Annotated in this window: 108 protein-coding genes and 2 pseudogenes (2 of these 110 running past the window's edge); 44 read left to right on the top strand and 66 right to left on the bottom strand. The window is 72.0% G+C overall.

Features of this window, described 5'->3' with window-relative positions; translation table 11 throughout:
• Positions 1-201, bottom strand: partial view of a PQQ-binding-like beta-propeller repeat protein gene (locus HHL19_RS11365; RefSeq protein ID WP_169088301.1) — the start only. The gene continues 894 nt to the left of window position 1, outside the view; 201 of the gene's 1,095 nt are visible here — the first part of the coding sequence; the start codon lies at positions 199-201; the stop codon falls past the left edge of the window.
• A gap of 344 nt (positions 202-545) precedes the next feature.
• Between HHL19_RS11365 and HHL19_RS11360 the strand changes: the two genes are divergently transcribed.
• On the top strand, positions 546-1,253 hold the full coding sequence (locus HHL19_RS11360; protein WP_169088299.1) for an SDR family oxidoreductase: 708 nt from the start codon (positions 546-548) through the stop codon (positions 1,251-1,253).
• A gap of 349 nt (positions 1,254-1,602) precedes the next feature.
• Here HHL19_RS11360 and HHL19_RS11355 read toward each other — a convergent pair whose 3' ends face one another.
• Both HHL19_RS11355 and HHL19_RS11350 read right to left on the bottom strand, forming a co-directional pair.
• A complete protein-coding gene (locus HHL19_RS11355; RefSeq protein ID WP_169088297.1) occupies positions 1,603-2,172 on the bottom strand; it encodes a hypothetical protein in 570 nt (189 codons plus the stop codon).
• A 101-nt stretch (positions 2,173-2,273) separates the two neighbouring features.
• Positions 2,274-2,552, bottom strand: a complete 279-nt coding sequence (locus tag HHL19_RS11350; protein ID WP_346768286.1) for a cold shock domain-containing protein — start codon at positions 2,550-2,552, stop codon at positions 2,274-2,276.
• 88 nt (positions 2,553-2,640) lie between these two features.
• On the opposite strand from HHL19_RS11350, the gene HHL19_RS11345 reads away from it, so the two are divergent.
• Together HHL19_RS11345 and HHL19_RS37210 are read left to right on the top strand one after the other, a co-directional pair.
• Entirely contained in the window at positions 2,641-2,799 is a 159-nt protein-coding gene (locus HHL19_RS11345) for a hypothetical protein (protein WP_169088293.1), read from the top strand.
• Positions 2,800-3,203: 404 nt separating this feature from the next.
• Positions 3,204-3,305 (top strand): annotated as a pseudogene (locus tag HHL19_RS37210) (IS5/IS1182 family transposase); the annotation flags it as partial.
• On the opposite strand, the gene HHL19_RS11340 reads toward HHL19_RS37210, so the two are convergent.
• The 3 genes from HHL19_RS11340 to HHL19_RS11330 are packed head-to-tail and all read right to left on the bottom strand — an operon-like array spanning position 3,295 to position 4,564.
• Positions 3,295-3,486, bottom strand: coding sequence for a DUF397 domain-containing protein (locus HHL19_RS11340; RefSeq protein WP_169088291.1), 192 nt, complete (start codon positions 3,484-3,486; stop codon positions 3,295-3,297). The pseudogene HHL19_RS37210 and the gene HHL19_RS11340 sit on opposite strands and share 11 nt — an antisense overlap.
• 26 nt (positions 3,487-3,512) lie before the next feature.
• Positions 3,513-3,701 carry a DUF397 domain-containing protein gene (locus HHL19_RS11335; RefSeq protein ID WP_169088289.1) on the bottom strand — a complete coding sequence of 63 codons (189 nt, stop codon included), beginning with the start codon at positions 3,699-3,701 and terminating at the stop codon, positions 3,513-3,515.
• Positions 3,698-4,564 (bottom strand): helix-turn-helix transcriptional regulator, encoded by an 867-nt coding sequence (locus tag HHL19_RS11330; RefSeq protein ID WP_169088287.1) that lies wholly within the window; start codon positions 4,562-4,564, stop codon positions 3,698-3,700. Before HHL19_RS11330 ends, HHL19_RS11335 begins: the two co-directional genes overlap by 4 nt.
• Positions 4,565-4,707: 143 nt before the next feature.
• Between HHL19_RS11330 and HHL19_RS11325 the strand changes: the two genes are divergently transcribed.
• Both HHL19_RS11325 and HHL19_RS11320 read left to right on the top strand, forming a co-directional pair.
• Positions 4,708-5,127 (top strand): ATP-binding protein, encoded by a 420-nt coding sequence (locus tag HHL19_RS11325; RefSeq protein ID WP_169088286.1) that lies wholly within the window; start codon positions 4,708-4,710, stop codon positions 5,125-5,127.
• 264 nt (positions 5,128-5,391) lie between these two features.
• Entirely contained in the window at positions 5,392-6,246 is an 855-nt protein-coding gene (locus tag HHL19_RS11320) for a helix-turn-helix domain-containing protein (RefSeq protein ID WP_169088284.1), read from the top strand.
• 13 nt (positions 6,247-6,259) lie between these two features.
• Here the strand turns inward: HHL19_RS11320 and HHL19_RS11315 are convergent, their stop codons facing one another.
• On the bottom strand, positions 6,260-6,583 hold the full coding sequence (locus HHL19_RS11315; protein WP_169088282.1) for a DUF6234 family protein: 324 nt from the start codon (positions 6,581-6,583) through the stop codon (positions 6,260-6,262).
• Between the two features lie 743 nt (positions 6,584-7,326).
• Entirely contained in the window at positions 7,327-7,893 is a 567-nt protein-coding gene (locus HHL19_RS11310; RefSeq protein WP_169088280.1) for a GNAT family protein, read from the bottom strand.
• Between the two features lie 160 nt (positions 7,894-8,053).
• Between HHL19_RS11310 and HHL19_RS11305 the strand changes: the two genes are divergently transcribed.
• From HHL19_RS11305 to HHL19_RS11295, 3 genes are all read left to right on the top strand, one after another.
• A complete protein-coding gene (locus HHL19_RS11305) occupies positions 8,054-8,311 on the top strand; it encodes a hypothetical protein (protein ID WP_169088278.1) in 258 nt (85 codons plus the stop codon).
• Between the two features lie 692 nt (positions 8,312-9,003).
• Complete coding sequence (locus tag HHL19_RS11300; protein WP_169088276.1) at positions 9,004-9,705, top strand: class I SAM-dependent methyltransferase; 702 nt, start codon at positions 9,004-9,006, stop codon at positions 9,703-9,705.
• A gap of 481 nt (positions 9,706-10,186) precedes the next feature.
• Positions 10,187-11,491, top strand: coding sequence for a M28 family metallopeptidase (locus HHL19_RS11295; RefSeq protein WP_169088274.1), 1,305 nt, complete (start codon positions 10,187-10,189; stop codon positions 11,489-11,491).
• A 99-nt stretch (positions 11,492-11,590) separates the two neighbouring features.
• Here HHL19_RS11295 and HHL19_RS11290 read toward each other — a convergent pair whose 3' ends face one another.
• On the bottom strand, positions 11,591-12,814 hold the full coding sequence (locus HHL19_RS11290; protein ID WP_169088271.1) for a sigma-E factor regulatory protein RseB domain-containing protein: 1,224 nt from the start codon (positions 12,812-12,814) through the stop codon (positions 11,591-11,593).
• Between the two features lie 156 nt (positions 12,815-12,970).
• On the bottom strand, positions 12,971-13,981 hold the full coding sequence (locus HHL19_RS11285) for a polyprenyl synthetase family protein (protein WP_169088269.1): 1,011 nt from the start codon (positions 13,979-13,981) through the stop codon (positions 12,971-12,973).
• 356 nt (positions 13,982-14,337) lie between these two features.
• Here HHL19_RS11285 and HHL19_RS11280 point away from each other — a divergent pair, with 356 nt between their 5' ends.
• Positions 14,338-16,377, top strand: a complete 2,040-nt coding sequence (locus HHL19_RS11280; protein ID WP_169088267.1) for a CocE/NonD family hydrolase — start codon at positions 14,338-14,340, stop codon at positions 16,375-16,377.
• 33 nt (positions 16,378-16,410) lie between these two features.
• Here the strand turns inward: HHL19_RS11280 and HHL19_RS11275 are convergent, their stop codons facing one another.
• On the bottom strand, positions 16,411-17,748 hold the full coding sequence (locus HHL19_RS11275; protein WP_169088265.1) for a hypothetical protein: 1,338 nt from the start codon (positions 17,746-17,748) through the stop codon (positions 16,411-16,413).
• A gap of 285 nt (positions 17,749-18,033) precedes the next feature.
• Between HHL19_RS11275 and fahA the strand changes: the two genes are divergently transcribed.
• Entirely contained in the window at positions 18,034-19,260 is a 1,227-nt protein-coding gene (fahA, locus tag HHL19_RS11270) for a fumarylacetoacetase (RefSeq protein ID WP_169088263.1), read from the top strand.
• A 7-nt stretch (positions 19,261-19,267) separates the two neighbouring features.
• On the opposite strand, the gene HHL19_RS11265 is transcribed toward fahA, so the two are convergent.
• Together HHL19_RS11265 and HHL19_RS11260 are read right to left on the bottom strand one after the other, a co-directional pair.
• Positions 19,268-20,104 carry a carbohydrate-binding protein gene (locus HHL19_RS11265; RefSeq protein ID WP_169088261.1) on the bottom strand — a complete coding sequence of 279 codons (837 nt, stop codon included), beginning with the start codon at positions 20,102-20,104 and terminating at the stop codon, positions 19,268-19,270.
• 40 nt (positions 20,105-20,144) lie between these two features.
• On the bottom strand, positions 20,145-20,999 hold the full coding sequence (locus HHL19_RS11260; RefSeq protein ID WP_346768285.1) for an AraC family transcriptional regulator: 855 nt from the start codon (positions 20,997-20,999) through the stop codon (positions 20,145-20,147).
• Positions 21,000-21,283: 284 nt separating this feature from the next.
• On the opposite strand from HHL19_RS11260, the gene HHL19_RS11255 reads away from it, so the two are divergent.
• A complete protein-coding gene (locus HHL19_RS11255; protein WP_169088257.1) occupies positions 21,284-21,844 on the top strand; it encodes a hypothetical protein in 561 nt (186 codons plus the stop codon).
• Between the two features lie 54 nt (positions 21,845-21,898).
• On the opposite strand, the gene nuoN is transcribed toward HHL19_RS11255, so the two are convergent.
• The 15 genes from nuoN to HHL19_RS11185 are packed head-to-tail and all read right to left on the bottom strand — an operon-like array spanning position 21,899 to position 37,811.
• Positions 21,899-23,548, bottom strand: coding sequence for an NADH-quinone oxidoreductase subunit NuoN (nuoN, locus tag HHL19_RS11250; RefSeq protein WP_169088255.1), 1,650 nt, complete (start codon positions 23,546-23,548; stop codon positions 21,899-21,901).
• Complete coding sequence (locus tag HHL19_RS11245; RefSeq protein ID WP_169088253.1) at positions 23,545-25,131, bottom strand: NADH-quinone oxidoreductase subunit M; 1,587 nt, start codon at positions 25,129-25,131, stop codon at positions 23,545-23,547. The genes nuoN and HHL19_RS11245 overlap by 4 nt, the downstream gene beginning before the upstream one ends.
• A gap of 3 nt (positions 25,132-25,134) precedes the next feature.
• Positions 25,135-27,027: an NADH-quinone oxidoreductase subunit L gene (gene nuoL / locus HHL19_RS11240; protein WP_169088251.1), complete on the bottom strand. Its 1,893-nt coding sequence runs from the start codon at positions 27,025-27,027 to the stop codon at positions 25,135-25,137.
• An 11-nt stretch (positions 27,028-27,038) separates the two neighbouring features.
• Positions 27,039-27,338, bottom strand: a complete 300-nt coding sequence (nuoK, locus tag HHL19_RS11235) for an NADH-quinone oxidoreductase subunit NuoK (RefSeq protein WP_043227770.1) — start codon at positions 27,336-27,338, stop codon at positions 27,039-27,041.
• Entirely contained in the window at positions 27,335-28,153 is an 819-nt protein-coding gene (locus tag HHL19_RS11230) for an NADH-quinone oxidoreductase subunit J (RefSeq protein WP_169088249.1), read from the bottom strand. The genes nuoK and HHL19_RS11230 overlap by 4 nt, the downstream gene beginning before the upstream one ends.
• Positions 28,150-28,677 (bottom strand): NADH-quinone oxidoreductase subunit NuoI, encoded by a 528-nt coding sequence (nuoI, locus tag HHL19_RS11225; protein ID WP_240981568.1) that lies wholly within the window; start codon positions 28,675-28,677, stop codon positions 28,150-28,152. Before nuoI ends, HHL19_RS11230 begins: the two co-directional genes overlap by 4 nt.
• Before the next feature lie 43 nt (positions 28,678-28,720).
• Positions 28,721-30,109, bottom strand: a complete 1,389-nt coding sequence (gene nuoH / locus HHL19_RS11220) for an NADH-quinone oxidoreductase subunit NuoH (RefSeq protein WP_169088245.1) — start codon at positions 30,107-30,109, stop codon at positions 28,721-28,723.
• A complete protein-coding gene (locus HHL19_RS38095) occupies positions 30,106-30,240 on the bottom strand; it encodes a hypothetical protein (RefSeq protein ID WP_277349152.1) in 135 nt (44 codons plus the stop codon). The genes nuoH and HHL19_RS38095 overlap by 4 nt, the downstream gene beginning before the upstream one ends.
• Positions 30,237-32,732: an NADH-quinone oxidoreductase subunit G gene (locus tag HHL19_RS11215; protein ID WP_169088243.1), complete on the bottom strand. Its 2,496-nt coding sequence runs from the start codon at positions 32,730-32,732 to the stop codon at positions 30,237-30,239. Before HHL19_RS11215 ends, HHL19_RS38095 begins: the two co-directional genes overlap by 4 nt.
• Positions 32,729-34,078, bottom strand: a complete 1,350-nt coding sequence (gene nuoF / locus HHL19_RS11210; RefSeq protein ID WP_169088241.1) for an NADH-quinone oxidoreductase subunit NuoF — start codon at positions 34,076-34,078, stop codon at positions 32,729-32,731. The genes HHL19_RS11215 and nuoF overlap by 4 nt, the downstream gene beginning before the upstream one ends.
• Positions 34,078-34,836, bottom strand: a complete 759-nt coding sequence (gene nuoE / locus HHL19_RS11205; RefSeq protein WP_169088239.1) for an NADH-quinone oxidoreductase subunit NuoE — start codon at positions 34,834-34,836, stop codon at positions 34,078-34,080. The genes nuoF and nuoE overlap by 1 nt, the downstream gene beginning before the upstream one ends.
• Complete coding sequence (locus HHL19_RS11200) at positions 34,833-36,155, bottom strand: NADH-quinone oxidoreductase subunit D (protein ID WP_169088237.1); 1,323 nt, start codon at positions 36,153-36,155, stop codon at positions 34,833-34,835. The genes nuoE and HHL19_RS11200 overlap by 4 nt, the downstream gene beginning before the upstream one ends.
• Positions 36,152-36,883 carry an NADH-quinone oxidoreductase subunit C gene (locus HHL19_RS11195; RefSeq protein WP_169088235.1) on the bottom strand — a complete coding sequence of 244 codons (732 nt, stop codon included), beginning with the start codon at positions 36,881-36,883 and terminating at the stop codon, positions 36,152-36,154. The genes HHL19_RS11200 and HHL19_RS11195 overlap by 4 nt, the downstream gene beginning before the upstream one ends.
• Entirely contained in the window at positions 36,880-37,434 is a 555-nt protein-coding gene (locus HHL19_RS11190; RefSeq protein WP_169088233.1) for an NADH-quinone oxidoreductase subunit B, read from the bottom strand. The genes HHL19_RS11195 and HHL19_RS11190 overlap by 4 nt, the downstream gene beginning before the upstream one ends.
• Before the next feature lie 17 nt (positions 37,435-37,451).
• Complete coding sequence (locus tag HHL19_RS11185; RefSeq protein WP_019888619.1) at positions 37,452-37,811, bottom strand: NADH-quinone oxidoreductase subunit A; 360 nt, start codon at positions 37,809-37,811, stop codon at positions 37,452-37,454.
• 671 nt (positions 37,812-38,482) lie between these two features.
• Between HHL19_RS11185 and HHL19_RS11180 the strand changes: the two genes are divergently transcribed.
• Complete coding sequence (locus HHL19_RS11180; RefSeq protein WP_169088231.1) at positions 38,483-39,379, top strand: C40 family peptidase; 897 nt, start codon at positions 38,483-38,485, stop codon at positions 39,377-39,379.
• A gap of 72 nt (positions 39,380-39,451) precedes the next feature.
• On the opposite strand, the gene HHL19_RS11175 is transcribed toward HHL19_RS11180, so the two are convergent.
• Both HHL19_RS11175 and HHL19_RS11170 read right to left on the bottom strand, forming a co-directional pair.
• Positions 39,452-40,738 carry a geranylgeranyl reductase family protein gene (locus HHL19_RS11175; RefSeq protein WP_169088230.1) on the bottom strand — a complete coding sequence of 429 codons (1,287 nt, stop codon included), beginning with the start codon at positions 40,736-40,738 and terminating at the stop codon, positions 39,452-39,454.
• A 660-nt stretch (positions 40,739-41,398) separates the two neighbouring features.
• Positions 41,399-42,094, bottom strand: a complete 696-nt coding sequence (locus HHL19_RS11170; RefSeq protein ID WP_169088228.1) for a demethylmenaquinone methyltransferase — start codon at positions 42,092-42,094, stop codon at positions 41,399-41,401.
• A 116-nt stretch (positions 42,095-42,210) separates the two neighbouring features.
• Between HHL19_RS11170 and HHL19_RS11165 the strand changes: the two genes are divergently transcribed.
• Both HHL19_RS11165 and HHL19_RS11160 read left to right on the top strand, forming a co-directional pair.
• A complete protein-coding gene (locus HHL19_RS11165; protein ID WP_169088226.1) occupies positions 42,211-42,765 on the top strand; it encodes a SigE family RNA polymerase sigma factor in 555 nt (184 codons plus the stop codon).
• Between the two features lie 35 nt (positions 42,766-42,800).
• On the top strand, positions 42,801-43,622 hold the full coding sequence (locus HHL19_RS11160) for a hypothetical protein (protein ID WP_169088224.1): 822 nt from the start codon (positions 42,801-42,803) through the stop codon (positions 43,620-43,622).
• A 4-nt stretch (positions 43,623-43,626) separates the two neighbouring features.
• Here HHL19_RS11160 and HHL19_RS11155 read toward each other — a convergent pair whose 3' ends face one another.
• From HHL19_RS11155 to HHL19_RS11145, 3 genes are all read right to left on the bottom strand, one after another.
• Positions 43,627-44,226, bottom strand: coding sequence for a hypothetical protein (locus HHL19_RS11155; protein ID WP_169088222.1), 600 nt, complete (start codon positions 44,224-44,226; stop codon positions 43,627-43,629).
• 8 nt (positions 44,227-44,234) lie between these two features.
• Positions 44,235-45,434 carry a cyclic dehypoxanthinyl futalosine synthase gene (gene mqnC / locus HHL19_RS11150; RefSeq protein WP_169088220.1) on the bottom strand — a complete coding sequence of 400 codons (1,200 nt, stop codon included), beginning with the start codon at positions 45,432-45,434 and terminating at the stop codon, positions 44,235-44,237.
• Positions 45,435-45,643: 209 nt separating this feature from the next.
• Positions 45,644-46,516, bottom strand: coding sequence for a menaquinone biosynthesis protein (locus HHL19_RS11145; RefSeq protein ID WP_169088218.1), 873 nt, complete (start codon positions 46,514-46,516; stop codon positions 45,644-45,646).
• Positions 46,517-46,797: 281 nt separating this feature from the next.
• On the opposite strand from HHL19_RS11145, the gene HHL19_RS11140 reads away from it, so the two are divergent.
• Positions 46,798-47,001 carry a cold-shock protein gene (locus tag HHL19_RS11140; protein ID WP_043227793.1) on the top strand — a complete coding sequence of 68 codons (204 nt, stop codon included), beginning with the start codon at positions 46,798-46,800 and terminating at the stop codon, positions 46,999-47,001.
• A 107-nt stretch (positions 47,002-47,108) separates the two neighbouring features.
• On the opposite strand, the gene HHL19_RS11135 is transcribed toward HHL19_RS11140, so the two are convergent.
• The gene (locus HHL19_RS11135; RefSeq protein WP_169088216.1) at positions 47,109-48,029 is read right to left on the bottom strand and encodes a M23 family metallopeptidase; all 921 of its coding nucleotides are present in this window, start codon (positions 48,027-48,029) and stop codon (positions 47,109-47,111) included.
• A gap of 128 nt (positions 48,030-48,157) precedes the next feature.
• On the opposite strand from HHL19_RS11135, the gene HHL19_RS11130 reads away from it, so the two are divergent.
• The 9 genes from HHL19_RS11130 to HHL19_RS11090 all read left to right on the top strand — a co-directional run bounded on the left by HHL19_RS11130 (position 48,158) and on the right by HHL19_RS11090 (position 64,675).
• Positions 48,158-48,568: a DUF1992 domain-containing protein gene (locus HHL19_RS11130; RefSeq protein WP_169088215.1), complete on the top strand. Its 411-nt coding sequence runs from the start codon at positions 48,158-48,160 to the stop codon at positions 48,566-48,568.
• Positions 48,568-49,092: a DUF664 domain-containing protein gene (locus HHL19_RS11125; RefSeq protein WP_169088213.1), complete on the top strand. Its 525-nt coding sequence runs from the start codon at positions 48,568-48,570 to the stop codon at positions 49,090-49,092. Before HHL19_RS11130 ends, HHL19_RS11125 begins: the two co-directional genes overlap by 1 nt.
• A gap of 108 nt (positions 49,093-49,200) precedes the next feature.
• The gene (locus HHL19_RS11120; RefSeq protein ID WP_169088211.1) at positions 49,201-51,411 is read left to right on the top strand and encodes a VCBS repeat-containing protein; all 2,211 of its coding nucleotides are present in this window, start codon (positions 49,201-49,203) and stop codon (positions 51,409-51,411) included.
• A 92-nt stretch (positions 51,412-51,503) separates the two neighbouring features.
• On the top strand, positions 51,504-53,300 hold the full coding sequence (locus HHL19_RS11115; protein WP_169088209.1) for a VCBS repeat-containing protein: 1,797 nt from the start codon (positions 51,504-51,506) through the stop codon (positions 53,298-53,300).
• Between the two features lie 88 nt (positions 53,301-53,388).
• Complete coding sequence (locus HHL19_RS11110) at positions 53,389-55,602, top strand: VCBS repeat-containing protein (RefSeq protein ID WP_206324741.1); 2,214 nt, start codon at positions 53,389-53,391, stop codon at positions 55,600-55,602.
• Between the two features lie 137 nt (positions 55,603-55,739).
• Entirely contained in the window at positions 55,740-57,902 is a 2,163-nt protein-coding gene (locus tag HHL19_RS11105) for a VCBS repeat-containing protein (protein WP_169088205.1), read from the top strand.
• A 42-nt stretch (positions 57,903-57,944) separates the two neighbouring features.
• The gene (locus HHL19_RS11100; protein WP_169088203.1) at positions 57,945-60,056 is read left to right on the top strand and encodes a hypothetical protein; all 2,112 of its coding nucleotides are present in this window, start codon (positions 57,945-57,947) and stop codon (positions 60,054-60,056) included.
• Positions 60,057-60,208: 152 nt separating this feature from the next.
• A complete protein-coding gene (locus HHL19_RS11095) occupies positions 60,209-62,383 on the top strand; it encodes a VCBS repeat-containing protein (protein WP_169088201.1) in 2,175 nt (724 codons plus the stop codon).
• Positions 62,384-62,428: 45 nt separating this feature from the next.
• The gene (locus tag HHL19_RS11090) at positions 62,429-64,675 is read left to right on the top strand and encodes a VCBS repeat-containing protein (protein WP_169088199.1); all 2,247 of its coding nucleotides are present in this window, start codon (positions 62,429-62,431) and stop codon (positions 64,673-64,675) included.
• Positions 64,676-64,678: 3 nt separating this feature from the next.
• Here the strand turns inward: HHL19_RS11090 and HHL19_RS11085 are convergent, their stop codons facing one another.
• Complete coding sequence (locus HHL19_RS11085) at positions 64,679-65,095, bottom strand: ATP-binding protein (RefSeq protein WP_169088197.1); 417 nt, start codon at positions 65,093-65,095, stop codon at positions 64,679-64,681.
• 91 nt (positions 65,096-65,186) lie between these two features.
• On the opposite strand from HHL19_RS11085, the gene HHL19_RS11080 reads away from it, so the two are divergent.
• Positions 65,187-66,050 carry a helix-turn-helix transcriptional regulator gene (locus tag HHL19_RS11080; RefSeq protein ID WP_169088195.1) on the top strand — a complete coding sequence of 288 codons (864 nt, stop codon included), beginning with the start codon at positions 65,187-65,189 and terminating at the stop codon, positions 66,048-66,050.
• A complete protein-coding gene (locus tag HHL19_RS11075; RefSeq protein WP_169088193.1) occupies positions 66,047-66,292 on the top strand; it encodes a DUF397 domain-containing protein in 246 nt (81 codons plus the stop codon). The genes HHL19_RS11080 and HHL19_RS11075 overlap by 4 nt, the downstream gene beginning before the upstream one ends.
• 49 nt (positions 66,293-66,341) lie before the next feature.
• On the opposite strand, the gene HHL19_RS38090 is transcribed toward HHL19_RS11075, so the two are convergent.
• From HHL19_RS38090 to HHL19_RS11055, 4 genes are all read right to left on the bottom strand, one after another.
• Positions 66,342-67,469 (bottom strand): FG-GAP-like repeat-containing protein, encoded by a 1,128-nt coding sequence (locus HHL19_RS38090; protein ID WP_169088191.1) that lies wholly within the window; start codon positions 67,467-67,469, stop codon positions 66,342-66,344.
• A gap of 95 nt (positions 67,470-67,564) precedes the next feature.
• Complete coding sequence (locus tag HHL19_RS11065) at positions 67,565-68,914, bottom strand: FG-GAP-like repeat-containing protein (RefSeq protein ID WP_240981533.1); 1,350 nt, start codon at positions 68,912-68,914, stop codon at positions 67,565-67,567.
• A 164-nt stretch (positions 68,915-69,078) separates the two neighbouring features.
• Entirely contained in the window at positions 69,079-69,255 is a 177-nt protein-coding gene (locus tag HHL19_RS11060) for a hypothetical protein (RefSeq protein ID WP_169088189.1), read from the bottom strand.
• A gap of 128 nt (positions 69,256-69,383) precedes the next feature.
• A complete protein-coding gene (locus tag HHL19_RS11055; RefSeq protein WP_169088187.1) occupies positions 69,384-69,797 on the bottom strand; it encodes a hypothetical protein in 414 nt (137 codons plus the stop codon).
• A gap of 172 nt (positions 69,798-69,969) precedes the next feature.
• Here HHL19_RS11055 and HHL19_RS11050 point away from each other — a divergent pair, with 172 nt between their 5' ends.
• Positions 69,970-70,968 (top strand): helix-turn-helix transcriptional regulator, encoded by a 999-nt coding sequence (locus HHL19_RS11050; protein ID WP_169088185.1) that lies wholly within the window; start codon positions 69,970-69,972, stop codon positions 70,966-70,968.
• Positions 70,969-71,140: 172 nt separating this feature from the next.
• Positions 71,141-73,153, top strand: a complete 2,013-nt coding sequence (locus tag HHL19_RS11045) for a protein kinase (protein WP_240981532.1) — start codon at positions 71,141-71,143, stop codon at positions 73,151-73,153.
• A 22-nt stretch (positions 73,154-73,175) separates the two neighbouring features.
• Here HHL19_RS11045 and HHL19_RS11040 read toward each other — a convergent pair whose 3' ends face one another.
• Both HHL19_RS11040 and HHL19_RS11035 read right to left on the bottom strand, forming a co-directional pair.
• The gene (locus tag HHL19_RS11040) at positions 73,176-73,577 is read right to left on the bottom strand and encodes an OB-fold domain-containing protein (RefSeq protein WP_169088181.1); all 402 of its coding nucleotides are present in this window, start codon (positions 73,575-73,577) and stop codon (positions 73,176-73,178) included.
• Positions 73,574-74,026, bottom strand: coding sequence for a DoxX family membrane protein (locus HHL19_RS11035; RefSeq protein ID WP_169088179.1), 453 nt, complete (start codon positions 74,024-74,026; stop codon positions 73,574-73,576). The genes HHL19_RS11040 and HHL19_RS11035 overlap by 4 nt, the downstream gene beginning before the upstream one ends.
• A 215-nt stretch (positions 74,027-74,241) precedes the next feature.
• Here HHL19_RS11035 and HHL19_RS11030 point away from each other — a divergent pair, with 215 nt between their 5' ends.
• The 6 genes from HHL19_RS11030 to HHL19_RS11005 all read left to right on the top strand — a co-directional run bounded on the left by HHL19_RS11030 (position 74,242) and on the right by HHL19_RS11005 (position 79,871).
• On the top strand, positions 74,242-75,390 hold the full coding sequence (locus HHL19_RS11030; protein ID WP_169088177.1) for an NAD(P)/FAD-dependent oxidoreductase: 1,149 nt from the start codon (positions 74,242-74,244) through the stop codon (positions 75,388-75,390).
• A gap of 143 nt (positions 75,391-75,533) precedes the next feature.
• Complete coding sequence (locus HHL19_RS11025) at positions 75,534-77,756, top strand: acetate--CoA ligase family protein (protein ID WP_169088175.1); 2,223 nt, start codon at positions 75,534-75,536, stop codon at positions 77,754-77,756.
• Between the two features lie 120 nt (positions 77,757-77,876).
• The gene (locus tag HHL19_RS11020; RefSeq protein ID WP_240981564.1) at positions 77,877-78,596 is read left to right on the top strand and encodes an enoyl-CoA hydratase-related protein; all 720 of its coding nucleotides are present in this window, start codon (positions 77,877-77,879) and stop codon (positions 78,594-78,596) included.
• A gap of 51 nt (positions 78,597-78,647) precedes the next feature.
• Positions 78,648-79,250, top strand: a complete 603-nt coding sequence (locus tag HHL19_RS11015) for a flavin reductase family protein (protein WP_240981531.1) — start codon at positions 78,648-78,650, stop codon at positions 79,248-79,250.
• Between the two features lie 57 nt (positions 79,251-79,307).
• A complete protein-coding gene (locus HHL19_RS36765) occupies positions 79,308-79,541 on the top strand; it encodes a type II toxin-antitoxin system RelE/ParE family toxin (RefSeq protein ID WP_169088171.1) in 234 nt (77 codons plus the stop codon).
• A 27-nt stretch (positions 79,542-79,568) separates the two neighbouring features.
• The gene (locus HHL19_RS11005; protein ID WP_169088169.1) at positions 79,569-79,871 is read left to right on the top strand and encodes a helix-turn-helix transcriptional regulator; all 303 of its coding nucleotides are present in this window, start codon (positions 79,569-79,571) and stop codon (positions 79,869-79,871) included.
• A 13-nt stretch (positions 79,872-79,884) separates the two neighbouring features.
• Here the strand turns inward: HHL19_RS11005 and HHL19_RS11000 are convergent, their stop codons facing one another.
• The 3 genes from HHL19_RS11000 to HHL19_RS10990 all read right to left on the bottom strand — a co-directional run bounded on the left by HHL19_RS11000 (position 79,885) and on the right by HHL19_RS10990 (position 83,017).
• The gene (locus tag HHL19_RS11000; protein WP_169088167.1) at positions 79,885-80,343 is read right to left on the bottom strand and encodes a hypothetical protein; all 459 of its coding nucleotides are present in this window, start codon (positions 80,341-80,343) and stop codon (positions 79,885-79,887) included.
• Positions 80,344-80,350: 7 nt separating this feature from the next.
• Positions 80,351-81,634: an MFS transporter gene (locus HHL19_RS10995; RefSeq protein WP_169088165.1), complete on the bottom strand. Its 1,284-nt coding sequence runs from the start codon at positions 81,632-81,634 to the stop codon at positions 80,351-80,353.
• 93 nt (positions 81,635-81,727) lie between these two features.
• Positions 81,728-83,017: an MFS transporter gene (locus HHL19_RS10990; protein WP_169088163.1), complete on the bottom strand. Its 1,290-nt coding sequence runs from the start codon at positions 83,015-83,017 to the stop codon at positions 81,728-81,730.
• Positions 83,018-83,040: 23 nt separating this feature from the next.
• On the opposite strand from HHL19_RS10990, the gene HHL19_RS10985 reads away from it, so the two are divergent.
• A complete protein-coding gene (locus tag HHL19_RS10985; protein ID WP_169088161.1) occupies positions 83,041-84,069 on the top strand; it encodes a helix-turn-helix domain-containing protein in 1,029 nt (342 codons plus the stop codon).
• Here the strand turns inward: HHL19_RS10985 and HHL19_RS10980 are convergent.
• From HHL19_RS10980 to HHL19_RS10965, 4 genes are read right to left on the bottom strand one after another with little or no spacing between them, the layout of a single operon-like run.
• Positions 84,006-84,593, bottom strand: coding sequence for a hypothetical protein (locus tag HHL19_RS10980; RefSeq protein ID WP_169088159.1), 588 nt, complete (start codon positions 84,591-84,593; stop codon positions 84,006-84,008). The two genes, HHL19_RS10985 and HHL19_RS10980, sit on opposite strands and share 64 nt — an antisense overlap.
• On the bottom strand, positions 84,593-85,876 hold the full coding sequence (locus tag HHL19_RS10975; RefSeq protein WP_240981530.1) for an MFS transporter: 1,284 nt from the start codon (positions 85,874-85,876) through the stop codon (positions 84,593-84,595). Before HHL19_RS10975 ends, HHL19_RS10980 begins: the two co-directional genes overlap by 1 nt.
• A 42-nt stretch (positions 85,877-85,918) precedes the next feature.
• Positions 85,919-86,968, bottom strand: a complete 1,050-nt coding sequence (locus HHL19_RS10970; protein WP_169088157.1) for a Zn-dependent alcohol dehydrogenase — start codon at positions 86,966-86,968, stop codon at positions 85,919-85,921.
• Positions 86,969-87,010: 42 nt separating this feature from the next.
• Positions 87,011-87,925: an SDR family NAD(P)-dependent oxidoreductase gene (locus tag HHL19_RS10965; RefSeq protein WP_169088155.1), complete on the bottom strand. Its 915-nt coding sequence runs from the start codon at positions 87,923-87,925 to the stop codon at positions 87,011-87,013.
• A gap of 84 nt (positions 87,926-88,009) precedes the next feature.
• Between HHL19_RS10965 and HHL19_RS10960 the strand changes: the two genes are divergently transcribed.
• Complete coding sequence (locus HHL19_RS10960; protein ID WP_169088153.1) at positions 88,010-88,936, top strand: cyclase family protein; 927 nt, start codon at positions 88,010-88,012, stop codon at positions 88,934-88,936.
• Positions 88,937-89,192: 256 nt separating this feature from the next.
• Here the strand turns inward: HHL19_RS10960 and HHL19_RS10955 are convergent, their stop codons facing one another.
• The 4 genes from HHL19_RS10955 to HHL19_RS10940 form a co-directional block, all read right to left on the bottom strand.
• Complete coding sequence (locus HHL19_RS10955; RefSeq protein WP_169088151.1) at positions 89,193-89,639, bottom strand: ATP-binding protein; 447 nt, start codon at positions 89,637-89,639, stop codon at positions 89,193-89,195.
• Positions 89,640-89,979: 340 nt separating this feature from the next.
• The gene (locus HHL19_RS10950) at positions 89,980-90,885 is read right to left on the bottom strand and encodes an acyl-CoA dehydrogenase family protein (protein WP_169088149.1); all 906 of its coding nucleotides are present in this window, start codon (positions 90,883-90,885) and stop codon (positions 89,980-89,982) included.
• A gap of 5 nt (positions 90,886-90,890) precedes the next feature.
• Complete coding sequence (locus HHL19_RS10945; protein WP_169088147.1) at positions 90,891-92,024, bottom strand: acyl-CoA dehydrogenase family protein; 1,134 nt, start codon at positions 92,022-92,024, stop codon at positions 90,891-90,893.
• Positions 92,024-93,214, bottom strand: coding sequence for an amidohydrolase family protein (locus tag HHL19_RS10940; protein ID WP_169088145.1), 1,191 nt, complete (start codon positions 93,212-93,214; stop codon positions 92,024-92,026). Before HHL19_RS10940 ends, HHL19_RS10945 begins: the two co-directional genes overlap by 1 nt.
• Positions 93,215-93,508: 294 nt before the next feature.
• On the opposite strand from HHL19_RS10940, the gene HHL19_RS10935 reads away from it, so the two are divergent.
• Entirely contained in the window at positions 93,509-95,029 is a 1,521-nt protein-coding gene (locus HHL19_RS10935) for an AMP-binding protein (protein WP_169088989.1), read from the top strand.
• Here HHL19_RS10935 and HHL19_RS37195 read toward each other — a convergent pair.
• Positions 94,974-95,417 (bottom strand): STAS domain-containing protein, encoded by a 444-nt coding sequence (locus HHL19_RS37195; RefSeq protein ID WP_169088144.1) that lies wholly within the window; start codon positions 95,415-95,417, stop codon positions 94,974-94,976. The two genes, HHL19_RS10935 and HHL19_RS37195, sit on opposite strands and share 56 nt — an antisense overlap.
• Before the next feature lie 242 nt (positions 95,418-95,659).
• Here HHL19_RS37195 and HHL19_RS10925 point away from each other — a divergent pair, with 242 nt between their 5' ends.
• Positions 95,660-96,238 (top strand): sigma-70 family RNA polymerase sigma factor, encoded by a 579-nt coding sequence (locus HHL19_RS10925; protein ID WP_169088141.1) that lies wholly within the window; start codon positions 95,660-95,662, stop codon positions 96,236-96,238.
• Positions 96,235-97,449 carry a maleylpyruvate isomerase N-terminal domain-containing protein gene (locus tag HHL19_RS10920; protein ID WP_169088139.1) on the top strand — a complete coding sequence of 405 codons (1,215 nt, stop codon included), beginning with the start codon at positions 96,235-96,237 and terminating at the stop codon, positions 97,447-97,449. Before HHL19_RS10925 ends, HHL19_RS10920 begins: the two co-directional genes overlap by 4 nt.
• Positions 97,450-98,162: 713 nt before the next feature.
• Here HHL19_RS10920 and purU read toward each other — a convergent pair.
• Both purU and HHL19_RS10910 read right to left on the bottom strand, forming a co-directional pair.
• Positions 98,163-99,014, bottom strand: coding sequence for a formyltetrahydrofolate deformylase (gene purU / locus HHL19_RS10915; protein WP_169088137.1), 852 nt, complete (start codon positions 99,012-99,014; stop codon positions 98,163-98,165).
• 73 nt (positions 99,015-99,087) lie between these two features.
• Complete coding sequence (locus HHL19_RS10910) at positions 99,088-99,522, bottom strand: hypothetical protein (protein ID WP_240981529.1); 435 nt, start codon at positions 99,520-99,522, stop codon at positions 99,088-99,090.
• A gap of 260 nt (positions 99,523-99,782) precedes the next feature.
• Between HHL19_RS10910 and HHL19_RS10905 the strand changes: the two genes are divergently transcribed.
• Positions 99,783-101,096: an ABC transporter substrate-binding protein gene (locus tag HHL19_RS10905; RefSeq protein WP_169088135.1), complete on the top strand. Its 1,314-nt coding sequence runs from the start codon at positions 99,783-99,785 to the stop codon at positions 101,094-101,096.
• A gap of 45 nt (positions 101,097-101,141) precedes the next feature.
• Here the strand turns inward: HHL19_RS10905 and HHL19_RS10900 are convergent, their stop codons facing one another.
• Together HHL19_RS10900 and HHL19_RS10895 are read right to left on the bottom strand one after the other, a co-directional pair.
• Complete coding sequence (locus tag HHL19_RS10900; RefSeq protein WP_277349151.1) at positions 101,142-102,575, bottom strand: hypothetical protein; 1,434 nt, start codon at positions 102,573-102,575, stop codon at positions 101,142-101,144.
• 132 nt (positions 102,576-102,707) lie between these two features.
• Positions 102,708-104,090, bottom strand: a complete 1,383-nt coding sequence (locus tag HHL19_RS10895) for a transcriptional regulator (protein WP_169088133.1) — start codon at positions 104,088-104,090, stop codon at positions 102,708-102,710.
• A 291-nt stretch (positions 104,091-104,381) separates the two neighbouring features.
• Between HHL19_RS10895 and HHL19_RS10890 the strand changes: the two genes are divergently transcribed.
• The 3 genes from HHL19_RS10890 (at position 104,382) to HHL19_RS10880 (ending at position 107,646) form a co-directional block, all read left to right on the top strand.
• Positions 104,382-105,062, top strand: coding sequence for a bifunctional DNA primase/polymerase (locus HHL19_RS10890; protein WP_169088131.1), 681 nt, complete (start codon positions 104,382-104,384; stop codon positions 105,060-105,062).
• An 86-nt stretch (positions 105,063-105,148) separates the two neighbouring features.
• Positions 105,149-106,003, top strand: a complete 855-nt coding sequence (locus tag HHL19_RS10885; protein ID WP_169088129.1) for an ABC transporter ATP-binding protein — start codon at positions 105,149-105,151, stop codon at positions 106,001-106,003.
• A 68-nt stretch (positions 106,004-106,071) separates the two neighbouring features.
• Entirely contained in the window at positions 106,072-107,646 is a 1,575-nt protein-coding gene (locus tag HHL19_RS10880) for a transporter (protein WP_169088985.1), read from the top strand.
• A gap of 97 nt (positions 107,647-107,743) precedes the next feature.
• Here HHL19_RS10880 and HHL19_RS10875 read toward each other — a convergent pair whose 3' ends face one another.
• The 8 genes and pseudogenes from HHL19_RS10875 to HHL19_RS37190 form a co-directional block, all read right to left on the bottom strand.
• Positions 107,744-107,893 carry a hypothetical protein gene (locus tag HHL19_RS10875; RefSeq protein WP_169088127.1) on the bottom strand — a complete coding sequence of 50 codons (150 nt, stop codon included), beginning with the start codon at positions 107,891-107,893 and terminating at the stop codon, positions 107,744-107,746.
• Positions 107,890-108,081 carry a hypothetical protein gene (locus tag HHL19_RS10870; RefSeq protein WP_169088125.1) on the bottom strand — a complete coding sequence of 64 codons (192 nt, stop codon included), beginning with the start codon at positions 108,079-108,081 and terminating at the stop codon, positions 107,890-107,892. Before HHL19_RS10870 ends, HHL19_RS10875 begins: the two co-directional genes overlap by 4 nt.
• A gap of 74 nt (positions 108,082-108,155) precedes the next feature.
• Positions 108,156-109,376 carry an FG-GAP-like repeat-containing protein gene (locus HHL19_RS10865; protein WP_169088123.1) on the bottom strand — a complete coding sequence of 407 codons (1,221 nt, stop codon included), beginning with the start codon at positions 109,374-109,376 and terminating at the stop codon, positions 108,156-108,158.
• Between the two features lie 82 nt (positions 109,377-109,458).
• Positions 109,459-109,821 carry a hypothetical protein gene (locus HHL19_RS10860; RefSeq protein ID WP_169088122.1) on the bottom strand — a complete coding sequence of 121 codons (363 nt, stop codon included), beginning with the start codon at positions 109,819-109,821 and terminating at the stop codon, positions 109,459-109,461.
• A 103-nt stretch (positions 109,822-109,924) separates the two neighbouring features.
• On the bottom strand, positions 109,925-110,299 hold the full coding sequence (locus HHL19_RS10855; protein ID WP_169088120.1) for a VOC family protein: 375 nt from the start codon (positions 110,297-110,299) through the stop codon (positions 109,925-109,927).
• A gap of 190 nt (positions 110,300-110,489) precedes the next feature.
• The gene (locus HHL19_RS10850; RefSeq protein WP_346768284.1) at positions 110,490-110,924 is read right to left on the bottom strand and encodes a glutaredoxin domain-containing protein; all 435 of its coding nucleotides are present in this window, start codon (positions 110,922-110,924) and stop codon (positions 110,490-110,492) included.
• Positions 110,925-111,305: 381 nt separating this feature from the next.
• Complete coding sequence (locus tag HHL19_RS10845) at positions 111,306-111,797, bottom strand: flavodoxin family protein (protein WP_169088981.1); 492 nt, start codon at positions 111,795-111,797, stop codon at positions 111,306-111,308.
• A 344-nt stretch (positions 111,798-112,141) separates the two neighbouring features.
• A pseudogene (locus tag HHL19_RS37190) lies at positions 112,142-112,371 on the bottom strand (GNAT family N-acetyltransferase); the annotation flags it as partial.
• A gap of 243 nt (positions 112,372-112,614) precedes the next feature.
• Between HHL19_RS37190 and HHL19_RS10840 the strand changes: the two are divergent.
• A complete protein-coding gene (locus HHL19_RS10840) occupies positions 112,615-112,908 on the top strand; it encodes a DUF397 domain-containing protein (RefSeq protein WP_169088118.1) in 294 nt (97 codons plus the stop codon).
• On the opposite strand, the gene HHL19_RS10835 is transcribed toward HHL19_RS10840, so the two are convergent.
• Positions 112,863-113,520: the 3' portion of an FG-GAP-like repeat-containing protein gene (locus tag HHL19_RS10835; protein ID WP_169088116.1), read on the bottom strand. Its footprint extends 557 nt past the window's final position; the window shows 658 of its 1,215 coding nt (coding positions 558-1,215); its start codon lies beyond the right edge, outside the window; it ends in the stop codon at positions 112,863-112,865. The genes HHL19_RS10840 and HHL19_RS10835 overlap by 46 nt on opposite strands.

Genomic DNA, 113,520 nt, shown 5'->3' with positions numbered 1-113,520 from the left:
CACGGGCGGGATCCGCCGGTCGTCCTCCGGCACCCCCGCCGTCCCGGTGTACCGCCCCTCCCGCTCCAGCGCGGACGACCAGACCTTCCGCCCGGACCTGGCGTCGTACGCGTCGAGCCCCTCGTCGGTACGCACATAGGCCCGCCCTTCCGCGAGCGCGGCCCCCCATGTCTTGACGGACTCGTCGTGCGGCAGCTTCACCCCCTCCCCGAAGGCGGCCGGAGGATCGAACCCCTTCCCGCCACCGCCCCCGCTCTGCTGACCCCCGCCCCCACCCTCACCCCCGGAGCACGCGACGCCCCCACCCAGAACGACAACCGCCGCGAAGGCCGCGCCCATGACGGAACGCCGCCGCACAACTCCCATGATTCTTCTCCCCGTTCACGATCGACTCCGGGGCAGCCTAGGTGCTGCGGACGGGGTACGGCGCCCCGCGCGTACGCCCAAAGCCCCACCCCGCCTACACCTCGGGCCTGATCTCCCCACGTCGCACGACGGCATAGCGTGCTGCCCGACGGCGGATCGCCCGCCGAAGGGGAGCGAGCATGAGCACGACCGCGCCGGTATCGCTGGTCACGGGCGGCAACAGGGGCATCGGCCGCGAGACCGCCCGCCGACTGGCCGGACTGGGCCACACGGTCCTGCTCTCCGCCCGCCGCCGGGAAGACGCCGAACGGGCAGTAGCCGACCTCGCCCCCGCAGCCCCCGGCAAACTGCTGCCCTGCCGCCTCGACATCACGGACCCCGACTCCATCCGCACCCTCGCGCAGCACGTGCAAGAGGAGTTCGGACACCTCGACGTCCTGGTCAACAACGCGGCCATCAACTACGACACCGCCCACCGAGCCGTCTCCGTCGACCTGGACGAGGTCCGCCGGACCCTGGAGACCAACCTCTTCGGCGCCTGGCGGACGACCCAGGAGTTCCTGCCGCTGCTCCGCCGTTCACCCCACCCGCGCGTGGTGAACGTCTCCAGCGAATCCGGCTCCCTGGCGGACATGACCGGCGGCACCCCCGCCTACGGGGTCTCGAAGGCCGCCCTCAACGCCCTGACCCGCAAGCTCGCCGACGAACTGCGCGCCGAACGGATCCTGGTCAACGCCGTCTGCCCCGGCTGGATCGCCACCGACATGGGCGGCCCGGCCGGCGCCCCCGTCGACCAGGGCGCCACCGGCATCATCTGGGCCGCCACCCTCCCCGACTCCGGCCCCACCGGCGGCTTCTTCCGCAACGGCGAACCACTCCCCTGGTAGGCCGAAAACCTCGCGACGCCCACTACGCAGAGATCGACCAGGCCGCCGAGCACCTCGGGCCGTCGCCACGGCCTCTCCTGCCGTTCGGCGACGCCCGCAGATCGGGCCGGGGCCCGGCCTGTCTGGAGCCCCGCCTCGGCGAAGGCCGGGGTGGGGCTCCAGACGGTGAGGTTGCTGGCCGAAGGCACGTACCCGTCAGAGGGCGGGCAGCGGGCTTAGCCGGCTGATACCCGCCTGATGCCATGTAGCCGTACAGCCCACCGACGATCGGCGAATGGTCCGCCCCCGGGGATCATCCTCACCGGGCGGGCACCCCGAGGGTCTGGCCGCTGGAGGGTGCCACAGGGGGTTAGGAATCGTACGTGATGCTCAGGTCAGAGGCGAACTCGTCGCCCTCGGACGACTCCGGCGTCAGCTGGTCCCGTGCCGCACCGCTCGCGCTTATGCCGTCGAAGAGCGAGTACCTGAAGTTGAACCCGAGGTTCGCGGTGCCGGTCCTGCCTCCGACCTTCACGCGGAACGTGCAGTTCCCCCAGAGCGTGTAGTCCTTGTTCCGCCGGTTGTCCTTGACCGAGGAATGCCAGAAATAGTCGACCGCCACATTGCTGTGGCTGTCGTGGTACGGCAGCTGCATGTGCCCTGCCTTGCAGGTCATCTTGCCTGTGGCCATGGCCTGCACCGTCGGCGAGGTTCGGAACGACCACGCCATGGTGGCGGGCCGGCCGACGGTCCCCGCCATGTTCACCTGTCCGGTAAACGTGCCGTTTGCGTCGGTCTTCTTGTAGCTCGGGGCGGACATCCTGAACGTGTGCTTGCCCGGCTGCGTGCCCGCGTGCGCGGGGGTCGCGGTCAGGAGCAGCGAGGCGGCGAGAGCGGCGGAGCCGAGGGCGGCGACGCGCCTGGTGGCTATGTGAGACATCGAATGGTGTCCTGTTCCGTCCATCCGCGCGGGCAGGGGGAACCAACCGCCCACCAACGCGCGACTTGTGGATCCGATCGGTCGCTTGCCGGGCAGGACGATCAGGTGTCGAAGGTGATGTCGAGGCTGGACGAGTAGCCCGGTCCCCCGGTGCTCCCGCCGTCTCCCGGCAGTTGCTCGGACGCGGACGGCCAGATACGCACAGCCCTCCAGAGGAACTGGTCTTGTTCGGCCCGCTCCACCGAGAAGGTGACCGCCTGTCCGGCGGTCAGCGCGCGGAACCCCTCGGCCTCGATGGCCGAGTAGTGCGCCCACACGTCGTCCGGCAGGGTCGGGGTCACCAGGACACCCCACCCCTCCTCGCTATGCCACTCACTCACGTGCCCACTGAGCACATCGTCGGGCGTCACGTCGGACACGGCTCGCTCGGGCACACTTCCCCCTGTTTCGTTGATCGTCGGCCCGGACATGGCTGTACTGCTGGTCAGGCAGCACGCGAACGGTGATCATCACCTTATCCAGGCGGTCGGTGGAACTCGCCAGTACAAAAGCGGCCACACCCTCACCGTGTCGACGGTCCGAGGCGTGCCGGCCTTGTGGACAGTGGTGATGAACTCGATCTGGTGACCGGCCGCAGCCAGGCCGCGCCCATACTCGTGGGTGGTGACGGCCGCTCCGGCCGGAAGGACGGGACAGTCGTAGGCAGGCAAGACACACAGGCTCCGCACCGGCCCTCCTCCACCACATCGCGTCGTCCCGCGGCCTCACCGACGACGACTTCGCAGTCCTCAATCTGCGGGCAGCTTGCGCTGCCGACCACCTACCGGCTCAGCCGATTCGTGGCGGCCCCCGGGCGGGAACCCGAACACGAGCACTCTGATCATTGATCTTGGGCCAGGCCGAGGTGAATTGACGGATGAGACGTGGGAGCGAAGAGCCGTTGCTGCCACGGATGGATGGGCGGCAGGTGATCGACAGGGGGCGGTGGCGGGTCGCGCCACGGAGCCGCGGTCCGCAGCCGCCGAGATACGGGCCGTTCCCGGGGCAGGCTGACCACCAAGGTGCACCTCGCCCTCGACGGCCGCGACCTCCCGCTGCCCATCGGGCTCACACCCGGCACCGTCAACGGTGCCGCTGCGTCTCCACGAACCCGGCCCAGACGGCGGCACCGAAGGCGAGGCGCGGGCCCTCGGTGTTCTTGGAGTCGCGGACGTGGACGGTGCCGGGAGTGGCGGCGACTTCGACGCACGTCTCGCCGTTGCTGCCATTGCTGTAGCTGCTCTTGAACCAGTCCAGTTCAGGGGTACGGTTCACGCCCGCTCCTCAGGTCGGTTACGTCGCTACTCCCCCGAGCTGTATGCCACAAACCCCGCCCAGGCGGTGGGGGCGAAGGCGAGGCGCGGGCCCTCGGTGTTCTTGGAGTCGCGGACGTGGACGGTGTCGGGGGTGTTCGCCACCTCGACGCACGTCTCACCGCCGCCATTGCTGTAGCTGCTCTTGAACCAGTCCAGCCCTGACTCGCTGTTCATGTCTCTCCCAGCAATTGCTCGATGAAGGCCCGCGACCTCGCCGGAGTGAAGGCCCTGGATCGGATGATGCCATAGCGGAGGTCCAGGAGCCGGAGGCGTTTCGGGTCGGAGACCGGGCGTCCTCCGAAGTCGCCATCCATGCGTCCGACGGCCTTGCCGTCCCCGAACTTCAGGATCGAGATCACCCCGCTCAACCCGGGGTGATCGGCATACTCGGTGGGCATCACCTGGATCTCCACGTTGGGCAACTCGCCCACTTCCAGCAGGTGCTCCAGCTGGCGGCGCAGCACCATCCTTCCCCCGACGGGCCTGCGCAGCGACACTTCCTCCTGGATGAAGCTGAACTCGGGCGCGGGTGTCTTCTCCAGCACCGCTCGACGGGCAACTCGCGCCGCCAAGTAGCGCTCCAGATCCGACGGACTGTACGTGGGGCGCCAGTTCCGCAGAACGGCCCGCGAGAACTCCTCCGTCTGCAGCAGGCCATGGATGTCGAAGTTGGTGTACATGCAGAACTCGACCGCCCGCCCCTCCAGCTTCGCCAGATCCCGGATCGGCTTCGGGTAGCGGACCACCGCGATGTCCTTCTTCATCTCCGCGACGAGCCCGTCCGCGCCCAGGACCTCATCCGCCCTGTCCAAGAACTCCGGCCTCGGGATCCGGTCTCCCCGCTCCAGCTTCCGGATCATGTCCTCGCCGTATCCGGTCCGCCCGCCGAATTCCGCTGCGCTCAGACCCTTCGCCTCACGCCACGTCTTGAGCTGGCGCCCCACCGTGGCCAAGATCGCCTTGCCCGGCTCGTCGCCAGGGTCCACCTCCCAGCCCGCGTCCTCGACGACGACACCGTCCACCTCGTCCACGCTCATGCGTGCCCACCTCCTCGTGGCGGCCCTCTACCCGGGGTGCGGTCCGAGACAGTCGAGACAGAGCGGGACAGCCGCGAGACAGTGACCGTACGTAAGGGCATTTCTGGTGCGCAGCGTAGGCATTCGACGCCACGCTGGAGTCCATGAACCCCGAAACCAGCCAACTCATGGCGACCGCACGCCACTTCACCCTTCAGCTTTCCTCGACGCCCAGAGGGGCGCGGCTGGCGCGGTTGCTCGCGGCCGAGCAGCTGCGTTGCTGGGGGCTGGACCGCGTGGTCGAGGCGACGGAGCAGGTGGTGGCCGAGCTGGCGAACAACGCGGTGACGCACGGGCATGTGCCGGGACGGGACTTCCGGGTGCGGGTGGTCGTGACCGGGGCGGCGGTGCGGGTCGAGGTGACGGATACGCGGGGTGACCGGGCACCCCGGTCCGGGGAGACCACCCCCGACACCGAGAGCGGGCGCGGGCTGCTGCTCGTCGGGGCGCTCGCGCGGGCGTGGGGAGTGCGCCAGGGGCCCGCCCCGCAGAAGACCGTCTGGGCCGAACTCCCCTTGCCGTGAGGACCTTCACCACGTCGCGGGGGCTCGCGTCGCGGCTGGGCGCGACGTAAAGGACAAATACCGGGGAAATCCCCTACCCAACCCCTCCAGCCTCCCCACCGGAGTCCCGTCACTCTCCCGGGTGATCTGTGCCAACTGGGCTGGATTCGGGGCGGGTTGCGTGGCATATGCTCCAGCCACCACCAACTTGAAATGCGACGGCCCCCGGCTGGGATTCGCAGTCCCGGCCGAGGGCCTGACCACCGAGGAAGTAGGAGCTTCCCGATGGCTTCCACGCACCCTAACGCGCGTCCGCACGCCCGTGGGCTCATTCACCGCAACGTCCGACTCACCACCCGGTACGTCGTCATCAGCAACGACCTCGCCCAGCACCCGGATCTGACGATCCCGGCCGTCGGGCTCGCCGTCTTCATCCAGTCGCTGCCCGCCGGTGCCTCCGTCGGGATCAAGGCGCTCGCCGCGCGGACGAGGGGCATGAGCGAGATGAGGATCGCGGCGGCCCTGCGGGAGCTGGAGGCGGCCGGCTTTCTCTCGCGCACCCGGGAGCGGCTGCCGGACGGCCGGTTCGTCCCGCGCACGATCTCGTACAACCGGCCGGGGGCTGACCGCGAGCCCGTACGGGAGACGCGGGAGACGCGGGAGACGCGGGAGACACGCGAGACACGGGAGACCCGGGAGGCCCGGGAGGCCCAGGAGGAGCCCGACTCCCCAGAGGCCCCTGAGCGGCGGCCGTCCCGACCGAAGCCGTCGACGCCCCTTCCCGAACGCCATCGCGCCGCCGCCGCGCTCCTCGCCGGGCTCCGGGGGCAAGAGCCCCGGTTGTTGCTGTCGGAGTGGGACGTGCGACGCCTCGCGCCGGGTGTGACGGAGTGGCTGGAGCGCGGGGCGCATCCCGAGGCCGTGGCCCGGTCGCTCTGCGCCGCCCTCCCCCATGACCTCGCGCACCCGGCGGGGCTCCTGGCGCACCGGCTGGCGACGCTCGTCCCGCCACCCCTCCCCGCCGGGCCGGTCGCCCCGCCCGCCCCCGACCCCTTCCAGAACTGCGACGACTGCGAACGCGCCTTCCGCGCCCCGGAACCAGGCCTGTGCGGCGCCTGCCGGGCTTCGGCCGCCGCCTAGGGAGACCCGTCCGTCAGTAGGTCTCCACGAAGCACATGGCGACGGCGGAACCGCCCAGGACGACGAGTTGCGTCACGCCGGAGAACCAGCGCCGGAAGGCCAGGAGCGGTCCGGCGATCACGACGGCGCCGAGGGCGAGAAGCCGGATGAAGTCCCCCTTGGCTTCCGCCCGCACGGCCGGGTCGGGATGCTGCTGGCCCGTGTGGATCCCGACGTCCCACATGCCTGATCCGTAGAGCACGAAGAGAACGGGGAGGACGAGGAGTTCGCACAGGAACAGGGCGATGGCTGTCCCGTAGTCGGGTCCGCGCGACGTCCCGCTGGTGATCGTGGCCATGCCTGATACGACTCACACACCGGCGTGCCGGTTGCGCCGCCCACGCACCCTCGCGAGGGTTCCGCCGGGCCGTCCGGACCGGGCGCCGCACTGCCATCGCCGCATGGCGACCTTTCGTACACCTGCCATCCGGTGCGGCTCGTCAGGGAGTTGGGGGACGGGGCGCTCGGGTGGGGGGGGTGTGCCTGCGTCGAGCGGTCGCGCGGGGTGAGGTGCGGCAGGTCGCCGGGTGGCGGTACTTCCCCGGGGCGGGGAGCGCCGTGCGTCTCCGCGGGGTGGTCCCGGCGGCTGCGGGAGCGCCGGCCGGATCCGCTGGACGGGCCCCGGTGTCCGGCAGGGGCCAGCGCGGGCGGTGGTCCGCCGGTCGCCACCCGGGGCGGACGCGCTGCCGCCGGAGCTGACGGGGGACGCCGACGTCGAGGTGCGGCTCAGCGTCGCAGAGGCCGTCGCCTGTCGGCGTACCGAGACCGCCGCCGATCTCCCCTCCTCACCCCCCTCGGCCCCGACCCCTCCCCCACCGGTACTCGTCGCGTGCGGGACGCCCGGCACCGCGCCCCGTACTCGCCCTGCTCGCGCGCGACCCCGACGACTCCGTCCGCACGACCGTGGCCCTGTTCACCGGGGGGGGAGTGAGCAGGGCCGGTTCTCCGTGAGTGCCTGTCCGAGATCCCAGATCGTCGCTGTGGATCTTTTGGCAGGACGAACGAGAGCTTGGGGCGGCTGAGATGAGGGTTCTGTGTAGGTCAGCGCACCGAGGGGAGTTCGTGCGTGGCCCAGTACTCGGCGGCGGTGATGCCTAGTAGCACCACGTCGTGGTAGGCGCCGGCAAAGAACTCGTGCTGGCGTAGCCGCCCCTCTTCAACGAAGCCCAGACGGTGATAGAGAGCGAGGGAAGCCTCGTTGAATTCGTAGACTTCCACCTCACATTTGTTGCATCGCCGCTCGGCGAACATGTAGGTGAGGATCAGCTCAGTGGCTTCAGCCGCGTAGCCCTTGCGGCGGTGATCGCGGGTGATCTCGATGCCGGTCTTGAAGCGTCCTGCACGGCTGTCGGCTTCTCCGATGGTCACGGAGCCTGCGAAGGCGCGATCGGTCAGCGTCTCGATGACCAGCCGGAAGGACCCTCCCCCTGGTGGGCGCCCAGCACGCTCGGCAGTCCAGGCACGAAAGCTCTCTTCTGAGCGAGGAGGGTCGACCAGGTCGGCGTTGCGGACATCGACGGTGTGCTTGGCCAGGTCGCGGAACCCCTCCCAGTCTTCCGGCTCGACACCTCGCAGACGTATCTTTTCGCCGGTCCACATGTCACTCATGGTGTCCACCCATCGTCAGTGCAGGCAGAGCTCTGCGACCGGGATGGGCTTCGGGCACCGGGATCTCCTCTGACCGTCCGGCCGACCCGTCCCGGCCCGGCCCGGCCGTACCATACAGCCCTACCTACAGGGGGGTGTCGTGAAGCGACGATGGAAATTGATGCTGGTCCTCAGCGTTCCCGCGCTCGGGCTCTCGGGGCTCGCCGTCGCGGCGCTCGTGGCGTTCGTCGCCGACGGCCCGACGGCCGAGTTCTGGTTCCCCACCAAGAGCTCGGACAGCACGATGAGCGCCTGGGGCGCGTCCCTCTCCTATGCCCTCATGGCGGCCCTCATCTTCGCGCTCGCGTGGTCCCTGTCGGAGGTCGCCGACCGGACCGGACCGGCGGAAGGCGAGGACCCGCCCACCGACGCCCGCTGACACCGCCGACGAACGAACACAGGGCCCCCGCCCGCGGAGAAACCGCGGCTGCAGTACGAGTCGGTGAGCTGGGCGGATGCCGGCCGGGCCCCGTCGTCGTCGGGGTAGCGGGCCAGGTGCGGGTCGAGCGTCCCCGTGGTCGGCCGGGTGAGCCTGCCCAGGATGGTGCGGAACTGCTTCTTCTCGTACTCGATCCGTCTCTGCGGCGCCAGATGATCCGGGTGAGGTGCTCGGCGGCGGCGACATCGCGCGCGCACGTGGCGGACCCGGCGGGCGGCCATGGCCCGGTCGCCTTGAGGAGCCGTGCGAGCCCCGGACGCACAACCCGGAGGCGCTGGAAGATCTCACCCGCAGACTTGACGTCCTCCTCGCTTCCGAATCCGACGAGCTGGGTCATTGCGCCAGCCGCGGCACCCGGTTGACGAAATGCCAATCCGAGGATGCGGTTCTGCTCGACCGCATGCAGATCACGCAACTGGAGGCGACAGCAGCACCAACGCGCACTGCGTGATGCGTCCTCCCGCGTGGAGAAGAGGGAGTGCCCAGTCTGCGGGGTCGGCTGGACGGCCGGCACCGATCGGCGTCATGACGCTCGCTGCCGCTCGGGGCGCTGTCGCCGAGCCGCCTTCCGCCGACGCTCAGCCGTCGAGGACGACCGAGCGACGACAACAGGCGGGCTACTGTCCTCAGCCATGACCGAGCCGACCTACCTGCACGCCACTCGGGTGGCCTACGACACCGTCGCCGTCGACTACGCCAGGCTCGTGCCCCCCGCGTTCGAGGACGACCTGTACGGGCGCGCGATGATAGGCACGTTCGCCGAACTCACGCGGGCCCTCGACGCCGGGCCCGTCGCTGATCTCGGCTGCGGGCCCGGCCACGTGACGGCACACCTTCAGTCCCTCGGGGTGACCGCGTTCGGCATCGACCTGTCGCCCGAGACGGTTGCGGTTGCCCGTCGCAGGCATCCGGACCTGCAATTCGACGAAGGGTCGATGACCGACCTGGACCTGGCGGACGGCAGTCTTGGCGGCATCATCGCCTGGTACTCGATCGTCCACACCCCTCCGGAGCTGCTGCCGGTCGTGTTCGCAGAGTTCCACCGCGTGCTGGCTCCGGGTGGCCATCTGCTGATTGCCTTCAAGGCCGGTGACAGGCTCCGGCACCTGGAGCAGGCATACGGGCACGCGCTCTCCCTCGACGTCTACTGGGTGTCTCCCGACCGCGTCGCCGAGCTGCTGAGCCAGACCGGGCTTGTGGTGGACGCCCGGCTGATCCGCGAGCCCGACGAGCAGGAGGAGCCCCGGCAAGGCCGGCAGGCATACCTCGTGGCCCGCAAGCCGGGGAAGTCGGTCGGAGATCTGGAGACGCGGGCAGCCGACAGCGTCTCCTGAGACGAACCCGCCGAGTTGGTCCCCGGCGACGACACCAGGTGAGACCGGCCACCGGGCCGGTCTCACCCTTGATGGCATCCGCCCAGGTCAGGGACTACCAACCGGCAATGATCAATTGAGACGGGACAAGAACACCGCTCAGCCATCCCGACCACCGGAACGCAGGACCGGGGATCCCGGACAGGTGCTGACGGTCGGCGCCGGGACGACGCGGCGTCTGCCGGGCGGAGCACCGGAGGAGGTACGTCCGGTGTGGCGCCCCTCAGGGCGTCCGTTCAGCGAACAGGCCTGACCGGATTCAGGTCTTGACGGGACATCGTCACGTCACTGAGCATTCAGCACACGCACACCGACCGTAGGGATCCCCATCACACCCCTGTGCCTCGTGTGCCACCTGCACAGCTCCAACGCCTCGCGTCACCCACGGCGCGAGGCGCTCGCACGTTCCGTCCCATCCCCGTTCGGAATCCGGAGCCCCCACATGAAGCTCTCCGTGAGACTGGCCGCGCTGGCCGGTTCCTCCGCCCTGGTCCTCGGCGCCCTCGCCGGGGCCGCCCCGGCCACCGCCGCGACCGCCGGCGCCACCGCCGCCCCGGACATCCCGGTCGCCAACGTCAAGCAGCACCTGGCCGACCTCCAGTCCATCGCGAACGCCAACGGCGGCAACCGCGCGCACGGCCGGGCCGGATACAAGGCCTCCATCGACTTCGTGAAGGCGAAGCTGGACGCGGCCGGATACACCACGACCGTCCAGCAGTTCACGTACAGCGGCACCACCGGCTACAACCTGATAGCCGACTGGCCGGGCGGCGACCCGAACCAGGTCATCATGGCCGGCTCGCACCTCGACTCGGTCTCCTCGGGCCCCGGCATCAACGACAACGGCTCCGGCTCCGCCGCGATCCTGGAGACCGCGCTCGCCGTCGCCCGCTCCGGCTACCAGCCCGACAAGCACCTGCGCTTCGGCTGGTGGGGCGCGGAGGAGCTCGGCCTCGTCGGGTCGAAGTACTACGTGAACAACCTCGCCACCACCGAGCGCTCGAAGCTCAAGGGCTACCTCAACTTCGACATGATCGGCTCGCCGAACCCGGGCTACTTCGTCTACGACGACGACCCGACGATCGAGACGACCTTCAAGAACTACTTCGCCGGACTCGGCGTCCCGACCGAGATCGAGACCGAGGGCGACGGCCGCTCGGACCACGCGTCCTTCAAGAACGTCGGCATCCCCGTCGGCGGCCTCTTCACCGGCGCCAGCCGGACCAAGACGAGTGCCCAGGTGTCCAAGTGGGGCGGTACGACCACGGCCTTCGACCGCTGCTACCACTCCTCCTGCGACACCACGTCGAACATCAACGACACGGCCCTGGACCGCAACAGCGACGCCGTCGCGCACGCGATCTGGACGCTGTCCGGCACCACCACCACGCCGCCCGCCGGCACGGTCTTCGAGAACACCGCCGACGTCTCCATCCCGGACAACGGCGCCGCGGTGACCTCCTCCGTGACCGTCTCCGGCGTCGCCGGGAACGCGCCGGCCGCCCTCGCCGTCGGCGTGGACATCATCCACACCTGGCGCGGTGACCTGGTCGTCGACCTCATCGCCCCCGACGGCACGGTCTACAACCTGCACAACCGGACGGGCAGCAGCGCCGACAACATCCAGCAGACCTACACCGTGAACGCCTCCAGCGAGGTCGCCAACGGCGTGTGGAAGCTGCGCGTCCAGGACAAGGCGTCCGCCGACACCGGCTACATCAACGGGTTCAAGCTGACGTTCCCGTAACCGACGTAGCGAAAGACGACGGAGCGAAACAGAGCCACCCGGGTGGGCCGGTGACGCACTCCCGACCCACCCGGGGGACCAACTTCCTTACCGTCCGTGCTACTTCGCGGCGTCGGCCGCGTCCACCAGCGCCTGCGGCGTCACCGCGCCGACGTAGACCTTGCCGTCGTCCGTCATCAGCGCGTTGACGATCTTCGTCTTGAAGACCGTGCCGGAGCCGAACTTCCCGCTCACCTTGTCGCCCAGCGAGTCCAGGAAGCCCTGGAACTCCTTGGGCGCCTCCTCCGTCTTCGGCGCGGGCGCGCCGGAGTCGAAGGCGGCGATCGTGGTCCAGCCCTCGCCGATGATCTCGGGGCCGTTCGCGTCGGCGCCGTCGAGACCGCCCAGGCCGCCGAGGCCGAGGTCGCCGAAGGCCTTCTCCAGGTCCTCCGGGGCCTTGCCGTGGTCCCCGCCGTGGTCCCCGCCCCGGTCCTTGCCGAACTCCTTGCCGAACTCCTTCTCCATCTCGTCGCCCTCGGTGACCTTCGCGCCCTTCGGGACGGTGAAGTCGAACTCCGAGGCCGCCGGCTTGCCGAAGTCGACCTTCGTGAAGCCCGCGTCGACGACCGGCTTGCCGCCGCTCGTGGAGTCGAGGGTGAACTTCAGCGGGGTGCCGGTGGCCGCGTCCACCGCGATGGTGATCGAGTCGACCGTCGAGCCCTGCTGCTTCGGCTCGACGACGAGCCGGTACGCGTCGCGGCCCGCGACGTTCGCCGTGCCGCCGACCGTGATCGAGGTGGTGTCCCCGGCGGCCTTCAGGACCTCGTCGGCGAGCTCCTTCGGGGAGGCCGGGAGCTCCTTCCCGGGGGCGGAAGCGCTCTCGCCGGCACCCTTCTCGTGGAAGACCGTGTTCGAGCGGGAGTCGTACGCCCACACCTCGTCGCCGTCGTGGATCAGGCTGTACTGCTCCTTGCCGTCGAGCAGCGTCAGCTTCTGGCGCTCGGGGCCGTCGGCGGCGACCTTCAGGGTGTGCGTACCGGAGACGAGCTTGGTGAGCTGCGCGGACGGGTCGGCGGAGGCGTCTTCGCCGGCGGCGCCGTCCGCGATCCCGCTCAGCAGGCCGTCGAAGGCCGGCAGGCCCAGGTCCGTGGAGATCTTGAACGTGCCGGACAGGGTCTGGGTGTCCGAGGCGGCGATCTTCTCGATGAGCTGCTCGGCGGTGATCTCCGGCAGGTCCGGGTCACCGGACGCGGCGAGCGCCGGGACGAGTCCGATGGTCGCGGCGGCGATTCCGGCCACCGCGACCGGGACGACGTACCTGCTTGCCTTGCGCTGTGCTGCCATGGTCTGTGATCCCTCCGTGCCCTGGCGGACTGCTTCTCGATGTCTCCATCTCACCAAGACGGGCGTCGGAAAGCGTCAGCCCGGGGGATCAACCTCACGTACCCCTCCGGGATGACATCCCCCTAGGGCGCGCACCGGGGGGAGGATCGGGCCGCGTCAGCCCGCCCGGTGGACCACCGCGTCGCACAGCTCCATCAGCGCCGACTTCGCGTAGCCCTCGGGCAGCGGCGCCAGCATGGACCTGGCCTCCTCCGCGAACCGCACGGTGTCGCGGCGGGCCTGCTCCAGGGCGGGGTGGAGGCGGAGCCGGCGGAGCGCCTCGGCGTGCCGGTCGTCGTCGGTGAGGTCGCCGTCGATCAGGGCGACGAGCTCCAGGTCCTCGGGGCGGCCGTGGGCGGCCGCGGCGGCCCGCAGGCGGAGGACGGGGAGGGTGGGGACGCCCTCGCGGAGGTCGGTGCCGGGGGTCTTGCCGGACTCGTGGCCCTCGGAGGCGATGTCGAGGACGTCGTCGGCGAGCTGGAAGGCGACGCCGAGCCGCTCGCCGTACTGGGTGAGGATGTCGACGACCGACTCGTCGGCGCCGGACATCATCGCGCCGAAGCGGCAGGAGACGGCGACGAGGGAGCCGGTCTTGCCGCCGAGGACGTCGAGGTAGTGGTCGACGGGGTCGCGGCCGTCGACGGGGCCCGCGGTCTCCAGGATCTGGCCGGTGACGAGCCGCTCGAACGCCTCTGCCTGGATCCGTACGGCCTCCGGCCCGAGGTCCGCAAGGGTGTGCGAGGCGCGGGCGAAGAGGAAGTCACCCGTGAGGACGGCGAGCGAGTTGCCCCAGCGGCTGTTGGCGCTGGGCACGCCCCGGCGCACGGCCGCCTCGTCCATGACGTCGTCGTGGTAGAGCGTCGCCAGATGGGTGAGCTCCACGACGACGGCCGCGGGCACCACACCGGGCGAGTAGGGGTCGCCGAACTGGGCGGCGAGCATCACGAGCAGCGGCCGGAACCGCTTGCCGCCGGCGAGCACCAGGTGCTGGGCGGCCTCGGTGATGAAGGGGACATCGCTCTTGGTGGCGTCGAGGAGGCCGGCCTCGACGGCCGCCAACCCGGTCTGGACATCGGCCTCAAGAGCCTGGTCCCGCACGCTAAGACCGAACGGCCCGACGACGGTCACGAGGGGGTCTCCTGTCTGCTGACGCCTGCTGACGCTAGTCCTTGACGCTCCGGACCGTACGCCGTCGACTCGGATTGTCGATGTGTCGGTCCATTCACTCAAGCCAGCGTATCCGGTCACGTTTCGATCACCGTGGGCGCCTTCCCGTCACCCCCGGTATGTTCGGGATCAGCTCATACGATCAGGAGTAGGCGTTTTGTCCCGAACGACGACCGGCACCGACACGAACGGGGAGCGGCCCCTCCGAGGACGACCGCGCCCGCACGTCGCCGCGAGCGTGTCGGACGGCGGCCGCGGCACGCCCCTCGGCCCGGCCGCGCCGCACGACGCACCCCGTCCCCTGAGGTGACCGACCGATGACGAAGATCCGCACCGACTTCCCGTACGAGACCCGGCACGAGGACCTCCGCATCCCCATGCCGGACGGAACCAGGCTGTACGCGCGCGTGTGGCGGCCGATCACCGACGAGCCGGTCCCCGCCCTCCTGGAGTACCTCCCCTACCGGCTCACCGACTGGACCGCGCCCCGCGACTGGCAGCGCCACCCCTGGTACGCGGGCCACGGCTACGCCTCGGTACGCGTCGACGTCCGCGGCCACGGCAACAGCGAGGGCCTGCCCGGCGACGAGTACGACGCCACCGAGCTCGCCGACGGCGTCGCCGTCGTGAACTGGCTCGCCGAGCAGGAGTGGTGCACCGGCAAGGTCGGCATGTTCGGCATCTCCTGGGGCGGCTTCAACAGCCTCCAGATCGCCGCCCTCGCCCCCGAACCCCTCAAGGCGGTCGTCACCGTCTGCTCCACCGACGACCGCTACGACAACGACGTCCACTACATGGGCGGCTCCGTCCTCGGCGTCGACATGCACGCCTGGGCCGCCACCATGCTCGCCTTCGTCTGCCGCCCGCCCGACCCGCGGTACGCGGGCCCGGGTGACGAGTGGCGGGACCTGTGGGCGCGCCGCCTGGAGGCCGTCGAACCCTTCGTCCACACCTGGCTCTCCCACCAGACCCGCGACGACTACTGGAAGCACGGCAGCGTCTGCGAGGACTACACCGCGATCCGCTGCGCCGTCCTCGCCGTCGGCGGCTGGCACGACCCGTACCGCGACACCGTCCTCCGCCTCGTCGAACACCTCCCCCAGGACCGGGTCCGCGGCATCATCGGCCCCTGGTCCCACCAGTACCCCGACCGCGGCCTGCCGCCGGGACCCGCCATCGGCTTCCTCCAGGAGACCCTCCGCTGGTGGGACCACCACCTCAAGGGCGCCACGGCGTCCGACAGCGCCTCCGGCGCGGGCGACGTCATGGCCGAGCCGCTGCTCCGCTCCTGGATCAGCGAATCGCACCCGCCGGCCACCGTGTACGAGGAGCTGCCCGGCCGCTGGGTCGCGGACCCGTCCTGGCCGTCCCCGCACGTCACCCCCGTCACGTACGCCTTCGGCGGCGAGCCCGTCGTCGTCGACTCCCCGCAGCAGACCGGCATCGACGCCGGCCGCTTCTTCCCCTTCGGGAACGACGCCGACCTGCCGCCCGACCAGCGCGACGAGGACGCCCACTCGGCCTGCTTCGACTTCCCCGTCCCGCCCGACGGCGAGCCGATCGAGATCCTCGGCCGCCCCCGCGTCAGCCTCCACCTCATGACGCCCGCGCCGACCGGCCAGATCGCCGCCCGGCTCTGCGACATCGCCCCCGACGGCTCCTCCACCCTCGTCACCCGGGGCGCCCTGAACCTCTCCGCCCGCTACGGCCGCGACCGGGCCGTCGACGCGCAGATCGGCGAATGGGAGAGCTACGACCTCGAACTGAACGGCATCGGGCACACCTTCCCGCCCGGCCACCGCGTCCGCCTCGCCGTCTCCTCCGCGTACTGGCCGTGGCTCTGGCCCCAGCCCGACGCCGCCGGCTTCACCCTCGACCCCGCCGGCTCCTCCCTCACCCTTCCGGTCCGCGCCCACACGGACGACACGATCGCCTTCGAGGCACCCGAACAGTCCGCGCCGCTCGGCGTGTCGTCCCCGAAGCCCCTGGAGACCCCCGAGGAGACCCGCCCCGAGCGCCTCGTCCTCCGCGACGTCGCCAAGGGCTCCTGGACCCTCCAGGTCGACCCGAAGTACGGCGGCACGCGCGTGTACCCCGACGGCCTGGAGTACACCGAGGACGCCGTCGAGACGTACACGATCGCCGAGGACGACCCGCTCTCCGCCCGCACCCGCTCCGCATGGCACATCCGGCTCCACCGCCCGGAACTCGCCTGGGACGTCACCGTCGACACCCGCTCCGAGATCACCTGCGACGCCGACGCCTTCCACACCTCCGACGAGGTCGTCTGCAAGGAGGGCGGCGAAGTCGTCTTCCACCGCACCTGGGAAAAACGGATCCCCCGCACGGCGGGCTGAACCCGGGGCCGTACGGGGGATCGCGGCGGAACTCTAGGCGTCGGCCTTGCGGCGGCGCGCGACGAACACGGCGCCCGCGCCGAGCACGAGGGCCGCACCGGCGGCGGCACCCAGCTGCGGCAGCGTGTCGTTCGAACCGGTCGCGGCGAGCTGGCCACGGGTGCCGCCCTGCTGCACCGGCGTGTTCGACGTCGGCGCGGGGGCCGGGGCGGCGGTCGACGCGGACGGCGACGGGGTCGCGGTCGGAGCCGTCGTCGGGGTCTTCGTGGGCTCGACGAGGTCGAAGTCGGCCTTCGCGATCTGCCGGCTGACGCCGCAGGACTCGTCGTCGTTGGCGTACTCGGTGTTGGCGGAGACGACGCCCTCGCCCGCCGGGGCCGCCGCGTCCACCGTCACGCGCAGCGCGATGTCGGCCGCGGCGCCCTCGGCGATCGGGCCCAGCTCAAGGGCCACGTCCTGGGAGGTGAGCTTGTTCCACTTCGCGTCGGCGGCGAGCTTCCACTCGACGGAGATGTACTTGTCGAGGTTCGGGTGCTCCTCGTCGATGTCCTCCCAGGACTCGGGCAGCCGGATGGCGGAGACGACGGCACGCACCTCGTCGAGGTCCCGGTCCGAGGCGTTCTTCACGGTGAGCGAGAAGTCGGCGCTGGACCCGACGGTGATGCTCTTGGGCCCGGTGAACGTCGACACGACGGACCGGTCCACGACGCACTCCCTGAACTCGCCCTGGCCCTCCCAGTACGCGTCCAGCGCGGCCTCGGCGTCGGCGAGCTCCTGCTCGGCGGCCTCGATGTCCAGGGCGAGCAGGGTGATCTTCTGGGCGAGCGCGACGCGGGCGCTGTCCCGCGCCGTGGTCGCCCGGGCCAGACGCTCATCGGCGGCGGTGACGGCGGCGACGGCCTCCGTGACCCCGGTCTCGGCGGTGGTGACGGCCTCCGCGGCGGCGGTCTTCTGCTCCGGCGTGGCGGTGGCGTCGGCCTCGATGGCCGCGAGGGCCTCCTTGGCCGCGGTGAGCGTGGCCTCGGCAGCGGTCTTGGCCGCGGCGGCGTCGGCGGCGGCCTCCTCGGCGGCGGCCAGCTCCTCCAGCACCTTCTTGTCGAGGTTGCCGGCACGCAGGTCGTTCTTCAGGCGCTCGCGGTCGGCCGTCAGGTCCTCGACCTTCTGCTCCGCGGCGGCGAACGCGGCCTCCAGCCGCTCCAGCTCCTTGAAGTCGGGGCCGTCCGGGTCGTCCTGGCCGGCCTCCTGGGCGGCGGCCCCCGTCGGCGCGGCCGGCTTCGGGGTCTCCGCGAACGCGGGCCCCGCGGCGAGGAGCACGACCGGCGTCGTGACGGCGGCGGCGACGGCGGTCGCGAGCATGCGGCGAATCTTCACGTGCGGACCTTCTCCTGGTCAGGGAAGAGAGAAAGGGGGCGCGCGCCCACGGAAGTCATCACGCGGGCGCGACGCCACCGTGATCGTAGGCTCCGGAAGTACCCGGCGGCAGGGGCCGTTTCCCCAGCTCGGAGGCGGTACACGCGCCTCCGGCGGCGCAAACCGTCCGCACCCGGACAGTTGCCCTCTTCCCGGTGACTTTCTCTGTGATCCATGTCATCCGCGCCCGCCGCCCCGCCCCGTAACGTGTCCCTCACCCATCACGCGAAAGCGAGGCACGTACCGATGTCCGAGCACAGCCCGCTCGACCTGGCCGAGGGCGATCCCTTCGGCCCGCACAACCTCCCGTACGGCGTCTTCTCCACCGCCGACGAGCCGGGACGGCGCCGGCTCGGCGTCCGGATCGGCGGGTACGTGCTGGACGCGGGGGCCGCGGCGCACGCGCTGGGCTCCCCGTACGCCTCCCTGCTCGCGCAGCCGAGCCTGGGCCCGCTGCTCGCCGCCGGACGGACCGCCTGGCGGGACGTGCGCCGCGCGCTGACGGCCTGGGTGACGGTCCCGGCCCACCGCGCCGACGTCGAGCCGCTCCTCCACCCGCTGGACGCGGTGACGCTGCACCTGCCGTACGAGGTCGCGGACTACGTGGACTTCTACGCGAGCGAGCACCACGCCACCAACGTGGGCCGGATGTTCCGCCCGGACGGCGAGCCGCTGACGCCCAACTGGAAGCACCTGCCGATCGGTTACCACGGTCGCGCGGGCACGGTCGTCGTCTCGGGCACGGACGTCGTGCGCCCCTCGGGGCAGCGGAAGGCGCCCGCCGACGCGGCCCCGGTCTTCGGCCCGTCGGTGAAGCTGGACATCGAGGCGGAGGTCGGCTTCCTCGTCGGCACCCCGTCGGAGCTCGGCACCCCGGTGCCGCTCGCCGCCTTCCGGGACCACGTCTTCGGCCTGACGCTGCTGAACGACTGGTCGGCGCGGGACGTGCAGGCGTGGGAGTACGTGCCGCTGGGCCCGTTCCTCGGCAAGTCCTTCCAGACCTCGGTGTCGGCGTGGGTGACCCCCCTGGAGGCCCTGGACGCGGCCCGGGTCGCGCCGCCGGCCCGGGACTTCCCCCTCCTGCCGTACCTGGACGACGCGGCGGAGGAGGAGCCCGGCGGCTACGACGTGCGGATCACCGTCGAGATCAACGGCGAGGTGGTGGCCGAGCCGCCGTTCTCCACCATGTACTGGACGGCCGCGCAGCAGCTCGCGCACATGACGGTGAACGGCGCCTCCCTGCGCACCGGTGACCTCTACGGCTCCGGTACGGTCTCCGGCCCCGAGGTGAACCAGCGCGGCTCGCTCCTCGAACTCACCTGGAACGGCCGCGACGCCCTCGAACTCGCGGGCGGCAAGCGGACGTTCCTGGAGGACGGCGACGAGGTCGTCCTCACGGCGTGGGCGCCCGGCCCGGACGGCACGAAGGTGGGCCTGGGCGAGGTCAGGGGCCGGATCGCCCCGTCCGCCTAGGCGGGCGCTAGCCGACCCGCCACAGGGCGGGCACGTTCGGCGGCTCCCAGCCGGCCATGGCGGTGTGGGCCTGGAGGCACACATAGCCCACGCCGCCGTACGTGACCCGGTCCCCGGTGGCGTACGCCCGTCCGGCGGTCCAGGTGCCGCCGGGCGGCGGGGTCGTCGCCGTGGCCGTGGGGGTCGGCGTCGGCGTCGGCCCGGGGCCCTGCGGCACGTCGAGGACGAAGTCGAAGGCGGCCTCGCGCCCGCCGCCCGCGTCCCGCACGGTCATGAGCAGCCGCGGGTCGAAGATGGTGTCGGTGTTGTTGCGGGGCTCGTTCGGGAAGTACAGCTGGGTGGTGAGGATCGGCCGCCCGGGCGCCTGGACCTTCACGTGAAGGTGCCGGGTGCGGCCCGGATAGAGCCCCGGGACGATGGTGTCGAGCCGGAACGCCCCGTCGGTGCCGGTGAATTGATGCCCGCGGAACGTGAACCCGGAGTTGTCGTACGCCCCGTTGACGTCGGCCTGCCAGAAGTCGAGCAGGGCACCGGACACCGGCCGGCAGGCCCGCCCGAACACGTACCCGCTGACGACGAGCCGCGTGCCCGGCCCGTCCTGCATGCTGCTCCGCAGCGGCGAGTTCGGCTTGAAGTAGGGCCCCTCCATCTGCGGCAGGGTGAGGTCGTCGCCGTCGTCGCACTCGGGGGTGAGGTCGAGGGCCGTCTCGCTCCCGGTCAGCGTCCGGGCGAGCGCGGGAACGCCCATGAGGGCGACGGGCGCGGCCATCCCGGCGGCGAGCGCCGCCCGCAGCACGGCCTTGCGCGTGACGTGCCCGGTACTGGTGTTGCTCTCGCTTTCCATGTGCCTGGCTCCTCAGGTGGGGTCTGGGATCGGCACGAACCTAGGTTCCTTCGGCGCCCGCTTCGATGGACGGAACGGGGCGGTCATGGTGTTTTCGAAAGCTCCCCGGACTGACCCCCGCCTCCCGCCGGAAGAACCGGCAGAAGTACGCCGGATCCTCGAACCCCACCCGCACGCCCACCTGCCGCACCGACAACGACGTGGACACCAGCAGCCGCTGCGCCTCCCGCACCCGCTCCTCCCGCAGCAACGCGGCCGGCGTCCGCCCGGTGGCGCCCCGCACCACCTCATTGAGATACCCCGGCGTCACCCCGAGCCGCCCCGCGGCCTCCCGCACGGACACCCCGCCGCCGCCGGCCTCGGACACGATCCGCAGAAACTCCCCGGCCAGTCCCCGCGGCGGCACCACGCCCCGCCCACCCGGCACCCGGGCGGCCCGCACGAGCAGCACGTGCAGCAACGACCGCAGCACCCCCGCGAACCCGTCGTCCCCGCCCCGGTACTCCTCCGCGAGCTCCCCCATCAACAACGAGGTCCGCGCGTGCGCCCCGGCATCGAGATCGACCCAGGGCCGCTCCCCGAGCCGCCGCAACAGCCCGAGATCGTCGGGCCCGTCGGCGAGGAACTCCGGGGTGAACAACACCAGCGACCCCTCAAGCCCCCGCACCCCCTCCCACCGGTGCACCTGCCCGGGAAGGATCACCCCGAGCTGAGGCGGCCGCAGCGCATGGGACTCGGTGTCGATCACATGCACACCGCTCCCCTCCACCACATGCACGATCTCGTAGAAGGTGTGCCGATGCGGATAGTCGGCCCGCGACATGGGCCCCATCGCATCGAACCCCCCGGCCGCGAACGGCACCCGCTCGGGCAACCGCACCTCAAGCCGGTGCACCGGCGGCTCCCCACCCCGGGTCGCTCCACACGGCACCCCGGGTAGAACGGTCGTCCCACGCACGGAAACCCCCTCCCCAACAGGTCCAGACCATTCCCCCGCCCACGATCCCACGCACACCCCGCCCTGTCAGGAGGTCACCCCCCGTAGCCACTCCCCTGGGCCAGTTCCGGGTGCGGGCGGGGTGGGGGCGTTCGATGCTCCTCGCGGTGGGCTTCGGGGAGGAGCCGCCGCCGAACCGGCGCCCGGTGGGCGCATTCCGCTTCCAGAGGAGTACATCCGTGATGTCCGCACGTCCCCGGGCCCTCAGGGCCGCGTTCGCTCTCGCCGCTTCCGTCGCACTGGCCCTCGGGGCCGCCGCTCCGGCCGTCTCGGCGGCGCCCGTGCTGCCCGTCGCGGGCGGTGACCACGGGTGGCCTCACCCGGACCTGGCGAAGACGTACGAGGCGACGAAGAAGTACCGGTCGGAGGAGAAGGCGATAGCCGACGGGTTCCAGCGCACCGACGTGTGCGTCGAGGACACGAGTGACGCGAAGCTCGGCGGGATGGGGTACCACTACGTGAACCCCGCCAACATCGGCTCCACCGACCCGACGCGGCCCGCGGCCGTGATCTACGCGGAGGACCACGGGGACGGGAAGCGGAAGCTGGTCGCCCTGGAGTGGGTCGTGCCGGACACCGGGCAGCCGGTGCCGCGTGCCTTCGACCGGAACTTCGACGGGCCGGACCTGATCCCGGGGCTCGGGGAGGTCTACTCGCTGCACGCGTGGATCTACAAGAAGAACCCGGCCGGGGTCTTCGCGCCGTACAACCCCCGGGTGCACTGCGGGCCCTGCCCGAAGTAGCGGGTACGCGGAAGGGCCCGGCTCGCCCCCGAGCCGGGCCCTGTCCGTGAGGCGTCAGCGTACGAAGACGCTCGCCTGGCTCGCCAGGTCCAGGAAGTACTGCGGCGCGAGGCCGAGGACCAGGGTGACGGCCACGCCCACCGCGATGGTGGCGGTGGTCAGGGCCGAGGGCACGGCGACCGTGGGGCCGTCCGCCTTCGGCTCGCTGAAGAACATCAGCACGATCACCCGGATGTAGAAGAAGGCCGCCACCGCCGAGGCGATGACGCCGACCACCACGAGCGCGCCCGCGCCGCCCTCCGCCGCCGCCTTGAAGACCGCGAACTTGCCGGAGAAGCCGGAGGTCAGCGGGATGCCGGCGAAGGCCAGGAGGAAGACCGCGAAGACCGCGGCGACCAGCGGCGAACGGCGGCCCAGGCCCGCCCACTTGGAGAGGTGGGTGGCCTCTCCGCCCGCGTCCCGCACCAGCGTGACGACGGCGAACGCGCCGATCGTCACGAAGGAGTACGCGCCCAGGTAGAAGAGGACCGACGAGATGCCGCTCGGCGTCGCCGCGATGACGCCCGCGAGCAGGAAGCCCGCGTGCGCGATCGAGGAGTACGCCAGGAGGCGCTTGATGTCCGTCTGGGTGATCGCGACCACCGCGCCGCCCAGCATCGTGACGATCGCGACGCCCCACATCACCGGGCGCCAGTCCCAGGTGAGGCCGGGGAGCACCACGTACAGCAGGCGGAGCAGCGCGCCGAAGGCGGCGACCTTGGTGGCGGCGGCCATGAAGCCGGTCACCGGGGTCGGGGCGCCCTGGTAGACGTCCGGGGTCCACATGTGGAAGGGGACGGCGCCGACCTTGAACAGCAGGCCCATGAGGAGCAGGGCGAAGCCGATCAGGAGGAGGGCGTCGTTGCCCATGGTGTCGGCGAGCGCCGGGTTCACCGAGGTGACCGCGCCGTCGACGACGTCCGCGATCGTGGCGTACGAGACGGAGCCCGCGTAGCCGTAGAGCAGGGCGATCCCGAAGAGCAGGAAGGCCGAGGAGAAGGCGCCGAGCAGGAAGTACTTGACCGCCGCCTCCTGCGACATCAGCCGCTTGCGGCGGGCGACGGCGCAGAGCAGGTACAGCGGGAGGGAGAAGACCTCCAGGGCGATGAAGAGGGTCAGGAGGTCGTTGGCGGCCGGGAAGACCAGCATGCCGGCGATCGCGAAGAGCGCGAGCGGGAAGACCTCGGTGGTGGTGAAGCCCGCCTTGACGGCGGCCTTCTCGTGGTCGCCGCCGGGGACGGCGGCCGCCTCGGCGGCGAAGGAGTCGACCTTGTGGCCGTGGTCGGCCGGGTCGAGCCTGCGCTCGGCGAAGGTGAGGACCGCGACGATCGAGGCGAGGAGAATGGTGCCCTGCAGGAACAGGGCGGGGCCGTCGACGGCGATGGCGCCCATGGCCGCGATGCCGGCCTTGGTGGTGCCGTAGCCGCCGGCCGCGAGGCCGACGACGGCGGCGAACGCGGCGGCGAGGGCCAGGACCGTGAGGAAGACCTGGCTGAGGTAGCGGCCCTTACGGGGCACGAAGGCCTCGACGAGGATGCCGATCACGGCCGCGCCGACCACGATCAGGACCGGGGCGAGCTGGTTGTACTCGATCTTCGGTGCCGGGATCTTGCTCAGCGGCTCGGCAGCCGTCGTCCACAGGCTGTGGACAGCGAGGGCGTTCACTTGGCCGCCTCCACGTTCTGGACGGGGACTTCGGGCTGGGGGTCGGTCCGCTGCACGTCCGACATGGTGTGCTGGACCGCCGGGTTCACGACGTCCGTCAGCGGCTTCGGGAAGACGCCGAGGAAGAGCAGGACGGCGATCAGCGGGGCGGCGACGGCGAGCTCGCGCGGCCGCAGGTCGGGCATCGACCGCACCTCCTCCTTCACCGGGCCCGTCATCGTCCGCTGGTAGAGGACGAGGACGTACAGCGCGGCGAGGACGATGCCGGTGGTGGCGACGATCCCGGCGACCGGGTAGCGGGCGAAGGTGCCGACCAGGACCAGGAACTCGCTGACGAACGGGGCGAGTCCGGGCAGCGACAGCGTCGCGAGGCCGCCGATCAGGAAGGTGCCGGCGAGGACCGGGGCGACCTTCTGCACACCGCCGTAGTCGGCGATGAGCCGCGAGCCGCGCCGGGAGATCAGGAAGCCAGCGACGAGCATCAGGGCGGCGGTCGAGATGCCGTGGTTGACCATGTAGAGCGTGGCGCCCGACTGGCCCTGGCTGGTCATCGCGAAGATGCCCAGGATGATGAAGCCGAAGTGGGAGATCGACGCGTAGGCGACGAGCCGCTTGATGTCCCGCTGGCCGACCGCGACCAGCGCCCCGTACACGATGCTGATGAGCGCGAGGACGACGATCGCGGGCGTGGCCCACTTGCTCGCCTCCGGGAAGAGGCCGAGGCAGAAGCGGAGCATCGCGAACGTGCCGACCTTGTCGACGACCGCGGTGATGAGGACGGCGACCGGTGCGGTCGCCTCCCCCATCGCGTTCGGCAGCCAGGTGTGCAGCGGCCACAGCGGCGCCTTCACCGCGAAGGCGAAGAAGAAGCCGAGGAACAGCCACTTCTCCGTCGAACCCGCCATCTCCAGCGAGCCGTTCGCCCGCGCCTCGGCGATCTCGGTGAGCGAGAAGTTCCCCGCGACCGTGTACAGGCCGATGACGGCGGCCAGCATGATGAGGCCGCCGACCAGGTTGTACAGCAGGAACTTGACCGCCGCGTACGAGCGCTGCGCCGCCGCGTTCTCGTCGGTGCCGCTGTGCGCGCGGTCGCCGAAGCCGCCGATGAGGAAGTACATCGGGATGAGCATGGCTTCGAAGAGGATGTAGAAGAGGAAGACGTCGGTGGCCTCGAAGGAGAGGATCACCATCGCCTCGACCATGAGGATCAGGGCGAAGAAGCCCTGGGTCGGACGCCACCGCTTGGAGTGCGTCTCCAGGGGGTCGGCGTCGTGCCAGCCGGCCAGCACGATGAACGGGATCAGCAGCGCGGTCAGCGCGATCAGCGCCACCCCGATGCCGTCGACGCCCAGCTCGTACCGGACGCCGAAGTCCCTGATCCAGGAGTGGGACTCGACCAGCTGGTAGCGGTCGCCGCCCGGTTCGAAGCGGGCGAAGACGATCCCGGCGAGCACCAGGGTGGCCAGCGAGACGAGCAGCGCCAGCCACTTGGCGGCGGTGCGGCGGGCTGCGGGCACGGCGGCGGTGAGGATCGCACCGACCGCCGGTACCGCAGCCGTCGCCGTCAGGAGCGGGAAGGACATGGGTTACACCGCCCTCATCAGCAGGGTCGCGGCGATGAGGACCGCCGCACCGCCGAACATGGAGACCGCGTACGAGCGGACGTAGCCGTTCTGGAGCTTGCGCAGCCGGCCGGAGAGTCCGCCGACGCCCGCCGCCGTGCCGTTGACGACGCCGTCCACGAGGCTGTGGTCGACGTAGACCAGCGAGCGGGTCAGGTGGGTGCCGCCGGTGACGAAGACGGCGTGGTTGAAGTCGTCCTGGAGCAGGTCGCGGCGGGCGGCCCGGGTGAGCAGCGAGCCGCGCGGGGCGACCACCGGCACCGGGCGGCGCCCGTACTGGAGGTAGGCGAGGCCGACGCCGATCACCATGACGGCGACGGTGGCGGAGGTGACGGCGGCGGCGCTGATCGGCGCGTGGCCGTGCGCGAAGCCGGTGACGGGCTCCAGCCACTCGACGAAGCCGGCGAACTCGAAGAAGGCGCCTCCGGCGACCGACCCGACGGCCAGCAGGACCATGGGGATGACCATCGACCTGGGCGACTCGTGCGGGTGCGGCGGGTTGCCGTCCGCGTCCGGCTGCCAGCGCTTCTCGCCGAAGAAGGTCATCAGCATCACGCGCGTCATGTAGTACGCGGTGATGGCGGCGCCCAGCAGGGTGACCGCGCCGAGGATCCAGCCCTCGGTGCCGCCCTTGGCGAAGGCCGCCTCGATGATCTTGTCCTTGGAGAAGAAGCCGGACAGGCCCGGGAAGCCGATGATGGCGAGGTAGCCGAGGCCGAAGGTGACGAAGGTGACCGGCATGTACTTCCGCAGGCCGCCGTACTTCCGCATGTCGACCTCGTCGTTCATGCCGTGCATGACCGAACCGGCGCCGAGGAAGAGCCCGGCCTTGAAGAAGCCGTGCGTCACCAGGTGCATGATCGCGAAGACGTAGCCGATCGGGCCGAGACCGGCCGCCAGGATCATGTATCCGATCTGCGACATCGTGGATCCGGCGAGGGCCTTCTTGATGTCGTCCTTCGCGCAACCGACGATCGCACCGAAGAGCAGCGTGACCGCGCCGACGATGGTGACGACGAGCTGCGCGTCCGGCGCCGCGTTGAAGATGTCGGCGGAGCGGACGATCAGGTACACACCGGCGGTGACCATGGTGGCGGCGTGGATGAGGGCCGAGACCGGGGTCGGGCCCTCCATCGCGTCCCCGAGCCAGGACTGCAGCGGCACCTGGGCCGACTTGCCGCAGGCCGCGAGGAGCAGCATCAGGCCGATCGCCGTCAGCTTGCCCTCGGAGGTCTCCCCCGCCGAGGCGAGGACGGGGCCGAAGGCGAAGGTGCCGAAGGTGGTGAACATCAGCATGATCGCGATCGACAGGCCCATGTCGCCGACCCGGTTGACCAGGAAGGCCTTCTTCGCGGCGGTCGCCGCGCTGGGCTTGTGCTGCCAGAAGCCGATCAGGAGGTACGAGGCGAGGCCGACGCCCTCCCAGCCGAAGTACAGCAGCAGGTAGTTGTCCGCCAGGACCAGCAGCAGCATCGCGGCGACGAACAGGTTCAGGTAGCCGAAGAAGCGGCGGCGGCGCTCGTCGTGCTCCATGTACCCGATCGAGTACACGTGGATGAGCGTGCCCACGCCGGTGATCAGCAGGACGAAGGTCATCGACAGCTGGTCGAGCTGGAAGGCGATGTCCGCCTGGAAGCCCTCGACGGGGATCCAGGAGAACAGGTGCTGGTACATCGCCCGGTCCTCGGCGCCCTTGCCGAGCATGTCGGCGAAGAGCGCGAGGCCGATGACGAAGGAGACGGCCGCGAGGAGCGTGCCGAGCCAGTGCCCGGTCTTGTCGAGCCGGCGGCCGCCGCACAGAAGGACGGCCGCTCCGAGCAGGGGCGCCGCGATGAGCAGCGCAATCAGGTTGTCCACGGTTCAGCCCCTCACAGCTTCATCAGGCTGGCGTCGTCGACCGAGGCCGAATGGCGGGATCGGAAGACGGACACGATGATCGCGAGCCCGACGACGACCTCCGCGGCGGCCACGACCATCGTGAAGAAGGCGATGATCTGGCCGTCGAGGTTGCCGTGCATGCGGGAGAAGGTGACGAACGCGAGGTTGCAGGCGTTGAGCATCAGCTCCACGCACATGAAGACCACGATCGCGTTCCGCCGGATCAGCACCCCGACCGCACCGATGGTGAACAACAGGGCGGCGAGATACAGGTAGTTGACGGGGTTCACCGATTGGCCTCCTCTCCGTCGCGTCCCAGTCGCTCCGAGGAGCGCTGCTCCAGGGCCTTGAGGTCGGCGAGCGCCTCCGTCGACACGTCCCGCACCTGGCCCCGCTCGCGCAGGGTCGAGATGACGGTGAGCTCGGACGGGGTGCCGTCGGGCAGCAGGCCCGCGATGTCCACCGCGTTGTGCCGGGCGTAGACGCCGGGGGCGGGCAGGGGCGGCAGGTGCTTGCCCTCGCGCACGCGCTGCTCGGCCAGCTCGCGCTGGGTCCTGGCCCGCTCGGTGCGCTCCCGGTGGGTGAGGAGCATCGCGCCGACGGAGGCGGTGATCAGCAGGGCGCCGGTGATCTCGAAGGCGAAGACGTACTTGGTGAAGATGAGGGCGGCGAGGCCCTCCACGTTCCCCCCGTGCGCCGCGTTGGCAGCGCCGAGGCCGGTGAACTCGGTCAGTGCCGCGTTCCCGATCCCGGCGAAGAGCAGGACGCCGAAGCCGAGGCCGCAGGCGGCGGCCCACCAGCGCTGGCCCTTGATGGTCTCCTTCAGCGAGTCCGCGGCCGTGACGCCGACCAGCATGACGACGAAGAGGAAGAGCATCATGATCGCGCCGGTGTAGACGACGATCTGCACGATGCCGAGGAAGTACGCGCCGTTGGCCAGGTAGAAGACCGCGAGGACGATCATCGTGCCGGCCAGGCACAGGGCGCTGTGCACGGCCTTCTTCATGAGGATGGTGCACAGCGCGCCGACGACGGCGACGGTGCCGAGCACCCAGAACTGGAAGGCCTCGCCCGAGGAGGTGGCGTAGGCGGCGAGCGCGCTCATGCTCCCGCCCCTTCCGGCTCGGGCTTCTCGCCCTGGGAGACGGCGACCTGGCGCTCGGTCCCGGGCGCGGCCTCGGTGACCAGGCCCCGGTAGTAGTCCTGCTCGGTCATGCCGGGGAAGATCGCGTGCGGGGTGTCGACCATCTGCTCGTCGAGGCCCGCGAGGAGCTGCTCCTTGGTGTAGATCAGGCTCTCGCGGGAGGAGTCGGCCAGTTCGAACTCGTTCGTCATCGTCAGCGCGCGCGTGGGGCACGCCTCGATGCACAGCCCGCACAGGATGCAGCGGGCGTAGTTGATCTGGTAGACGCGGCCGTACCGCTCGCCGGGCGAGTAGCGCTCCTCGTCCGTGTTGTCCGCGCCCTCCACGTAGATGGCGTCGGCGGGGCAGGCCCAGGCGCACAGCTCGCAGCCGACGCACTTCTCCAGGCCGTCCGGGTGGCGGTTGAGCTGGTGCCGGCCGTGGAAGCGGGGTGCCGTCGTCTTCTTCTGCTCGGGGTACTGCTCGGTCAGCCGCTTCTTGAACATGGCCTTGAAGGTCACGCCGAAGCCGGCCACCGGATTCTGGAAGTCAGACACGATCCGTCCCCCTTTCGTCACTCTCGGTAGCAGTATCGGGGCCACCACTGACAACGAGGTCCCGCTGGTGTCGGGGCCTGCGCCGGGGCACGGGCGGCAGGGACTGTCCGGGCTTGGGCGGTACGGGGAATCCGCCGGCCATCGGGTCGAAGGCCGCCGGTTCGGCCGCGCCCGCCGTCTCCTCCTTCTTCCGGTCGCGGAAGAGGTCGGCGACGAAGGAGAGCAGCAGCACCACGAGGACGGCACCGGCCACGTACAGCACGATGTTGGTGAAGGCGATGTTCTCGTTGCGCAGCGCCCGGACGGTGGCGACCAGCATCAGCCAGACCACGGAGACCGGGATGAGCACCTTCCAGCCGAGCTTCATCAGCTGGTCGTAGCGGACGCGGGGCAGGGTGCCGCGGAGCCAGATGAAGAAGAAGAGCAGCAGCTGCACCTTGAGGACGAACCACAGCAGGGGCCACCAGCCGTGGTTGGCGCCCTCCCAGAAGGCGGAGACCGGGTACGGGGCCCGCCAGCCGCCCAGGAAGAGCGTCACCGACACGGCGGAGACCGTCACCATGTTCACGTACTCGGCGAGCATGAACATCGCGAACTTGATGGAGGAGTACTCGGTGTTGAAGCCGCCGACGAGGTCGCCCTCGGACTCCGGCATGTCGAAGGGGGCGCGGTTCGTCTCGCCGACCATCGTCACGACGTAGATGAGGAAGGAGACGGGCAGCAGGACGATGAACCAGCGGTCCTGCTGGGCCTCGACGATCGCCGAGGTCGACATGGAGCCCGAGTAGAGGAAGACGGAGGCGAACGCGGCGCCCATGGCGATCTCGTACGAGATCATCTGCGCGGTGGCGCGCAGACCGCCGAGGAGCGGGTACGTCGATCCCGACGACCAGCCGGCGAGGACGATGCCGTAGATGCCGACGGAGGCGACCGCGAGGATGTACAGCATCGCGATCGGCAGGTCGGTGAGCTGCATCGTGGTGCGCTGGCCGAAGATCGACACCTCGTTGCCGGCCGGCCCGAAGGGGATCACGGCGATCGCCATGAAGGCGGGGATGGCGGCGACGATCGGGGCCAGGACGTAGACGACCTTGTCGGCCCGCTTGACGATCACGTCCTCCTTCAGCATCAGCTTGATGCCGTCCGCGAGGGACTGGAGGAGGCCCCAGGGGCCGTGCCGGTTGGGGCCGATGCGCAGCTGCATCCAGGCGACGACCTTGCGCTCCCACACGATGGAGAAGAGCACGGTCACCATCAGGAACGCGAAGCAGAAGACGGCCTTGATCGCGACGAGCCACCAGGGGTCCGTCCCGAACATGGACAGGTCCTCGGCTGCGAGGACGCTGGGCTGGACGTCCGCGAGTGAAGCGAGGGCGGTCATGCGCGCACCTCCGGAGCGGCTGCGGTCCGGGCTGCGCCCGGCCGGACGAGGGGGATGCGGGGCTGGGGCCCGGCGGGCCCCGGGCCCGCGGCGGCCAGGGCTTCGCCCGGCCGGACCGGGGTGGTGGTCATGCGCCGGCCTCCTCGCCGTGGCCGGCCTTCGCGGTGGCCGGGCCGATGCGGACGAGGTCGCCGGGGTGGGCGCCGGTGTCGGCGAGGACGCCGCGGCCGGCGGAGTTCAGCGGGAGCCAGACGACGCGGTCGGGCATCTCGGTGACCTGGAGGGGGAAGGCGACGGAGCCCGCGGGGCCGGTGACTTCGAGGAGGTCGCCGTCCTTGACGCCGGTGTCGGCGGCGGTGTCGGCGGAGAGCCGGGCGACCGCCGCGTGGCGGGTGCCGGCCAGGGCGGTGTCGCCCTCCTGGAGGCGGCCGAGGTCGAGGAGCAGCCGGTGGCCGGCGAGGACGGCCTCGCCGTCGCCGGGCCGGGGGGCCGGGACGGCGTGGGCGGTGGGCTCGGAGGCCCGGTCCCCGGTGCCGCGGCCGAGCCGGTCCAGCTCACGCCGGGCCGCCTTCAGGTCGGGCAGGGCGAGGTGGGCGTCCATGGCGTCGGCGAGCATGTGGAGCACGCGCGCGTCGCTGGGGGCGAGCGGGCGGGTCATCTGCTCCGGCTTGAGCGCGGCCTCGAACATCCGCGCCCTGCCCTCCCAGTTGAGGAAGGTGCCGGACTTCTCGGCGACCGCGGCGACCGGCAGGACGACGTCGGCGCGCTCGGTGACGGCTCCGGGGCGCAGTTCGAGGGAGACGACGAAGGCCGCGTCGAGGGCCTCACGCGCGCGTGCCGGGTCGGGCAGGTCGTCGACGTCGACGCCGCCGACGAGGAGTGCGGCGAGTTCGCCGGTGGCGGCCGCCTCCACGATCTGGCCGGTGTCGCGGCCGTAGCCGTGTGGGAGTTCGCGGACGCCCCAGGCGGCGGCGACCTCCTCACGCGCGCGTGGGTCGGTCGCGGGCCGGCCGCCGGGCAGCAGGCTCGGCAGCGCCCCGGCCTCGACGGCGCCGCGCTCTCCGGCCCGGCGCGGGATCCACACGAGCGTCGCGCCGGTGGCGGCGGAGGCCCGCAGGGCGGCGGTGAGCGCGCCGGGCACTCCGGCGAGCCGCTCGCCGACGGCGAGGACGGCGCCCTCCTCGCGGAGGGCCTCGGCGGCGGCCAGGCCGGTGGGGTCGAGGCCGACGCGGGAGGTGAGGGCGTCGAGCCACTCGGTCTCGGTGCCGGGGGCGGCGGGCAGCAGGGTGCCGCCGGCCTTCTCCAGGCCGCGGGTGGCGTGGGTGGCGACCGCGAACGTCTTCTGTCCGTGCTTGCGCCAGGCCTTGCGGAGCCGCAGGAAGACGCCGGGGGCCTCCTCCTCGGACTCCAGGCCGACGAGCAGCACCGTCGGCGCGGCTTCGAGGGTCGTGTAGGTGAGCCCCGTACCGTCCAGGTCCCGTCCGCGGCCGGCGACGTGCGAGGCGAGGAAGTCGGCCTCCTCGCCGGAGTGCGTCCGGGCCCGGAAGTCGACGTCGTTGGTGTCGAGGGCGACGCGGGCGAACTTGGCGTAGGCGTAGGCGTCCTCGACGGTGAGCCGGCCGCCGGCGAGGACGCCGGTGCGGCCGCGGACGAGACCGCGGGCGGCGGCCTCCAGGGCCTCGGGCCAGGAGGCCGGTGCGAGGACGCCGTCGGCGCCCCGCACGAGGGGCGTGGTCAGCCGGTCGCGCTGCTGCGCGTACCGGAAGCCGAACCGCCCCTTGTCGCAGATCCACTCCTCGTTGACCTCGGGGTCGTCCTGCGCGAGGCGGCGCATGACCTTGCCGCGCCGGTGGTCGGTGCGGGTGGCGCAGCCGCCGGCGCAGTGCTCGCACACCGACGGCGAGGAGACCAGGTCGAAGGGGCGGGAGCGGAAGCGGTACGCGGCCGAGGTGAGCGCGCCGACCGGGCAGATCTGGATGGTGTTGCCGGAGAAGTACGACTCGAAGGGGTCGCCCTCGCCGGTGCCGACCTGCTGGAGGGCGCCGCGCTCGACGAGTTCGATCATCGGGTCGCCGGCGACCTGGTTGGAGAAGCGGGTGCAGCGGGCGCAGAGCACGCACCGCTCGCGGTCGAGCAGCACCTGGGTGGAGATCGGGACCGGCTTCTCGTAGGTCCGCTTGACGCCCTCGAAGCGGGAGTCGGCCTGTCCGTGGGACATGGCCTGGTTCTGGAGCGGGCACTCGCCGCCCTTGTCGCAGACCGGGCAGTCCAGCGGGTGGTTGATGAGCAGCAGCTCCATCACGCCGTGCTGGGCCTTCTCGGCGACCGGGGAGGTCAGCTGCGACCTGACGACCATGCCGTCGGTGCAGGTGATGGTGCAGGAGGCCATCGGCTTGCGCTGGCCCTCGACCTCGACGATGCACTGGCGGCAGGCGCCGGCGGGGTCGAGGAGGGGGTGGTCGCAGAAGCGGGGGATCTCGATGCCGAGCTGCTCGGCGGCGCGGATGACCAGGGTCCCCTTGGGGACGGAGATCTCGGCGCCGTCGATGGTCAGCGTGACGAGGTCCTCCGGTGGTACGGCCGGGGAGCCGCCCCCCGCCGGGGTGGACGCGGTGACGGTCATGCGGTCACCTCCTTGTGGTTGTCCGCCCAGGCGGTCGACTTGGCCGGGTCGAAGGGGCAGCCCTTGCCCGTGATGTGCTGCTCGTACTCCTCGCGGAAGTACTTGAGCGAGGAGAAGATCGGCGAGGCGGCGCCGTCGCCGAGGGCGCAGAACGACTTGCCGTTGATGTTGTCGGCGATGTCGTTGAGCTTGTCGAGGTCCGACATCACGCCCTTGCCGGCCTCGATGTCGCGGAGGAGCTGGACGAGCCAGTAGGTGCCCTCGCGGCAGGGGGTGCACTTGCCGCAGGACTCGTGGGCGTAGAACTCGGTCCAGCGGGTGACGGCCCGGACGACGCAGGTGGTCTCGTCGAAGCACTGGAGTGCCTTGGTGCCGAGCATGGAGCCGGCGGCGCCGACGCCCTCGTAGTCGAGCGGCACGTCGAGGTGCTCGTCGGTGAACATGGGGGTGGAGGAGCCGCCGGGGGTCCAGAACTTGAGCCGGTGTCCGGGGCGCATGCCGCCGCTCATGTCGAGGAGCTGGCGCAGGGTGATGCCGAGGGGGGCCTCGTACTGGCCGGGCGAGGTGACGTGCCCGCTCAGCGAGTAGAGCGTGAAGCCGGGGGACTTCTCGCTGCCCATCGAGGTGAACCATTCCTTGCCGCGCTGGAGGATCGCGGGAACGGAGGCGATGGACTCGACGTTGTTCACCACGGTGGGGCAGGCGTAGAGGCCGGCGACCGCGGGGAAGGGGGGCCGCAGCCGGGGCTGGCCGCGGCGGCCTTCGAGGGAGTCGAGGAGGGCGGTCTCCTCGCCGCAGATGTACGCGCCGGCGCCGGCGTGCACGGTGAGCTCGACGTCGAGCCCGCTGCCGAGGACGTCCTTGCCGAGGTAGCCGGCCGCGTAGGCCTCGCGGACCGCCTCGTGGAGGCGGCGCAGGACGGGGACGACCTCGCCGCGCAGGTAGATGAAGGCGTGGCTGGAGCGGATCGCGTAGCAGGCGATCACGATGCCCTCGATGAGGGAGTGCGGGTTGGCGAAGAGGAGGGGGATGTCCTTGCAGGTGCCGGGCTCGGACTCGTCGGCGTTGACGACGAGGTAGTGCGGCTTGCCGTCGCCCTGCGGGATGAACTGCCACTTCATGCCGGTGGGGAAGCCGGCGCCGCCGCGTCCGCGGAGCCCGGAGTCCTTCACGTACGCGATGAGGTCGTCGGGGCTCATGGCGAGCGCGCGCCGCAGGCCCTGGTAGCCCTCGTGGCGTTCGTACGTCTCCAGGGTCCAGGAATCGGGCTGGTCCCAGAACGCGGAGAGGACCGGGGAGAGAAGCTTCTCGGGGCTGCTGGAGTCGATCTCGGCGGCCAATGTCATCACGCTCCCTCCTGACCGGCTGCTTCGCCGCGCGGGTGGACGATCCTGGTCTGCTGCGGGGTCTCGCCCTTGGCCAGTCGGAGGCCGACGAGGGAGGCGGGGCCCGCGCCGCCGGTGGCCTCGACGGCGCCGGGGCGCTCGTCGGGGAAGCCGGCGAGGATGCGGGCGGTCTCCTTGAAGGTGCACAGGGGGGCGCCGCGGGTGGGTTCGACGGTGCGGCCCGCGCGGAGGTCGTCGACCATCTTCTTGGCCGACTCGGGGGTCTGGTTGTCGAAGAACTCCCAGTTGACCATCACGACGGGGGCGTAGTCGCAGGCGGCGTTGCACTCGATGTGTTCGAGCGTGATCTTCCCGTCGTCGGTGGTCCCCTCGTTGCCGACGCCGAGGTGCTCCTTGAGCTCCTCGAAGATCGCGTCGCCGCCCATGACCGCGCAGAGGGTGTTGGTGCAGACGCCGACCTGGTAGTCGCCGGACGGCTTGCGGCGGTACATCGTGTAGAAGGTGGCGACGGCGGTGACCTCGGCGGTGGTCAGGCCGAGCGTGTCGGCGCAGAACTGCATGCCGGTACGGGTCACGTGGCCCTCCTCCGCCTGCACGAGGTGCAGCATCGGCAGGAGCGCGGAGCGGGAGCCGGGGTAGCGGTCGATGATCGCCTTCGCGTCCGCCGTCAGACGGGCGTGGACGTCCGCCGGGTACGGGACCGCGGGGAGCTGGGGCATCCCGAGGCTGACGTTTCCGCTCGTCGGGGTCTCTGTCATCGGTCGACGCCTCCCATCACGGGGTCGATGGAGGCGACGGCGACGATGACGTCGGCGACCTGGCCGCCCTCGCACATCGCCGCCATGGCCTGGAGGTTGGTGAAGGACGGGTCGCGGAAGTGGACCCGGAAGGGGCGGGTGCCGCCGTCGGAGACCACGTGCACGCCGAGTTCGCCCTTGGGGGACTCGACGGCCGCGTACGCCTGGCCGGCCGGGACCCGGAAGCCCTCGGTGACCAGCTTGAAGTGGTGGATCAGGGCCTCCATGGAGGTGCCCATGATCTTCTTGATGTGGTCGAGGGAGTTGCCGAGGCCGTCGGGGCCGAGGGCGAGCTGGGCGGGCCAGGCGATCTTCTTGTCGCCGACCATGACCGGTCCGGGTTCGAGCCGGTCGAGGCACTGCTCGACGATCCGCAGCGACTGGCGCATCTCCTCCAGGCGGACGAGGAAGCGGCCGTAGGAGTCGCAGCTGTCGGCGGTGGGGACCTCGAAGTCGTAGTTCTCGTAGCCGCAGTACGGGTCGGTCTTCCGCAGGTCGTGCGGGAGGCCCGCCGACCGGAGGATCGGTCCGGTGGCGCCGAGGGCCAGGCAGCCGGTGAGGTCGAGGTGGCCGACGTCCTGCATGCGGGCCTTGAAGATGGGGTTGCCGGTGGCGAGCTTGTCGTACTCCGGCAGGTTCTTCTTCATGGTCTTCACGAACTCGCGCACGGCGTCGACGGCGCCGGGCGGGAGGTCCTGGGCGAGGCCGCCGGGCCGGATGTACGCGTGGTTCATGCGCAGGCCGGTGATCAGCTCGTACAGGTCCAGGATCATCTCGCGGTCCCGGAAGCCGTAGATCATGATCGTGGTGGCGCCGAGCTCCATGCCGCCGGTGGCGATGGCGACCAGGTGCGAGGAGAGCCGGTTGAGCTCCATGAGGAGGACCCGGAGGACGGTGGCCCGGTCGGGGATGTCGTCGGTGATGCCGAGCAGCTTCTCCACGCCGAGGCAGTACGCCGTCTCGTTGTAGAACGAGGTGAGGTAGTCCATGCGCGTGACGAAGGTGGTGCCCTGCGTCCAGGTCCGGTATTCGAGGTTCTTCTCGATGCCGGTGTGGAGGTAGCCGATGCCGCAGCGGGCCTCGGTGACGGTCTCGCCGTCGATCTCCAGGATGAGCCGGAGCACGCCGTGGGTGGACGGGTGCTGGGGGCCCATGTTGACGACGATCCGCTCGTCGTCGGCCTTGGCCGCGGACTGGACGACCTCGTCCCAGTCGCCGCCGGTGACCGTGTAGACGGACCCCTCGGTGGTCTCACGGGGGCTGGATGCGGTGCTGTTCACGAGTACGACCTCCGCTGGTCCGGAGCCGGGATCTGGGCGCCCTTGTACTCGACGGCGATGCCGCCGAGCGGATAGTCCTTGCGCTGCGGGTGGCCCTGCCAGTCGTCCGGCATCATGATCCGGGTGAGGGCCGGGTGGCCTTCGAAGACGATCCCGAAGAAGTCGTACGTCTCCCGCTCGTGCCAGTCGTTCGTCGGGTAGACGGCGGTGAGGGACGGGATCCTCGGGTCGGCGTCCGGGGCCGAGACCTCCACGCGGATCAGCCGGCCGTGGGTGAGCGAGCGCAGGTGGTAGACGGCGTGCAGCTCGCGGCCCTTGTCGCCCGGGTAGTGGACGCCGGAGACGCCGGTGCAGAGCTCGAAGCGGAGTGCCGGGTCGTCGCGCAGGGTGCGGGCCACGCGGACCAGGTGCTCGCGCTCGATGTGGAAGGTGAGCTCGCCGCGGTCGACGACCGTCTTCTCGATGGCGTTCTCGGGGACGAGCCCTTGCTCCTCCAAAGCGCCTTCGAGCTCGTCGGCGACCTCGTCGAACCACCCGCCGTAGGGCCGGACGGCCGGGCCGGGGAGGCGGATGGAGCGGACGAGGCCGCCGTAGCCGGAGGTGTCGCCGCCGTTGTTCGCGCCGAACATGCCGCGCTGGAGCCGTACCTCCTCCCCGTGCTCGCCGCGCTGGCCGGGCAGGTTCTGCTCGGACAGCTCCTTCTCGGGGTTCGGGGTTTCGTCGCTCAACGGAGCAGACCCTTCATCTCGATGGTCGGCAGCGCCTTGAGCGCCGCCTCCTCCGCCTCGCGGGCCGCCTCCTCGGCGTTCACGCCGAGCTTGGACGTCTGGATCTTCTGGTGGAGCTTGAGGATCGCGTCCAGCAGCATCTCGGGGCGCGGCGGGCAGCCGGGCAGGTAGATGTCGACCGGCACGATGTGGTCGACGCCCTGCACGATGGCGTAGTTGTTGAACATGCCGCCCGACGAGGCGCAGACGCCCATGGAGATGACCCACTTGGGGTTGGGCATCTGGTCGTACACCTGCCGCAGGACGGGCGCCATCTTCTGGCTGACCCGGCCGGCGACGATCATCAGGTCGGCCTGGCGCGGGGAGCCGCGGAAGACCTCCATGCCGAAGCGGGCGAGGTCGTAGCGGCCGGCGCCGGTCGTCATCATCTCGATGGCGCAGCAGGCGAGGCCGAAGGTCGCGGGGAAGACGGATGACTTCCGGACCCAGCCCGCGGCCTGCTCGACGGTGGTCAGCACGAAACCGCTGGGCAGCTTCTCTTCGAGTCCCATGAGTGCTCCTCAGCCCCTCAGTCCCATTCCAGGCCGCCGCGCCGCCACACGTAGGCGTAGGCGACGAAGACGGTGAGCACGAAGAGCAGCATCTCCACGAGCCCGAAAAGCCCCAGGGCGTCGAAGGTGACGGCCCAGGGGTAGAGGAAGACGATCTCGATGTCGAAGACGATGAAGAGCATCGCCGTCAGGTAGTACTTGATCGGGAAGCGACCGCCTCCGGCGGGCGTGGGTGTCGGCTCGATGCCGCACTCGTACGCCTCAAGTTTTGCCCTGTTGTACCGCTTTGGCCCGATTAGCGTGGCCATGACCACGGAGAAGATCGCAAACCCCGCACCCAGGGCACCGAGCACGAGGACGGGCGCGTACGCATTCACGCTCCTCGCTCCTTCCAGTCGTCCTTGACCGTTGGACCGCACCGTCGGGTCCCGCGAAAGATCGCCCCCATGTGAGGCAGTTCACAAGCCCGACGTCCGCGTATCTTAAGCCCGCCCCTCTGTGATCTGCGACACGGGGGTCCCTAACGGATTTGTGATCTCTACCACCTGACGAAGGATCATGAAGTCGGATGAGCAGTGATCTTGTCGCGTGAAGCGCCCAGGTGATCACCAGGTGTGACATTCGGACCGGAAATCGCTGGTCGGAGGGGTGGCGCCCTATCAAGAGATGGGCTGTACAAGCAAATTGGCTGTGGACGCATCCGGGTGATAGAGGCAGCCGCGTCGCCCGTCCGAGGGGCCGGCGGGAGCGAAGTGGACGCCCCGACTCCGTGTGCACGCGTTCACGAGACGGAGATGTGACCTGCGTCACGCAATGGGGATCCGAAAAGAACAGGGCTTGGCCATCGGCGTGAAGAGGTGGTAAGCGAAGGGCAATTCGGGCATCTCATTGAAAACCCATGATCAAGGGCACAATGAGCCACGCCCGATTTGCCCGTTACGGCGTCAATAAGGGCGACGAGGAAGCGGATTGGAAGGTTCCGGTCGTAACTGTGGCGCAACCCACGTTTCTTGAAGGGAACCGTGAAGCCCTGATAGCGGTTGTACCCATGTCCCAGACCGCTCACATACCCAGCCACCGGAAGCCCCGCCGCAGCGCCTCGAAGCTCGCGCTCCGCGCCGGAGTTGCCGGTGGCGTCCTCAGCACCATCGCGGTGGCCGGTGCTGCCGGACCGGCGAATGCCGAGCCGGTGACCGAGACCATCGAGATGCCCACGCTGGGCTCGCTCGGCACCGACCTCGCCAGCGCCGTGGCCGCCTCCGCCGAAGCCTCCGAGCAGGAGGCCCTCGACCAGAGCCTGGCGGCCCAGGAGGCCGCCGCCCTGGAGCAGGCCGCCAAGGAGGCCAAGAAGGCCAAGGCCGAGGCCGAGCGCAAGGCCGAGGCCGAGCGCGCCGAGAAGGCCCGCAAGGAGGCCGAGGCGAAGGCCGAGGCCGAGCGCGCCGCCGCCGAGGCCCGCGCTGAGGCCCGCGCCCGCGCCTCCCGCGACGCCGCCCGCACCCAGCTGGCCGCCACGTCGGCGTCGGCCTCCTCCTCGGACTCGGACTCCTCGTCGTCGGGCTCGTCCGCCTCCGAGTCGACCCAGGTCGCCTCCGGCTCCGCCGCCGCCATCGTCGCCTTCGCCAAGGCGCAGGTCGGCGACGCGTACGTCTCCGGCGGCACCGGCCCCAACTCCTGGGACTGCTCCGGCCTCGTCCAGGCCGCCTACCGCCAGGCCGGCATCGACCTGCCCCGCATCTCGTACTCCCAGTCGAGCATGGGCACGTCCGTCTCCCTGAGCAACCTCCAGCCGGGCGACATCCTGTACTGGGGCAGCCGCAGCGGCTCGTACCACGTCGCCATCTACGTCGGCGGCGGCAAGTACGTCGGCGCGCAGAACCCGTCCACGGGCGTCGTCGAGCGCTCCCTGGACTGGGACCGGCCGTCGGGCGCCGTCCGCATCCTCTGATCCCCGCGATCGCAGCCGTACGAAAGGGCCGTCACTCCTCGGGGGAGCGACGGCCCTTCGGCGTTCCGGGGCTCAGGCCTTCGGGGCGACCTTCGACAGGCCGTTGATGATGCGGTCCATCGCGTCCCCGCCCGTCGGGTCGGTCAGGTTCGCCAGCATCTTGAGCGTGAACTTCATCAGGACCGGGTGGGTGAGGCCGCGCTGGGTCGCGATCTTCATGACCTTCGGGTTGCCGATGAGCTTCACGAAGGCGCGGCCCAGGGTGTAGTAGCCGCCGTAGGTGTCCTTGAGGATCTTCGGGTAGTTGTGCAGGGCCAGTTCGCGCTGGGCGGGGGTGGCGCGGGCGTGGGCCTGGACGATGACGTCGGCGGCGATCTGGCCGGACTCCATCGCGTAGGCGATGCCCTCGCCGTTGAACGGGTTGACGAGGCCGCCCGCGTCGCCGACGAGCAGCAGGCCCTTCGTGTAGTGCGGCTGGCGGTTGAAGGCCATCGGGAGGGCCGCGCCGCGGATCGGCGTCGTCATGTTCTCCGGGGTGAAGCCCCAGTCCTCCGGCATCGAGGCGCACCAGGCCTTCAGTACCTCGCGCCAGTCCAGCTCGCGGAAGGCGGAGGAGGAGTTGAGGATGCCGAGGCCGACGTTGGACGTGCCGTCGCCCATGCCGAAGATCCAGCCGTAGCCCGGGAGGAGACGGTCCTCGGCGCCGCGCTTGTCCCACAGCTCCAGCCACGACTCCAGGTAGTCGTCGTCGTGCCGGGGGGTCGTGAAGTACGTGCGGACGGCGACGCCCATCGGGCGGTCCTCGCGGCGGTGCAGGCCCATCGCGAGGGAGAGGCGCGTCGAGTTGCCGTCGGCGGCGACGACCAGCGGGGCGCGGAAGGTGACCTCGGTCTTCTCCTCGCCCAGCTTGGCGTGGACGCCGGTGATGCGGCCGGTGCGCTCGTCGACGACCGGCGCACCGACGTTGCAGCGCTCGTACAGCCGCGCGCCGGCCTTCTGCGCCTGCCGCGCCAGCATCTCGTCGAAGTCGTCGCGCTTGCGGACCAGTCCGTAGTCCGGGTACGAGGCGAGGTCGGGCCAGTCGAGCTGGAGCCGCACGCCGCCGCCGATGATCCGCAGGCCCTTGTTCCGCAGCCAGCCGGCCTCTTCGGAGATGTCGATGCCCATGGCGACGAGCTGCTTGGTGGCGCGCGGGGTGAGGCCGTCGCCGCAGACCTTCTCGCGCGGGAACGCCGTCTTCTCCAGGAGCAGCACGTCAAGCCCGGCCTTCGCCAGGTAGTACGCGGTGGTGGAGCCGGCCGGGCCCGCCCCGACGACGATCACGTCTGCGCTGTGCTCGGAGAGGGGGGTCTCGGTCACGGCGAATCTCCCGAAAGGTCGGCGAAGAGGTCGTACCGAAGTCTAGGACGGCCGGTACGAGCCGCACCGGAGGGGCGGGTCCCCGACCCGGCGGACCGCTCCGGCCGCTTCGGGTGCCAGGGCCGCGGACGGCGAGACGTACGGGGTGGAGCCGCCCGGGGCCGACCGCAGGGCTCGTACCCGCCGACGTCCCCATGCCGGGAGCGCCCGGCGTCCCTGCAGGGCGGTGCCCACCCTCGGGCCCGGCGTCCCTGTGGGCATACGTCCCGCTAGGGCGGGACGGGTGGGCACAGGGACGGCGCCCCCTGCCGCGCCTCGGCTTTCCGGGCCTGGACCCCGCACCACGATGTACGGCTCCGTACCGGTGCGGGTTCAGGCGCAGAAGCGGAAGCACCCGCTAACGGTGCCGTTCCGTTGTGCCCACCCGTTCCGCCCTAGCGGAACGTATGCCCACAACGAAACTGCGGCGCGGCACCGCAACGGGAGCGACGGGTGGGCACCGCCCCAGCGGAACGGCGGCCCGGCGCCGCAACCGGAGCGAACGGGTGGGCACCGCCCCGGCGGAACGCCTGCCCGCAACGGAACGGCGGCGCGGCACCGCAGCCAGAGCGACGGGTGGGCACCGCCCCAGCGGAACGTGTGCCCACAACGGAGCGGTGGTCAGGCCGGCTTGAAGCCGCGGTGGAGGGCGACGATGCCGCCGGTGAGGTTGCGCCAGGCGACCTTGGACCAGCCGGCCTTCTGGAGGAGGGCGGCGAGGGCGGGCTGGTCGGGCCAGGACTGGATGGACTCGGCGAGGTAGACGTACGCGTCGGGGTTGGAGGAGACGGCGCGGGCCACCGGCGGCAGGGCGCGCATCAGGTACTCCTCGTACACCGTGCGGAACGGGGCCCAGGTGGGGTGGGAGAACTCGGAGATGACCACGCGGCCGCCGGGCTTCGTCACGCGGTACAGCTCGCGCAGCGCCTGCTCGGTGTCCTGGATGTTGCGGAGGCCGAAGGAGATCGTCACCGCGTCGAAGACGTCGTCCTTGAAGGGCAGCTTCGTGCCGTCGCCGGCGGTGAACGGCATCCACGGGTGGCGCTGCTTGCCGACCCGCAGCATGCCGAGCGAGAAGTCGCAGGGGACGACGTACGCGCCCGCGCGCGCGAAGGGCTGCGAGGAGGTGGCCGTGCCCGCGGCGAGGTCGAGGATCTTCTGCGCGGGGCGCGCGTCGACCGCCTTGGCGACCTCCTTGCGCCAGCGCCGGTCCTGGCCGAGCGAGAGCACGTCGTTGGTGAGGTCGTAGTTGGCCGCCACGCCGTCGAACATGGAGGCGACTTCGTGCGGCTGCTTGTCCAGGGATGCTCGGGTCACCTCCCCATTCAAGCAGCCGCCCGAATCTCTTCCGGTACCGCTTCAACCTTTCGGCGGCGCGGGTGCTCAAGGACGGTCGGACACACGCACACGGCGGTGAGGAGAGCGGGAGTGCGATGGCATTGACGACCGAGCGGGAGCCGGGGGTGGACGTGGTCGCGGACGTGGTCGCGGACGTGGGGTCGGCCGACGGGTTCGAGGCGTTCGCGCGGGCCGCGCAGCAGCGGCTGTACCGGACGGCGTATCTGCTCTGCGGGGACGCGGAGCACGCGCGGGACCTGACGCAGACGACGCTGGCGAAGCTGTACCAGCACTGGCGGCGGGCGGGGGCGGCGGAGTATCCGCACGCGTACGCCAAGACCGTGCTGACCCGGACGTTCCTGGCGGAGCGGCGCCGGCGGCTGCGGGATCTGCTGGCGCTCGGCCGGGCCGGGGGGACCGCGCCGGAGGCCGTGGCCGACCATCCCGAGCTGCGGGTGACGCTGCTCGCCGCGCTCGCCGAACTGCCGCCGAGGGCCCGGGCCATGGTGGTGCTGCGGTACTGGGACGACCAGAGCGTGGCCTCCGTCGCCGCGCTGCTGCGGTGCAGCGAGGCCACCGTGAAGAGCCAGTGCTCGCGCTCGCTGGCCCGTCTCCGCGTCCGCCTGGCCGACGCCGGGCTCTCGCTCTGAGGAACCCGAGGAAGAAGAAGAGGAAGAGGTCTGCTGTGAAGGACGACGACACCACCACCCTCCGGGACGCCTTGGAACGTGCCGCGGAGGAGCTTCCGCCGCTGCCCGATCTCGTCCCGGTCGCCGTGCGCGAGGGGCGCAGGCGCCGGGCCAGGGCCCGGTTCGCCACCGCGGCGACCGCGTTCGGGGTGGTCACCGCGGGGGCGCTCGGGCTCACGCTGCTGCCGGGCGGCGGGCCCGCACCGGCGATGCCGGCCGCGCCGCCCTCGTCACCGGGGACGAGCGCGGGTCCGGGCGCTGGCTATCCGCCCGTGGTCGTGGAGGAGACGCCGGGCGTCACCCCTCCCGACAATCCGGACGGGCTGTCTCCCGCCGAGCGGGAGCGCCGGGCCGTCCACCAGCAGCGCGTGGCCGCGCTGCTCGACGAGCTGCTGCCCGCGAAGGTCACCGAGATCCGGCCGGTCAAGGACGAGGTGGCCGTGTACCGGATCACGGCGGACGGCAAGCCGTTCCGGATGGTCGTGTCGGTGCGGCCGACCGATGACGAGGCGCTCAAGGAGTGCCCGAACCTGCCGGAGCACAAGGTCGTCTGCGAGGCCGTCACCTTCGACGGGGACCGCGAGGCGGATCTGCTGTCGATGCCGGTGAACCAGCCGGGCACCTTCGCCTCGTACGTGAACTTCCTGTACGGCGGGAGCCGCGTCCAGCTCGGCGTCGAGCCCGACGACGTGACGTCGCCCCTCACCCCGCGCCAGCTGCTCGCCGTCGCCGAGGACCCGCGCTTCCTCGACCTGGTGGAGGCCGCGGACGCCCAGCCGATGGAGACGAAGGCGCCGCCGGCCGTCAAGGGCGGCTGACGGGTCAGCGGGCCCGGTAGGCCAGGCGGCCGTCGAGGACGGTGGCGACGCAGGTCGAGGCTCCGCGGCGGACGAGCGTCGCCGTGTCGGGGACGTCGAAGACGGCGAAGCGGGCGGGGGCGCCGGGGGTGGGGCGCGGGAGGAGGATCAGGGGGGTCGGGGAGAGGGACGGGGGGCCGGGGAGGTTCGGCGGGCGCTGTCCGATCGCGAGGCCGGCGCGGCGGACGGCGTCCTGGGCCGCCCGGGACCGCAGTTCTCCCGCCACGGCGACCGTGCCGTGGGCCAGCATCCGCTGGACGCCCCGGCGGGCGCTGGCGCCGAGGCGGGCGGGGTGGGAGCGGAGGATCTCCGCCGCCCGCTCGCCGGTGATCGGCTCGGTGCCGTACGTGTCGGCCTCGCGCGGGTCCGGGTGGTAGGTCCGCTCCAGGAGCTCGGGGGCGTACGGGTTGAGCAGGCCGGGCAGCAGGATGCCGGGCCAGCGGCGGAGGCGGGCGTCCTCGTACCGCTCGGCCAGTTCCTCGTACGGGCCGACGGCGGCGATCCGCGCGCCGTCGACGAGGACGGCGGTCTCCGGCGATCCGTCGGCGGCGTGCAGGGTGGGCACGGAGGGCCTCAGTTCGCGTCGAGGAGCTTGAGCTCGGGGTGGGCGGTGCCGCCCTCGATGGCGACGGACGAGATGTGGGAGGCGACGCGGTCGTCGACCGGGTCGTTCGCCGGGTCGTCGTGGACGGCGAGGTGCTCGTAGGTGGTGGAGCGCTGGGCGGGGACGCGGCCGGCCTTGCGGATCAGGTCGATGATCTCCAGGCGGTTGGAGCGGTGCCTGGCACCGGCGGAGGAGACGACGTTCTCCTCCAGCATGATCGAGCCGAGGTCGTCGGCGCCGTAGTGCAGGGAGAGCTGGCCGACCTCCTTGCCGGTGGTCAGCCAGGAGCCCTGGATGTGGGCGACGTTGTCGAGGAAGAGGCGGGCGATCGCGATCATCCGCAGGTACTCGAAGAGGGTGGCCTGCGTGCGGCCCTTGAGGTGGTTGTTCTCGGGCTGGTACGTGTACGGGATGAAGGCCCGGAAGCCGCCCGTCCGGTCCTGCACGTCGCGGATCATCCGCAGGTGCTCGATCCGCTCGGCGTTGGTCTCGCCGGTGCCCATGAGCATGGTGGAGGTCGACTCGACGCCCAGCTTGTGGGCGATCTCCATGATCTCCAGCCAGCGCTCGCCGGACTCCTTGAGCGGCGCGATGGCCTTGCGGGGGCGCTCGGGGAGGAGCTCCGCGCCGGCGCCGGCGAAGGAGTCGAGGCCGGCGGCGTGGATGCGGGTGATCGCCTCCTCGACGGAGACGCCGGAGATCCGCGCCATGTGCTCGACCTCGGAGGCGCCGAGGGAGTGGATGACGAGCTGCGGGAAGTCCTTCTTGATGGCCGAGAAGTGCTTCTCGTAGTACTCGACGCCGTAGTCCGGGTGGTGGCCGCCCTGGAACATGATCTGGGTGCCGCCGAGCTCGACGGTCTCCGCGCAGCGGCGCAGGATGTCGTCGAGGTCGCGGGTCCAGCCCTTCTCGGTGTCCTTGGGGGCGGCGTAGAAGGCGCAGAACCTGCACGCCGTCACGCAGACGTTGGTGTAGTTGATGTTCCGCTCGATGATGTACGTCGCGATGTGCTCGGTACCGGCGTAGCGGCGGCGGCGTACGGCGTCGGCGGCGGCGCCGAGGGCGTGGAGCGGCGCCGAGCGGTACAGGTCGAGCGCCTCCTCGGGGGTGATACGGCCGCCCTCGGCGGCACGGTCGAGAACAGACTGGAGGTCGGCCTTCTCGGTCACCGTTTCGTCCCTTTCGGAGGGTTGTTGACAGACCGACCCAGCGTACGCCAGCGGGGGTACGGGACCGGGCCGGGGTCCGCGTCGGCATGAATTTCCGGTGAACGCTCAATTGCGCGATTCCCATGGAGGGAATGGGGGTGCGCGACGCGGGTCCCGGGCGGGAAATGCGGACGTGAATTGCCCGGGTTCGCGAAGGACGGCCCGGGGGCCTATTCCGGGGGCAGCAGATCGACGGCGACGTCCGCCGGAAATCCGGTCGTCGGGCCGGTGCGGCGGGCGAACTCCCGTACTCCGGCGAGTTGCTCGGGGCCGAAGCGGAAGTCGAGCGTGCGGAAGTACCGTTCGAGCAGCTCGGCGTCGAATGCCTCCCAGCGGGCGGCCTGTTCCGCCACCTTGGTGACCTCGTCGAGGGAGAGGTCGCGGGAGGCGAGGAAGGCCCGGTGGACGTCGTGGACGGTCTCCGGCTCGCGCGCCAGGTAGTCCTTGCGGGCCGCCCAGACGGCGAAGACGAAGGGCAGCCCCGTCCACTCCTTCCACATGAGGCCGAGGTCGTGGACCTGGAGCCCCAGCCGGGGCGCGTCGTGCAGGGAGGCGCGCAGGGCGGCGTCGCCGATGAGCACCGCCGCCTCGGCCTCCTGCATCATCAGCCCCAGGTCGGGCGGGCAGGTGTAGTACGCCGGCTCGACCCCGTACCGCTCCGTGAGCAGCAGCTGGGCGAGCCGGACGGAGGTGCGGGAGGTGGAGCCGAGGGCCACGCGGGCGCCGTCCAGCTCCTCCAGGGGGCGCTGGGAGACGATCACGCAGGACATGACGGGGCCGTCGCAGCCGACCGCGATGTCGGGGAGGGCGACGAGCTCGTCGGCGTGGCGGAGGTACTCGACGAGGGTGATCGGACCGATGTCGAGGCCGCCCCGGACGAGCCGCTCGCTCAGCTTCTCCGGGGTGTCCTTGGTCAGTTCCAGATCGAGGAGCGTCCCGGTCCTGGCGAGGCCCCAGTAGAGGGGCAGGCAGTTCAGGAACTGGATGTGCCCGACCCGGGGCCGGCTGCGCGGGCGCCCGTCGTTCTCGTTCGCATTGTCCACATCGCGAGGCTAGCCCCGTCTCGACGGGTGGACGGCGCCGGGGCGCTGCGGGGCAGATCGGGTCGGCGCGTCAGCCCGTTTGGATCGGATCAAACATGAGGGTGACGTGATCTTTCCCTCTATCGCTGCGTGCACACTGCGTGCTACGCTCGACGCAAGTTGCAGTTTGGTTTCCCTTGCAGTACAGAGCCTGCGGAGCATGTGACCCGCAGGCTTTTGTAGTTTTCAGACTTGTTTGCAGGTTCTGGAGCAGGGCGACCCTTTGGCCCATAGGAGGGCTCATGGCTACCGGAACCGTCAAGTGGTTCAACGCTGAAAAGGGCTTTGGCTTCATCGCCCAGGAAGGCGGCGGCCCGGATGTCTTCGTCCACTACTCCGCGATCAACGCGAACGGCTTCCGTTCGCTTGAGGAGAACCAGCAGGTGAGCTTCGACGTCACGCAGGGCCCGAAGGGTCCGCAGGCGGAGAACGTCACCACGATCTGAACGCCGTAGTGGCGATCTCGATCTTCTAGAGCAGTACCCAAGGAGCCCCGCTCCGTGCCGCAGGTGCGGCACGAGCGGGGCTCCTGCCCGTTTCGTTCCTGAAGGTCTCAGCAGTTCGGGATGACGGTGCCGTTGTTGTCGCGGGCCTCGTCGTTGCCCCAGCGGGAGAGGTAGTACGCCGAGACGTACGCGCCGTAGCCGTTCTTGCCGGCGTAGACGGTGTCCAGGTCGGTGCGGAGCCACCAGTGGTTGTAGTTGCCGGAGGCGTCGCGGATCTCCTGGCCCCAGACCTTGCAGTAGACGTAGTTCGTGCCGGCGTTCAGGACGCCCTGGGGGTTGTTCGTGTTGGCGGCGGCGTAGCCGGTGGCGTTGGCGAAGGTGTCCACCCAGTACGTGCCGCCGCCCCCGCCCGAGCAGCCGTTGTCGCTGGTCAGGTGCTTGGAGCCGTACGAGCCCGGGTAGGGCGCGAGAGAGACGCCGTTGATCACGATGGACCGGCCGACGCCGTTGTAGAGCTGCTCGTAGTGGATGTGGGCGCCGGAGCTGTTGCCGGTGGAGCCGGTGGAGCCGATCTGCTGGCCCTGGGAGACGGCGGCGCCGTTCGCGACCGAGTAGGCGGCCAGGTGGAAGTAGTACGTCTTCCAGCCGCCGCCGTGGTCGACGACGATGTAGTTCCCGGCGCCGGAGGGCTGCGCGTAGCGGTAGGCGGTGCCGGAGGCCGAGGCCAGGACGGGGGCGCCGGCGGTGGCGCCGCCGTCGGAGCGCACGAAGTCCAGGGCCTGGCGGACCTCGGCCGAGTGGTGGCTGTACGTCCATTTCTGGCCACAGGGGAACGGGGCCTTGAAGAGCGGCGCGGCGTGCGCGGTGCCCGCCGTGCCGAGGACGGTGAGCAGCCCGGCGAGGAGCGCGAGCAGGGCCCCTACGGCGGGGATCCGGGCGGTGGCGCGGGCGGGGATCCGGGCCGGGAGCCGGGCCGGGAGCCGGGCCGGGAGCCGGGTGGTGGTCTTCGTCGTACGCAGGTGTCGCATGCGTCCTCCGGGACGTGAGGGGGCAAGGGTTTACGCGCGTTGACCGACCACAGAGTGCCGGAAGACCGGCGGACCCAGTAGACGGCGTTCACCACATGCGACCCGGCCCCGATACGTACGCTGGACACATGACCGAACGGAAACCGCCCGGTGTCAGTTTCGAGTCCTTCGTCGACAAGCAGATCCGGGAGGCGGCGGAGCGCGGCGAGTTCCGCCGCCTCTCCGGCTTCGGCAAGCCCCTCCCCGACGACGCCGCGCCCTACGACGAGCTGTGGTGGGTCAAGCAGAAGATGCACCGCGAGGGCATGGCGGTGCTGCCGCCCGCCCTCCGGCTGCGCAAGGAGGCCGAGGACGCGGCCGAGGCGGTCGCGGCGGCCGTCTCGGAGAGCCAGGTCCGCCGGATCCTCGGCGAGATCAACACCAAGATCGCGGAAGCCCTGCGCCGCCCGCCGGCCGGACCGCCGCTCCGCCTGACGCCCTTCGACGTCGAGGCGGAGCTGGCCCGGTGGCGGGAGGCGCGCGACCCCAAGGGGGCGTGATGAACAGTGCCGGTCTGCTGCTCGACTCCTTCGGCAGGATCCGGGAGGCCGTCCACGAGGCCGTGAAGGGCCTCGGCGAGGACGACCTCGCCGCCCGGATCGACCCGGACGCCAACTCGATCGCCTGGCTCGTCTGGCACCTCACCCGCATCCAGGACGACCACCTGGCGGGCGCCTTCGGGACGGAGCAGCTGTGGCGCTCCGACGGCTGGCGGGACCGCTTCGGCCTGCCGTTCCCGCCGTCCGCGACCGGTTACGGCCATACGTCCGCGCAGGTCGGAGCCGTACGGGCACCGGCGGCGCTGCTGCTCGGCTACCACGACGCCGTCCACGACCGGACGGCCTCGCTGCTGGCCCCGGTCACGAACGCGGACCTGGACCGGGTCGTCGACACCTCCTGGGACCCGCCGGTGACCCTCGGCGTCCGGCTCGTCTCGGTGATCGCGGAGGACCTCCAGCACGCGGGGCAGGCGGGGTACGTGCGGGGGGTGGTGGAGCGGCGGGTGGTGGAGCGGCGGGCGTAAGGCCCGTGTGAAGATCGCGGCCGGATCCGTACAACCCTTTGCGTTCACCGGGAGTCCACCCCACGTCTCGCACCTCTGTGCGAGTAACGGTTCGCTCCTGGAGGACCCTTGCTTTTCGCCCGTACCCGGCGCCGGCACCTCGCCGCGTCCGTCGCCGCCGTCCTCGCCGTCACGCTCGGCGCGGGCGCCCTGACCGCCCCGTCGGCCGTCGCGGCGGACGGCCCCTCCGCGGCGGCCGCCGCGGAGGGAAGCATCGCCACGATGTACCCGCACACCGAGCCCTTCGCCGGGGGTAGCACGGGCTTCTTCTCGTACTTCTCGCACAACCCCGACGCCATGTTCTGGACGAGCTACGCGACCGGCAGGACGGAGTCCCTCGGCACCCCCCACGGCGTCGGCGGTGACCTGTACATCTCGTCGACCACCGGCGGCAAGGTGAGGAACATGGCCACCGGCGCCACGCTCGAGGTCCCCTCCTCGGCCTACAAGATCGGGATCGCCGGGGGCTACGTCTTCACGACCGACCGCGAGGAGGACACGCTGACCATGTACGGCCCCGACGGGGAGCCCCGCCCGGTGAGCGGCTTCCCGTCCGGAGGGACGGAGATCGCCGTCCGTCCGGGCACCGACAAGGAAGCCGTCCTCGGCTTCATCGGCGCCGACAAGAAGCAGTACCATGCCTTGGTGGACCTGGCCTCGGCCACGATCACGGAGACGTTCGCGACGCCCGGCGCGGAGACGTTCCGGGACATGCCCACCCTCCCCACGGACATCAGCGTGAACGCGCGGTGGGTCACCTGGTCCGAGCGGAACGACACGACCAAGGTGGGCACGGCGGTCGTCCGGGACCGCACCACCGGCGAACTGCGCAGGATCGAGCTCGGCACGTACGCGTGGGGGCCCAGGCTGCTCGGCGACTGGCTGGTCCACGTCGGGCGGTACACCACCGGCTCCACGACGCGGAGCACGCTGCTCGCCACGCACCTCACCACCGGAGCCACGACCGGCCCGCTGCTCGACCGCATCTCCGGCGCCCCCGTCCCGGACGGCACGGACGCCCTGCTCGCCGGCGGCGGCAACCTGGGCAGCGGCTTCGGCGCTGCCCGCATCACGCTCGGCGAGGACGGCCGTCCGGCCGCGACCCTCATCGGCTCGTACACGACGGTCGAGACCGCGGAGATGAGCCCGGCCACCGTGCCCACGGGCACGGTCGACCTCGACACGGTCCGGGCCCCGGAGTTCACCTTCAACCTCAACCACACCAGCACGAAGTACACGCTCGTCCTGAAGCACACCCGGACCGGGATGACCTACACCCGGTCCGAGGGCGCCTTCGACGTGTACGACAGGTGGTGGCAGGACTACTCCGCAGGCTTCCCCTACGGCAGTCCGTGGTACGCCACCCTGGACGCCCCCCATGCCGACGGCTCGGCCGGACGGATCGCGGCGTACAACGGCGACTACACCTGGGAGATGACCGCCGAGTCCCTGGCCGGGCTGGGTCCCGCCCTGAAGAGGTCCGGCTCGTTCCGCGTCACGCGCTCCGCGAAGCCGCACGACTTCGACGACAACGGCTCACCCGACCTGCTCGCCCGCGACGCCTCCGGCGTCCTCCGGTCGGACAGCGGTTACGGCTCGCTGGGCGCCCCGGAGGTCCGGATCGGCGGCGGCTGGCAGGTCTACGACCGGATCGAGGCCACCGGCGACCTGGCGGGGTCCAGCCACGCCGACCTCGTCGCCCGCGACCGGAACGGCGTCCTCTACCTCTACCGGGGCAACGGCCGTGGCGGGTTCGAGGCCCGGACCCAGGTGGGTGGCGGCTGGCAGGTGTACGACACGCTCTCCGGCGGCTCCGACTACACGGGCGACGGCCGTGCCGACCTGATCGCCGCCGACAGGACCGGCGTCCTGTGGCTCTACAGGTCCACCGGCAACGCCACCCGGCCCTTCGCCACCCGCGTGAGGATCGGTTCCGGCTGGGGCGTCTACGACCAGCTCGTCGGCACGGGCAACATCGCGGGCGCCGCACCCGGCGACCTCCTCGCCCGCGACAAGGACGGCGTCCTGTGGATGTACCTCGGCAAGGGCGACGGCACCTTCACCGGACGCACCCGCATCGGCGGCGGCTTCGGCCGCTACTCCGAGCTGATCGGCGCCGGCGACTACGACGGCGACAAGAAGAACGACCTGCTCGCCGTCGAACCGGCCACCAGGACCACCTATGTCTTCACGGGCACGGGGAAGCGGTACACCCCGCTCAAGCTGACCCGCGCGGCGACCACCCTCTTCAAGGGCGCGGAGTCCGACCTGAACGGCTGACCTTCCGGTCCCCGTACAACCCTTCGCCTCTCTGACGGGTCCGACCGGACACGGCACGTCCGTGTCCGGTCTTTCCTTCTCGGGGGGCTCCCTTGCAGTACCGCAGCACCGCCACCGACCGCCCCGCCCGTCTCGCCGCCGCCGTCGCCGCCGTACTGGCGCTGACCGTCGGGGCCGGCGCGCTCGCCGTGCCGACGGCCTCGGCCGCGACCACGACGGCCGGGTCGGCCGAGGTGGGGCCCGTCCGCTCGCTCACCCCCGGCACCACCTTGCGCGGCGCGGGGACGCAGGGCTTCTTCGTCCGCGTCGGGCCCTACGACGACTTCGAGACCCTCCGCTGGATCCCGTACGCGGGCGGCAGCCACCGCGACTTCACCTACTGGCCCTACGGCGGGAACACCGAGACCTCCGGCGACGCGCTGATCCACTCGACGGACGGGTACAACGGGTCGGTCCGGAACATGGCGACGGGGGAATCCTTCGACTCGGAGCAGCTGCCCGGCAGCCTGGACGCCCTGTTCTCGGGCAGCGCCGGTTCCGCCATCGCCCTGCGGGACGCGCGGGACCGGGTGTGGCTCGACACGAAGGACGCCGCTCCCCGCCAGATCACGGGGCTGCCCGAGGGAGACCGTTACGGCGTGGTCCGCCCGGCCACCTCCGCGCACGGACTGCTCACCTACTGGAACGACGCCGGGAAGGCAGGGGTCGGGCTCGTCGATCTGGCCACCGCGACCGTCACGGAGACGTACCCGGACGTGGCGGCCGTCTCGGCGGCCCGGGTCGCCTGGACCGAGCCGGCCACCGCCACCACCCCGCGCCGCGTCGTGGTCCGTGACCGCGCCACCAAGGCGGACACCTTCGTCCCCGTGGCCTCCACGGCCGCCTCCCTCCCGCTCGGCCTGCTCGGCGACTGGGTCCTGTACGGGACCTCGGCCCGGCACCTGAAGACGGGCGAGACGATCACCCTCTTCCAGCGCGCGGACACCGTGCTCACCGCTCCCGACGGCACGGCGGTCGTCGTCCAGGGCAGCCGGGCCGGAACGACCGGTGTCCACCGCGTCACGCTCGACCGGCTCGGCAGGCCCGTCGTGGCGCTCCTGGCGCGGAGCGCCTCCGCCGCCGCGTTCGTCCACGACGTCGACGCCGACGGCTACCCGGACCTGCTCGGCCGGGACGCCTCGGGGACCCTGTGGCGGGACAGCGCCGGGGACGGGCGGGGCCGGAAGGCCGTCAGCGGCGGCTGGGGGGCCTACAACAAGATCGAGGCCGTCGGCGACCCCATCGGGGCCGGTCTCTTCGCGGACGTCGTCACGCGGGACGCGGCCGGCGTCCTCTGGCTGCACAAGGCCGACGGCAAGGGCGGATTCCACCCCCGCACGAAGGTCGGAGGCGGCTGGCAGACGTACACCAAGCTCGCCGGCGGCAAGGACCTGAACGAGGACAACGGCGACGACCTCGTCGCCGTCGACACGGCCGGCCGGCTCTTCTTCTACGGCAGCAGCGGGCTGGTGGACGCCCCCTACAAGCCCCGCAAGCAGATCGGCACCGGCTGGGGCATCTACAACCAGCTCACCGCCGTCGGGAACGTCGGCGGCGCCTCCGGCGCCGACCTCGTCGCCCGCGACGCCTCGGGCATGCTGTGGCTCTACCTCGGCAAGGGCGACGGCACCTTCACCGCCCGCAAGCCCATCGGCGGGGGCTGGCAGGTCTACGGCCAGATCACCGGCGCGGGGGACGTCGACCACGACGGCAGGAACGACCTCCTCGCCCACGACCCCGTCACCAAGCGGGTCTACCTGTATTCCGGCACCGGCGACTGGCGGCGGCCCTTCCGCACGCGCGTCCTCACGGACGTCCATGCCGGGGCCGCCTACAACCACCTGGCATGACCCGTACAACCCCTTGATCTCCTCGCGAGTCTGACCGGGCACGGCACTGCCGTACGTGCCGTGCCCGGTCTTCCTCGTGGGGGTTTCCTTGCAGCACCACACCACCAGCACCCGCCTCGCCACCGCCGTCGCGGCGGTCCTCGCCGTCACGGCCCTCGGTGCCGGCACGCTCGCCACCGCGCCGGCCGCCTTAGCGGCGACGGCGGGTCCCGTCGCCGAGGCGCCCGCGGAGGCCTCGGAGCTTCCCGGCTACGCGGAGGCGGCCGAGATGGGCGGCGTCGCGCCTTCCGGGTTCCTCACCTACTCGTTCGAGGACGACGGCAGCCGCCAGCTGCGGTGGACGCCGTTCGACGGCGGCGCCCCGACCCCGCTCGGCGAGCCCGAGGGCTGGAGCATCGGCGGCGGTGACGTGGTCGTCCTCGGCAACGCGGGCTGGACCGCCGAGTTCACCGCGGTCACCCTGCGGAACATGGCCGACCCGTCGTCCCCGGCCGTGGAGATCGACCTCGGCCCGCTGAACGGCCGCTACGTGTCCGTCCTGAGCCCGACCAGCGTCCTCGCGCAGCTCACGAAGGCCGACGGCACGACCGAACTGCACGTCGTGACCAGGGAAGGCGCTGGAACGGCCAGCCGCAAGGTCACGGGCCTGCCGGCGGACGCCGCCGACTTCCTCGCCTCCGGGGTCCAGGGCGGCAAGGTGCTCGTCGGCTACGCGACGGGCCCGCAGGACGCGCGGACCGGCGGGCGGGCCTTCGTCGACGTGGCGGCCGGGACGGCGTCGGAGACGTACGCCTCCGACGAGTCCGGCTACGACTTCAGCACGCTGCAGTTCTCCGACTCGCACGTGGCCTGGGTCGACTACAACAGCGCCGACGGCCTGTACGTCACCTCCGTCGACCGCGCGACGAAGACGCGACAGAAGACCGTCCTGGGCGCCCGCGACAGCGAGGCGTACGCCGGTCTCCTCGGCGAGTGGCTCGTCCACGGCAAGCCGTGGACCACCGCGCAGGCCGTCAACCTGAAGACCGGCGAGACCCGGGTCGTCGCCGACCGCGCGACCTCCGCGGCGCCCGCCGGCGACGGCACCCTGGTGATGCGGGGCGAGAGGGCCGCCGACGGAAAGGGCCTGTTCCGGATCGCGGCCGCGCAGGACGGCACCCCGACCGTCACCAAGGTGGCGAGCGAGGTCGCCGGCGAGCCGGTGGCGATCCTCGGGTCCCAGGTGCCCGCCACGGTGGACCTCGACGCGAGCGGCGGCCGGGTGGCCCTGGGCTGGACGCTGTCCCGCGCCGACGCCTACCTGAAGGTCACGCTCACCCACAACGCCACGGGCAAGTGGTACCAGCAGTACGTGCACTCCCCGACCGGTGACGAGAAGTTCTCCTTCACCTGGGACGGCGTCCTCGAAGGCGTGGACGCGCCGAACGGCGCCTACACCGTCCTCGCCGAGGCCGAGCCGAACGACGGGGCCGGCGGCGGCGACCAGGTCACCCGGCAGCTGACCCTCACCCGCACGGCCAACCCGCACGACTTCACCGACAACGGCTCCACCGACGTCCTCGCCCGGGACGCCGCCGGTGTGCTGTGGCGGAACGACCTGCGGGACCGGCCGGTGAACGACCGGATCGAAAACGCCCAGCGGACCCGGATCGGCTCCGGCTGGAACACGTACAAGCAGATCGAGGCCGTCGGGAACATCGCCGGAGCCGCCCACGGCGACCTGGTGGGCGTCGACGGGTCCGGCGTCCTGTGGCACTACCTCGGCAAGGGCGACGGCACCTTCACCGCCCGCCGCCAGGTCGGCGGCGGCTGGCAGGCCTACGACAAGATCACCGGCGGCTCGGACCTCAACGGCGACGGACGCTCCGACCTCCTCGCCACCGACACCTCCGGCGTCCTGTGGTTCTACAAGGGCACGGGCGACAGCGCCCGCCCCTTCGCCACCCGTGTGCGGGTCGGCGGCGGCTGGGGCGTCTACAACCAGCTCACCGCCGTCGGCAACATCGCCGGCGCCGCGGCCGGCGACCTGGTCGCCCGTGACAAGGACGGCGTCCTCTGGCTCTACCTCGGCAAGGGCGACGGCACCTTCGCCGGCCGCATCCAGGTCGGCGGCGGCTGGGGCGCCTTCTCCCAGCTCGTCGGCGCCGGCGACGTCGACGCCGACGGACGGCCGGACCTGATCGCGTACGGGGCGGGCGGCACGTACGTCTACAAGTCGAACGGCTCTGCCACCCGACCCTTCACCCGTCTGAACACCGACCTCTACGCGGGCGAGGGCACCAAGTTCACCAGCGTGTCCTGACGCCGCCCGGTCGACGGGACCGAAGCCGAACGAAGCCCGCCTCCTGATTCCGTACAACCGTATGTACGGATCACGAGTCTGCATAGGCGGTACGCATGTGTTCGCGTACCGCCCATGTCTCGTTCCAGGGGGACGTCTTGACTTCCGCTCGCACCGTCAGAAACCGTCTCGTCGCCTCCGTCGCGACCGTCCTCGCCGCGACCCTCGGGGCCGGGCTGCTCGCCGTCGCGCCGGCCGGGGCCGCCGGCGGCATCGAGATCGAGCCGGACGCCGCGGTGGTGGCCGCCGGTTCGACCGGATTCCTCGTCTCGATGAACCGCTACCGCGGGGACGAGCAGTTCTGGATCCGGTACGACACCGGCGCGCGCACCCCGATCGACGAGGCCACGTACTTCCACGTGCGCGAGAACAGCGTCGTCGGGGACCACGTCCTGCTGTCCACGTCGAGCGAGGCCACCGTGCGCGACATGGGCACGGGCGCCACCGTCCTGCGCGCGCCCCTGGAGCGCGGCGAGCGCCCCGCCGGACTCGCGGGCGGTGCGATGTTCCTCCAGTCCTGGAGTCCGACCAACACGCTGCGGATGTACGACGCCGAGCACGGCAGCCGCTTGGTCACCGGTGTGCCGGACGACTACCGTTTCGTGTCGGTGAGGCAGGGCACCGCCACCCACGCGCTGCTGCAGTACCGGGACTCCGACGACGTCGAGCACCGGGGCACGATCGACCTCGCCACGGGCACCGTCGCGGAGGACTACGCGGCGCCGCTCGCCCCCGAGTGGGAATTCGAGGCGGCGCTCTCCGACACCCGGATCGCGTGGAAGGAGTACGACCCCGCGAGCAAGAAGTGGTCCGTGGTGGTGCACACCCGCGGCACCTCCGAGAAGCAGGTCTTCGAGGCGGGCACGCACCCGCACGTCGCCTTCCTCGGCGACCGGCTCGTCCACGCCGACTGGGACGCCACCCAGGCGCTCAGCCCGTCGCCGCTGAACGCGCTGAACATCGTGGACCTGAAGACCGGGGCCACGACCCGGCTGCTCGACCACGTGCGGGCCGTCGCCGCCGCTCCCGACGGCACTCTGCTGGTCACCGGCGGAAAGATCGGCACGGGCGACGGCGTCTTCCGCGTCTCGGCGGACGGGGACTCCGCGCCCACGGCCCGCTTCCTCGTGGACAGCGGCCGCCCCGCCGAGCTGGCGGAGGTCAGCGACCCCGAACTGCCCTCCGGGACCATCGACTTCGACAAGCAGTACCACGTGCCCTTCACCCAGTACTTCAACCACAAGGGCGTGAAGTACCGCTTCACCATCCGGCACGGGCGGACCGGCAGGACGTTCACCTACGTGGAGAACGGTTACGTCGGCGCCGGTGACGACGGCCGGTACCCCGACGGCATCCCGATGGGCTGGGGCTGGGGGGGCTCTATCTCGGGGCCCGGGGGGTACATGGACGCCTTCAACGGCGCGTACACCTGGGAGTCCGTCGCCGAGTCGGGCGCCGGCCTCGGTACGACGCCGATCAAGCGCTCGGGTTCCTTCACCATCACCCGCACGCAGAAGCCCCACGACTTCGACGACAACGGCTCGCCCGACGTCCTCGCCCGGGACGCCTCCGGCATCCTGCGGACCCACGACTCAGGGGCCGTCGGCGGCGGCTGGCAGATCTACGACCGGATCGAGGCCACCGGCGACATCGCCGGGACCGGCTTCGCCGACATCGTCGCCCGGGACAGGACGGGCGTGCTCTGGCTCTACCAGGGCAACGGCCGCAACGGCTTCCTCGGCCGGGTGAAGGTCGGCGGCGGCTGGCAGACGTACGAGCACCTCACCGGCGGCTCCGACTTCACCGGCGACGGCCGCCCCGACCTGGTCGCCGCCGACAAGACCGGCGCCCTGTACCTGTACAGGGCCACCGGCGACGTCAACGCCCCGTTCGCCACCCGCAAGAAGATCGGCACCGGCTGGGGCATCTACAACCAGCTCACCGCCACCGGCAACATCGCGGGCGCCGCACCCGGCGACCTCCTCGCCCGCGACAAGGACGGCGTCCTGTGGATGTACCTCGGCAAGGGCGACGGCACCTTCACCGGACGCACCAGGATCGGCGGCGGCTTCGGCCGCTACTCCGAGCTGATCGGCGCCGGCGACTACGACCGCGACAAGAAGAACGACCTCCTCGCCGTCGACCCCGCCACCAAAACCACGTACGTCTTCCGGGGCACGGGCCAGCGGTACACCCCGTTCAACCTGACCCGGTCGAACACGCTGCTCTTCAAGGGCGGGTCGTACAACCTCTTCTCCTGAGCCGCAGCCCACCCGGTTCAAGACCTTCCTCTAGGAGATCCCTTGCTTCCCTCACACGTCGTCTCCGGACGCCGGCTCGCCGCCGCCGTCCTCACCCTGGCCACGGTCTCGGCGGTGACCGGCGCTCTGCCGGCCGCCCCGGCGGCCGCGGCCGCCCCCGTGGCCGGACTCCGGGCCGCCGCACAGGACGTGGCGCCCTTCCCGAAGGGCGCCACGCTGCTCGACGGCGGAAGGACCGGCTTCCTCGCGTGGTCGGGGACGGCCGCGGCGCCGTACTTCTGGACGGCGTACGACGGGACCGTCACCCCGCTGCCCGGCACCCGCTACCTCGGCGCCGCGGGGACCGACACGATCGTGGAGGACAAGGGCGACGGCACGTACGTCCTGCGCGACATGGGGTCGGACGCCGCGCCGGTCGTCATCACGACGCCCGGCACGCTCCTGAGCGTCGTGGACGCGACGCTCGTCGTGCGGGACGCGCAGGGGATCCACTTGGTGAGCAAGGCCGGGGGCGAGGTCGTCCGCCGCACGGTGACCGGGCTTCCGTCGGGCTCCCAGCGCGTGCGCAGCACCGCGCCGGGGGCGCTGACCGTGTCGTCGTCCCAGACCTCGGCGGAGTTCCTCTCGCTGGTGGACGTCTCCACGGCCTCGGTGGTCAGGACCGTCGAGGCCCGCAACCACGTCCTCGGCTTCGAGTCCGTCGCCGGGTCGAAGACCCACATGACCTGGTACGACTACACGCCCGCCGACGACGGCGGATCGTTCCACCTGCTCGACGCCAGGACCGGCGAGGTCGAGGTCCTGACCTCGTTCGGCTCGTTCGAGCCGACGGCCCTCTCGGAGAAGTGGCTGGCGGGCGGGGGCTCCGGGCTCGTCCTGCGCTCGCTCGCCGACGGCCGGGAGGTGACCGCCCTCGACCGCGTCCGAGGCGTGCGGCCCGGAGCGGACGGCGCGTTCCTCGTGGACGGCACCCTCGACCGCGTGGAGGGGGTCTACCGGGTCACCGTCGGCGCGGACGGCAAGCCCGCCACGGAGCTGGTGGCGAGCAGCGGGCGTCTCCCGGACCTCGCCATGACCATGGAGGAGGTGCCGTCGGTCGTCGACTTCGCCACCCCGGAGAGCCGGGCGCACTTCGCCTGGGACTTCAACCACCGCGTGGAGCCCACGCTCACCCTCACCCACAAGGCCACCGGCCGGCAGCACGTCCTCAGGGCCGGCTACCAGAGCCCGCCGCCCACCTACCACTTCACGTGGCACGCCGACGGCGAGTGGAGGGGCACCGCCCCCTACAGCGGCGAGTACACGTGGAAGATGACCGCCGAGGAGACGGAGAACGTCGGTCCGGCCGTCGAGCGGACCGGCACCCTCACCGTCAAGCGGCCCGCGGTGGCCCGCGACCACGACGAGAACGGCTTCCCCGACCTCCTCGTCCGCGACAGCACCGGGCGGTTGTCCGCGTACGAGACCAAGCAGGTGCGCGAGGCGGGCACGGGCCCGCTGACCCCGACCGTCCTGCACACCGGCTGGAACACGTACTCGCTCATCGCCTCGCCCTCCGACCGCACGATCGTGGGCCGCGACCGGGACGGCGTCCTGTGGATGCACAAGGGCGAGGGCCAGAAGCTGCTTCCGCGCACGAGGGTCGGCGGCGGCTGGCAGGTCTACAACAAGATCACCGGCGGGTCGGACCTGAACGGCGACGGACGGGGCGACCTGCTCGCCACCGACACCTCCGGCGCCCTGTGGTTCTACGCCTCCACCGGCGACACCGCCCGGCCCTTCAAGCCGCGCGTGAAGGTCGGCGGCGGCTGGCAGATCTACAACCTCCTCGCCGCCCCCGGCGACATCGCCGGAGCCACCGGCGGCGACCTCCTCGCCCGCGACAAGGACGGCGTCCTCTGGCTCTACCTCGGCAAGGGCGACGGCACGTTCACCGCCCGCCGCAAGGTCGGCGGCGGCTGGCAGCAGTTCACCCACCTCGCGCCCTTCGGCGACGGGAACGCGCAGGGGAGCGAGGACGGCCGGGTGGACCTGTACGCCATCGGGCCGGGCGGCTCCCGGTTCTACCCGACGACGGGCTCGGTGGACCGCCCCTACGGGAGCCCGACCTCCCTCGGCCCCCGGTCCGACACCACGTTCAAGACCGTTTTCTGAGGCTTGAGTTCCGGAGTCCGTTTTCGGGGTCCCGTCATCTGACAGATTCGGAACCGGGTGTGCAGAAGGCGTACAACCCTTCGATCCTCTCGTGAGTCATGCGGGCGTGGCGTGTCGCGCCACGCCCGCACTCCTGGGAAGGAACGTTCCCTTTGTCCCGCCTGATCACCACCGCGCTCGCCGTCGCCCTCGCCGCGGGCACGGCCACCCCCGCCCTGGCGGCCCCCGCGCTGGCGGCCCCCGCCGCCGTCGCCGAGGCGGCCGACGATCAGCTCCTGCCCCTGCCTGCCGGGCAGATCGTCGGGGCGGGCGCCACGGGCTACCTGGTCCACGACTCCGGCGCGAGCACGTACAACTGGGTGCGGTTCGACACCGGGGCCGTCACCGAGCTGCCGTACGCCCGCATTCCGTACGTGCACGGCTCGGACAGCGTCGTGCAGTCGACCCACTACGGCCCGACGACGGTCCGGGACATGACGACGGGCGCGGTCGTCCTGACCGTCGACAACAGCCGCCTGTACGACGCCAACGTCCTGGGCTCGGTGGGCTCCACCCTGCTCGCCGTCTTCCCGGACCAGGCGACGGGCAGCGGGAGGCTGGCCCTCTACCGCCCCGGCGCAGACGCCACCGCCGCCGTCGGCTCGTGGGCGACCGGGCTGCCCGCCGACGCGACCGCGATCTGGACGGGGGCCCTGAAGGGCTCCTCCGTCGGCCTCTCCTACACGTCCGGCGGCAAGGGGTACCTGGCCTCGCTCGACCTCGCCTCGGGCGTGGTGAGCGGCGAGAAGGAGTCGCCGCTCCCCGACGGGGTCACGGCCTCCGACGACTCTCCGACCCTGCGAGCCTGGCTGAAGCAGGACCCCTCCGCCGAGTACGGCCTGACCCTGCAGGACCCGAAGACCACGGCCACCCGCTCCCACAACCTGGGTCACGCCTACCGCCCCTCGGTGCACGTCGTCGGCGGCTGGGCGCTGTACGCCGACGCCCTGCGGTCGTTCGTCCGGCCGTCCTCGCTCCAGGCGCTCCGGGCCCGCTCCTTCTCCGGGACCGAGGTCAAGGTGCTCGACACCTTCGCGGCCGGGGTGCGGGAGCCGGACGGCACGCTCCTCGTACAGGGCGGGACGCTGGCTCAGGGCGAGGGGCTGTTCCGGATCCGGGCCGGAGCGGACGGCAAGCCCGTCGCGACCATGATCGCGACGAACAAGGTGCCGGTGAAGCTCGTCCTGGAACGGGCGGCGATCCCCTCCGTCGTCGATCTCGACAAGAACGGCGGCACGGCGAACCTGGACTGGATCCTCTCCCGGGTCAACGTCGAGGCCGAGATCGTCCTGCGCCACCGGCGCACGGGCAGGACGTTCACCACGACGGTCCTCCCGCCGTACAACGCGTACGTCGACAACCACACCGCCCGCCTCCGCTGGGACGGCTCGTACGGCCTTGAGCGCGCCCTCAACGGCGCGTACGACTGGCAGTTCACCGCCACCCCGCTGGACGGCCTCGGCCCCGACGTCAGCTCCTCCGGCTCCTTCACGGTGACCCGCAAGGTCAACCCGCGCGACCTGAACGACAACGGCTCGCCCGACCTGCTGGTGCGGAACCGCGCGGGCACGCTCACCCGCCTGGACACCTACCACGCCCCGGCCGACCGGCGGTTCTTCGGCCACGTCGGCTCGGCCGTCGGCGGCGGCTGGCAGGTCTACGACCGCATCGAGACGACCGGCAACCTCGCCGGAACGGCCGTCGGCGACCTCGTCGCCCGCGACCGCGACGGCGTCCTCTGGCTGTACCAGGGCAACAACCGGGGCGGCTTCCTCGGCCGGGTCCGGGTCGGCGGCGGCTGGCAGGTGTACGACAAGCTCACCGGCGGCTCCGACCTGACCGGCGACGGACGCAACGACCTCCTCGCCGCCGACAAGTCCGGCGTCCTGTGGCTCTACCCCGGCACCGGCAGCACCACCCGTCCCTTCACCACCCGCAAGCGGATCGGCGGCGGCTGGCAGACGTACGACCGGCTCGCCGCCACCGGCAACCTCGCGGGCGCCGCCGCCGGCGACCTGGTCGCCCGCGACAGGGACGGCGTCCTCTGGCTGTACCTCGGCAAGGGCGACGGCACCTTCGCCCCGCGCACGAGGATCGGCGGCGGCTGGAACGCGTACACCGACATCACGGGCGCTGCGGACATGAACAACGACGGTCGCAACGACCTCGTCGCCATGGACCGCTTCGGCGAGCCCTTCGTCTACCAGGGCACGGGCAGCTGGAAGGCCCCCTTCCAGCGGGCCTACCGGGTCTCCGGCAGCCAGCACGAGCACGACCTCATGTCCTGACCCCGGCTTCCTCCCTCCCCCCCCCACTCCTGAGAGGCACGACTCTTGACCCACCCCAGATCCACCGCACACCGCCGTCTCGGCGCGGTCGTCGCCGTCGTCCTGATGGCCACCGCCGGCCCCGCCGTCCTCCCGGCCGGTGCCGCCACCGGGACCGGCGCGCTGCCCGTCGCCGCGCCCGCGGCGACGTCGGACGTGACGGCTCCGCTCTTCAAGCCCGGTGACACCGTCTGGGGGCTGGGGCGGACCGGGTTCCTGACCTGGGACGCGGCCGATCCGAACGTCAAGCGCTGGACCCGGCTGTCCGACGGGGCGGTGACGACCTTCCCGTACGACAGCGACGCCTTCGGCTCCCACGACTCGGACGTGGTGGTGCTCCGGGGATACAGCAAGACCACGCTGCGGTCCATGGAGACCGGCGCCGACCTGCTCTCCGTGCCGATGCGCCCGAACCAGTACGCGGGGGCCGTCGGCTCCACCCTCTTCACCTCCACGACCGACTCTGGCGAAGGCCCCCTCGAACTCCACTCCCCCGGCACGAACGGTCCGGTGCGCCGGACGGCGAGCGGGCTGCACCTCGGCGCGGCCGGGCAGCACGTCGTGGCGGCGGCCGGCAACGAGGCCCTGGTGCGGTACACGACCGGCTCGGGGGCGGACCTCGTCCGCCACCTGGCGGTCCTGGACATCCCCTCGGCCACCGTCGTCTCCACCCACCGGACCGGCACCCCCGGCCAGTACACCGACTTCGCCCTCTCCGCCGGGTACGTCGCCTGGACCGAGGCCGAGGGCACGGCGGCCACCGTCGTCGTCCTCGACCGCGCCACGCAGAAGGTCCAGCGCTTCAAGGTGCCCGAGGCGCCCCGGCTCTCCATCGGCCTCGTCGGGAAGTGGATCACGTACTCCCGCCCCGGCGGCCTCCAGGAGTACGGCAACGAGACGGCCAACGCGCTGACCGCCCGCAGCCTCACCTCCACCGCCACCCGCAAGCTCCTCGACCACACGGTGTCCGGCATCGACGCCCCGGGCGACGCCCACGGCTTCCTCGGCGGCACCGTCGCCGGCGGCGAGGGCCTCTACCGGATAGCCCCCGGCACGGACGGCGTCCCGGTCGCCTCCCTGGTCGCCTCGACGGGCGCCCCGACGCAGGTCGCCCTGCTCCGGCACAACATCCCCACGACCCTGGACCTCGACCGCACCGGCGGCGGGTTCTCCATGGCCTGGGACCTCAGCCGGAACAACGTCGACATGACGGTCACCCTCCGCAACACCCGCACGGGCGAGTCGATCACGGAGTACGTCGGCGTGTCGACGCGGGGCGAGGACTGGCCGCCGATGCGGTTCGACTGGGACGGAAACCTCGACTGGCACGGAGACCCCGGCTTCCGCACCGCCGCCTCGGCCGGCCCGTACACCTGGCAGATCACCGCGACCCCGCGCAACGGCATCGGGCCCGCTCTGAAGGAGTCCGGCTCCTTCACCGTCACCCGCAAGACCGGCGCGCACGACTACGACAGCGACGGCTCGCCGGACATCCTGGCCCGGGACACCGCGGGCCGGCTGTGGATCCAGGATGTCCACCACGACCCCGGCTGGACGGGGACCGCCCAGAACCCGGATTCCCTCGTCGGCGGCGGATGGCAGGTGTACGACCGGATCGAGGCCACCGGCAACATCGCCGGGGCCGCCGCCCCCGACGTCGTCGCCCGCGACCGCGACGGCGCCCTCTGGCTGTACCTCAGCAAGGGCGACGGCACCTTCACGGCCCGCCGCAAGATCGGTGGCGGCTGGAACACGTACGTGCACCTGACCGGCGGCAGCGACCTCACCGGCGACGGCCGCCCCGACCTGGTCGCCACCGACCGGTCCGGCCGCCTCTGGCTCTACCGGAGCACGGGCTCCGTGTCCGCGCCCTTCGCCACCCGCCGGCTGATCGGGTCCGGCGGCTGGCAGACCTACGACCGCCTCGCCGCCACCGGCAACATCGCCGGAGCGGCCGCCGGAGACCTGGTCGCCCGCGACCGTGACGGCGTCCTCTGGCTGTACCTCGGCAAGGGCGACGGCACCTTCGCCCCGCGCACGAAGATCGGCGGCGGCTGGCAGCGCTACGACGACCTGATCGGCTCCGGCGACGTCGACCGGGACGGCAGGCCCGACCTGTACGTCGCCGACGTCGAGTACGGCAACCCGTCGCCCGGCTTCTACCGGGGCACGGGCGCGTGGCGTACGCCGTTCCGCCCCGTGGAACGACTGAACACCGTCCATATCGGGCGGACGTTCAACCTCTTCGCCTGACCCCTACCGACGCGGGACGATCGCCCAGACCGTCTTGCCGACCGTGCGGTCCCTGACGCCCCAGTCCGTCGCGAGGGTGGCCACGAGCAGCAGCCCGTAGCCGCCCTCGTCGGGCTCGGCGGACGGTAACGGCCGGCACTCGCCGCGCGCGTCCGACAGCTCCACCCGTACGTGCCCGCCCTCCCGCTCCATCCGCAGCTCGAAGTCCCGCCCGGGCACCCGCCCGTGCTGCACCGCGTTGTTCGCGAGCTCGGCCACCACCAGCTCCGCCGCCTCCGCCGCGGCCCCCGCCACCCCCCACGCCCGCAACTGGTGCGCCGCCAGCAGCCGGGCCAGGCGCGCGCCCCGGGGCGTGGGTGTCAGACGGAGCGCGAACTCCGGCGCGTACTCACTTGTTGGAGTGGTGATTTCGGGCTTCATGACTCCGAGAGTGGGGCCCGCGACCTACGCTGAACAGCAGCGACGCCACGACGCTGGGTAACTGTACGGGTACGCCAAGAGGGCGGTACGGATGTCGGGGAAACACGAGGAGCGGCCGGAGAAGCCCTCCGAAGTAGACGGTACGGCGCACTTGTTCAAGGCGCTGGGGAAGATCATCAAGGTCCTGCGCACGAACGCGGGCCTGAGCCAGGCACAGCTCGCCACGATCACGCACTGCAGCGAGGACCTGATCTCCGCGATCGAGCGCGGCGTACGGACCCCGCAGCCGGACTTCCTGCTGCTGGCGGACGGCGCGCTGGGGGGTACGGGGGTGCTGACGGCGGCGGTCGAGGACACCGAGAAGGCCCTGTCCCGGGCGCGGGTGCGGCATCCGGACTGGTTCCAGAGCTTCGCGAAGGAGGAGGCGCGGGCGCTGGCTGCGCACTATTACGAGGTGCAGGCGGTGCCGGGCGTTCTTCAGACGCCCGCGTACGCGCGGTCACTGTTCGAGCGCAGCCGCCCGATGCTGGACGAGCAGACCATCGAGAAACGGCTTGCCGACCGGATCTCGCGCCAGACGCTCTTCGAGCGCTGGCCCGCACCGACCCTCACCTTCCTCCTGGAGGCGGCCGTCCTACTCCGCCCCTTCGGCGGGCGGGAGATCCATCGTGAACAGTTGCAGCGCATCCTGGAGATCGGCCAGCGCCGGACTGTCGAACTCCAGATTCTGCCGCTCGACAGCGAGGAGCACCCCTACCTGGGCGGGGCGTTCACGCTGCTGACGCCCCCGGGGCGGCGCGAGGTCGCGTACACCGAGCTCTACGGGCACCCGCGGCTGATCACCGACCCAGAAGAGGTTCGCCAGCACTCGGAGCGTTATGGAATCCTGCGCTCACAGGCACTCACCAAGCGGGAGTCCCTGACCTGGATCGAGAAACTGCTGGGAGAACGATGAGCACCGCGGATCTTGCCTGGTTCAAGAGCAGCTACAGCGGCCCCGAGGGCGGCAACTGCATCGAAGTCGCCTATGACTGGCGCAAGTCCAGCTACAGCAGCGGTGAAGGCGGCAACTGTGTCGAGGTCGCCGCTCACCCCACCCTCATCCACGTCCGTGACTCCAAGGTCCCCCACGGCCCCCAGCTCGCCGTCGCCCCGGCGGCGTGGGCCGCGTTCGTGGGGGCGGCCGGGCGGGCATGACGGAGCCGCCCGGCCTGGGTGACAGGCCGGGCGGTCTCGTACGTACGGGTCAGGCGAGGTGGGTCATGCCGCCCCAGCCCTGGCCGATCTTGACGCCGGACTTGAGGCTGTTGCTCATGCTGGCGTAGTGGTACAGGTCGCCCGAGCTCGCGATGGTGGCGACGACGTCGGCGCGGCCGTCGCTGTCGATGTCGGCGAGGGTGAGCTTGCCGATGCCGCTCCAGTTCTGGCCGATCTGGATGGCGGGGGCGACGCCGGTGGACGTACCGACGTACAGGTTGAGGTTGGCCGTGGCGTCGACCTGGGCGACCAGGTCCGCGCGGCCGTCGCCGTTGAAGTCACCGGCGGCGAGCTTCGACATGCCCGACCAGCCGGAGCCGATCTGCTTGGTGTACGTGACGTCCGTGCCGGTGCCGGAGTAGAGGCGCAGGGTGGCGTCGTCCTTGCGGACCGCGGCGATGTCGGCCTTGCCGTCGCCCGTGAAGTCGCCGGCGACGAAGTCCTCCATCGTGTTCCAGCCGGTGCCGATGACGGTGTGGGACTTGAAGCCGCCGCCGCCGTTGCCGAGGTAGAGGTGGAGCTCGCCGGTGGCGGACGCACGGGCGACCAGGTCGGCGTCGCCGTCGTTGTTGAAGTCGGCCGCCTTCACCTTGTCCATAGCGCCCCAGCCCGGGCCGACCTCGTGCGAGGCGAAGCCGCCCGCGCCGTTGCCCGCGTACATCCGCAGCTTGCCGTCGCTCGCGCTCACGCCGAGCAGGTCGTCGTTGCCGTCGCCGGTGAAGTCGTGGTCGCGCTGGACGGCGGGCTGGGCCGGGTACGGGTCGGCGTGGTCGGTGCCGAGGCCGGCGGCGGCGCCGCAGGTGGGCCAGGCGCCGGGGCCCTGGACGGCGAGGACCTTCTCGGCGATGAGGATCTGTTCCTTCTTGGACGCCTGGTGGGGGTAGGAGGCGTAGGCGCCGCCGCCGAAGCCGTCCCAGGTGGACTTGGCGAACTGGAGGCCGCCGTAGTAGCCGTTGCCGGTGTTGATGGACCAGTTGCCGCCGCTCTCGCACTGGGCGACCTTGTCCCAGGTGGCGACGGAGGCGGCCGAGGCGGAGGGAGCGGAGAGGAGTCCGAGGGCGACGGCGGCGAGGAGGGTTGCGGCGGCGGAGCGGCGAGGGGCGGCGGCGAGCGACATGGTGGCCTTCGATTCGAGGGGAGGGGCTGGGTCGGGGGGCAGGGGCCGGGGCCCGTCCTCGGAGGGAGGGACGGGCCCCGGGGTTTCGGTGCCGCTTAGATGAGGTGGCTCATGCCGCCCCAGCCCTGGCCGACCTTGACGCCCGCCTTCAGGCTGTTGCTCTGGCTCTTGTAGAGGTAGAGGTCGCCGGAGGAGGCGATGGTGGCGACGACGTCGGCGCGGCCGTCGCTGTCGATGTCGGCGAGGGTGAGCTTGCCGATGCCGCTCCAGTTCTGGCCGATCTGGATGGCGGGGGCGACGCCGGTGGACGTACCGACGTACAGGTTGAGGTTGGCCGTGGCGTCGACCTGGGCGACGAGGTCCGCGCGGCCGTCGCCGTTGAAGTCACCGGCGGCGAGCTTCGACATGCCCGACCAGCCGGAGCCGATCTGCTTGGTGTAGGTGACGTCCGTGCCGGTGCCGGAGTAGAGGCGCAGGGTGGCGTCGTCCTTGCGGACGGCGGCGATGTCGGCCTTGCCGTCGCCCGTGAAGTCGCCGGCGACGAAGTCCTCCATCGCGTTCCAGCCGGTGCCGATGACGGTGTGGGACTTGAAGCCGCCGTTGCCGTTGCCGAGGTAGAGGTGGAGCTCGCCGGTGGCGGACGCACGGGCGACCAGGTCGGCGTCGCCGTCGTTGTTGAAGTCGGCCGCCTTCACCTTGTCCATCGCGCCCCAGCCCGGGCCGACCTCGTGCGAGGCGAACGCGCCGTCGCCGTTGCCCGCGTACATCCGCAGCTTGCCGTCGCTCGCGCTCACGCCGAGCAGGTCGTCGTTGAGGTCACCGGTGAAGTCGCGGTCGCCCTTGCTGTACGAGGCGGGGGTCGCGCCGACCGGGGAGATGTAGGCGCTGATGCGCTGGCCGATGCCGCTCGGCGTGTCGCCGACCTGCTTCTGCGAGGCGCTCACCGCGACGTCGGCGACCTTGTCGCTCCAGTTGCCGTGGGTGGTGAGGATCGAGCCGTCCGCGTTGACGGCGGTGACCATGCCGACGTGCTGGGCCCAGCCGTTCGAGTAGTTGAAGACCACGGCGTCGCCGACCTGCGGCTGGTACGAGGACGAGGTGTGCAGCGTGCCGTTCGTCTGGCCGTAGGAGTAGAAGGAGGAGGCCGCGGCGGTCGTGCCGTTGACGTTGAAGTCCGAGTTCTTCCAGACCCACTTCACGAAGTCGGCGCACCAGGGCTCCGCTTCGTACCCCGTGGACGTGTTGCAGCTCGTCATGAAGCCGGTGCCGCCGAGGGAGTTGGTCGAGCAGGCGTGGTCGCCGAGCTGGGCCCGGGCCAGGGCGGCGGCCTGGGAGGTGGTGTCGGCGAAGGCCGGGGCGGTGGCGAGGCTCAGGGTGCAGCCCATGGCGGCGAGGATGACGCCGGTGCCGGAGAGGGTACGACGGGTGCGGGAAGACATGGACATGTCAGATCCTTCGGGTAAGGGTCCTGCGGAGGAAGGTTTTCGGTGGGGCCCGCACGCGGTCCGTACGACTGCTGCCCTGCAGGAGCAGCGGTCGGGAGACGACGCCGACGGGCGGGAGAGGGGCGAGGCCGGTGACCGAAAAGGGCCGGTGCCCAGGGGGGGGCTTACTGCCAGATCATGTCGTCGGTCGTGTCGATGACCGAGCCGTCGCCGGGGAGCGCCGCGGCCGAGACGTGCGGGGTGGCCGGGCCGGCGGTGAGGTCCGCGGCCAGGGCGGCGGCGGGGGCGGCGAGGGCGAGGGTGGCGACCGCGGCGGCCAGGGCGAGACGGGTGCGGATCATGGCGAAGTCCTCTTCTGGGTGTCGGTGCACCCGGACGGATGTCCAGGTGTGTGGCCCGAACCGGTCGCATCCCGCGGTGACGCGCTTTCGGCTCCTGCCCCGCCGGTCGGTGTCCCTTCCGGCGATCACTACTTTCGTCGCTGGTCAGAGCCGCCGGAAGGGGTTCCGGGTGGCCCGAAAGGGCCTTGGACCTTTCCGTCCAGCACCCGGGGTCCGGGGCCGGAAAGGGACAGCTCCCGTTCGAGGAGGGGTGCCATCAGCGGGACCTCGGCCTCCAGGAGGGACCAGCCGTCGAACTCGGGGCAGTCGCGCAGGACGCGCCGGCACACGGCGCGGGCCGTCGCCTCCGCCTCGGCGAGCCGGTCCGCCAGGACGTAGAAGCCGAGGACGGGGTGGGGCAGCGCGTGCGGGTGGACGGCGACGTGCTCGACGCGCTCCTCGGGCCGGGCCCGGCCGAGGACGAGCGCGCGGACGCGGGCGCGGGAGGGCAGGGCGGTGGCGCCGCCGCCGGGGGCGGCCATGCGGGCGTGGACGAGGTACATACCTATGAGCCAAACAGGGCGGGACGCCCGGCGATACCGCTGACCAGAGGCCCCTTCCGGCCCTGGCCCCTTCCGTCCAACCCGCCTCCCGACCATGCCACTCGGAGATCCGCTATGGCATGATCACGTGGCTTGAACAGGTTGCTGATGAAGTCTCTCGGGGGGGCTGAGGATGCTGGCTGTACTGGGTCTCGACGCGTGCGCGGAGGCCGTCTATCGCGCGATGCTGGCGGAGCCGCGGGCCGGTGTGGCCGCCCTCGCCGGGGCCGCGGGACAGACCGAGGAGCAGGTGCGGGACGCCCTGGACCTGCTGAGCGAGCTCGCGCTCGTCCAGCCCTCCGCCGAGCGGGAGGGCGGACTCCGGGCCGTCTCGCCGGACATCGGGATGGAGATCCTGCTCGCCCGCCAGCACGCCGAACTCGCCGCCCAGCAGCAGCGGGTGGAGACCTCGCGGGCCGCCGCCGCCCGGCTGATCGCCGAGTTCGCCGACCTGCGGCCCCAGTCGCCGAGTCCGGGCGTGGAGCAGCTCGTCGGGCTCGACCGGATCCGCGAGACCCTGACCCGGCTCACCCGTGAGATGACCACCGAGGTGATGACCTTCGCCCCCGACGGGGCGCACACCCCGGAGTCCATAGCGGCGGCCCGCCCGCTCAACGAGGCGCTCCTCGACCGCGGCATCCGGATGCGGACCATCTACCTCGACAGCGCGCGCAACAGCCCGCACACCGTCGAGTACGTCTCCTGGCTGTCGGAGCGCGGCGCGCAGATCCGGACCGTGCCCGTGCTGCCGACCCGCATGATCATCACGGACCGCTCGACCGCCGTCATCCCGGTCGACAGCGACGACACCGCCGCCGGCGCCGTGGTCCTCACCGGGCAGGGCACGCTCACCGCGCTGTGCGCGCTCTTCGAGACGACCTGGGCGGCCGCGCAGCCGCTGGGCGAGGCGGGTGCGCGCAACCCGCAGGGGCTGACGGGGCCGGAGGCGACCACCGTCCAGCTGCTCTCCGAGGGCTACACGGACGAGGCGATCGCCAAGCGGCTCGGGGTCTCGCAGCGCACGGCCCGGCGGATCGCCACGGACCTGATGGAGCGCCTCGGCGCGCGCAGCCGGTTCGAGGCGGGCGTACGGGCGGTCCAGCACGGCTGGCTCCCGTCCCGGCCGCGCTGACCGTCCCGGCCGCGCCTACCGTCCCGGCCGCGCCGAGTTCACTCCCCCTTGGCGCCCCCTCCACCGAACCTTCAACCACAGCCGCGTAACAACGCCTTGACGGCGATTCAGATGGTCATCGCACTGGGCTACCCTGTGGCCCATGCAGGGGGAATTGGAAAACGACTCTAGTTTGGCCGGGAGCGGAGCGATACCGCTCGACGCGGACGACCCGCGCCGCATCGGCGCGTTCCGCCTGCTCGGAGTGCTCGGCTCCGGCGGCATGGGCCGTGTCTACCTGGGCGCGGTCCCGGGGACGTACGCGGCCGTGAAGAGGGTGCTGCCCTCGCTCGCGGAGGACAAGGACTTCCTCAGCCACTTCGGGCACGAGCTGGACAACCTGGCGCGGCTGCCCGGTGGGGCGAGCACCAAGCTGCTGGCGAGCGACCGGCTGGCGAAGCCGCCGTGGTTCGCGACCGAGTTCATCCCGGGCGTGACGCTCAACGACGCGCTGCGGCTCAACGGCGGACCGCTGCCCGCGGAGGCCCTGTGGCGGCTGCTGCGGGAGGCGGCGGCGGGGCTGCGGACGGTGCACGCGGCGGAGATGGTGCACCGGGACCTCAAGCCGTCGAACGTGATGCTCACCGAGGACGGGCTCTCGCTCATCGACTTCGGCGTGGCGCGCGCGGCCGACCAGAGCCGGCTGACCAAGACCGGCATGATCATCGGGACGCCCGCGTACATGGCGCCCGAGCAGGCCGTCGCGGACAAGGTGCTGACGGGCGCGGCGGACGTCTTCGCCCTCGGCAGCCTCGTCCTGTACGCGGCCAACGGACGGCCGCCGTTCGGGGACGGCTCCGGGCACGACCTGCTCTACCGGGTCGTCCACGGCGAGCCGGACTTCGGACGGCTCCCGGACACCGACCCCGATCTCGCCGACCTCGTCCGTACGTGCCTCGCCAAGGACCCCGCGGACCGGCCGACCGCCACCGAACTCGTCGGGCACGCGGACGCGCGCGCGGCAGGGGTCGCGTGGCCCGAGGCGGTCAGGGCGCGGATCGCGGAACGGACCGCCTTCGCCGCCGGCGCGCCGACCGCCGAGGCCCTGGCCGAACTGGAGGCCGCCGACCCGTCGAAGGACGTCGACACGGCCCCGCTGACCCCGCAGACCCCGGCGACCGACCCCGCGTACGTCCTCGCCGGAAAGCAGGCGTCCGGCAAGGAGCACAAGCGGCGCAACCGCCTGGTCATGCTGGCCGTGCCCGTCGTCATCACCACCGGCACGACCCTGACCCTGACCCTGGGCCCGTACGAGATCGGCAAGGCGGGCGCGGGCGGCCGCCCCTCCGCCCAGCCGACCGCCGTGATCTCCCCGTCGGCGTCGCAGCCGTCCGCGTCCGTCCCCGGCGCGAAGCCCTCGACCTCCGCGAAGCCGTCGGGCTCGGCGTCCACGTCCGCGTCCGCCTCGGCGTCCACGACCTCCGTGCCGCCGGGCGCCCCGCCGCCGCCCGCGGACGGCGGCGGAAGCGTCACAGGCGGCGGGGGCGGGGGCGGCGGCTCGTCGACGACCGGCGGGGGCGGTACGTCGACCTCCGGCGGATCGTCCGGGGGCTCTTCGGGGGGCTCATCGGGGGGCTCCTCCACCACGTCGGGGGGCACCTCAGGAGGTTCGACCTCGGGGAGTACGACCTCGGGCGGTTCGACCTCCGGCGGTTCGACCTCCGGCGGTTCGACCACCACCGCGCCCCACCCCACCACGACCGCGCCCAAGCCACCGCCGACCTCCGGCAGCGGCGGTTCGGGGCCCTCGGGGACGTACTCCCTGGAGAACGGGACGAGCGGCAACTGCCTGGCGGAGTACGACCAGGGGTTCGCCGTCACCGTCAGCTCGGTAGCGTGCGGCTCCAGGCCCGAGTCGGCGTCCTACTCCTGGACGTACAGGTCCAACGGGGACGGCACCTTCCGGCTGGTCAGCAAGGGCTCCAACAAGTGCCTCCAGTTCACCGAGTCCATCACCGCCTCCGTCGCCGCCTGCACCGGCGCGAGCAACCAGTCCTGGAAGTTCGCCGCCTCCACGTCGGCCGGGCGACAGCTGAAGAACGTGAGCAACAGCCAGTGCCTGTCCGCCAACCCCGGCGGGGTGTCCTCCTTCGCCTGCAACACCTCCTGGCCCAGCCAGTTCTGGCGCAACATCGGCGCTCTGTAGGCGGCGCCGGGTCTCTCACCCTCTAGGAGCGGCCCGCGGTGAAGACCGGTACGGCCACTCCGCCCTCGCCCGCCCGGAAGGCGACCGTCAGGGCCATGCCCACGTGGAGTTCGGGCTCCGGGACGTCCACGACCTCCGTCATCATGCGCGGGCCCTCCGCCAGGTCGACGACGGCCGCCACGTAGGGGACGCGGGCGCCGAAGGGCGGGAGGTCGTTGCGGTGGACGACGGACCACGTGTAGAGCGTGGCGCGGCCGCTCGCGGGGACCCAGTCGACGTCCTCGCTCCAGCAGTGCGGGCAGAACTCGCGGGGGTAGTGGTGGGGGCGGTCGCAGGTCCGGCAGTGGCGGATCAGGAGGCGGCCCTCGGCGGCGGCGTCCCAGTAGGCGCGGGTGAAGGCGTCGACGTCGGGGGTGGCCGTCATGAGAAGAGTCCGATCGCGGCGTCGAGGGACCAGGTCTGCCAGGACATGGCGAAGAGGGCCACGAGGGAGATCAGCGCCATCATCGCGTTCTGCCCCTGCTCGGCCCAGTCGTGGATCATGAGGACGAGGTAGAGGAGGTTGAGGAGGAGGCCGGCGGCCAGGGCCACCGGGGTGAGGAAGCCGGATATCAGGCCCAGGCCGAGGGCCAGCTCGGCGTAGACGACGACGTACGCCATGAGGCGGGGGCGCGGGGCGACGATCGCGTCGAAGCCCTTCCGCACCGGTGCCCATCGGTGCTTGGACGCCACGTCCGCCGCCCAGGCGATGCCGGTGCCGCGCTCGAACCAGCCCTTCCTGTCCTTGTGGCGCCAGCTCTCCAGCCACCACAGGCCGAGGCCTATACGGAGGACGGCGAGCCATTCGGCGCCGGTGAGCCAGACGGTCTGCATGGGTGGTCCTCCTCGGCGGGGCCCTGAGATCCGGGATCCGGGATCCGGGATCCGGGATCCGGGATCCGGGATCCGGGATCCGGGATCTGACGGTACGTCAGTTCAGCGCAGCACCCCCGCCCTCCGCAAGGGGGCTGCGCGCGTGACCGATTCGCAACCGAAATCCCTTCTCGACCGAGACCCACTACGTGTACACGTCATTACGCTCAGCATTCATGGTCACCACCACCCCCCAAGAACCGGTGTACGTCATCGGCGCCGGCCCCGGCGGGCTCGCGGTCGCCGCCACCCTGCGCGCCCGCGGCGTCCGCGCCGTGGTCCTGGAGAAGTCCGGGTCCGTCGGCACCTCCTGGCGCGGCCACTACGACCGGCTGCGGCTGCACACCACCCGCCGCCTCTCCGGCCTGCCCGGGCTGCGGATACCCCGCGCGTACGGCCGCTGGGTCGCCCGCGCCGACCTCGTCCGCTACCTGGAGGCGTACGCCGAGAAGCACGAGCTGGACGTCGTCACCGGCGTCGAGGTGCACCGGATCGAACCCGCCGCGGACGGCACCGGGTCCTGGACGCTGCACGCGAGCGGCGGGCGGCGGCTCACCGGCCGGGCCGTGGTCGTCGCCACCGGCTACAACCACACCCCGTCCGTCCCCGCGTGGCCGGGCCTCGACTCGTACCGGGGCGAGCTGATCCACGCCCGCGAGTACCGCACCCCGGAGCCGTACGCGGGCAAGGACGTGCTCGTCGTCGGCGTCGGGAACACCGGCGCCGAGATCGCCGCCGACCTCGCCGGGGGCGGCGCCGCCCGGGTCAGGCTCGCCGTCCGCACCGCCCCGCACATCGTGCGCCGCACCACCGCCGGCTGGCCCGCCCAGCGCACCGGCATCCTGATCCGCCGCCTCCCGCCCCGCCTGGTGGACCGGCTCGGCGCCGGCCTGGCCCGGCTCGCCGTCCCCGACCTCACCGCCCACGGCCTCCCCCGCCCCGACACGGGCCTCGCCACCCGCGCCCGGGCCGGCGCGATCCCGGTCCAGGACGTCGGCCTGATCGACGCCGTGCGCGCCGGGAAGGTCGAGGTCGTCGCGGCCGTCGAGGCCCTGGAGGGCACCGAGGTCGTCCTCGCCGACGGCACCCGGATCGCCCCGGACGCGGTCGTCGCCGCCACCGGCTACCGCCGCGCCCTCGAACCGCTCGTCGGCCACCTCGGCGGCGTCCTCGACGATCGCGGCCGCCCCCTCGCCCGAGGCCCCCGCAGCCCGGAGGGCCACCCCGGCCTCTACTTCACCGGCTTCACCAACCCGATCAGCGGCATGCTCCGCGAACTCTCCCGGGACGCGGAACGCATCGCGCGCCGCATCGCCCGGAAGTAGGCCCCCCTCTCCCTCCACGACCCTTGCTCCACACCCCTTCCTCCGCACCGCCCCATTCCTGACTAGCCGTCAGTTCTGTAATCTGACTATGCGTCAGGTCACTTGTCCGGGACGCGTCCTGCACGGAAGGGCGGAGCGCAACGATGCTTGGATCGACTCACGGCACCTTCACCACCGGTCTGCGCGCCCGCGTGGACGCCTGCGGGGAATCCCCCCGCACCGCCGTCCACGGGCACGCCGCCGCGCCCGGCGACCGGGACGTCAGCGGACGGGAGCTGTACGCCGGGGTCCCCGACCTCGACCGCTTCTTCCGGCCCCGGTCCGTCGCCGTCGTCGGCGCCTCCGACACCGAAGGGCGGCCCAACACCGGCATCACCCGGCAGCTGCTCGCCTGGGCCGAGCGGGTCGGCGCGGAGCTCGTACCCGTGCACCCGACCCGTACCGCCGTCTTCGGCATCGACTGCGTGCGCTCCGTCAAGGAGCTGGCGGAGCCCGTGGACCTCGCCGTCCTCCTCGTCGCCGACCCGCTGCCCGTCGTCGAGGAGCTCGGCGAGGCCGGGGTGCGGTTCGCCGTCGCCTTCGCCTCCGGCTTCGCCGAGACCGGCGCCTCCGGGGCCGCCGCGCAGGAGCGGCTCGCCGAGGCCGTGCGCCGTACCGGCATCCGCCTCCTCGGACCCAACACCAACCTCAACGCCTTCGAGCGCTTCCGCGACGACCTCGAAGGCCCCGCCGTCGCCCTCATCACCCAGTCCGGACACCAGGGCCGGCCCGTCTTCACCCTCCAGGAACTGGGCGTCCGCCTCTCCCACTGGGCGCCGACCGGCAACGAGGCCGACCTGGAGACCGCCGACTTCGTCTCGTACTTCGCCTCCCTGCCGGAGGTCGGCGCCATCGCCGCGTACGTGGAAGGGCTCAAGGACGGGCGGTCGTTCCTGCTCGCCGCCGACCGCGCCGCCCGCGAGGGCGTGCCCGTGGTGGCCGTGAAGGTCGGCAGGACCGAGACCGGCGCCCGCACCGCCGCCTCCCACACCGGGAAGCTGACCGGCGCGGACCGGGTCGTGGACGCGGCCATGCGGCAGTTCGGCGTCATCCGCGTCGACGGCCTCGACCAGCTCCAGGACACCGCGGCCCTCCTCGCCCGCGCCCGCGCGCCGCTCGCCGAGGGCGTCGTCGTCTACTCGATCTCCGGCGGTACGGGCGCCCACTTCGCCGACCTCGCGACGGCGGCGGGCCTGACCCTCCCGCCCCTGGGCGACGCCAAGCAGGCCGAACTGCACCAGTGGATCCCGGAGTACCTCCACGTCGCCAACCCCGTCGACAACGGCGGCCACCCCGTCGGCGACTGGCGCGGCCGGAAGATCATCGACGCGATCCTCGCCGACCCGTCCGTGGGCGTGCTGATCTGCCCGATCACCGGCCCCTTCCCCCCGATGAGCGACCGGCTCGCACAGGACCTGGTGGAGGCCGCCGAGGCCACCGACAAGCTGGTGTGCGTGGTGTGGGGCTCGCCCGTCGGCACCGAGGACGCCTACCGGACCACCCTCCTCGGCTCCTCCCGCGTCGCCACCTTCCGCACCTTCGCCAACTGCATCGGCGCCGTGAAGGCCTACCTCGACCACCACCGCTTCACCGCCGGCTACCGCTCCCCCTTCGACGAGGCCCCCCGCACCCCCTCCCCGTCCTTCCGCAAGGCCCAGGCCCTGATGCGGCCGGGGCAGCGGCTCAGCGAGCACGCCGCCAAGCAGCTGCTGCGCGCGTACGGCATCCGCGTCCCGCGCGAGCAGCTGGTGACGAGCGCGGCGGCGGCCGTCCGGGCGGCCGGCCTCGTCGGCTACCCGGTGGTGATGAAGGCCTCGGGCGCGCGGCTCGCCCACAAGACGGAGCTCGGACTTGTGAAGGTCGGCCTGACCTCCGCGAGCCAGGTCCGCGACGCGTACCGCGACCTCACCGACATCGCCCGCTACGAGGAGATCGACCTCGACGGCATCCTCGTCTGCCAGATGGTCGGCACAGGCGTCGAGATGGTCGTCGGCGTCACCCGGGACGACCTCTTCGGCCCCACGGTCACGGTCGGCCTCGGCGGCGTCCTGGTGGAGGTCCTGAACGACACCGCCGTCCGCGTCCCGCCCTTCGGCGAGCCGGAGGCCCGCTCGATGCTGGACGAACTGCGCGGCCGAGCCCTCCTCGACGGCGTACGCGGCGCACCGCCGGCCGACGTCGACGCGCTCGTCGAAGTCGTGCTCCGGGTCCAGCGGATGGCCCTCGAACTCGACGGCGACCTCTCCGAACTCGACATCAACCCGCTGATGGTGCTGCCGCGCGGGCAGGGCGCGGTGGCCCTGGACGCGCTGGCGGTCTGCCGATAGGTCCGCCGATGGATCCGCCGATCCGCCGATCTGCCGATAGGAGCCCGCGTGTCCTCCTCCGACGTACTCCACTCCACCGAGAACGGCGTCTCCTGGATCACCCTCAACCGCCCCGAGGCCATGAACGCGGTGACCTGGGACCAGCGGGAACGCATCATCGCCCTCCTGGCGGAAGCCTCCGCCGACCCGTCCGTCAGGGCCGTGGTGATCACCGCCACCGGCCGCGGCTTCTGCGCGGGCGCGGACCTGCGGGGCGCGCCCTCCCTCGGGGACAAGGTCGCCGGAGACGTCTCCCGCATGATCCGCGCGGGCGCGCAGCGCTTCATCGCGGCCGTCATGGACTGCGAGAAGCCGGTGATCGCTGCGGTGAACGGCACGGCGGCGGGCATCGGCGCGCACCTGGCCTTCGCCTGCGACCTGGTCCTGGCCGCCGAGTCCGCCCGCTTCGTGGAGGTCTTCGTCCGCCGCGGCCTGGTCCCCGACGGCGGCGGCGCCTACCTGCTTCCGCGGCTGGTGGGCCCCCGCCGCGCGAAGGAGCTGATGTTCTTCGGCGACGCGCTCCCGGCGGCGGAGGCGCAGGCGATGGGCCTGGTGAACCGCGTCGTCCCGCCCGAAGACCTGCCGAAGACGGCCCGCGCCTGGGCCGAACGCCTCGCCCAAGGCCCCACCCGAGCCCTCGCCCTGACGAAGCAGCTGGTCGACGCCGCCCTGGACACCGACCGCGCCACCGCCTTCGCGGCGGAGGCGACGGCCCAGGAACTGAACATGACGACCAGGGACGCCCAGGAGGGCGTGGCGAGCTTCGTGGAGCGGAGGGAGGCGCGGTACGAGGGCCGATGACATCCGGCACCGACCTTCCCACCTGACGCTCCGTCAGTTTAAATACCTCCCATGATGGGACACGCGGGGATGGCGGCCACCGTCGTCCGACACCTGAGAGCGGCCGGGGCGCCCACGGCCGTCGAACCCCTCCCCCGGCCCGCCCTGCGGGCCGTACGGGAGGACGAGCGGGCGCCGGTGGACCCGGCGGAGTTCCGGCGCGTGCTCGGCCACTTCGCGAGCGGCGTCACCCTCGTGACGACCGTGGACGAGACCGGCCCGACGGGCTTCGCCTGCCAGTCCTTCGCCTCCCTCTCCCTGGACCCGCCCCTGGTCGCCTTCATGGTCGCCAGGACATCCACCACCTGGCCCCGCATAGCCGCCGCCGGCACCTTCTGCGTCAACATCCTCGGCGCCGACCAGGGCCCCCTGTGCCGCGCCTTCGCGGCCAGCGGCACCGACAAGTTCGCCGGCGTCCCCTGGACCCCCGCCCCCGTCACCGGCACCCCCCGCCTCCCCTCCGCCCCCGCCTGGATCGACTGCACGATCACCACCGTCCACACGGGCGGCGACCACCTGATCGTCGTCGGCCGCGTGGAGGCGCTGGACGCGGAGGAAGGCGACGCGGAGCCCCTGCTCTTCCACCGGGGGCGGTTCGGGCGGTTCGCACCCTGACGGGACCACTCGTTCGGGTACTCCCGAGCGCAACGGCTCCGTGCGGTCGAGCCGGAGGTGGAGCAGTGGTTCCTCGGGCTCAGCCCTGGCCATCGCGGTACCGTCGCGTTCTCCATCGACCTGCCGGCGGACCAGGGCGTGCACGTGGGCGAGCCGTACACCCGGCAGCTGTCCGGCAAGGTCAGGGAGCTGCGCTTCCACCTGGACGGCGACGCGGTGCGTGTGACGTACGGGATCGCACCGGGACGGCCGCGCAGGCCGTCCCGGCCTGGGGTCGGTGCGTCGCACTAGAGCACACCGTCGACGAGGAGTGAGCCGATGACCAGCCGCGGAGACTGGGCCCGGTTGCGGGAGGACGCCCTGGGCGACCCCGAGGCCGCCGCCGCGTACGACGCCGCCCGGATCCGGTTCGAGCTGGGCCGCGCCGTGCGGGAGCGGCGCGAGGAGCTGGGGATGACGCAGGCCCAGCTCGCCCGGGCGGCCGGGCTCCAGCAGCCCTCCGTCGCCCGCTTCGAGGCCGGCGGCACCATGCCGACCCTCCCCATGCTCGAACGGCTGGCGGCCGCCCTGGGGCTGCGCCTTCACGTCGGGTTCGAGCCCCTGAGCCGCGCGGCGGGGTGAACGGGGCCGGGTGTCAGCGGCGGGTGAGGACGCGGCGGCTGTCGGGGTGCGGATCTCCTCCCGCGTAGTAGATGATCCGCGGGGCCTCCGGGGTGCCCTCGACATCCCAGGGCATCCAGGCGCCGCAACCGGGACCGACAAGGGTCACCGTGTTGCTCCAGCGCGGGAGGGTCTCCTCGAACGCCCAGTGCGCTTGCCGGTCGTCACACCGCTTCCCGAGCGAGTAGGAGCCCACGGCTTGTCCGTCATCGGCGCGCTCGATCCCCGACAGCTCCGCCGCCCCGTCCGCCCTCAGCGTCAACTCGCCGCCGTAGCCGTTGTCGTAATGCCCCACCAGGTCCGCCCTCCCCGGCTTCGGCGGGTCCTCCGGGCCCAGGACGCGCGTGTACGTGCCGATGCCCGCGAGCGTCGCCGCCGCGGGCAGCATCAGGGCCGCCCACAGCGGCCACGGCCTCTTCCCCCGACTCCCCATGTGCCCATCATGCCGTGCGGCGGCGGATGACCAGGGCCATGAGGGCCGCCGCCGCGCACAGCGCGCCGGAGGCGTACCAGACGACGTCGTAGGAGCCGAAGACGTCGCGGGCGACGCCGCCCGCGAAGGCGATGACGGCGGCGCCGATCTGGTGGGAGGCGAGGACCCAGCCGAAGACGATCGCGGAGTCCTCGCCGTAGTGCTCCCGGCAGAGGGCGATCGTCGGCGGGACCGTCGCCACCCAGTCCAGGCCGTAGAAGACGATGAAGAACAGCATCGGGGGGTGCACGGCGGGCGCCAGGAGCAGCGGGAGGAAGAGGAGGGAGACGCCGCGCAGGGCGTAGTAGACGGCGAGGAGGCGGCGGGCCTCGAAGCGGTCGGTGAACCAGCCGGAGGCGATCGTGCCGACGACGTCGAAGACGCCGATGACGGCGAGGAGCCCGGCCGCGGCCGTCACCGGCATGCCGTGGTCGTGCGCCGCCGGCACGAAGTGGGTCTTCACCAGGCCGTTCGTGGACGCGCCGCAGATCGCGAACGTACCGGCGAGCAGCCAGAAGGGGCCCGTGCGCGCCGCCTTGAACAGGACCGCGACCGCGCGGCGGGCCGCGCCCGTGACGGGGGCGGGCTTCTCCGCGTACGCGCCGCCGTACGGGGCGAGGCCGACGTCCGCGGGGTGGTCCCGCAGCAGCAGCCAGACGAACGGGACGACGGCCAGCGCGGAGAGCGCGACCGTCACCGCCGCCGGGCGCCAGCCGTGGTTCTCGACCAGCCAGGAGAGGAGGGGGAGGAAGACCAGCTGGCCGGAGGCGCCCGCGGCCGTCAGGATGCCGGTGACCAGGCCCCGGCGGGCGGTGAACCAGCGGTTCGTCACGGTCGCCGCGAAGGCGAGGGCCATCGAGCCGCTGCCCAGGCCCACGAGGATGCCCCAGTAGAGGACCAGTTGCCACGCCGCCGTCATCCACACCGTCAGCAGCGAGCCGAGCGCGATCACCGACAGCGCCACCGCCACGACCCTGCGGATGCCGAACCGGTCCATGAGCGCCGCGGCGAACGGCGCCGTCAGGCCGTACAGCGCGAGGTTCACGGAGACCGCGAAGCCGATCGTGCCGCGCGACCAGTCGAACTCCTCGTGGAGGGGTTCGATGAGCAGGCCCGGCAGCGAGGCGAAGGCCGCCGCGCCGATGATCGTGACGAAGGTGACCGCGGCGACGGACCAGGCACGGTGGAAGCGCGGGGTGCGGGGGGTGCGGGAGGTGGAGAGGGAGGAGCGGTGCTCCGTTGTCTGGGCCATGCCACTGAGGATCCCGGCCGGCACCCCGCCCCCACCATTGGCCCGACTGCCAGCTTTCCAACGGATCGGGCCACCCCCACGAGGAACCTCGGCCTACGCCACCCTCGGCAGGTTCCTGATCGGCCTCACCACCAGCAACGCCGCCACCACCAGCACCGCGATCCCCGCCCCCGCGAGCAGCACCGCCTCCGTGCCGACCACCCCCGCGACCGGCCCGGACAGCGCGCGCCCGACGCCCATCATCAGCAGGGATCCGGCCACGTCGTAGGCGTGCATCCGATTCAGGGCCTCCTGCGGGACGTGCGTCTGGACCGCCGTGGACCACATCACGAGCCAGTACGCGAACGCCGTACCCGCCACGAACTGCCCGGCCGCCAGCGCCGCGACCGGCGCGCCGAGGCCGAGCAGGGCCAGGTTCACCGGGAGGCCGAGGAGCGCGACCGCGCCGGACGCGAGGGGCCGGCGCGGGCGGATGCGGAGCGCGAGCAGGCCGCCGAGCGCGCTGCCCGCGCCGTTGACCGCCATCAGCGCGCCGTACACCGCCGAGCCGTGCCCGCCGGTGACCAGGTTCGCGGTGAGCGGCACCATCGGACCGGCGACGGTCAGCCCGTACACCGTCCAGATGGAGATGACCCCCCACAGCCAGCTCCGCGCACGGAACTCGCGCCACCCGAGGGCGAGTTCGGAAACGAACGAGCCGCGCACCCGGCCGCCGTCCGCCATCGGCGGGATCCGCATCAGCAGGAAGCAGACGGCGCTGACGGCGAAGGTGGCGGCGTTCGCGGCGAAGGCCGCGCCCGCGTTCCAGGCGGCGACGAGGAGCCCCGCGAGCGCCGGACCCACCATCGTCATCAGCGCCTCCGCCACCCGCAGGACGGCGTTCGCGCGCTGCACGTCGGCCGCGATCCGCGGGATCGTGGAGGCGACCCCCGGCTGGAAGAGCGCGGCGCCGACGCCCGCGACGACGGAGAGCCCGTACACGGCCCACAGCGGCGGGCTGCCGACCGCGAAGGCGACGGCGAGGAGCGCCGCCCCGGGCAGCCGCAGCAGATCGGCGGTGATCATCATGCGGCGGGCGGTGAAGCGGTCGGCGAGGACGCCGCCGAAGAGGACGAAGACGGCGAAGGCGGCCGTCCACAGGCCGAGCGCGTAACCGACGGAGGAGCCGGGCCGGCCGGCGCCGAGCAGTCCGGCGGCGAAGGCGACGGGGACCATCCCCTCGCCGAGGACGGCGGCGGCCCTGGCCGTGAAGAAGAGCCTGAAGTTACGGTTCCAGAGTGCGGGAGGGGCGACCGGCAGGGGAATCAGCGCGTCGGCCTCAGACTTGTACGTGTTGTCCGTCACGGGCAGCCAGTCGTACCACCGACTGGTCTGGACCACCATTGATTTAGCCGAGGGAGAGGCCCATGGGAGAGACCGCGCCGCACCGGCCCCACCTGCCCCACCGCGTCGCCGTCCTCGCCCTGCCCGGGCTCCTCCCCTTCGAACTGGGCATCCCGCACCGGATCTTCGGCCGCGCCAAGGACCCCGAGGGGCGGCCGCTGTACGAGACCGTGACGTGCGCCGTGGCCGCCGGACCGGTGCGGACCGACGCCGACTTCGCGATCCACGTGGAGCACGGACCGGAGGCGCTGGCCACCGCGGACACGGTCGTCGTCCCCGCCTCGTACGAACTGGGCCCGGTCTACGAGGAGGGCAGGCTCACCCCCGAACTGGCCGCCGCCCTCGCCCGCGTCCGGCCCGGCACCCGGCTCGTCGCGATCTGCACGGGCGGTTACGTCCTCGCCGCCGCCGGGTACCTCGACGGGCGCCCGGCCACCACGCACTGGGCCTCGGCCGACCACTTCCAGCGGCTCTTCCCGACCGTACGGGTCGACGCGGACGTCCTCTTCGTCGACGACGGCTCCGTCCTGACCTCGGCGGGCGTCGCCGCCGGCCTCGACCTGTGCCTGCACATCGTCCGCCGCGACCACGGCGCGGCCGTCGCCAACGACGTGGCCCGCCGCACGGTCGTCCCCCCGCACCGGGACGGCGGCCAGGCCCAGTACATCGCCCGGCCCGTCCCCGACACCGCCACCCAGAGCACGACCGCCGCCCGCGCCTGGGCCCTCGCCCACCTCCACGAGCCGATCCAGCTCCGCGACCTCGCCGAACGCGAGGCGACGAGCGTCCGCACCTTCACCCGCCGCTTCCGCGACGAGGTCGGCATCAGCCCCGGCCAGTGGCTCACCCAGCAGCGCGTCGAGCGCGCCCGCCACCTCCTGGAGACCAGCGACCTCCCCGTCGACCGGGTGGCCCAGGACGCCGGCTTCGGCACCGCCCAGTCCCTCCGCGTCCACCTGATGACCGCGATAGGCGTCACCCCGACCGCCTACCGCCGCACCTTCCGGCCCGAGGGCGCGGCGGACCGCCTGGGCGTCCGGACGACGGGGTGATCGGGGTCGTCGTCGTCCAGGTCCGCCGCGGGGTCCGCCGTGTCGTCCTCGTCGACGGCGACGGACTCGATCCGCCAGGCGACCGCGCCGCGTGCCCCGCCCGTCCCCGTGATCGCGAGCGTCAGCTCCTCCGTGGCGCTCGGGACACGGCTCTTCACCGCCACCGCGTCGCACGGCACGCTCTCCGGCGTCCCGCCGCCGATCGTGACCTTCACCGCCCCCGTGCCGGCGCAGGCCACGATGACGCCGTACGCCTCCCCGACCTCCGGCTGCGAACGGATGTGCACGCCCTGGGCGGTGAGCTCCTCGACGCCGGACTCGGCGAACGCCGCCTCCTCCAGCGCGATCGCGTCGACTGCGGCGCCGGCGCGCTCCTCCCAGTCGGGTGCGCCGGCGGTCGTCCGGACCGGCTCGGGCTCCACGTCGTCCGGCGGCGCCGACGCCCCGCCGCAGCCGGACACCAGGAGGGACCCCAGGGCCAGTCCCAGGGGCACGAGCAGGACGGACGGCCTGCGGAGTCGCATCAGGAGTTCCTCGTCTCGACGGCGGCGGGCTCGGACTTCTCACCCTCCGGACGCGCCGCCTCCCGCTCCCGGTTCCCCTCCCCGCTCTCGTCCCGGTTCTCGTCCCGGTTCCTGTCCGCCTTCCGTACGAGCCTCAGCTCGCCGAGTGCCGCGGCCGTGACGAGCAGCAGGGTCAGGCCCACCCCGTACAGGATCGCCGTCGACGGGGCGACGAACCGCAGCAGGCCGCCCGCGAGTGTGCCGCTCGCCGCGTATCCGGCGCCGACGGCCGCGTACATGATCGAGTAGCCGGCGGCCAGGGCCGACGGCGGGAGCAGGCGGCGCAGGGCCAGGTTGCGGGTGAGCATCGCGGGGGCCTGGAGGAGGCCGGCGGCCGTCAGGGCGATGCCGAGGGCGAGGGCACCGGGCAGCAGGGCCACCGCCGTCACGCCGGCGGTCACCCCGAGGACGAGCAGGAGCGATTGCGCCGGGAGCGGCCCGGGCCAGTCGGAGCGGAGCCCGTACAGGAAGGAACCGGCGACCGACCCGAGCGAGAAGCCGGCGAGCAGGGGGCCCGCCCAGCCGATGGCGATGCCGCGCTGTTCGAGGAGGGCGGGCAGGATCAGTTCGGCGAGCGCGAGGAGGGTCAGCGACGCGGCCCCGAGGACGTACACCGGCCAGGCCGCGAGCAGCGCCCGCCGCCTGCCCGGCCCGTCCTTCTCCGGCGCCTCCGCCGACCATCCGGCGGGCAGCAGCCACAGGCCCGCGAGTCCGGCCGCCATCAGCGCGGCCTGGAGGAGCAGCGGTACGGCGGGGGCGGCGCCGAGCGCGAGGCCGGTCGTCAGCGCGGGCGCGGCCGCCCAGATCCCGAAGGTCAGCATGGACTCCAGGCTCAGCGCCTGGGTGACGGATCGTTCCTTCACCATCCCGGTGAGCAGTGCTCGCAGCCCCGCCGACACGGCGACCGGACCTGCCCCGGCCAGGAACGCCAGCGCCCCGAGCACGCCCGGGTGGGCGCCCGGTGCGAGTCCGAGCCCCGCGAACCCGGCCGCGCCCACGGCGAGCCCGCCCGCCATCTGCGGCCGCGCCCGCTCGGCCCGCATCCGCAGGCCGAGCACCGGCGCGGCGAGGATCTCCCCGATCACGTACACGGCCGCGAGCACCGCCCCGAGGCTGTACCCGCCCGGCCGCTCCCGCACCAGGAACACCAGCGCCAGAGGCGCCATGGCGACCGGCGTCCGGGCCGCCGCGGTCACAGCGCACCAGGTGAGGACGGGACGCGTGAGGAGCGCTCGGTACGGCATCCGGCGAACGTACCGCCGTGGGACGAGGATCTCGAACGCGTTCTAGAAGACGAGCACCCCCCGCGCCACCTTCCCCGCCTCCGCGTCCTCCCGCGCCCGCTCGAACTCCTCCACCGGGTAGGACGCGGTGACCAGTTCGTCGAGGAGGAGCTCGCCGGTGCGGTACAGCTCGGTGTAGAGCGGGATGTCCTTCTGCGGGCGGGAGGAGCCGTAGCGGCAGCCGAGGATCGACTTGTCGAGGAACATCGCGGCCGGCAGGAAGCTCGCCTCCGCCTTCGGCGCGGTCATCCCGAGCAGCACGGCCTGCCCGTGCCGGTCGAGGAGGTCGATCGCGGTCCGGACGAGACCGGTGTGCCCGACGCACTCGAAGACGTGGTCGGCGCCGGTCGGCAGCACGCCCCGCACGCCGTCGGCGGAGCCGAGGAAGTGCGTCGCCCCGAACCGCAGGGCCACGGCCTCCTTCTCCGGGTTCGTGTCGACGGCGACGATCACGCGCGCGCCCGCGATCCGGGCACCCTGGATGACGTTGAGCCCGATCCCGCCGGTGCCGATGACGACGACGGTGTCGCCGCGGGCGACCTTCGCGCGGTTCAGTACGGCTCCGACGCCGGTGAGGACGCCGCAGCCGAGGAGCGCGGCGGAGGCGAACGGCACGTCGTCCGGGATCTTCACGGCCTGGACGGCCCTGACGACGGTCCGCTCCGCGAAGGAGGAGTTCGAGGCGAACTGGAAGAGCGGCTTCCCCTGCCGTGAGAACGGCTGCCCCGGCATCCCGATGGCCTTCCGGCACATGGTCGGCCGCCCGGCGTCGCAGTCGGCGCAGGCCCCGCAGTTCGCCAGCGTCGACAGCGCGACGTGGTCCCCCGCGCGGACGTGCGCGACCCCGTCCCCGACGGCCTCGACCACCCCCGCGCCCTCGTGCCCGAGCACGACGGGCGGCGGGAACGGGATCGTCCCGTCGATGACGGACAGATCGCTGTGGCAGAGCCCGGCGGCCCGGATCCCGACCAGCACCTCCCCCGGCCCCGGATCCCGCACCTCCAGATCCGCGACGACCTCGACGTCCTTCCCGTCGAACACCACACCCCGCACGACGACCCCTCCCTCTGCCTGTGCCGCTCTCGGTCTGCCGGACTACTGGTTCGGGCGGTCGCCCGCCGCCGCCGCGCGGGCCATCTCCTCCAGGCGCGCCAGCATCGGCATCGGGTCCGTCCCCACCGTCCCCGGCAGGAAGTCCGCGATCCGCTCCGGCGTCCACGCGCCGCCGTCCGCGTACGCCGCCCGCAGCTCGCGCGGCTGCGCCCAGACCGCGATCTTCGGTCCGGCGATCGTGTACACCTGCCCGGTGACGGCCTCCTCGCGGGCGCGGTCGCTGAGGAGGTAGACGACGAGCGCGGCCACGTCCTCCGCCGAGCCGATCTCCTTCAGCTCCATCGGCACGTTCGCCGACATCCGCGTCCGCGCCACCGGTGCGACCGCGTTCGCGGTCACCCCGTACTTGTGGAGCCCGAGCGCCGCGCTCCGCACGAGCGAGATGATCCCGCCCTTGGCCGCCGAGTAGTTGGCCTGCGCCACGGACCCCTGGTGGTTGCCGCTGGTGAAGCCGATCAGCGTGCCCGAGCCCTGTTTCCGCATGACGGCGGAGGCGGCCCGGAAGACGGTGAAGGTGCCCTTGAGGTGGGTGGCGACGACCGGGTCCCACTCCTCCTCGGTCATGTTGAAGAGCATCCGCTCGCGCAGGATGCCCGCCACGCACACGACCCCGTCGATCCGCCCGTACGCGGCGAGGGCCGTGTCGACGACCCGCTGTCCGCCCGCCATCGTCGAGATGTCGTCGGCGACGGCGACGGCCGCGCCGCCCGCCGCCTCGACCTCCTTCACGACCTCCGCCGCGATCTCGGAGGTCGGTTCGCCGCCCTCGATGGAGACGCCGTAGTCGTTGACGACGACCTTCGCCCCCTCGGCGGCGCACGCGAGGGCGACCGCGCGGCCGATGCCGCGTCCCGCTCCGGTCACGGCGACGACCTTGCCCGCCAAGAAGTTCCCCATCTCCGGCCCCTTCCCGCAGTTTCTGACGGTCCGTTAGATTCTATGGGCCGTCAGACACCGGAAAACAAGACCCCGGAGGCCCCGATGTCCCTCCCCGCCGCTTTCCACGAGATCGCCAAGCGCGTGAACAACTGGGGCCGTTGGGGCCAGGAAGACGAGATCGGCACGCTGAACCTGATCTCCGGCGAGGTGGTCCGCGAGGCCGCCGCCACCGTCCGCACCGGCCGCCGTGTGGCCCTCGCCGTGGAACTGCGGCAGGACGGCGTGCAGACCGGCATGATCCCCGGCCGGGTCAATCCGCTCCACGTCATGGTCCAGGTCAACCAGGAGCTCTTCGGCCCCGGCACGGTCGCCACCAGCGACGACGCCGTGACCCTCGGCCTGCAGGCCGGCACCCACTGGGACGCCCTCACGCACGCCTCGCACTCGGGCCGCATCTACAACGGCCGCCCCGCCTCCACCGTCACCCCGCACGGCCGCGCCGCCTTCAGCGGCATCCACACGGCCCGGCACGTGGTCAGCCGCGGGGTGCTGCTCGACGTGGCGGCGGCGAAGGGCGTGGAGCGGCTGCCCGGCGACCACGCGGTGACCCCGGAGGACCTGGACGAGGCGGCGGAGTTCGGGCGGGTGACGGTACGGGCCGGCGACATCGTCCTCGTACGGACCGGGCAGCTGCGGCTGTACCTGGCCGGGGACCGGCACGCGTACGCCTTCCCGTCGCCCGGGCTCTCGATCCGTACGCCGGAGTGGTTCCACGCCCGGGACGTCGCGGCCGTCGCCAACGACACGCTCACCTTCGAGATCTTCCCGCCGGAGATCGAGGACCTGTGGCTGGGCGTGCACGCGCTCGACCTGGTGGAGATGGGGATGCTCCAGGGCCAGAACTGGAACCTGGAGGAGTTGTCCACAGCCTGTGCACAAGAAGGCCGCTACGCCTTCCTGCTCTCCGCGATGCCGGAACCCTTCGCCGGCGGCACGGGCACACCGGTGGCCCCGGTCGCGATCTTCTGAGCCGCGGGACTGCGGGGCTTCGGAGCCGCGGGGCCGCCGGGGCTGTGGGGGTTGTGGGGCCGCGGGGCCGCCGGGGCTGTGGGGCTTCTGAGCTCCGGATTCACGGGCTCGCGGGTGGCGGCGCGCTCGCGCGCGCCCCGAGCACGGCACGGGCCGCCGCCACCCGACCACGACCCGCACATGCCGAGGGCGCACGGCCCTCGGCTCCCCTCGCCACGAATCGCTCACCCTAGGGTGGGCAAAACGGAACGAACCGTCAACAGCGCACCTGTCCGGGTGAACTGACGCCCTCTCCGGCGCAGGGCACGACCACAGGCGTCCGGTCGACCTCGCACCAGATGCTCTTCCCGCGCCCCTCGGGCTGCCAGCCCCACCGGTCGGCGAGGCCGTCGACCAGTTCCAGGCCGCGCCCGTTGGTGTCCTCGCCCTCGGCGTGCCGGGGCCGGGGCGGCCGGTCGCTGCTGTCGGCGACCTCGACCCGCACCCCGCCCTCCGCCGCGAAGAGCATCCGCAGCACGGCGGGGCAGCCCGTATGCACCACCGCGTTGGTGACGAGCTCGGAGATGAGCAGCACCAGCGTCTCCGCCAGCGGCTCGTCCTCCCCTATCCCGGAGCCGGCGAGCCGTTTCCGGGCCCACCGGCGCGCACGCCCCACCTCGGCCGGGTCCGGCCCGACCTCCAACTGAACCTGAAGCACCTGCACCGTTCACACCATCCGAACCGGCGAACACACCTTTACGGAACGTGATTCCCTTGTGAGACAGCATGGTTGACGTACAGTCACCGCAACAAGCGCTTCGGGCATATTCCAGCGCGAAGGAGTACGCGTGGTCCATACTGTGCGACGCACGCGGCGGGGAGTCGAACGCGGGGCGCGACCCGGGCTCACAAGCACTCGCATCCCACGGAGAGTACCGGAGCGGGACCCCGACTCCGGCCCGTGACGACCCCCCGAAGGACACAACCCGATATCGACATTCCGCCCACGGTCACCGGGAATTCGAACACGTTCCGTCACCAGTTCGGCGTGCGTGCCGTCCGGCTCAGAGCGCGGCGGCCACCTCCTCCGCGGCCCGCTCCCCCGGCAGCACCAGCACGGCCCGCACCCACGCCCGCTTCAGGTGCAGATGGACGTCCGCCTCCCAGGTGAACCCCATCCCGCCGTGCACCTGGAGGCAGTCCCGCGCGTTGGCGACGGCCGCGTCGTCGGCGAGCAGCTTGGCCCCGGCGATCTCCACCGGGTCGGCGGTGACGGCGGCGGCGTGCACGGCCGCCCGCGCCAGCTCGGTCCGCACGAGCATCCCCGCGCAGAGGTGCTTCACGGCCTGGAACCCCCCGATGACCTGCCCGAACTGCTCCCGCCGCCGCGCGTGGTCCACGGCGGCGTCGGTACACCAGGCGGCGGTGCCGACCTGCTCGGCGGCGGTGAGAAGGACCGTCTCCGGCGCCCCGCCCCCGCCCCCGGTGCCGGGCACCCGATGGAGCGGCGTCAGCGGATCGACCGACCGCACCGGTACGGCTCCGGTCGCGTCGCCCAGGACCACGTCGGCGACGTCCAGCCAGGGAACCAGCCCCTCGGGCGAGACCTCAGTCACCACCGTGAGCCCCTCCGCGGCACCGGAAACCGCCCCCGCAGCCAGATGCGTAGCGACAAGCGGCCCCGGCAGCAGTGCCCGCCCCGCCTCCTCGAAGACGAGCACCGCCTCCGGCAGGCCGAGGCCCACCCCGCCCTCCTCCTCCGGCAGGCGCAGCGCGAAGAACCCGGCGTCGCCGAGCTCCTTCCACAGCCCCCGGTCGAGCGCCCCGCCCCCGCCCCCTCCCCCGCCCCCTCCCCCGCCCCCATTTCCGTCCACGGCCGCCCGCAGCGCCTCGCGCCCGAAGCGGCCGGCGAGCAGCTCCCGTACACCTCGTACGAGGTCCCGCTGGTCCTGGTCCGGCCGGAAGTCCACCCGGCTCACCGTCCCTTCGGCAGGCCGAGGATCCGCTCGGCGACGATGTTGCGCTGGATCTGGCTGGTGCCGGCGGCGATCGTGTACGAGAGGGAGGAGAGCCGGTCGAGGTTCCACTCCCGGTCGAGGTCGAGCGCGTCCGGGCCCAGGACCTCGGCGGCGGTGTCGTACAGCTCCTGGCGGGCGTGCGAGTAGTGCAGCTTGAAGACGGAGCCGCCGACGCCGGGGACTCCGCCGGTGGCCTGCGCCTCGCTGACGTTCCGCTGGGTGAGCCGCCACAGCGCCTGGAACTCGGCGGCGAGCCGCCCGACGCGGCGGCGCAGGGCGGGGTCGTCCCAGCGGCCGTTCTCCCGTGCGGTGCGGGCGAGTTCGCCGAGGAGGCGGCGGCAGGCGACGACCTCGCCGACGAAGGCGGTGCCGCGCTCGAAGGAGAGGGTGACCATGGTGACCCGCCAGCCGTCGTTCTCCTCGCCGACCCGGTTCGCGACCGGCACCCGCACCTCGTCGAGGAAGAGCTCGGCGAACTCGGTGGACCCGGCGAGGGTCCGCAGCGGGCGGACGGTGACGCCCGGCGCGTCCATGGGCAGCGCGAGCCAGCTGATCCCCCGGTGCCTGGGGCCTTCGGGATCGGTCCGCACGAGGAGTTCGCACCAGTCGGCGACCTCGGCGTGCGAGGTCCAGATCTTCTGCCCGGTGACGACGTACGCGTCCCCGTCCCGTACGGCCCTGGTCCGCAGGGACGCCAAGTCGGAGCCGGCGTCGGGTTCGCTGAAGCCCTGGCACCAGACCTCGTCGCCGCGCAGCACCGGCTCCAGCCACCGCTCGCGCTGTGCGGGCGTGCCCTCGGCGGCGATGGTGGGTCCGGCGTGGAGGAGGCCGACGAAGTTGGCGCCGACGTAGGGCGCGCCGGCCCGCTCGGTCTCCTCCAGGAAGATCAGCCGCCGGGTCGGCGAGGCGTCCCAGTGGACGTGCCCGTACCCGGCGTCGTACAGGCGCCGCTGCCAGCCGCAGTCGTACGCCCTCCGGCCCGGCCAGTCGAGCGGGTCGGGCCGGGGCGGGAGCAGGGGCAGCACGGAGCGCAGCCACTTCCGCAGTCCGGCCCGGAACTCCTCCTCCGCCTCGCTGTATCCAAGATCCATCACACGATTCCGAGGTCGAGCATGCGGATGGCGTTACCACGCATCAGCTTGTAGACGGTCTCGTCGTCGAGGCCCCGGACGTGGTCGAGGGCGACCTCCTTGGTGTGCGGGAAGGTCGAGTCGACGTGCGGGTAGTCGGTCTCGAAGGTGGCGTTGTCCCGGCCCACGACGTCGAGCGAGGCGATGCCGTGCTTGTCGCGGAAGAAGCAGCAGAAGATCTGCCGGTAGTAGTACGTGGACGGCGGCTCGGGGATCAGGTCGCGGACGCCGCCCCAGGCGCGGTGCTCCTCCCACACGTCGTCGGCGCGCTCCAGTGCGTACGGGATCCACCCCATCTGGCCCTCGCTGTAGGCGAGCTTGAGGCGCGGGTACTTGACCAGGACCCCGCTGAAGAGGAAGTCCATCATCGAGGCCATCGCGTTGTTGAAGCTGAGGCTGGCCTGGACGGCGGGCGGGGCGTCGGGGGACGCCGCCGGCATCTGGCTACTGGATCCAATATGCATGTTCACGACCGTCCCGGTCTCCTGGCAGACGGCGAAGAACGGATCCCAGTAGCCGGAGTGGATCGACGGCAGCCCCAGGTGGGTGGGGATCTCGGAGAAGGTCACGGCCTTCACCCCCCGGGCGGCGTTCCGCCGGATCTCCGCGACGGCGAGGTCGATGTCCCAGAGCGGGATGATGCAGAGCGGGATCAGCCGGCCGCCGCTGTCCCCGCACCACTCCTCGACCATCCAGTCGTTGTACGCGCGCACGCACGCGAAGGCGACCTCCTTGTCGTGCGCCTCGGCGAAGGTCTGCCCGCAGAAGCGCGGGAAGGTCGGGAAGCAGAGGGACGCCTCGACGTGGTTGAGGTCCATGTCCGCGAGCCGCGCCTTCGGGTCCCAGCAGCCCCGCCGCATCTCCTCCCGGGTGATCCCCTCCAGGGTCATGTCGTCCCGGTCGAAGCCGACGGCCGCGATGTTCCGCTTGTACGGGAACTTCAGGTCCTCGTAGATCCACCAGTCGGCGGGCGGCCCGTCCGGGTCCATCGTGATCTGGTACTTCCCTCCGATGTACGCGAGCTCGCCGATCCCGGCGGTGAGCGCCTTGGGCCCCCGGTCCCGGTACTTCGCGGGCAGCCAGGTGTCGAAGAGGTGGGCGGGCTCGATCACGTGGTCGTCGACGCTGATGATGCGGGGCAGTTCGGTCATGACCCCTCCTCAAATCTGATGGATCGTCAGATCCTGACCCCCCTCAAGCTAACGCCTCCGAGTGGGCATGGGTAGTACCCACCGGCGCGCGCGAGTGGGGCGCGAGGACCCCGGTCGCACCTCTGGACCGGCGGGGATCCGCCCCCTACGCTCTCCCCACCACCTGACGGACAGTCAGATAGGGTCGGCTAGGGAGTCGCCGTGACGGAGAGCCTGACCGGAACCGAAACCGGGACCGAGACCGGAGCCGGGACCGAGACCGGAGCCGGGACCGAGACCGAGACCGCATACGACCTGGGTGCCTCCCGGACGCTCTGGGAGCTCGTCGAGCGCCGGGCCGCGCTCACCCCCGACCGGCCCGTCCTGCTCCAGGAGGACCGCGTCCTCACCTTCGGCGGGCTGCGCGAGCGCGCCGAGCGCTGCGCCGCCGGCCTCCACGCCATGGGCGTCCGGCCCGGCACGGTCGTCGCCTGGCAGCTGCCGACCAGGATCGAGACGGCGGTGCTCTCCTTCGCGCTCGCCAGGCTCGGAGCCGTACAGACCCCCGTCATCCCGTTCTACCGGGACAAGGAGGTCGGCTTCGCGCTGCGCGAGTCCCGGGCCGAGTACTTCGCCGTGCCCGGCGTCTGGCGCGGCTTCGACCACGCGGAGATGGCCCGGCGGCTCGGCGCGCGCGGCGTCTTCCCGGCGTACGGCTCCGAGGACCTCCCCGACGGCGACCCGGCGGTCCTCCCCCCGCCGCCCGCCTCCGGCACCGACGTCCGCTGGATCTACTGGACGTCCGGCACCACCTCGGACCCCAAGGGCGTGCTGCACACGGACCGTTCGCTGCTCGCGGGCGGCGCCTGCCTCGCCCACGCCCTGCGCCTGACCGCCGCCGACGTCGGCTCGATGGCCTTCCCGTACGCGCACATCGCCGGGCCCGACTACACGGTGATGCTGCTGCTGTACGGCTTCCCCGCCGTGATGCTCGAACAGTTCGCGCTGCCCGCCTCGCTGGCCGAGTACCGCAGGCACGGGGTCACCGTCGCCGGCGGCTCCACCGCCTTCTACTCGATGTTCCTCGCCGAACAGCGCAAGAACCCCGGCGAGCCCGTCATCCCCACCCTCCGGCTGCTCGCGGGCGGCGGCGCGCCCAAACCGCCGGAGGTCTACCACGCCGTCCGCAAGGAGCTGGGCTGCCAGCTCACCCACGGCTACGGCATGACCGAGGTCCCCATGATCACCATGGGCGATCCCGAGGACACCGTCGACAACCTCGCCACCACCGAGGGCCGGCCGCCCGCCGCGATGGAGATCCGCGTCACCGACGGCGGCGAGATACGGCTCCGGGGCGAGGCCGTCTGCCGCGGCTACCTCGACCCGGCGCAGACCGCCGCCGCCTTCGACGAGGACGGCTTCCTCATCACCGGCGACGTCGGGCACCTGACCCCGAGCGGGCACCTCGTCCTCACCGGGCGGGTGAAGGACATCATCATCCGCAAAGGCGAGAACATCTCGGCCAAGGAGATCGAGGACCTCCTCCACGAGCACCCGGCCGTCGGCGACGCCGCCGTCATCGGCCTCCCCGACCCCGAGCGCGGCGAACGGGTCTGCGCGGTCGTCGAGCAGCCCGAGGGCGCCGCGCCGCTCACCCTGGAGGGGCTGACGGCCTTCCTTCGCGCGGCCGGGCTCTCCGTCCACAAGCTGCCGGAACAACTGGAGGTGGTGGACGCCCTGCCGCGCAACGAGACCCTGCGGAAGGTGCTGAAGTACCGGCTCAGGGAGCGGTTCGGGGCAGCGGAGGCACCGGGGGGAGCGGGGGGAGCGGAGTAGGGACGGCGGCCGGGGCGGGGACGGAGGCGGCCGGCTCGCCCGCGAGGGCCGCGGGCACGTCCTCGTACACCTCGAAGAGCCGGGTCACCCCGAGCGCGGCGAACACCCGGGTCACATGCCCGTGCCCCTCCCCCGCCTCGGGGAGGACGATCCGCAGCCGTCCGCCGCAGGAACGCAGCAGCCGGCGGGCGGCGACGAGCACGCCGATCCCGCTGGAATCGCAGAACCGCACCCCGGAGAGGTCGACGACGAGATGGTGCCGGCCGGCGGCCACGGCGTCGTGGACCCGCCGCCGTACCCGGGGCGAGGTCAGCAGGTCCAGCTCACCGCGCAGGCGCAGCACCGTCCATCCGGCGCGGTCGTCCTCGTCGGCCTCGATCGTCGTCACGGACGGGCGCCTGCCCCGCGACGCCCCGCCGAAACCCCCCTCGCCCGGTATGACGCTTTCCTTACCATCCGCTCCCGTGGGGAGGCCGTACTTGCGGCAAACGAGCGTGCGTCGTCGGCGCCTCGCACTAGTTTGGGGTGGAGGACCGGACCGGACAGGACGAAACAGGAACCGACAACGGTACGGCGACGACGGCAACGACAACGACAACGGCAAGGCGACGCGGAAGGCGGAGGGCTCGGATGGCGACGGACACACCACCGCGCTGGGACCGCAGGATGCAGCAGCGGCTCGCGCGCGGCGAGGCCGCGGCCCTCGGCGAGCTGTACGACCGCTACGCCTCCCTCGTGCACAGCCTCGCCCACCGCGTCCTCGACGACGACCAGGCGGCCGACCAGGTCACCCGGGAGGTCTTCGGCTACATCTGGGAGAACCCGGAGGCGTACGACCCTCGGCAGGGCAATCTGCGCTCCTGGGTGGCCGGGGTGGCCCAGCGGACCGCCGTGCACCGGCTGCGCCAGACCGAGGCGACGGCGTACGCGGAGACCGGCATCGGCTCGGCGGAGGAGCTGGAGGCCAAGGTGCGCCGGGCCTCCGTCGCCGCCCGCGCCGACTACATCGTCACCTCCATGCCGACCCCGCTCCGCAAGGCGCTCGAACTGGCGTACTTCCAGCGGCGGGACTACCGCCAGACCGCCGCCGACCTGTCGATCAGCCACGAGGAGGCCAGACGCCGGCTCCGGCTCGGCCTCCAGCTCCTCTCCTCGGCCAACACCCGCCCGCTCGACGGACCGCCGGGCGGCTACGGGCGTGCGCTGTGACGGCGGCGAACGGCGAGGACGACGACCTCGCACGCGCCCCATGGATACCGGCTCCGAGGGAGTCGGCCGACGATCACGCCGACCTCGCCGACCACGCCGAGCCGCCGGTCCTCTCCCACACCGTGCTCAAGTCCCTCCTCGGGGCGTGGGCCCTGTCGGCGTGCTCGACGGCGGAGACGAAGGCGGTCGAGGACCATCTGACGATCTGCGCCCCGTGCGCGGACGAAGCCCTCCGGCTACGGGACGCGGTGGCGCTGCTCCACGAGGACCGCGACCTCGACCTGGACCCGCTGCTCCGCTCCCGCGTCCTGGAGAACTGCCTGGGCCGCCGCCCCGCCCGCATCCCGGTGCCCGCGTGGGCGACGCCGTACGACGCGGAGACCGCCCGGCTCGACGCGCTGCTCCGGGACATCGGCGAGTCGGAGTGGCACGCGCCGGTCCGGCTCAAGTGGCACGAGGACGACCGCCCGGTCCGGCGGAAGTCGACGGTCGCGGGCGTGATCGGCCACCTCCTGGCGGTGGACGGCCTGGTGTCGGGCGCGCTCGGCCTCACGGACCCCCTGGGCCCCGACACGTCCCCGGAACTCACCCCCACCCAACGCACGGAAACCTTCTGGTCCTCCCTCACCCGCCCGCCGAACCGCTCCCTCCGGGCCCCGTGGCGGGACCAGAGCCACACCCTGATCCGCACGGTCTCCTTCGCAGGCCGCGAAGTGGCCGACCTGACGGTGACCTACGGCGACTTCGCCCTCCCCCTGAAGGACGCCCTGCTGGAACGGGCCTTCGAGTGCTGGCTCCACGCGGACGACATCGCGAACGCGGTGGCCTACCCGTACGACCCGCCGAGCGGCCCGCACCTCCACGGCATGATCGACCTGGCGGCCCGCCTCCTGCCGGCCGCCGTCGCCCACCGCCGCCGCACGGGCCGGGCGGCGCCTTCCCGCCACCTCGTCACGGCGGGCGCGCCGGGCCGCTCGCTCCACCTGGAGGTCGAGGGCGCGGGCGGCGGCCACTGGTACATCGCCCTGGACTCGCCGGCGGCCCTCGGCTCCCCCGACCACACGGTCGCGCAGGTCGCCCTGGACGGCGTCGAGTTCTGCCAGCTGGTGGCGGGCCGCATCACCCCCGAAGAAGCCGCCGCCGGCCAAACCGGCGACCGCCAAGCCATCCAAGACGTCCTGGCAGCCGCCGCCTCCCTGAGCCACCTATAACCACCCACACAACACCTCCACTAGGGCAGCACCCACCCCGGGTCCCTGCCCCGCTGCGGGCTGCGCCACGTGAACGGGCGCGCCCACAGGCGCCGGTGCGGCCTGCGCGCCCGGCACCCCTGCGGGCATACGTCCCGCACGGGCGGTCCCCACCCTGGGGTCCCGGCTTGGGGGCCAGGCCCCGGTGCGGGTGGCGCCCTCGCCGCACCCCCGTGTGGGCAGGCGTCCCGCTAGGGCGATGCCCACCCTGGGGTCCGGCGCGGGGCCTGGCCCCGGTGCGGGCAGCACGCCCGCCGTCCCTGCGGGCATACGTCCCGCAAGGGCGGCGCCCACCCTGGGGTCCGGCGCGGGGCCTGACCCTGGTGCGGGTGGCACCCGGCGTCCCTGTGGCCATACGTCCCGCTAGGGCGGCGCCCAGCCCCGGTGCGGGGCCGCACCCGGCGTCCCTGTGGGCATACGTCCCGCTAGGGCGGGACGGGTGGGCACAGGGACGGCGCCCCCTGCCGCGCCTCGGCTTCCTGCGCCTGAACCCGCACCACGATGTACGGCTCCGTACCGGTGCGGGTCCAGGCGCAGAAGCGGAAGCACCCGCTAACGGTGCCGTTCCGTTGTGCCCACCCGTTCCGCCCTAGCGGAACGTATGCCCACAACGGAACGGCGGTGGCGGGTGGGCATACGTTCCGGCGGAGGCTGGCGGTGTGGGTGTCGTGGGGTCAGGTGAAGATGACGGTGCGGCGGCCGTTGGGGAGGATGCGACGCTCGGCGTGCCACTTGACGGCCCGCGCCAGCGCCTGGCACTCCACGTCGCGCCCGATCGCGACAAGCTGGTCCGGCGTCACCTCGTGACCGACCCGCTCGACCTCCTGCTCGATGATCGGCCCCTCGTCGAGGTCCGCCGTGACATAGTGCGCCGTCGCCCCGATGAGCTTCACACCCCGCGCATGCGCCTGGTGATACGGCTTCGCGCCCTTGAAGCTCGGCAGGAACGAGTGGTGGATGTTGATGATCCGCCCGGACAGCCGCTTGCACAGCTCGTCCGACAGCACCTGCATGTACCGCGCGAGCACGACCAGCTCGACGTTCGACTCCTCGACGAGCGCGAGCAGCTCCGCCTCCGCCTCCGCCTTCGTCTCCTTCGTCACGGGAATGTGCCGGAAGGGGATGTCGTACGAGGCGACGAGCTCCGCGAAGTCCGTGTGGTTGGAGACGACCGCGACGATCTCGACGGGCAGCGCCCCGATGGACGACCGGAAGAGCAGGTCGTTCAGGCAGTGGCCGAACTTCGAGACCATCAGCACGACCCGCATGCGCTCGTCGGCGCGGTGGATCTGCCAGTCCATCTGGAAGGAGTCGCCCACCGCCGCGAAACTGGCCCGCAGCTTCTCCACCGTCACCGGCGCCTCCGCCGAGAAGTGGACCCGCATGAAGAAGAGACCGGTGTCGCGGTCTCCGAACTGCTGACTGTCCTCGATGTTGCATCCGGTGATGAAGAGGTAGCTCGACACGGCGTGCACGATGCCCTGCTTGTCCGGGCACGAGATGGTGAGGACGTACTGGTCGGTCATCCGGACAGCGTGCCACACCGCACGGTCCGGCCCGCACCCCGTCCGCCCTCCGGAACACCCCGTCCACCGGGCGTCACGCGCGCGTGAGGAGCCTCAGCACGTCGAGCGAGCGCGGCGGCACGTCCGGGTCGTCCCCGTCGGCCGTCGCGAGCCGCACGTGCGCCTCGCGCGCCGCGCGGACCGCCTCGGGCCAGCCCGGGTGCTCCAGGTACGCGGAGACGGGCGCGTCGGGACCGACCTGGTGCAGGATCCGCAGCACCCTCAGGACCGCGAGGTCCACGAGCTGCGCCTCCCCCGAGTCGCGGAAGATCGCGCCGACGTACTTCTCGGCGGACCAGTTGTCGAGCCAGGTGTCCTCGACGAGCCGGTAGACGGCGTCGGTGACGTCCCCGTACCCCTCCTGGCCGGCGAGCCAGACGGACTGGTGGAACGCGGGATCGGAGAGCATGTGCAGCGCCGATCGCACATTCGTGCGCCAGCGCCACCACGGCATGTCGTTGAGCGGCATGCCGCCCATGGTGGAGGAGCGACGCCCGCGACGGGAAGAGCTGACCGAACCGGAGGCGGTACCGGAGGCGGTACTGGAGGCTGCGCTGGACGCGGTACTGGACGCGGTACTGGACATCGTCCGATCGTACGGTCGCCCACCGACAACCGGACTAACCCCCTCCTCTTAGAGCCCTCGCCCCCCGTAATTCACCTCCAGGTCACCCTCCGTTGAACGGCGCACACTCCCGCGTTACCCATGAGGCGGAATCGTGCGTGCCCATGACCGGTAGGCGACTGTCCACTCTCCTCGCGTCCGTCACCGCCGCGGCGGCCGGCGCGTCGTTCCTCACCGGGTGTGGCGTGCTCCCTGGTGCCACGGGGGGCTCCAGGGAGCCCGTCACGGTGATGACCTGGGCCCCCGACCAGACCCGTGCGACCAACATGCCCGGCATGCCCGCCATGGCCCAGACGTACGCCCGCTGGGTGAACTCCCAGGGCGGCATCGACGGCCACGAACTGCGCGTCCTCACCTGCAACGAACAGAACACCCCCACCGGCGCCGCCACCTGCGCCCGTCGCGCCGTACGCGAGAAGGCCGTCGCCGTCGTGGGTTCGTACAGCCAGAACGGCCGCGCCTTCATGGCCCCCCTCGAAGCCGCCGGCATCCCCTACATCGGGGGCTACGGCATCACCGAGGACGAGTTCACCAGCCCCCTCTCGTACCCCGTCAACGGCGGCCTCGCCGCGCTGCTCGCCGGCCACGGCATGCAGTTGGCGGCGGACTGCGGCAAGGTCTCCCTGGTCCGCCCCGACACCCTCGCCGGCGACCGGCTGCCCAAGCTGCTCGACGCCGGCCTGAAGAAGGCGAGCAAGCGCGGCGCCGTCGACATCCCGGCCGTCGAGGACGCCACCGAGTACACCACCCAGGCCACCCGCGCCCGCGACAAGGCCGGCACGGAGGACGGCTGCGTCGCCGCCGTCCTCGGCGAGCGGACCCAGACCTTCTTCGACTCCTTCCGGCGCCTCCCGGCGGCCACCGGCGGCGCCCAGGCCGACGACTCCACGTCCGACACCGACACCGGCACCGACTCCGACGACCGGCCCGCGATCCGGATCTCGTCCGTCCTCGGCAGCGTCGGCCAGCCCGTCATCGACCGCACCGGCGGCGCCCGCAGCCCCTTCGAGGGCGCCTACGTCACCGGCTGGTACCCGGAGGCGGCCGACAAGAGCTGGGATCCGATGCGCAAGGTCGTCAAGGAGCACGCCTTCGCCGACAACCGGGTCGACCCGACCGACACCGGCGTGCAGACCACCTGGATCGCGTACACCGTCCTCAAGCAGGTCATCGAGTCCCTCGACACCGACACGATCACCAGCGCGCGCATCACGCAGGCCCTCGACCACGGCGCCCGCGTGGACACCGGCGGCCTCACCCCGCCGCTGCGCTGGATGTACGAGGACCTGCTCGGCGCCCCCGACTTCCCCAGGATCGTCAACCACGAGGTGACGTTCCAGGTGGTCAGGCAGGGCCGGCTCGTCGCCCAGAAGCCCGGCTTCGTCGACGTCGGCCCCACCGTCACCAACCGGGGCTGACCGACCGCACACGGCCCGCCCCGGCCCGCCTCCGGTCCGCCGCCCCTACAGCTGGGTGGCGGACCGCTTCGCCAGTCCGTACTTCCCGGCGGTCGGGTTCCACAGCCTGGCCGCCTCCTGCTTCGCCTCGGTCGCCTCGCCGCTCTTCGCGTTGCCCGCCTTGTGCCGGTTGGTCGACTTGGCCTGACCGCCCTTGCAGGCGTTCTTGGCCTTCATCTGGTCGGCCCAGCCCGCGTAGTGCTCGTCGGCCGCCGCCGACGCCTGCCACGCGCGCGTGAGGGCGGCCTTCAGCGCCGCGTTGTCCGGGAGCTTGTCGACGCTCAGCGTCTGCAGCTTGGTCACCAGACCCCGCCGCTGCTCGGCCGCGCCGCGCAGGTCGGCGGCGGCCTTGTCGAGGTTCTTGCACTGCCTGATCGCCTCGACCGAGCTGATCACCGTGTCCCGGCTGTCGTTGCTGGTCGCGAGGAGCTTGTCCAGCTCCTTCGCCTGCGGCTCGGCCGGGTCGTCCTTCTTCTCCGGCGCCTGAGAGGCCCCGTCGCCCGACGCGGACGGCGCCGAGCTCGGGGCGACGCTCGTCCCGGCCGTCGGCTCCTTCTCCTCGTCACCGCCGCTGAGCAGGGCGCCCACGCCGAGACCGACGACCGCGCAGCCCACCACCACGGCCGCGATCAGCGCGACCGGCGACTTCCGGCGCGGCGCGGGCTCGTCGTCGTAGTAGTAGTCGTCCTGCTGCCCGCCGGGCGCCTGGTAACCGCCGCCGCCCTGGTAGCCGTACTGCTGCTGCGGCGGCTGGTGGTGGTGCTGGGGCTGGGGCTGCTGCTGGTACGGAGCCGGGGCGGGCTGCTGGTACGCCGGGGGCGCGGGCTGCGCCGGCGCGGCGTCCCGGAACAGGGAGTCGAACTCGGCGGGCGGCTGCGACGGCCCCGCCCCACCGGGCACCGGCCCACCGGGCACCGGCCCACCGGGCACCGGACCGCCCGGCACCGGCCCACCGCTCCCCGGCAGGGGCGCTATGTACTGCGTCGCGTCCGAGGCTCCCCCGGGCGCTCCCGCGGGCGGCTGCGGCAACGACCCGGTCCCCAGGAACTGCGTCTGCGCGCCCCCCTGCGGCGGCATGCCCCCGGCCACCGGCGCGATGTGCTGCGTGGCCTGCATGTCCGCGACCGGAGCGGCGGCCGGCGGCGGATAGCCGTACCCGGCGGGCGCGCCGTGCGCGGCGGCCGGCGGCGGATAGCCGTACCCCGCCGGAGGACCCGCCGGCGGACCCGCCGGAGGCATCGGCGCGCCCTGCGGCTGCGCCGGGATCGGCGCGATGTACTGCGTGGCCTGGAGATCACCGGCGGCCGGCGCCTCGGGCGGCAGCGGCTGCGCGGGGGGCAGCGGCTGCCCGCCGGGCTGGGGCGGGCCGCCCGCGGGGCCCCAGGCACCACCCCACGCCTGCGCGCCCCCCTGCTCCGGACCCTGTCCGTTCTGCGTCACCGGGACTCCTACTGATGGACCGACCTACGGAATCGTCGGCTCACGCTACCGGGTGCGTCCGGGGCTCCGCACACACGTGTGAGCCCGGTAACACCCTTCCCACGGAACGGAACCGCCCCTCGGGCCGTCCGCTCACACCGCGTGCGTCTCCAGGCGCGCCTCGAACTCCCGGACCACCGCCTCGCCCGCGTACGGCTCCAGGCGCTCCCTCAGTTCCTCCAGGTACTCCGCCCCGCGCGACGACCGCAGCGTCCCGAGGAGTTCGAGCGCGCGCGTGCCCGTCCGGCACGCCTCCTCGATCTCCCGCTGCTCCACGCGCGCGTGCGCGAGCAGCGCGAGCCCGATCGCCCGCCGCCGCGCCCGCGTCTCCGGATGCCCGGCCAGCGACTCCTCCGCCGCCCGCACCGCCGCGTCCGCGCGCCCCAGGTCCCGGTAGCAGTGCGCCAGTTCGTCCGCCAGATAGGCCCGGTCGAAGTGGGCGATCCACACCGGGTCGTCGCCCGACTCCGGATCGGCCGCCTCCAGGGCGCGTACGGCACGTCCCGCCGCCGACTCGAAGGCCGGCGCGTCGCCCATCAGCGCGTGCCCGCGCGCCTCCGCCGCCAGGAACATCGCCTGGGCCCTCGGCGGCACCCCGCCCCGGGTCCCCTCCTGCGCGGCGCGCGCCAACTGGGCGATCTCCCGCGGGTTCCCGAGCTCCGCCGCCAGGTGGCTCATCGACGCGGCCAGCACATAGCCGCCGTACCCGCGGTCCCCGGCCGCCTGCGCGAGCCGCAGCGCCTGGATGTAGTACCGCTGCGCCAGGCCCGGTTCGCCCGTGTCCACCGCCATGTACCCGGCCAGCTCGGTCAGTCGCGCCGCCGCGCCGAACAGTTCACGCCCCACCTCCTCCCGGTAGGAGCCCGACAGCATCCCGGAGACGACGCTGTCGAGGTAGTGGACCACCACCGGGCGGACGTGCCCGCTGCCGAAGCGCCGGTCGAGGTCGACGAGCGCCGCCGTCATCTCCCGTACCGCCGCGACGTCCGCGCGCCCCACCCGGGCCCCGGCCGCCCGCGCCACCTGCGCGTCGACGCCGCTGATCAGCCAGTCCCGGCTGGGCTCCACCAGCGCGGAGGCGGCGACCGCGGATCCGTTCAGGAACTCCCGGCGGCCCACGTCGCTGCGGTACAGCTCGCAGACCTGCTCGATCGCGCCGAGCACGGTCGGCGCGAACTGGAGGCCGACGCCCGCCGCGAGGTTCCGGCCGTTGGCCATCCCCACCTCGTCGATCGTCACCGTCCGCCCGAGCTTGCGGCCGATGGCCTCCGCGATGATGCCGGGCGCCCGGCCGCGCGGCTGCTGCCCGCGCAGCCAGCGCGCCACCGAGGTCTTGTCGTACCGCAGGTCGACACCGCGCTCCGCGCCGACCATGTTGACCCTGCGGGCGAGACCGGCGTTGGAGCACGCGGCCTCCTGGATGAGCGCCTGGAGCCGTTCGTTGGGCTGTCGCGGCACGAGTGGCCTGGCTGCCATGAGTGGAACCCCCAGACGGGACGGTTACGGACACGAAGGGATCACTGCCCGACGGATATCCGGTCAATGCCGATGTGAACACGCGAAACCGGACACGACGGCGGGCGGTCCGCGGCACCCCGCCCCACCCCGTGCCGTGTCCGCCCCGCCCTCTTCCGTACCCCTCCCCCGCTCCCCGGTCCCCCGCGCGCCCCCGCGCGTGCACCCATGCGCCCCGCATGCAGGATCGATGCCTCACCCCCGGCGCCGCCGCGCCCGTAACCCCAGGTGACGGGGGCAGTTGTCTTCGACGTGGATGAGACCATCGGAGTCACGACGGAAGCCGCACAGATCCCCAAGCAGCGAGGCGAGCAGCTGCTCGACAGCGCCGTGCGGTATGCGGAGGAGCGGCACTGGGACGTGTTCCCCGGGACCTGGCTGGAAGCCGTCGACGGCCGGGAGCGCTGCTCCTGCGGCACCGCCGACTGCCCCCTGCCCGGCGGACACGCCGTGAAGCCCGACTGGGCGACGCTGGCGACCGGGAGCGGGGTGGGCGCCCGGCGCATGTGGTCGAAGCAGCCGAAGTCGTCGATCCTCCTCCCCACCGGCCGCACCTTCGACGCGATCGAGGTCCCCGAGGCGGCCGGTTTCCTCGCGCTCGCCCGCATGGAGCGGATGGAGTTGACGCTGGGTCCGGTGACCTGCACCCCGGACCGCCGGATGTTCTTCTTCGTGCTGCCGGGCGCCGCCGCCAAGGTGCCCGACCTGATCCGCAAGCTCGGCTGGGCCCCGTCCGCGCTCGACCTCGCCACGCGCGGGGAGGGGCATTACGTCGCGGCGCCGCCCACCCGGATCGGCGGCCGGGGCGCGGTGCAGTGGGCGCGCCGCCCCACGCCCGCCAACCGCTGGCTGCCGGACGCGGAGGAGCTGATCAGCGCGCTGGCGTACGCGTGCGGGCGCGAGGCGGCGGAGGCACGGTCACGCCGTCAGTGACCTGGGGTTCTCCCCGGACGGCCCCTTAGGGTGGCCGGAACGGCGCGAACAGGCGTCGTAGGGGACAACCGAAGGGTTGACGGACCATGCCCGACCAGGCATTTGACGAGACGCTCGAACCGACGGGCGCCGCACCGGAGAACTCCGGTGCGGCGCCCGCGGTGCACGTGGAGGGGGTGTGGAAGCGGTTCGGGCAGCAGATCGCGGTGAACGGTATCGATCTGGTGCTGCCCGCGGGGAAGTTCATCGGTCTCGTCGGGCCCAACGGCGCCGGCAAGACCACCACCCTCTCCATGATCACCGGCCTGCTGCGGCCGGACGCCGGCCGGATCCGGGTGGCCGGCCACGACGTGTGGCGGGACCCCGAGTCGGTGGCGCGGGTGAAGGCGAAGATCGGGATCCTGCCGGAGGGGCTGCGGCTCTTCGAGCGGCTCTCGGGCCGTGAACTCCTCGCGTACAGCGGGCGGCTGCGGGGGCTGCCCGGAGCCGAGGTCGACAAGCGGGCCACCCAGCTCCTGGACGTCCTGGACCTGGCGGGTTCGCAGCACAAGCTGGTCGTCGACTACTCGACCGGCATGCGGAAGAAGATCGGGCTCGCGGCGGCGCTGCTGCACAACCCGGACGTGCTCTTCCTCGACGAGCCCTTCGAGGGCGTCGACCCGGTGTCGGCGCAGACCATCCGCGGCGTCCTGGAGCGGTACACCTCCTCCGGCGCGACCGTGGTCTTCTCCAGCCACGTCATGGAGCTGGTGGAGTCGCTGTGCGACTGGGTCGCGGTGATGGCCGGCGGCCGGATCCGGGCGCAGGGTCCGCTGGCGGAGGTCAAGGGCTCGGCCGCGACCCTCCAGGAGGCGTTCCTGGAGCTGGTGGGCGCCCATGACCGGGCGGCGGCGGGGGACTCGCTGGACTGGCTGGGCGGCGCTCGGGGAGACCGCTCGTGAGCGCCCCGGCCACCGCCACCGCCCATGCCGACGCCACCGCCACCCCCACCGAGCCGTCGCTCACGCCGATCTTCGTACGGCTGAAGCTGTCGCTGCTGCGGAACGGGCTGCGGCAGTCCGGCGGGCGCACGGCCGCGTTCGTCGCCTCGCTCGTGGTGTCGCTGCTGATCGCCGCCTTCATGGTGCTCGGTTTCCTCATGCTGCGGGGGCACGAGGCGGCCGGGGCGGTCGCGGTGCTGACGGCGGGGGTCTTCGGGCTCGGCTGGGCGGTGATGCCGCTGTTCCTGCCGAGCGGGGACGAGACGCTCGACCCGTCGCGTCTGGTGATGCTGCCGCTGCGGCCGCAGCCCCTGGTACGGGCGCTCCTCGTGGCCTCCCTGGTGGGCACCGGCCCGCTGTTCACGCTCTGCCTCGCGGTCGGGGCGGTGGCGGCCGTGGCGCACGGGACGGCTGCGACGGTGACCGCGGTGCTCGCGGTGCCGCTGGTGCTGCTCGTGTGCGTGGCGCTGTCGCGGGCGATCGCCACGGCGAACGTCCGGCTGCTGACCTCCCGCAAGGGCCGGGACATGGCGCTGCTGAGCGGTCTGCTGATCGCGCTCGGCATCCAGGCGGTCAACTTCGGCGCCCAGGCGCTGGGCCGCGCCGAGGACCTGTCGGTGCTCGACACGGCGGCGTCGGTGGTGGGCTGGCTGCCGCCGGCGTCGGCGGTGGCGGCGGTCGGCGCCGCGGCCGACGGCGACCTCGTGCTCGCCGCGGCGCGGCTGCTGCTCGCCGTGGTGGCCCTGGTGGCGCTGTTGTGGTGGTGGCGGCGGAGCCTGGTGCGGCTGATGGTCGAGCCGGACGGTTCGACGATCGGCGCGGCCCCGGACTCGGTCAAGGACCCGGCGGCGGGGCGGGGGCTGCTGGCGCGGCTGCTGCCCGGAGGCCGTACGGGCGCGGTGATGGAACGTTGCTTCCGCTACATCTGGCGTGATCCGAAGACGAAGGCGGCCTGGGTGTCGGCGCTGGCGGTCGGCGCGCTCGTCCCGCTGTTCAACTCCTTCCAGGAGAACGGCTCGGTCTACTGGGCGTGCTTCGCGTCGGGGATGCTCGGCGTGCAGATGTTCAACCAGTTCGGGCAGGACTCGTCGGCGTTCTGGATGGTGGCGCAGACGATCTCGTCGCCGGAGGACGCGTACGCGGAGCTGCGCGACCGGGCGTGCGTGATGACCGCGATCACCGTCCCGTTCACGGTCGTCGTGGCCATGGCGACGGCCGCGGCCACCGACGGCTGGACCCAGCTCCCCGAGGTCTTCGGCCTGGCGTTCGCCCTGCTCGGGGCGATGCTGGCGCTCGGCGTGGTCACCTCGGTGCGGTACCCGTACGGGATCCCCCAGGACTCGCGCCGCAACGTGGCGCCCGGCCAGGGCGGCATGGCGATCGCGGCGATCTTCGGCGGCATGTTCGGCGGTCCGCTGCTGTGCGCCCCGCTGATCGCCCTCCTGGTCTGGCTCCGCGTCTCCGGCCACCACGGCCTGCTGTGGCTGCTGCTGCCGCTGGGCGTCACGTACGGCGTGCTGCTGCTGTGGGGCGCGCTGCGGCTGATGTCGGGGCGGATGGTGCGCCGGCTGCCGGAGATCCTGGCGGCGGTCAGCAAGGGCTGAGGCGGCCGGGACAGGGGAAAGGGGGCGTCCACGCGCGCGTGGACGCCCCCTTTCCGTTTTCCGTCGAGTGCGGTGGTGGGCCGAGTGCGGTGGTGGGTCAGAAGACGAGCTGCGAACCGTTCACCGGGAGGTCCAGGCCCATGGCCTCGCGGCGCTTGAACGGTGTGCTCCAGCTGCCGGTGCCCTGGTACAGCCAGTTGCCGGTCGGGCTGAGGCCGATCATGTCGGAGCGGCCGTCGCCGTTCACGTCGCCGACGCCGACGAGGCGTGCGCGGGAAGGGTCGGCAGGCCTACGCCGACGGTCGCGGCGAGGACGGTGCCGACGGCTGCCGCGAGGTGACGGCGGTGCGGGCGGACCAGGAGCACGTTCCGTTCCTCCAGGAGGCGAAGCAGGAATTTCCCGATCGGCGCGTCATCGGTGTCACGTGCGGACACGGGGGTGTCGGGATACATGAGGGGCCGCCGGCGCGGCTCAAGCGCCGGGCGGCTCCTCACCTGCCTCGGACCGACTAGAAGAAGCCGTTGAGGCCGAACCACTCGCCGTCGCGCCGGACGCCGGACGCGAGGCCGCCGGTGCCGAGGCCGTTGTAGGTGACCAGCCAGCCCGGGTTTCCGACGAAGCCGTCGATGGCGTATGTCCTGTTGGTGACGGCGGCGAGGTCGGGGCGGCCGTCACCGCTGAAGTCGCCGACGGTGATGAGGGACTCCATGGCGTTCCAGCCGCCGGTGCCGATCAGCTTGCGGGAGCCCAGCGTGCCCGTGGACGTACCGGGGTACAGCCACAGCTTGCCCGTGGACGCCTCCCGGGCGATCAGGTCGACGCGGCCGTCGCTGTTGAAGTCACCGGACCCGGCGAGGGCGTTCATGGCGTTCCAGCCGCCGGTGCCGACCAGCTTGCGGGAGCCCAGCGTGCCCGTGGACGTACCGGGGTACAGCCACAGCTTGCCCGTGGACTTCTCGACAGCGAGGAGGTCGGCGCGGCCGTCGCGGGAGAGGTCGCCGACGGCGGTGATGTGGTTCATCCCGTTCCAGCCGCCGTTGCCGACGAGCTTGCGGGTACTCAGCCCGCCGGTGCCCGTGCCCGGGTACAGCCACAGCTTGCCCGTGGACGCCTCGCGGGCGATCACGTCCTCCCTGCCGTCACGGGAGAAGTCGCCGTGCCGGGTGAGGGCGCTCATCGCGTTCCAGCCGCCCGTGCCGACGAGCCTGCCGCTGCCGTCACCGGGCGTGAACCACAGGCGGCCCGCCTTGTCACGGACGAGGAGGTCGGCCTTGCGGTTGCCGTCGAGGTCCCCGAAGCCGGCCGCCTTGGGGGAGGTCTCGGCCTGCCAGTTCGGGTAGGCGTTCTGGGCGCACTCGCGCTCTGTCCTGACGAACTTGAGCGAGGCGATGGTGGTGCTGCCGCCGGAGGTCCAGGACCCGTTGTTGGACGGCCACTCCACCGAGTAGCCGTTCCAGGGGTAGTGGTCGGCCGACTCGTACATGCAGGCGTACACCGAGGTGCGGTTGATGTACGAGCCGAACTCGGTGCCGTACGAGCCCGTGTCGGCCATGTCCGTACGGGTCTTGAACATCGTGCCCTGGGCGTTCTCCTGCGTCCAGGCGCAGAAGTAGCCCGAGGGGCAGTCCGAGACCGCGGCCTGGGCGGGGGCGGCCCCGGCCAGCCCGGCGACGCCCAGCGTCACGGTCCCCAGCAGAGACGCCAGGCTTCTTCTGATGGCAGTGCGCAAAATCGGTTCTCCTGAGGGTGGGGCTTCACGTGGGGGCGCGCGAGGACACGCGCTTCGGCGCAGACCGTACCTGCCGCACGGATCAGCGGAACGTGCGGGTCACCGTGATCGGGCCGACGATGTGCGCGTTGAAGTCGTCCAGCTCCTCGGCCGGCACCCACAGTTCGAGGATCGTCCGGCCACCGGCCTGCCGGACGGGATAGCGCGCGAGGAAGGCGGAGTCGACCTCGAACCGGGTGACGTACCCGACGCCGCTGTGCTTCACGTTCCAGTCACGCGCGATCCGGATCGCGTAGTCCTCGTCGAGCACCGGATAGAAGATCGGCTGCTCGGGCAGGCGCGGCGGCCAGGCCCGCCACCCGAGCCCGCGGATGAGCGCGAGCTCCTCGGGCCCGGTGGGGCGCCAGAGGGTCGTGGTCGGCCGCGGCTGCCGGGTACTGGTCATGGCGGGAAACGTACCGAGCCGGACAAGACGCCCGCCAGACGTTTTCCCCCGGCCCCCGGAGGCCGAGCACCACATATCGGTACCCGGCCCAACAGGTATCCGCTCAGAGGTACGGGCGGGTGATCAGCTCGATCGCGTGCCCGGCGGGGTCCTTGAAGTACACCCCGCGACCGCCGTGCTCGTGGTTGATCTCGCCGGGCCGCCGCATCTGCGGATCGGCCCAGTGCTCGACGCCCTGGTCGCACAGCCGCTGGTACGCCCGGTCGAACAGTTCGTCGTCGATCAGGAAGGCGTAGTGCTGCATCTGGATCTCCACCGGCGGCTCCGCGAACTGGAGCAGCACCCCGTCGTGGAGCTGGATGTTGAGGAACGGCCCCCAGGACGGCGCCTCGGGAAGTTCGAGCAGCTCACGGAAGAACAGGGCCGACTCGTTGCGGTCCTTGGCGGCGATGATGGTGTGGTTGAACGTGACGGACATATGACTGACCTCGTTTGTCGCTCGGCACGGAAAAGGGAACTCGTGGTGCACGAGCGCGAGGAGGTCCGCGCGCAGGATGAGGACTGGGGTGCCTTCTACGCACCCACCGTGCGGTCAGCTACCCACCGGGTAGCCGATCCGTGCGTGGCTTGACGCCGATCCGGTGTTCACACGAACGACCCTACGTGATCTACCTACCCCCGACAACGGTACGGAGCCACCCCGGGTCCGGGTTGGTGTGGGCCCGGCCGTCCAGGAAGACAGTGGGGACGGTCTCGTTGCCGTCGTTCACCGCGCGGACGGCCGCCGCCGCCTCCGGGTCACGCCAGATGTTCACCCAGTACGCACGGCGGGCGCGGGTGCCGAGGCGAAGCCGCAGACGGATGCAGAAGGAGCAGCCGGGCCGCCAGTAGACGACGGGCCGCCCGTCGACCCGACTGCGGCGCAGGGCCTCGGCGGAGGTGAGCGATCTCGGAAAGAAAAGCGGGGAGTTGACGCCCCCGAGAAGAAGGAAGACGGCGAGGAGGACGACCCCCGTCCCCGTCTCGCCCCTGGCGATCGCCCCAACGGCGAGAGCCACGCCCACAAGCACGAACACCGACGGCAGCCCCCACACACGCATCACCACCCCAGGCTACCGACCCTCCGCACAGGCGCCCAGCCACACTTCAGGAAGCCCGCACGCAGGACACACCCACCGGCAGTGAACCAGCCCGGCCTGAATCCCAACCAACCGACGGCCGACACCCGCTAAGCCCGGACGGTGCACCCCATTCAACGACCGCGCACCCCGAACCCACCGACACAGCCCCACCGGCGCACGCCACAAACCGAGCCCCCACCCACCGGCCCGCACACGCAACACAACCGGAGCGATACCCGGACCCCCCACCCACCGGCCCCCCACCCGGCAACGGAGGCCCGCCCATCCCCCGCGCCCGGTGCCACTCTCGGAAAGAGGGCGGCCGCACCCGCCACCATCGAACCCGGCCCACCCCAAGAAACCTCACCCCACCCGGAGCCGTTCGGCAAACGCTCGGGCGGAGGCCAGGTCGTCCGCGTTCGGGCGGTGCTTGTTGACGCCGCCGATGAGCTTCAGGGGCATCACCGTGTCGAGCGCCCGGCACGTGAAGTTCGCGTTCACCTTGAAGCCCTTGCCTTCGAGGAGCCGGACCAGGGGGCGGGTGAACGGCGCCAGCGGCATCTCCGGGAAGCCGCTGGTGGCGAACACGAACGCCGTCCCCGCCCCTCCGCTCCCTCCGTCCCCTCCGTCCCCTCCGCTCCCTCCGGGCAGCGCCTTGACGAAGTCGGTCAGGCTGCGGTGCAGCCTGCCGTAGAAGACGCCCGAGCCGAACCCCACGAGGTCGGCGCCGGCCAGCTCCGCCGGATCCGCTTCCTCAGGAGAGACGACCTTCGCGCCCAGCACCTGGGCCATGCAGTCGGCGACACGACGGGTGTTGCCGTGCGACACGGACGCGCACACGATGACGGCCTTCATCTCCACGATCCGATCCCCTCTCGCTTCTGCTGCTTCTGCTGCTTCTGCTGCTTCTGCAGTGAGGACCACACAGCACCGCCAGTTGTGACAGGACGACGACGGAACCAACCCCCGAAGCCCTGCGTCGTCTCTGGATACCCGATTCGGTAGGGGGCACTGTGGAAGCTGATCCACCGTGGTGGGGCAGCATCGTGATTGCGGCCGGGGCGACGGTAGTCCTCGGGGCGATCCTTCTGTCTGCGATCGCCGCAGTCGCCCTCGGCGCAGGCTGGGTGCGGAGGAGGTTCCGCCGCTAGGCAGCGCCTTCAGATTTGCGTATGTGCAGATGGCCGTCGCGAGGGGCCGGTGAGAGCCTCCAGAGCCCTCGGTGCCACACCCTTTCCACGAGCGTGCGCCGCGGTCCAATAGCCCACCTCCGCGGACGGCTTGCCGGGGACGCCTCCTTGAGGACGACCTGGCCCACCAACTGCCCGTGCGATGAACCGGGGTGCGTTTCGAGGACCGCGAAGCCGAACCGGCCTCCCGTCGCCCAGCCCCGCTGCTCGGTCTGAACCCATCGCGTCGCGTCGGCATCGTGCTTCACGACGGAGTTCGTCCAGCCGCCCGCTCAGGAACCGTTGCGGGTGACGAGGCCCCGGTCGATGTAGTCCCACGAGAACCGTGGCCAGTTGATCTATGTGGAAGGCCAGGTCGGACGGTACTTTCTGACCGAACAACCGGACGTGGCAATCGTTGCCGCTCGCTATAGCGAACTGAGGGCCCAAGCGCTCAGCCCGGAGGACTCCGAACGACCCATCGAGAAGATGGCACGGGAACTGTGAGCACCGACCTCAAGTGGTTCAAGAGCAGCTACAGCAGCGAACAGGGCGGTGACTGCGTCGAGGTCGCCTCCTGTGTGCACTTAGTGCACGTGCGGGACTCCAAGGACACCGCGCTCCCCTCCCTCTCCGTCTCGCCCGCCGCCTGGGGCGAGTTCCTGGCCCGGGTGCAGGAGGCACGGCGCACGCGCAGGGCCTCCGTCCCGCTCCGGGGTGGAGGCCCTGCGTCCATGTCCGTCCCGTCGGGTCAGAACGCGCCGTTCAGGCCCCACCAGTCGCCGTCGAAGCGCTGACCTGCCGCCAGCGAGCCGGTGCCTCGGCCGTTGTAGGTGAGGAGCCAGCCGAGGTGGCCCTGGTAACCGTCGATGGCGTACCGCGCGTTGGTGATCGTCGCGAGGTCGACACGGCCGTCGCCGCTGAAGTCGCCGATGGAGAGAAAGGTCTCCATGGCGTTCCAGCCGCCGGTGCCGATCAGCTTGCGGGCACCGAGCCGGCCCGTGCTCGTACCGGGGTAGAGCCACAGCTTGCCGGTGGACGCCTCGCGGGCGACGAGGTCGACGCGGCCGTCGCTGTTCATGTCGCCCGGGCCGGTCAGGGCGTTCATGCCGTTCCAGCCGCCCGTGCCGATCAGCTTGCGGGGGGCGAGGCCGTTGCCCGTACCGGGGTAGAGCCACAGCTTGCCGGTGGACTTCTCCACGGCGAGGAGGTCGGCGCGGCCGTCGCGGGTGAGGTCGCCGACGGCGGCGATCCGGGACATGCCGTTCCAGCCGCCGGAGCCGATCAGCTTGCGGGGGGCCAGGCCGCCCGTGCCCGTACCGGGGTACAGCCACAGTTTGCCGGTGGCGCGTTCGCGGGCGATCACGTCCTCCTTGCCGTCACGGGAGAAGTCACCGTGCCGGACGAGG

Origin of the sequence: Streptomyces sp. R302, from assembly GCF_012927245.1 — a bacterium.
In the GTDB taxonomy this organism is placed as follows: domain Bacteria; phylum Actinomycetota; class Actinomycetes; order Streptomycetales; family Streptomycetaceae; genus Streptomyces.
This window is presented reverse-complemented; position numbering and strand designations above follow the sequence as displayed.

Bases quoted from the DNA above. Each gene is read 5' to 3' on its own strand.
- HHL19_RS11360 (WP_169088299.1), top strand. From the start codon at position 546: ATGAGCACGACCGCGCCGGTATCGCTGGTCACGGGCGGCAACAGGGGC.
- HHL19_RS11355 (WP_169088297.1), bottom strand. From the start codon at position 2,172: ATGTCTCACATAGCCACCAGGCGCGTCGCCGCCCTCGGCTCCGCCGCT.
- HHL19_RS11345 (WP_169088293.1), top strand. From the start codon at position 2,641: ATGGCTGTACTGCTGGTCAGGCAGCACGCGAACGGTGATCATCACCTT.
- HHL19_RS11335 (WP_169088289.1), bottom strand. From the start codon at position 3,701: ATGAACAGCGAGTCAGGGCTGGACTGGTTCAAGAGCAGCTACAGCAAT.
- HHL19_RS11330 (WP_169088287.1), bottom strand. From the start codon at position 4,564: ATGAGCGTGGACGAGGTGGACGGTGTCGTCGTCGAGGACGCGGGCTGG.
- HHL19_RS11325 (WP_169088286.1), top strand. From the start codon at position 4,708: ATGAACCCCGAAACCAGCCAACTCATGGCGACCGCACGCCACTTCACC.
- HHL19_RS11320 (WP_169088284.1), top strand. From the start codon at position 5,392: ATGGCTTCCACGCACCCTAACGCGCGTCCGCACGCCCGTGGGCTCATT.
- HHL19_RS11315 (WP_169088282.1), bottom strand. From the start codon at position 6,583: ATGGCCACGATCACCAGCGGGACGTCGCGCGGACCCGACTACGGGACA.
- HHL19_RS11310 (WP_169088280.1), bottom strand. From the start codon at position 7,893: ATGAGTGACATGTGGACCGGCGAAAAGATACGTCTGCGAGGTGTCGAG.
- HHL19_RS11305 (WP_169088278.1), top strand. From the start codon at position 8,054: ATGCTGGTCCTCAGCGTTCCCGCGCTCGGGCTCTCGGGGCTCGCCGTC.
- HHL19_RS11300 (WP_169088276.1), top strand. From the start codon at position 9,004: ATGACCGAGCCGACCTACCTGCACGCCACTCGGGTGGCCTACGACACC.
- HHL19_RS11295 (WP_169088274.1), top strand. From the start codon at position 10,187: ATGAAGCTCTCCGTGAGACTGGCCGCGCTGGCCGGTTCCTCCGCCCTG.
- HHL19_RS11290 (WP_169088271.1), bottom strand. From the start codon at position 12,814: ATGGCAGCACAGCGCAAGGCAAGCAGGTACGTCGTCCCGGTCGCGGTG.
- HHL19_RS11280 (WP_169088267.1), top strand. From the start codon at position 14,338: ATGACGAAGATCCGCACCGACTTCCCGTACGAGACCCGGCACGAGGAC.
- fahA (WP_169088263.1), top strand. From the start codon at position 18,034: ATGTCCGAGCACAGCCCGCTCGACCTGGCCGAGGGCGATCCCTTCGGC.
- HHL19_RS11265 (WP_169088261.1), bottom strand. From the start codon at position 20,104: ATGGAAAGCGAGAGCAACACCAGTACCGGGCACGTCACGCGCAAGGCC.
- HHL19_RS11255 (WP_169088257.1), top strand. From the start codon at position 21,284: ATGTCCGCACGTCCCCGGGCCCTCAGGGCCGCGTTCGCTCTCGCCGCT.
- HHL19_RS11245 (WP_169088253.1), bottom strand. From the start codon at position 25,131: ATGTCCTTCCCGCTCCTGACGGCGACGGCTGCGGTACCGGCGGTCGGT.
- HHL19_RS11230 (WP_169088249.1), bottom strand. From the start codon at position 28,153: ATGAGCGCGCTCGCCGCCTACGCCACCTCCTCGGGCGAGGCCTTCCAG.
- nuoI (WP_240981568.1), bottom strand. From the start codon at position 28,677: ATGTTCAAGAAGCGGCTGACCGAGCAGTACCCCGAGCAGAAGAAGACG.
- nuoH (WP_169088245.1), bottom strand. From the start codon at position 30,109: ATGACCGCCCTCGCTTCACTCGCGGACGTCCAGCCCAGCGTCCTCGCA.
- HHL19_RS38095 (WP_277349152.1), bottom strand. From the start codon at position 30,240: ATGACCACCACCCCGGTCCGGCCGGGCGAAGCCCTGGCCGCCGCGGGC.
- HHL19_RS11215 (WP_169088243.1), bottom strand. From the start codon at position 32,732: ATGACCGTCACCGCGTCCACCCCGGCGGGGGGCGGCTCCCCGGCCGTA.
- nuoF (WP_169088241.1), bottom strand. From the start codon at position 34,078: ATGACATTGGCCGCCGAGATCGACTCCAGCAGCCCCGAGAAGCTTCTC.
- nuoE (WP_169088239.1), bottom strand. From the start codon at position 34,836: ATGACAGAGACCCCGACGAGCGGAAACGTCAGCCTCGGGATGCCCCAG.
- HHL19_RS11190 (WP_169088233.1), bottom strand. From the start codon at position 37,434: ATGGGACTCGAAGAGAAGCTGCCCAGCGGTTTCGTGCTGACCACCGTC.
- HHL19_RS11180 (WP_169088231.1), top strand. From the start codon at position 38,483: ATGTCCCAGACCGCTCACATACCCAGCCACCGGAAGCCCCGCCGCAGC.
- HHL19_RS11165 (WP_169088226.1), top strand. From the start codon at position 42,211: ATGGCATTGACGACCGAGCGGGAGCCGGGGGTGGACGTGGTCGCGGAC.
- HHL19_RS11140 (WP_043227793.1), top strand. From the start codon at position 46,798: ATGGCTACCGGAACCGTCAAGTGGTTCAACGCTGAAAAGGGCTTTGGC.
- HHL19_RS11135 (WP_169088216.1), bottom strand. From the start codon at position 48,029: ATGCGACACCTGCGTACGACGAAGACCACCACCCGGCTCCCGGCCCGG.
- HHL19_RS11130 (WP_169088215.1), top strand. From the start codon at position 48,158: ATGACCGAACGGAAACCGCCCGGTGTCAGTTTCGAGTCCTTCGTCGAC.
- HHL19_RS11125 (WP_169088213.1), top strand. From the start codon at position 48,568: ATGAACAGTGCCGGTCTGCTGCTCGACTCCTTCGGCAGGATCCGGGAG.
- HHL19_RS11085 (WP_169088197.1), bottom strand. From the start codon at position 65,095: ATGAAGCCCGAAATCACCACTCCAACAAGTGAGTACGCGCCGGAGTTC.
- HHL19_RS11080 (WP_169088195.1), top strand. From the start codon at position 65,187: ATGTCGGGGAAACACGAGGAGCGGCCGGAGAAGCCCTCCGAAGTAGAC.
- HHL19_RS11075 (WP_169088193.1), top strand. From the start codon at position 66,047: ATGAGCACCGCGGATCTTGCCTGGTTCAAGAGCAGCTACAGCGGCCCC.
- HHL19_RS38090 (WP_169088191.1), bottom strand. From the start codon at position 67,469: ATGTCGCTCGCCGCCGCCCCTCGCCGCTCCGCCGCCGCAACCCTCCTC.
- HHL19_RS11065 (WP_240981533.1), bottom strand. From the start codon at position 68,914: ATGTCCATGTCTTCCCGCACCCGTCGTACCCTCTCCGGCACCGGCGTC.
- HHL19_RS11060 (WP_169088189.1), bottom strand. From the start codon at position 69,255: ATGATCCGCACCCGTCTCGCCCTGGCCGCCGCGGTCGCCACCCTCGCC.
- HHL19_RS11055 (WP_169088187.1), bottom strand. From the start codon at position 69,797: ATGTACCTCGTCCACGCCCGCATGGCCGCCCCCGGCGGCGGCGCCACC.
- HHL19_RS11050 (WP_169088185.1), top strand. From the start codon at position 69,970: ATGCTGGCTGTACTGGGTCTCGACGCGTGCGCGGAGGCCGTCTATCGC.
- HHL19_RS11040 (WP_169088181.1), bottom strand. From the start codon at position 73,577: ATGACGGCCACCCCCGACGTCGACGCCTTCACCCGCGCCTACTGGGAC.
- HHL19_RS11035 (WP_169088179.1), bottom strand. From the start codon at position 74,026: ATGCAGACCGTCTGGCTCACCGGCGCCGAATGGCTCGCCGTCCTCCGT.
- HHL19_RS11030 (WP_169088177.1), top strand. From the start codon at position 74,242: ATGGTCACCACCACCCCCCAAGAACCGGTGTACGTCATCGGCGCCGGC.
- HHL19_RS11025 (WP_169088175.1), top strand. From the start codon at position 75,534: ATGCTTGGATCGACTCACGGCACCTTCACCACCGGTCTGCGCGCCCGC.
- HHL19_RS11020 (WP_240981564.1), top strand. From the start codon at position 77,877: ATGAACGCGGTGACCTGGGACCAGCGGGAACGCATCATCGCCCTCCTG.
- HHL19_RS11015 (WP_240981531.1), top strand. From the start codon at position 78,648: ATGATGGGACACGCGGGGATGGCGGCCACCGTCGTCCGACACCTGAGA.
- HHL19_RS11005 (WP_169088169.1), top strand. From the start codon at position 79,569: ATGACCAGCCGCGGAGACTGGGCCCGGTTGCGGGAGGACGCCCTGGGC.
- HHL19_RS11000 (WP_169088167.1), bottom strand. From the start codon at position 80,343: ATGGGGAGTCGGGGGAAGAGGCCGTGGCCGCTGTGGGCGGCCCTGATG.
- HHL19_RS10995 (WP_169088165.1), bottom strand. From the start codon at position 81,634: ATGGCCCAGACAACGGAGCACCGCTCCTCCCTCTCCACCTCCCGCACC.
- HHL19_RS10990 (WP_169088163.1), bottom strand. From the start codon at position 83,017: ATGGTGGTCCAGACCAGTCGGTGGTACGACTGGCTGCCCGTGACGGAC.
- HHL19_RS10985 (WP_169088161.1), top strand. From the start codon at position 83,041: ATGGGAGAGACCGCGCCGCACCGGCCCCACCTGCCCCACCGCGTCGCC.
- HHL19_RS10980 (WP_169088159.1), bottom strand. From the start codon at position 84,593: ATGCGACTCCGCAGGCCGTCCGTCCTGCTCGTGCCCCTGGGACTGGCC.
- HHL19_RS10975 (WP_240981530.1), bottom strand. From the start codon at position 85,876: ATGCCGTACCGAGCGCTCCTCACGCGTCCCGTCCTCACCTGGTGCGCT.
- HHL19_RS10965 (WP_169088155.1), bottom strand. From the start codon at position 87,925: ATGGGGAACTTCTTGGCGGGCAAGGTCGTCGCCGTGACCGGAGCGGGA.
- HHL19_RS10960 (WP_169088153.1), top strand. From the start codon at position 88,010: ATGTCCCTCCCCGCCGCTTTCCACGAGATCGCCAAGCGCGTGAACAAC.
- HHL19_RS10945 (WP_169088147.1), bottom strand. From the start codon at position 92,024: ATGGATCTTGGATACAGCGAGGCGGAGGAGGAGTTCCGGGCCGGACTG.
- HHL19_RS10940 (WP_169088145.1), bottom strand. From the start codon at position 93,214: ATGACCGAACTGCCCCGCATCATCAGCGTCGACGACCACGTGATCGAG.
- HHL19_RS10925 (WP_169088141.1), top strand. From the start codon at position 95,660: ATGGCGACGGACACACCACCGCGCTGGGACCGCAGGATGCAGCAGCGG.
- purU (WP_169088137.1), bottom strand. From the start codon at position 99,014: ATGACCGACCAGTACGTCCTCACCATCTCGTGCCCGGACAAGCAGGGC.
- HHL19_RS10910 (WP_240981529.1), bottom strand. From the start codon at position 99,522: ATGCCGCTCAACGACATGCCGTGGTGGCGCTGGCGCACGAATGTGCGA.
- HHL19_RS10905 (WP_169088135.1), top strand. From the start codon at position 99,783: ATGACCGGTAGGCGACTGTCCACTCTCCTCGCGTCCGTCACCGCCGCG.
- HHL19_RS10895 (WP_169088133.1), bottom strand. From the start codon at position 104,090: ATGGCAGCCAGGCCACTCGTGCCGCGACAGCCCAACGAACGGCTCCAG.
- HHL19_RS10885 (WP_169088129.1), top strand. From the start codon at position 105,149: ATGCCCGACCAGGCATTTGACGAGACGCTCGAACCGACGGGCGCCGCA.
- HHL19_RS10860 (WP_169088122.1), bottom strand. From the start codon at position 109,821: ATGACCAGTACCCGGCAGCCGCGGCCGACCACGACCCTCTGGCGCCCC.
- HHL19_RS10855 (WP_169088120.1), bottom strand. From the start codon at position 110,299: ATGTCCGTCACGTTCAACCACACCATCATCGCCGCCAAGGACCGCAAC.
- HHL19_RS10845 (WP_169088981.1), bottom strand. From the start codon at position 111,797: ATGAAGGCCGTCATCGTGTGCGCGTCCGTGTCGCACGGCAACACCCGT.